At 62.9% G+C, this 113,347-nt stretch carries 100 protein-coding genes and 1 pseudogene (1 of these 101 cut by a window edge); 52 read left to right on the top strand and 49 right to left on the bottom strand.

The annotated features are described in order from the left end of the window. Together LDJ84_RS00500 and LDJ84_RS00495 are read left to right on the top strand one after the other, a co-directional pair. Nucleotides 1-775 carry the 3' portion of a LysR family transcriptional regulator gene (locus LDJ84_RS00500; protein ID WP_024763695.1) on the top strand. 143 nt of this gene lie to the left of the window's left edge, so 775 of the gene's 918 nt are visible here — the last part of the coding sequence; its start codon lies off the left edge, out of view; its stop codon occupies nt 773-775. Between the two features lie 43 nt (nt 776-818). Beyond that, a complete protein-coding gene (locus LDJ84_RS00495) occupies nt 819-1,274 on the top strand; it encodes a GNAT family N-acetyltransferase (RefSeq protein WP_024763694.1) in 456 nt (151 codons plus the stop codon). 1 nt (nt 1,275) lies between these two features. Here LDJ84_RS00495 and LDJ84_RS00490 read toward each other — a convergent pair whose 3' ends face one another. Together LDJ84_RS00490 and LDJ84_RS00485 are read right to left on the bottom strand one after the other, a co-directional pair. Further along, complete coding sequence (locus LDJ84_RS00490; protein WP_065327708.1) at nt 1,276-2,304, bottom strand: helix-turn-helix domain-containing protein; 1,029 nt, start codon at nt 2,302-2,304, stop codon at nt 1,276-1,278. Between the two features lie 73 nt (nt 2,305-2,377). Further along, the gene (locus tag LDJ84_RS00485) at nt 2,378-3,328 is read right to left on the bottom strand and encodes an alpha/beta fold hydrolase (protein WP_226045741.1); all 951 of its coding nucleotides are present in this window, start codon (nt 3,326-3,328) and stop codon (nt 2,378-2,380) included. A 212-nt stretch (nt 3,329-3,540) separates the two neighbouring features. Between LDJ84_RS00485 and LDJ84_RS00480 the strand changes: the two genes are divergently transcribed. Further along, a complete protein-coding gene (locus tag LDJ84_RS00480; protein ID WP_226045740.1) occupies nt 3,541-4,467 on the top strand; it encodes a LysR family transcriptional regulator in 927 nt (308 codons plus the stop codon). A gap of 71 nt (nt 4,468-4,538) precedes the next feature. Continuing rightward, nucleotides 4,539-4,823 carry a hypothetical protein gene (locus LDJ84_RS00475; protein WP_226045739.1) on the top strand — a complete coding sequence of 95 codons (285 nt, stop codon included), beginning with the start codon at nt 4,539-4,541 and terminating at the stop codon, nt 4,821-4,823. Between the two features lie 33 nt (nt 4,824-4,856). On the opposite strand, the gene LDJ84_RS00470 is transcribed toward LDJ84_RS00475, so the two are convergent. Then, nucleotides 4,857-5,783 (bottom strand): LysR family transcriptional regulator, encoded by a 927-nt coding sequence (locus LDJ84_RS00470; RefSeq protein ID WP_196912822.1) that lies wholly within the window; start codon nt 5,781-5,783, stop codon nt 4,857-4,859. Nucleotides 5,784-5,879: 96 nt separating this feature from the next. Between LDJ84_RS00470 and LDJ84_RS00465 the strand changes: the two genes are divergently transcribed. The 6 genes from LDJ84_RS00465 to LDJ84_RS00440 all read left to right on the top strand — a co-directional run bounded on the left by LDJ84_RS00465 (nt 5,880) and on the right by LDJ84_RS00440 (nt 14,882). Next, complete coding sequence (locus tag LDJ84_RS00465) at nt 5,880-6,728, top strand: AraC family transcriptional regulator (protein WP_226045738.1); 849 nt, start codon at nt 5,880-5,882, stop codon at nt 6,726-6,728. Nucleotides 6,729-6,812: 84 nt separating this feature from the next. Further along, nucleotides 6,813-8,642, top strand: coding sequence for a DUF1302 domain-containing protein (locus tag LDJ84_RS00460; protein WP_226045737.1), 1,830 nt, complete (start codon nt 6,813-6,815; stop codon nt 8,640-8,642). 11 nt (nt 8,643-8,653) lie between these two features. After that, complete coding sequence (locus LDJ84_RS00455) at nt 8,654-9,991, top strand: DUF1329 domain-containing protein (protein ID WP_226045736.1); 1,338 nt, start codon at nt 8,654-8,656, stop codon at nt 9,989-9,991. Nucleotides 9,992-10,447: 456 nt separating this feature from the next. Further along, nucleotides 10,448-12,541: a 3-hydroxyacyl-CoA dehydrogenase NAD-binding domain-containing protein gene (locus tag LDJ84_RS00450; RefSeq protein WP_226045735.1), complete on the top strand. Its 2,094-nt coding sequence runs from the start codon at nt 10,448-10,450 to the stop codon at nt 12,539-12,541. A 9-nt stretch (nt 12,542-12,550) separates the two neighbouring features. Continuing rightward, entirely contained in the window at nt 12,551-13,741 is a 1,191-nt protein-coding gene (locus tag LDJ84_RS00445) for an acyl-CoA dehydrogenase family protein (RefSeq protein ID WP_226045734.1), read from the top strand. A gap of 10 nt (nt 13,742-13,751) precedes the next feature. Beyond that, nucleotides 13,752-14,882 (top strand): acyl-CoA dehydrogenase family protein, encoded by a 1,131-nt coding sequence (locus LDJ84_RS00440; RefSeq protein ID WP_226045733.1) that lies wholly within the window; start codon nt 13,752-13,754, stop codon nt 14,880-14,882. Between the two features lie 211 nt (nt 14,883-15,093). Here the strand turns inward: LDJ84_RS00440 and LDJ84_RS00435 are convergent, their stop codons facing one another. Further along, nucleotides 15,094-15,879 carry an IclR family transcriptional regulator gene (locus LDJ84_RS00435; protein WP_024763684.1) on the bottom strand — a complete coding sequence of 262 codons (786 nt, stop codon included), beginning with the start codon at nt 15,877-15,879 and terminating at the stop codon, nt 15,094-15,096. A gap of 198 nt (nt 15,880-16,077) precedes the next feature. Here LDJ84_RS00435 and LDJ84_RS00430 point away from each other — a divergent pair, with 198 nt between their 5' ends. The 4 genes from LDJ84_RS00430 (at nt 16,078) to LDJ84_RS00415 (ending at nt 22,197) form a co-directional block, all read left to right on the top strand. Then, nucleotides 16,078-17,709 (top strand): long-chain-fatty-acid--CoA ligase, encoded by a 1,632-nt coding sequence (locus LDJ84_RS00430; protein ID WP_226045732.1) that lies wholly within the window; start codon nt 16,078-16,080, stop codon nt 17,707-17,709. A gap of 47 nt (nt 17,710-17,756) precedes the next feature. After that, on the top strand, nt 17,757-19,280 hold the full coding sequence (locus LDJ84_RS00425; RefSeq protein ID WP_226045731.1) for a 3-hydroxyacyl-CoA dehydrogenase: 1,524 nt from the start codon (nt 17,757-17,759) through the stop codon (nt 19,278-19,280). A 137-nt stretch (nt 19,281-19,417) separates the two neighbouring features. Further along, nucleotides 19,418-20,779, top strand: a complete 1,362-nt coding sequence (locus LDJ84_RS00420; protein ID WP_226045730.1) for a DUF1254 domain-containing protein — start codon at nt 19,418-19,420, stop codon at nt 20,777-20,779. A 2-nt stretch (nt 20,780-20,781) separates the two neighbouring features. Next, nucleotides 20,782-22,197 carry a DUF1254 domain-containing protein gene (locus LDJ84_RS00415; RefSeq protein ID WP_226045729.1) on the top strand — a complete coding sequence of 472 codons (1,416 nt, stop codon included), beginning with the start codon at nt 20,782-20,784 and terminating at the stop codon, nt 22,195-22,197. Between the two features lie 126 nt (nt 22,198-22,323). Here the strand turns inward: LDJ84_RS00415 and LDJ84_RS00410 are convergent, their stop codons facing one another. Beyond that, entirely contained in the window at nt 22,324-23,415 is a 1,092-nt protein-coding gene (locus LDJ84_RS00410) for an aminopeptidase (protein WP_065327695.1), read from the bottom strand. A 65-nt stretch (nt 23,416-23,480) separates the two neighbouring features. On the opposite strand from LDJ84_RS00410, the gene LDJ84_RS00405 reads away from it, so the two are divergent. Together LDJ84_RS00405 and LDJ84_RS00400 are read left to right on the top strand one after the other, a co-directional pair. Further along, the gene (locus LDJ84_RS00405; RefSeq protein WP_024763679.1) at nt 23,481-23,897 is read left to right on the top strand and encodes a hypothetical protein; all 417 of its coding nucleotides are present in this window, start codon (nt 23,481-23,483) and stop codon (nt 23,895-23,897) included. Nucleotides 23,898-23,940: 43 nt separating this feature from the next. Then, nucleotides 23,941-24,381: a hypothetical protein gene (locus LDJ84_RS00400; RefSeq protein WP_037017738.1), complete on the top strand. Its 441-nt coding sequence runs from the start codon at nt 23,941-23,943 to the stop codon at nt 24,379-24,381. A gap of 248 nt (nt 24,382-24,629) precedes the next feature. On the opposite strand, the gene LDJ84_RS00395 is transcribed toward LDJ84_RS00400, so the two are convergent. The 5 genes from LDJ84_RS00395 to LDJ84_RS00375 form a co-directional block, all read right to left on the bottom strand. Beyond that, nucleotides 24,630-24,866 carry a DUF1161 domain-containing protein gene (locus LDJ84_RS00395; RefSeq protein ID WP_024763677.1) on the bottom strand — a complete coding sequence of 79 codons (237 nt, stop codon included), beginning with the start codon at nt 24,864-24,866 and terminating at the stop codon, nt 24,630-24,632. 91 nt (nt 24,867-24,957) lie between these two features. After that, nucleotides 24,958-25,380, bottom strand: coding sequence for an OsmC family protein (locus LDJ84_RS00390; protein WP_054907540.1), 423 nt, complete (start codon nt 25,378-25,380; stop codon nt 24,958-24,960). Nucleotides 25,381-25,541: 161 nt separating this feature from the next. Then, nucleotides 25,542-25,763 (bottom strand): DUF1161 domain-containing protein, encoded by a 222-nt coding sequence (locus LDJ84_RS00385; protein ID WP_024763675.1) that lies wholly within the window; start codon nt 25,761-25,763, stop codon nt 25,542-25,544. A 134-nt stretch (nt 25,764-25,897) separates the two neighbouring features. After that, complete coding sequence (locus LDJ84_RS00380; RefSeq protein ID WP_017518905.1) at nt 25,898-26,113, bottom strand: dodecin; 216 nt, start codon at nt 26,111-26,113, stop codon at nt 25,898-25,900. A 101-nt stretch (nt 26,114-26,214) separates the two neighbouring features. After that, the gene (locus LDJ84_RS00375) at nt 26,215-27,111 is read right to left on the bottom strand and encodes a LysR family transcriptional regulator (RefSeq protein WP_226045728.1); all 897 of its coding nucleotides are present in this window, start codon (nt 27,109-27,111) and stop codon (nt 26,215-26,217) included. Nucleotides 27,112-27,269: 158 nt separating this feature from the next. On the opposite strand from LDJ84_RS00375, the gene trpB reads away from it, so the two are divergent. Both trpB and trpA read left to right on the top strand, forming a co-directional pair. Beyond that, nucleotides 27,270-28,478 (top strand): tryptophan synthase subunit beta, encoded by a 1,209-nt coding sequence (gene trpB / locus LDJ84_RS00370; protein ID WP_054907542.1) that lies wholly within the window; start codon nt 27,270-27,272, stop codon nt 28,476-28,478. After that, entirely contained in the window at nt 28,475-29,281 is an 807-nt protein-coding gene (gene trpA, locus LDJ84_RS00365) for a tryptophan synthase subunit alpha (protein WP_024763672.1), read from the top strand. Before trpB ends, trpA begins: the two co-directional genes overlap by 4 nt. Before the next feature lie 67 nt (nt 29,282-29,348). Here trpA and LDJ84_RS00360 read toward each other — a convergent pair whose 3' ends face one another. After that, nucleotides 29,349-30,857 carry a YdgA family protein gene (locus LDJ84_RS00360; RefSeq protein ID WP_024763671.1) on the bottom strand — a complete coding sequence of 503 codons (1,509 nt, stop codon included), beginning with the start codon at nt 30,855-30,857 and terminating at the stop codon, nt 29,349-29,351. A 191-nt stretch (nt 30,858-31,048) separates the two neighbouring features. On the opposite strand from LDJ84_RS00360, the gene LDJ84_RS00355 reads away from it, so the two are divergent. Continuing rightward, nucleotides 31,049-31,435: a VOC family protein gene (locus tag LDJ84_RS00355; protein ID WP_065327685.1), complete on the top strand. Its 387-nt coding sequence runs from the start codon at nt 31,049-31,051 to the stop codon at nt 31,433-31,435. Nucleotides 31,436-31,551: 116 nt separating this feature from the next. On the opposite strand, the gene LDJ84_RS00350 is transcribed toward LDJ84_RS00355, so the two are convergent. Beyond that, entirely contained in the window at nt 31,552-32,493 is a 942-nt protein-coding gene (locus LDJ84_RS00350) for an AraC family transcriptional regulator (protein ID WP_024763669.1), read from the bottom strand. A gap of 311 nt (nt 32,494-32,804) precedes the next feature. On the opposite strand from LDJ84_RS00350, the gene LDJ84_RS00345 reads away from it, so the two are divergent. After that, a complete protein-coding gene (locus tag LDJ84_RS00345) occupies nt 32,805-33,122 on the top strand; it encodes a putative quinol monooxygenase (RefSeq protein ID WP_024763668.1) in 318 nt (105 codons plus the stop codon). A 45-nt stretch (nt 33,123-33,167) separates the two neighbouring features. On the opposite strand, the gene LDJ84_RS00340 is transcribed toward LDJ84_RS00345, so the two are convergent. The 5 genes from LDJ84_RS00340 to LDJ84_RS00320 form a co-directional block, all read right to left on the bottom strand. Then, nucleotides 33,168-35,552: a TonB-dependent receptor gene (locus tag LDJ84_RS00340; protein WP_226045727.1), complete on the bottom strand. Its 2,385-nt coding sequence runs from the start codon at nt 35,550-35,552 to the stop codon at nt 33,168-33,170. A 231-nt stretch (nt 35,553-35,783) separates the two neighbouring features. Then, nucleotides 35,784-36,725 (bottom strand): FecR family protein, encoded by a 942-nt coding sequence (locus LDJ84_RS00335; protein WP_024763667.1) that lies wholly within the window; start codon nt 36,723-36,725, stop codon nt 35,784-35,786. Next, the gene (locus LDJ84_RS00330; RefSeq protein ID WP_196912816.1) at nt 36,722-37,243 is read right to left on the bottom strand and encodes a sigma-70 family RNA polymerase sigma factor; all 522 of its coding nucleotides are present in this window, start codon (nt 37,241-37,243) and stop codon (nt 36,722-36,724) included. Before LDJ84_RS00330 ends, LDJ84_RS00335 begins: the two co-directional genes overlap by 4 nt. Nucleotides 37,244-37,346: 103 nt before the next feature. Then, the gene (locus tag LDJ84_RS00325; protein ID WP_024763665.1) at nt 37,347-37,685 is read right to left on the bottom strand and encodes a DOPA 4,5-dioxygenase family protein; all 339 of its coding nucleotides are present in this window, start codon (nt 37,683-37,685) and stop codon (nt 37,347-37,349) included. Beyond that, on the bottom strand, nt 37,682-38,593 hold the full coding sequence (locus tag LDJ84_RS00320; protein WP_037017448.1) for a choline sulfate utilization transcriptional regulator: 912 nt from the start codon (nt 38,591-38,593) through the stop codon (nt 37,682-37,684). The genes LDJ84_RS00325 and LDJ84_RS00320 overlap by 4 nt, the downstream gene beginning before the upstream one ends. Nucleotides 38,594-38,707: 114 nt before the next feature. Between LDJ84_RS00320 and betC the strand changes: the two genes are divergently transcribed. Genes betC through LDJ84_RS00305 form a run of 3 tightly spaced genes read left to right on the top strand, consistent with a single transcriptional unit; the run spans nt 38,708 to nt 42,752 of the window. Then, complete coding sequence (gene betC / locus LDJ84_RS00315; RefSeq protein WP_065327681.1) at nt 38,708-40,219, top strand: choline-sulfatase; 1,512 nt, start codon at nt 38,708-38,710, stop codon at nt 40,217-40,219. 30 nt (nt 40,220-40,249) lie between these two features. After that, nucleotides 40,250-41,185: a choline ABC transporter substrate-binding protein gene (locus LDJ84_RS00310; RefSeq protein ID WP_226045726.1), complete on the top strand. Its 936-nt coding sequence runs from the start codon at nt 40,250-40,252 to the stop codon at nt 41,183-41,185. A 7-nt stretch (nt 41,186-41,192) separates the two neighbouring features. Beyond that, nucleotides 41,193-42,752, top strand: a complete 1,560-nt coding sequence (locus tag LDJ84_RS00305; RefSeq protein WP_226045725.1) for a SulP family inorganic anion transporter — start codon at nt 41,193-41,195, stop codon at nt 42,750-42,752. 40 nt (nt 42,753-42,792) lie between these two features. On the opposite strand, the gene aroE is transcribed toward LDJ84_RS00305, so the two are convergent. Continuing rightward, nucleotides 42,793-43,614 carry a shikimate dehydrogenase gene (aroE, locus tag LDJ84_RS00300; protein ID WP_037017455.1) on the bottom strand — a complete coding sequence of 274 codons (822 nt, stop codon included), beginning with the start codon at nt 43,612-43,614 and terminating at the stop codon, nt 42,793-42,795. 158 nt (nt 43,615-43,772) lie between these two features. Continuing rightward, nucleotides 43,773-44,687 carry an oxygen-dependent coproporphyrinogen oxidase gene (gene hemF, locus LDJ84_RS00295; protein WP_226045724.1) on the bottom strand — a complete coding sequence of 305 codons (915 nt, stop codon included), beginning with the start codon at nt 44,685-44,687 and terminating at the stop codon, nt 43,773-43,775. A gap of 182 nt (nt 44,688-44,869) precedes the next feature. On the opposite strand from hemF, the gene LDJ84_RS00290 reads away from it, so the two are divergent. Continuing rightward, complete coding sequence (locus LDJ84_RS00290; protein ID WP_226045723.1) at nt 44,870-45,847, top strand: NADPH:quinone reductase; 978 nt, start codon at nt 44,870-44,872, stop codon at nt 45,845-45,847. 117 nt (nt 45,848-45,964) lie between these two features. Here LDJ84_RS00290 and LDJ84_RS00285 read toward each other — a convergent pair whose 3' ends face one another. From LDJ84_RS00285 to LDJ84_RS00275, 3 genes are all read right to left on the bottom strand, one after another. Further along, the gene (locus LDJ84_RS00285; RefSeq protein ID WP_226045722.1) at nt 45,965-46,522 is read right to left on the bottom strand and encodes an L-threonylcarbamoyladenylate synthase; all 558 of its coding nucleotides are present in this window, start codon (nt 46,520-46,522) and stop codon (nt 45,965-45,967) included. A 41-nt stretch (nt 46,523-46,563) separates the two neighbouring features. After that, a complete protein-coding gene (dprA, locus tag LDJ84_RS00280; RefSeq protein WP_084358474.1) occupies nt 46,564-47,664 on the bottom strand; it encodes a DNA-processing protein DprA in 1,101 nt (366 codons plus the stop codon). Nucleotides 47,665-47,795: 131 nt separating this feature from the next. Continuing rightward, nucleotides 47,796-48,821, bottom strand: a complete 1,026-nt coding sequence (locus LDJ84_RS00275) for a LysM peptidoglycan-binding domain-containing protein (RefSeq protein WP_038803456.1) — start codon at nt 48,819-48,821, stop codon at nt 47,796-47,798. 28 nt (nt 48,822-48,849) lie between these two features. Between LDJ84_RS00275 and LDJ84_RS30650 the strand changes: the two genes are divergently transcribed. The 7 genes from LDJ84_RS30650 to LDJ84_RS00245 all read left to right on the top strand — a co-directional run bounded on the left by LDJ84_RS30650 (nt 48,850) and on the right by LDJ84_RS00245 (nt 55,150). After that, the gene (locus tag LDJ84_RS30650) at nt 48,850-48,972 is read left to right on the top strand and encodes a hypothetical protein (protein ID WP_255302870.1); all 123 of its coding nucleotides are present in this window, start codon (nt 48,850-48,852) and stop codon (nt 48,970-48,972) included. After that, complete coding sequence (gene def, locus LDJ84_RS00270) at nt 48,960-49,466, top strand: peptide deformylase (protein ID WP_024763655.1); 507 nt, start codon at nt 48,960-48,962, stop codon at nt 49,464-49,466. The genes LDJ84_RS30650 and def overlap by 13 nt, the downstream gene beginning before the upstream one ends. A 54-nt stretch (nt 49,467-49,520) precedes the next feature. Further along, complete coding sequence (gene fmt / locus LDJ84_RS00265; protein ID WP_024763654.1) at nt 49,521-50,480, top strand: methionyl-tRNA formyltransferase; 960 nt, start codon at nt 49,521-49,523, stop codon at nt 50,478-50,480. Then, on the top strand, nt 50,477-51,787 hold the full coding sequence (gene rsmB, locus LDJ84_RS00260; protein WP_038803455.1) for a 16S rRNA (cytosine(967)-C(5))-methyltransferase RsmB: 1,311 nt from the start codon (nt 50,477-50,479) through the stop codon (nt 51,785-51,787). Before fmt ends, rsmB begins: the two co-directional genes overlap by 4 nt. 45 nt (nt 51,788-51,832) lie before the next feature. Continuing rightward, entirely contained in the window at nt 51,833-53,206 is a 1,374-nt protein-coding gene (gene trkA, locus LDJ84_RS00255; protein WP_024763653.1) for a Trk system potassium transporter TrkA, read from the top strand. A gap of 127 nt (nt 53,207-53,333) precedes the next feature. Further along, nucleotides 53,334-54,785 (top strand): TrkH family potassium uptake protein, encoded by a 1,452-nt coding sequence (locus tag LDJ84_RS00250; RefSeq protein WP_038803454.1) that lies wholly within the window; start codon nt 53,334-53,336, stop codon nt 54,783-54,785. Nucleotides 54,786-54,832: 47 nt separating this feature from the next. Beyond that, a complete protein-coding gene (locus tag LDJ84_RS00245; RefSeq protein ID WP_024763652.1) occupies nt 54,833-55,150 on the top strand; it encodes a tetratricopeptide repeat protein in 318 nt (105 codons plus the stop codon). Between the two features lie 162 nt (nt 55,151-55,312). Here LDJ84_RS00245 and LDJ84_RS00240 read toward each other — a convergent pair whose 3' ends face one another. From LDJ84_RS00240 to LDJ84_RS00200, 9 genes are all read right to left on the bottom strand, one after another. After that, nucleotides 55,313-56,692 carry an aspartate aminotransferase family protein gene (locus tag LDJ84_RS00240; RefSeq protein WP_226045721.1) on the bottom strand — a complete coding sequence of 460 codons (1,380 nt, stop codon included), beginning with the start codon at nt 56,690-56,692 and terminating at the stop codon, nt 55,313-55,315. A gap of 16 nt (nt 56,693-56,708) precedes the next feature. Then, complete coding sequence (locus LDJ84_RS00235) at nt 56,709-58,166, bottom strand: NAD-dependent succinate-semialdehyde dehydrogenase (RefSeq protein ID WP_170858142.1); 1,458 nt, start codon at nt 58,164-58,166, stop codon at nt 56,709-56,711. Nucleotides 58,167-58,300: 134 nt separating this feature from the next. Then, the gene (locus LDJ84_RS00230) at nt 58,301-58,948 is read right to left on the bottom strand and encodes a 7-cyano-7-deazaguanine/7-aminomethyl-7-deazaguanine transporter (protein WP_170858143.1); all 648 of its coding nucleotides are present in this window, start codon (nt 58,946-58,948) and stop codon (nt 58,301-58,303) included. 203 nt (nt 58,949-59,151) lie between these two features. Continuing rightward, complete coding sequence (locus LDJ84_RS00225; RefSeq protein ID WP_024765027.1) at nt 59,152-59,640, bottom strand: Lrp/AsnC family transcriptional regulator; 489 nt, start codon at nt 59,638-59,640, stop codon at nt 59,152-59,154. 13 nt (nt 59,641-59,653) lie between these two features. Next, on the bottom strand, nt 59,654-60,670 hold the full coding sequence (doeB, locus tag LDJ84_RS00220) for a N(2)-acetyl-L-2,4-diaminobutanoate deacetylase DoeB (RefSeq protein WP_169889416.1): 1,017 nt from the start codon (nt 60,668-60,670) through the stop codon (nt 59,654-59,656). Nucleotides 60,671-60,674: 4 nt separating this feature from the next. Continuing rightward, on the bottom strand, nt 60,675-61,865 hold the full coding sequence (doeA, locus tag LDJ84_RS00215) for an ectoine hydrolase DoeA (protein WP_037012181.1): 1,191 nt from the start codon (nt 61,863-61,865) through the stop codon (nt 60,675-60,677). A gap of 212 nt (nt 61,866-62,077) precedes the next feature. Beyond that, nucleotides 62,078-63,070 carry a cyclodeaminase gene (locus LDJ84_RS00210; protein WP_065327666.1) on the bottom strand — a complete coding sequence of 331 codons (993 nt, stop codon included), beginning with the start codon at nt 63,068-63,070 and terminating at the stop codon, nt 62,078-62,080. After that, nucleotides 63,063-64,037, bottom strand: a complete 975-nt coding sequence (eutB, locus tag LDJ84_RS00205; RefSeq protein WP_024765023.1) for a hydroxyectoine utilization dehydratase EutB — start codon at nt 64,035-64,037, stop codon at nt 63,063-63,065. Before eutB ends, LDJ84_RS00210 begins: the two co-directional genes overlap by 8 nt. A 199-nt stretch (nt 64,038-64,236) precedes the next feature. Then, a complete protein-coding gene (locus tag LDJ84_RS00200) occupies nt 64,237-65,631 on the bottom strand; it encodes a PLP-dependent aminotransferase family protein (RefSeq protein ID WP_226045720.1) in 1,395 nt (464 codons plus the stop codon). 407 nt (nt 65,632-66,038) lie between these two features. On the opposite strand from LDJ84_RS00200, the gene ehuB reads away from it, so the two are divergent. The 4 genes from ehuB to ehuA all read left to right on the top strand — a co-directional run bounded on the left by ehuB (nt 66,039) and on the right by ehuA (nt 69,164). Beyond that, nucleotides 66,039-66,893 (top strand): ectoine/hydroxyectoine ABC transporter substrate-binding protein EhuB, encoded by an 855-nt coding sequence (gene ehuB / locus LDJ84_RS00195; protein ID WP_226045719.1) that lies wholly within the window; start codon nt 66,039-66,041, stop codon nt 66,891-66,893. Nucleotides 66,894-66,970: 77 nt separating this feature from the next. Further along, nucleotides 66,971-67,627: an ectoine/hydroxyectoine ABC transporter permease subunit EhuC gene (gene ehuC, locus LDJ84_RS00190; protein WP_024765020.1), complete on the top strand. Its 657-nt coding sequence runs from the start codon at nt 66,971-66,973 to the stop codon at nt 67,625-67,627. Continuing rightward, entirely contained in the window at nt 67,627-68,283 is a 657-nt protein-coding gene (gene ehuD / locus LDJ84_RS00185) for an ectoine/hydroxyectoine ABC transporter permease subunit EhuD (RefSeq protein ID WP_024765019.1), read from the top strand. The genes ehuC and ehuD overlap by 1 nt, the downstream gene beginning before the upstream one ends. 56 nt (nt 68,284-68,339) lie before the next feature. Next, on the top strand, nt 68,340-69,164 hold the full coding sequence (gene ehuA, locus LDJ84_RS00180) for an ectoine/hydroxyectoine ABC transporter ATP-binding protein EhuA (protein ID WP_318784726.1): 825 nt from the start codon (nt 68,340-68,342) through the stop codon (nt 69,162-69,164). 76 nt (nt 69,165-69,240) lie between these two features. Here the strand turns inward: ehuA and LDJ84_RS00175 are convergent, their stop codons facing one another. The 3 genes from LDJ84_RS00175 to LDJ84_RS00165 form a co-directional block, all read right to left on the bottom strand. Next, nucleotides 69,241-69,507, bottom strand: coding sequence for a PilZ domain-containing protein (locus LDJ84_RS00175; RefSeq protein ID WP_024765017.1), 267 nt, complete (start codon nt 69,505-69,507; stop codon nt 69,241-69,243). Nucleotides 69,508-69,564: 57 nt separating this feature from the next. Further along, on the bottom strand, nt 69,565-70,878 hold the full coding sequence (locus tag LDJ84_RS00170; RefSeq protein WP_226045718.1) for an Nramp family divalent metal transporter: 1,314 nt from the start codon (nt 70,876-70,878) through the stop codon (nt 69,565-69,567). A gap of 96 nt (nt 70,879-70,974) precedes the next feature. Next, complete coding sequence (locus LDJ84_RS00165; RefSeq protein ID WP_024765015.1) at nt 70,975-71,862, bottom strand: lysophospholipid acyltransferase; 888 nt, start codon at nt 71,860-71,862, stop codon at nt 70,975-70,977. A gap of 159 nt (nt 71,863-72,021) precedes the next feature. On the opposite strand from LDJ84_RS00165, the gene LDJ84_RS00160 reads away from it, so the two are divergent. Beyond that, nucleotides 72,022-72,183: a hypothetical protein gene (locus tag LDJ84_RS00160; RefSeq protein WP_176707259.1), complete on the top strand. Its 162-nt coding sequence runs from the start codon at nt 72,022-72,024 to the stop codon at nt 72,181-72,183. Between the two features lie 336 nt (nt 72,184-72,519). On the opposite strand, the gene LDJ84_RS00155 is transcribed toward LDJ84_RS00160, so the two are convergent. Then, nucleotides 72,520-73,074, bottom strand: coding sequence for a DNA-3-methyladenine glycosylase I (locus tag LDJ84_RS00155; RefSeq protein WP_024765014.1), 555 nt, complete (start codon nt 73,072-73,074; stop codon nt 72,520-72,522). Nucleotides 73,075-73,263: 189 nt separating this feature from the next. Here LDJ84_RS00155 and glyQ point away from each other — a divergent pair, with 189 nt between their 5' ends. The 4 genes from glyQ to LDJ84_RS00135 all read left to right on the top strand — a co-directional run bounded on the left by glyQ (nt 73,264) and on the right by LDJ84_RS00135 (nt 77,684). Next, the gene (gene glyQ, locus LDJ84_RS00150; RefSeq protein WP_015474809.1) at nt 73,264-74,211 is read left to right on the top strand and encodes a glycine--tRNA ligase subunit alpha; all 948 of its coding nucleotides are present in this window, start codon (nt 73,264-73,266) and stop codon (nt 74,209-74,211) included. Further along, nucleotides 74,211-76,265: a glycine--tRNA ligase subunit beta gene (gene glyS, locus LDJ84_RS00145; protein ID WP_226045717.1), complete on the top strand. Its 2,055-nt coding sequence runs from the start codon at nt 74,211-74,213 to the stop codon at nt 76,263-76,265. The genes glyQ and glyS overlap by 1 nt, the downstream gene beginning before the upstream one ends. Before the next feature lie 101 nt (nt 76,266-76,366). After that, nucleotides 76,367-76,897 (top strand): D-glycero-beta-D-manno-heptose 1,7-bisphosphate 7-phosphatase, encoded by a 531-nt coding sequence (gene gmhB / locus LDJ84_RS00140; RefSeq protein WP_038803451.1) that lies wholly within the window; start codon nt 76,367-76,369, stop codon nt 76,895-76,897. Nucleotides 76,898-76,910: 13 nt separating this feature from the next. Continuing rightward, nucleotides 76,911-77,684 carry a lysophospholipid acyltransferase family protein gene (locus LDJ84_RS00135; RefSeq protein ID WP_024765013.1) on the top strand — a complete coding sequence of 258 codons (774 nt, stop codon included), beginning with the start codon at nt 76,911-76,913 and terminating at the stop codon, nt 77,682-77,684. Between the two features lie 674 nt (nt 77,685-78,358). Here LDJ84_RS00135 and LDJ84_RS00130 read toward each other — a convergent pair. From LDJ84_RS00130 to LDJ84_RS00115, 4 genes are read right to left on the bottom strand one after another with little or no spacing between them, the layout of a single operon-like run. Then, complete coding sequence (locus LDJ84_RS00130) at nt 78,359-80,176, bottom strand: TniQ family protein (protein ID WP_226045716.1); 1,818 nt, start codon at nt 80,174-80,176, stop codon at nt 78,359-78,361. Next, nucleotides 80,169-81,053, bottom strand: a complete 885-nt coding sequence (locus LDJ84_RS00125; protein WP_170915850.1) for an AAA family ATPase — start codon at nt 81,051-81,053, stop codon at nt 80,169-80,171. Before LDJ84_RS00125 ends, LDJ84_RS00130 begins: the two co-directional genes overlap by 8 nt. Then, the gene (locus tag LDJ84_RS00120) at nt 81,046-82,953 is read right to left on the bottom strand and encodes a Mu transposase C-terminal domain-containing protein (protein WP_226045715.1); all 1,908 of its coding nucleotides are present in this window, start codon (nt 82,951-82,953) and stop codon (nt 81,046-81,048) included. Before LDJ84_RS00120 ends, LDJ84_RS00125 begins: the two co-directional genes overlap by 8 nt. A 16-nt stretch (nt 82,954-82,969) precedes the next feature. Next, on the bottom strand, nt 82,970-83,677 hold the full coding sequence (locus tag LDJ84_RS00115; RefSeq protein ID WP_226045714.1) for a hypothetical protein: 708 nt from the start codon (nt 83,675-83,677) through the stop codon (nt 82,970-82,972). Nucleotides 83,678-83,813: 136 nt separating this feature from the next. On the opposite strand from LDJ84_RS00115, the gene LDJ84_RS00110 reads away from it, so the two are divergent. From LDJ84_RS00110 to LDJ84_RS00090, 5 genes are all read left to right on the top strand, one after another. Next, nucleotides 83,814-84,875 (top strand): hypothetical protein, encoded by a 1,062-nt coding sequence (locus tag LDJ84_RS00110; protein ID WP_003246735.1) that lies wholly within the window; start codon nt 83,814-83,816, stop codon nt 84,873-84,875. 44 nt (nt 84,876-84,919) lie between these two features. Continuing rightward, the gene (locus LDJ84_RS00105; RefSeq protein WP_226045713.1) at nt 84,920-85,318 is read left to right on the top strand and encodes a DUF6957 family protein; all 399 of its coding nucleotides are present in this window, start codon (nt 84,920-84,922) and stop codon (nt 85,316-85,318) included. Nucleotides 85,319-85,407: 89 nt separating this feature from the next. Further along, nucleotides 85,408-85,698 (top strand): hypothetical protein, encoded by a 291-nt coding sequence (locus LDJ84_RS00100; RefSeq protein WP_226045712.1) that lies wholly within the window; start codon nt 85,408-85,410, stop codon nt 85,696-85,698. 104 nt (nt 85,699-85,802) lie between these two features. Then, entirely contained in the window at nt 85,803-86,405 is a 603-nt protein-coding gene (locus LDJ84_RS00095) for a hypothetical protein (RefSeq protein WP_226045711.1), read from the top strand. 1 nt (nt 86,406) lies between these two features. Next, the gene (locus LDJ84_RS00090; RefSeq protein WP_226045710.1) at nt 86,407-86,787 is read left to right on the top strand and encodes a hypothetical protein; all 381 of its coding nucleotides are present in this window, start codon (nt 86,407-86,409) and stop codon (nt 86,785-86,787) included. 131 nt (nt 86,788-86,918) lie between these two features. Here the strand turns inward: LDJ84_RS00090 and LDJ84_RS00085 are convergent, their stop codons facing one another. Next, the gene (locus LDJ84_RS00085; RefSeq protein ID WP_226045709.1) at nt 86,919-87,314 is read right to left on the bottom strand and encodes a hypothetical protein; all 396 of its coding nucleotides are present in this window, start codon (nt 87,312-87,314) and stop codon (nt 86,919-86,921) included. 110 nt (nt 87,315-87,424) lie between these two features. Here LDJ84_RS00085 and LDJ84_RS00080 point away from each other — a divergent pair, with 110 nt between their 5' ends. The 7 genes from LDJ84_RS00080 to LDJ84_RS00050 all read left to right on the top strand — a co-directional run bounded on the left by LDJ84_RS00080 (nt 87,425) and on the right by LDJ84_RS00050 (nt 95,483). Next, on the top strand, nt 87,425-88,975 hold the full coding sequence (locus LDJ84_RS00080; protein ID WP_226045708.1) for a recombinase family protein: 1,551 nt from the start codon (nt 87,425-87,427) through the stop codon (nt 88,973-88,975). After that, the gene (locus LDJ84_RS00075) at nt 88,975-89,886 is read left to right on the top strand and encodes a plasmid partitioning protein RepB C-terminal domain-containing protein (RefSeq protein ID WP_226045707.1); all 912 of its coding nucleotides are present in this window, start codon (nt 88,975-88,977) and stop codon (nt 89,884-89,886) included. The genes LDJ84_RS00080 and LDJ84_RS00075 overlap by 1 nt, the downstream gene beginning before the upstream one ends. Next, nucleotides 89,886-90,791 (top strand): plasmid partitioning protein RepB C-terminal domain-containing protein, encoded by a 906-nt coding sequence (locus tag LDJ84_RS00070; protein ID WP_226045706.1) that lies wholly within the window; start codon nt 89,886-89,888, stop codon nt 90,789-90,791. Before LDJ84_RS00075 ends, LDJ84_RS00070 begins: the two co-directional genes overlap by 1 nt. A 132-nt stretch (nt 90,792-90,923) precedes the next feature. Next, entirely contained in the window at nt 90,924-91,913 is a 990-nt protein-coding gene (locus LDJ84_RS00065; protein ID WP_226045705.1) for an AAA family ATPase, read from the top strand. A 17-nt stretch (nt 91,914-91,930) separates the two neighbouring features. Beyond that, nucleotides 91,931-94,423 (top strand): S8 family peptidase, encoded by a 2,493-nt coding sequence (locus LDJ84_RS00060; protein WP_226045704.1) that lies wholly within the window; start codon nt 91,931-91,933, stop codon nt 94,421-94,423. A 37-nt stretch (nt 94,424-94,460) separates the two neighbouring features. Then, nucleotides 94,461-94,823 carry a histone-like nucleoid-structuring protein, MvaT/MvaU family gene (locus LDJ84_RS00055; RefSeq protein WP_226045703.1) on the top strand — a complete coding sequence of 121 codons (363 nt, stop codon included), beginning with the start codon at nt 94,461-94,463 and terminating at the stop codon, nt 94,821-94,823. 357 nt (nt 94,824-95,180) lie between these two features. Beyond that, complete coding sequence (locus tag LDJ84_RS00050; RefSeq protein ID WP_226045702.1) at nt 95,181-95,483, top strand: hypothetical protein; 303 nt, start codon at nt 95,181-95,183, stop codon at nt 95,481-95,483. A gap of 66 nt (nt 95,484-95,549) precedes the next feature. Here the strand turns inward: LDJ84_RS00050 and LDJ84_RS00045 are convergent, their stop codons facing one another. The 9 genes and pseudogenes from LDJ84_RS00045 to dnaA all read right to left on the bottom strand — a co-directional run bounded on the left by LDJ84_RS00045 (nt 95,550) and on the right by dnaA (nt 113,347). Beyond that, nucleotides 95,550-98,390, bottom strand: coding sequence for an ATP-binding protein (locus LDJ84_RS00045; RefSeq protein WP_226045701.1), 2,841 nt, complete (start codon nt 98,388-98,390; stop codon nt 95,550-95,552). Further along, nucleotides 98,387-100,105 (bottom strand): DUF262 domain-containing protein, encoded by a 1,719-nt coding sequence (locus LDJ84_RS00040; RefSeq protein WP_226045700.1) that lies wholly within the window; start codon nt 100,103-100,105, stop codon nt 98,387-98,389. Before LDJ84_RS00040 ends, LDJ84_RS00045 begins: the two co-directional genes overlap by 4 nt. Nucleotides 100,106-100,120: 15 nt before the next feature. Further along, on the bottom strand, nt 100,121-103,018 hold the full coding sequence (locus LDJ84_RS00035; protein ID WP_226045699.1) for a DUF1156 domain-containing protein: 2,898 nt from the start codon (nt 103,016-103,018) through the stop codon (nt 100,121-100,123). Between the two features lie 10 nt (nt 103,019-103,028). Continuing rightward, nucleotides 103,029-103,337, bottom strand: coding sequence for a hypothetical protein (locus LDJ84_RS00030; RefSeq protein ID WP_226045698.1), 309 nt, complete (start codon nt 103,335-103,337; stop codon nt 103,029-103,031). Next, complete coding sequence (locus LDJ84_RS00025) at nt 103,334-106,870, bottom strand: helicase-related protein (protein WP_226045697.1); 3,537 nt, start codon at nt 106,868-106,870, stop codon at nt 103,334-103,336. The genes LDJ84_RS00030 and LDJ84_RS00025 overlap by 4 nt, the downstream gene beginning before the upstream one ends. Nucleotides 106,871-107,145: 275 nt before the next feature. Next, nucleotides 107,146-109,563, bottom strand: a complete 2,418-nt coding sequence (gyrB, locus tag LDJ84_RS00020) for a DNA topoisomerase (ATP-hydrolyzing) subunit B (RefSeq protein WP_024765012.1) — start codon at nt 109,561-109,563, stop codon at nt 107,146-107,148. Between the two features lie 3 nt (nt 109,564-109,566). After that, nucleotides 109,567-110,669, bottom strand: a pseudogene (gene recF / locus LDJ84_RS00015) (DNA replication/repair protein RecF). A gap of 9 nt (nt 110,670-110,678) precedes the next feature. Next, complete coding sequence (gene dnaN, locus LDJ84_RS00010; RefSeq protein WP_024765010.1) at nt 110,679-111,785, bottom strand: DNA polymerase III subunit beta; 1,107 nt, start codon at nt 111,783-111,785, stop codon at nt 110,679-110,681. Between the two features lie 29 nt (nt 111,786-111,814). Then, a complete protein-coding gene (gene dnaA, locus LDJ84_RS00005; RefSeq protein ID WP_038803450.1) occupies nt 111,815-113,347 on the bottom strand; it encodes a chromosomal replication initiator protein DnaA in 1,533 nt (510 codons plus the stop codon).

Genomic DNA, 113,347 nt, shown 5'->3' with positions numbered 1-113,347 from the left:
GCTGCACCGCACCACCCGCAAGCTGACGCTGACCGAAGCCGGCGAGGCCTTCTACCGCAGCTGCGCGCAGATGCTGGCGATTGCCGAGGAAGCCGAGCAGCGCCTGGGCGAGTGGCGTGAAGCGCCGGTGGGCGAGCTGCGGCTGGCGGCACCGGTGGGCTTTTCCGGCAAGTTGATCACCGAAGCGCTGCGACCGCTGCTGGAGAACCACCGGCAACTGCGCTTGCAGCTGTTCTTCCATGACGAGCAGATCGACCTGATCGAACAGCGCATCGACCTCGCCATCCGTGTCGGCAGCCTCTCCGATTCCAGCCTGGTGGCGCGCCATCTGGCGGAATGGAACAACGTCATCTGCGCAGCACCCACCTACCTTCGGCGCATCGCCGCCATCGACCATCCCCAGCAATTGCAGAACGTGGACTGGCTGGCGCTGAACACCGTGGCGCACCAGGCCTACCTGACCTTCAGCGGGCCGGGCGGAGAAACCTGCAAGCTGCGCCTGGAGGCGCGCGTCGCCGCCAACAGCATGATCGCCCTGCGCCAGTTCACCCTCGATGGCCTCGGCGTGTCCTGCCAACCGGAACCCGAAGTGCGCGAGGCACTGGAGGAGGGCAGGCTGGTGCGCCTGCTGCCGGAGTGGTCATTGCCGCCATTCGGCATCTACGCCGTCACTCCGCGCCGCGACGCCCAGCCGGCCAAGGTCAAGGTCGCCATCGAAGCGCTGCGCCGGCACCTGGGCGGGTCCGCGACACTGCGCTTCCACGCGCCGGTGTGAGCCGCGTTACCATGGCCTTCTCGATGACCGGAGTGAACAGAACATGGCCCTGAACTGGACCTGCAAGCACCACCGCGACCTGACCAAGGAAGAGCTCTACGCCATCCTGCAACTGCGCACCGAAGTCTTCGTGGTGGAGCAGAAATGCCCGTACCAGGAAGTCGACGGCCTTGACCTGGTCGGCGACACCTGCCACCTGATGGTGGAGCAGGATGGCCAACTGATCGGCTACCTGCGCCTGCTCGATCCGCAACGCCATGACGGCGACGTGGTGATCGGGCGCGTGGTGATTGCGCCGGCCGGGCGCGGCAGCGGTCTTGGCCACCAGCTGATGGAGCAGGCGCTGCAAGCCATTGCCCAGCGCTGGGCCGGCCTGCCGATCTACCTCTCGGCCCAGGCGCACTTGCAGGGCTACTACGGTCGCTACGGCTTCGCGCCGGTGACCGAGGTCTATCTGGAAGACGACATCCCGCACATCGGCATGCGCCGCACCGCCTGACTCAGCGGGGCAGGCCGTCGCGCCAGGCACCGGGGCTGGTGCCGTACCAACGGCTGAAGGCGCGGGAAAAGCTCTGCAAGTCACCGTAGCCGAGTTGGTCGGTGATCTGTGCCAGAGACAGCTGCGGATCCTCCAGCAAGTCCAGCGCGCGGAAGCGCCGTTGCTCGTCCAGCAGTTCGCTGTAGCGCCAGCCGTGGCTGAGCAATCGCCGCGCGGCGGTGCGCTCGGTCAGATGGCGGAGCTCGCAGAATGCCTGGAAGCTCGCGCCCTGGGGCAGTTCGCGGGCAATGTAGTCGGCGGCCTCGTCCAGCAGGGTACGCTGGGTCTGGCTGCGCGCCTGGTCGAGCAGGCCGACCAGGGTGGCCTCCAGCTCGGCGTTGGGCGGCGACAGAGGGCGGCGGTACAGCTCCGGCCACAGGTGCAGCACCACCGCCTCCGAGCGCCAGCGCAGAGGCACGCGCAGCGCCTGCTGGTAGACATGCGGACTGGCCGGTTCGACGCCGGGCAAGTCGATGGCCAGCAGGGGATCGAGTGGAATGCCGCTGGCCGACAGCTTGCGCCGCAACAGGCTGCAGATACCCACCACGGTGTATTCGCTGCTCTGCCGCCCCGACAGCAGCGCACCCTGTTCGCTGAGTACCAGGGCGATCTGCCCGCGGTCCTCGCGCAACTCGGCGCGCAACGAACCGTTGAAATACGGGAAGTACTCGCAGAAGTAGGCGCAGGCCGACTCCAGGGTCGGCGCCACGTCGAACAGGTAGGTCAGGCCGTTGGTCAGGGTCGAGGCGAAGCGCTTGCCCGCCAGCAGGCCGATGGCCGATTCGCCGCTGGCCGCTTCGGCCTGGTCCCAGAAGCGCCGCGAGAGGAACAGAGGCACCCGCACCAGCGGCGTGCGCAGCTCCAGCAGCGTGCGGCGGAAGCTCGCTTCCAGCTCATCGCCCGGCACACCGCGCGCCAACAGCTCCTCGATGGCCGGCAGCAGGGTCGGCGCGTAGAAGGCGTTGGACAGGTCGGCGGGACGGGGGCTCATGGGCTCGGCAGCTCGGGATGGCGGCGCGACCGACCTTACGCATTGCGCCCGATGCCCACAAGCGCCAACGAATTCAGGCCGGGTAATGGCGCGTGAAGAAGTCCAGCAGGTAGGCATTCACCTTTTGCGGCTGCTGGTTCTGGATCCAGTGCCCGCAGTCCCCCAGCACATGCTGCTCGAGGTTCGGCACATGCTCGGGCATGCGCTGCAGGGTGTACGCCTCGAAGCGCCCGACCGGGTCGCGGTCGCCGATCAGGAACAGCGTCGGCTGCTGTACCTGGCGCCCGACCAGCGACTCGGTGCGCTGCCAGCTGCGCTCGAAGTTGCGGTACCAGTTCAGCGCGCCGTGGAAGCCGCGGCCCTGGAAGGTTCGCACGTAGTACTGGAAGTCCTCGGCGCTGCACCAGCTCGGGTGCTGCGGCGGGGTCGGCAGGCCGTCGAACAGGCGGCCATCGGGGGACTGGTCGGGCGCCAGGCGCACGTTGTCACCGAGGAAGTGCCGCAGGCTGATGGCGACGTCCGCGTCCAGCTCGGCCTCGGCGCGCCCCGGCTGCTGGAAGTAGAGGATGTAGAAGAACTTGCCGGCGAACACCTCGTGCATGATCTCTACGGCGGGGCGCTTGGCGCGGCCGGCGAAGGGAACCGACAGCGTGGCCAGCACCTCGACGCGCTGCGGCTCCAGCAGCGCCAGGTGCCAGGCCACCGGGGCGCCCCAGTCGTGGCCGACCATCGCTACGCGCTCGTGGCCCAGGGCATCCATCGCTCCCTGGATATCCGCGCACAGGGTCAGCACGTCATAGGCATCCACCGCGTCGGGCGCGCTGGTCTGGCCGTAGCCGCGCATCTCCGGCACGAACACGCGGTAGCCGGCGGCAGCGAGCGCGCGCATCTGGTGCTGCCAGGAGTGCCAGCACTCGGGGAAGCCATGCAGCAGCCAGACCGGCTTGCCACTCGGCGGGCCGCAGCTGTAGAGGCTGAGCTGGATGCCGTTGACCGCCAGCAGCTGGTGTTCGAACTCGTTCATGGCCGGGCTCCCGCGGAAGGTGATGACACAGGGAGAACCACTATGCCAAGTCCCGCGCACATCGCCGAAGCGCATTCATCGGCCGAATGCCGGCACCGCGTTCATCGGTGCAGCACACGGATGATCGGAAATTGTCCTGTAGCGCTGGCGGCGCGGGGCAGGGCGCTCACTAGCATCCACCGCTCGCTTTCGCGCCCAACGCGGTACCCGCCATGCTCGACCTACGCCAACTGGACCTCAACCTGCTGCTGGCCTTCGACGCCATCTACCACCAGCGCAGCATCACCCGCGCCGCCGAGGTGATGAACCTCACCCAGCCGGCGATGAGCAACGCGCTGCGCCGCCTGCGCCTGCTCTGCGCGGACCCGCTGTTCGTCAAGACGCACCTGGGCGTGGCGCCGACGCTGGTGGCGCACCGGCTTTCCGGGCACGTCCGCGACGCCCTCGACAGCCTGCGTGACGCCCTGCACCACACACCCGCAGCACTGGCCACGACGCCCACGCGCAGCCTGCGCCTGAGCTGCCCGGACACTTTCCAGCCGCTGCTGCTCGATGCGCTGTGCGAGCAGCCGGAGCAGGACTGGCAGGTGCGCTACTACCAGAGCCGCCGCCGCGAAGCGTTGCACGAGTTGGCCACCGGCAAACTCGACCTGCTGATCGACGTCGACCAGCCGATTTCCCAGCAGAGCGGCCTGCGCAAGCTGCCTCTGCTCAGCGACCACTATGTGTTCGCCCATGGCGCGGCCTTGCAGCAGGCGCCGCGTACGCTGGAGGAATACCTGCGGGTACCGCAGATCCAGGTGTCGCAGCGCCGCGATGGGCTTGCGCCGGTGGACCTGGAGCTGGGCCTGCGTGGCCAGCGCCGGAGCATCGCCGTGAGCGTGCAGAGCGCACTGGCCGCACGCCTCATCGCCGACCGCCAGCCCTTCGGCCTGACCCTGCCCAGCCGCGTCGCCGAGCTGTTGGGGCTGCAGCAGAGCCCGCTGCCGCTGGAGCAGCCGCTGTGCCTGGAGTTGTGTCTCTATGTGGAAAGCCGCTACCGCTTCGAGCAAGCGATGGAGCGAGCCCTGACCTGTGTCCAGCAGGCGTTCGCCGGCCTGCGGAAACCGCCACGGCAACGCATCGCCCTGGAGCGCTAGGCGAGCGTTCCCAGGCATGCGACCGGTGGATAAGCTTGTGGCCAACGGATGCCATCGACAGCGGGAACCCCATGAAGCGAATCCCTACCGCCAGCCTGTGCCCCGAACTCGACGCGATCCTTCGCGCGGAGCTGAATGCCGGCAACCAATTGGGCGAAGGGCCGGTACGCACCGACTGGCCGCAGCCCGGTTCGATCTACGCCGCATTGCGCGACAGCCTCCGCGTTCCCCTGGGCGAGTTGACCGGCCCGGTGAAGCATTCGATCTGCCGCGATCCACATTACGGCTGGCATGACGAGTGTTTCTGCGAGCAGCATGGCGACCTGCTGGTGGCCGGCACCACGCAACATCCCTGAGGTTTCAGCAGAGGCCGGCGCCGCTGCGCCCCATCAACCCGCATGACTTCCGCGCGGCAAGCGCCGATCGGCCGCGAAGATCGCCTCGATCATCGCCTGCGCCGCCGGCGACAAGCCGTAGCCCGCGCGGCTGACGATGCCGTAGTGCAGGCGCAGCTCGGGGCGGTCCTGGGGCACGTCGACGATCTGCAGGATCGCCACCTCGCCGCGCTGCACCGGATCGTGCAGGGCCTCCACCGCGGCGAGGCCCACCGCATCGGAACGCGCGACGATATGCAGGATCGCGGCGAACTGCGCGCACTCGACGTTCATGTGGAAGTCACGCTCGCCGAGCACCTCGGCCAACACCTTGCGCAGCGGCGGCGGGATACGCGTACCGACGCGCGGGTAATCGAGCAGGGCGGCCAGGCGCAGCGTGCCCTGCTCGGTCAGCGGGTGCCCCGGCCGGCAGAAGAAGCGCCCCGGGCGCAGGTCCATCCAGCGCACCTGGTAGTCGGGGTCGCCGGCGAAATTGCGCGCATCGCCGATGAAGAATTCCACCTGCTCTTCCTTGAGCAACTGGGCCATCTGCTCCCAGTCGCCCATCAGGAAGCCGACGTCGATGGCCGGGTGTGCGCGGATGAAATCCGCCATCGCCTCCGGCACCAGCAACTGGGCGGGGTAGGGACCGCAGCCGAAGCGCAGTTCGCCGGCATTGAGGCCGTTGTACTGCTCCAGTTCGTTGCGCAGCGAACGGGTGCCACTGAGCAGGCGACGGGCGTGCTGCAGCACCAGCTGACCCTGGCCGGTGAGGCGGAAGTCGCGACTCTGGCGGTCCACCAGCTCGCAGTCGAGATCACGCTCCAGGGTCTGGATGCTGCGGCTCAGCGCCGACTGGCTGAGGCCGATGGCATCGGCGGCGCGCTGGAAGTTCTGGAAGTCGGCGAGGGCGGCCAGGTGGCGAAGCTGTCGGAGTTCCATCATGCATCCTGCGCATCAAAGTGTTGAGTCGAATGAATTTGATGGATAACAGAGCGAGCTGATCTAGTAAACCGGTCGCTGAACCGGTACCCCGCCATGTCGCCCCTGCTCTTCGCCTCCAGTACCTTCGCCAGCACCATCCTGCTGCACGCCGCCCGCCTCGGGCTCAGCGCCGTCGACCTGCGCCTGCGCGCCGGTATTGCCGAAGCTTTGCTGGAAGACCACCGCGGGCGCATTCCAGCGCTGCAGGTGGAGCAGCTGTGGCGCGAGTGCGAGCGGGCCAGCGGTAATCCGCACTTCGGCTGCGAGCTGGTCAACGGCATGGCGACCCATTGCCTGCAGGGGCTGAATATCCTGCTGGATTCCGCGCCGGACCTGGGCACCAGCCTGCGCGCGTTCTGCGAGCACGTGCCGTCGGTGACCAATTGCGTGGACGCACGGTTGGAGTTCGATGGCGAGAACACTCGCCTGGTCCTCGATCCGGTCACCCAGAACCTGCACCACTTCGGCCTCGACGCCGCCGTGCTCACCTTGATCCGCAATATCTCGCGGCGGATCGGCCGCTCGCCACAGGGCGTGTTCAACGCCGTGGGTATCGGCCCGCGGCAGCGCTGCGAGGAAATGCTGACGCTCTGGAATGTGCCGTGGCAGGTCACGCCGACGCCATTCCTGCAACTGCCCACTGCGCTGCTGGACACGCCGCTGCCGGGCGCCAACGAGTTCCTCTACCAGAGCCTGCGCCGCCAATGGTGCGGCACCGCGCAGACCGGGGAGGGCGATGGCCTGAGCCTGGCGCGCATCTGGCTGCGTTCGTCCGACCAGCCCATCGAACGCATCGCCGAACGCATCGGCTACCGCCAGAGCGGCAACTTCATCCGCGCCTTCCGCAAGCGCTTCGGCATCACGCCCAAGCAGTTCCGTCTGGGCCAGTCGATCGGCGCATGATCGAAATTTGTCGCTCCCGGCTTGTGGCGGAAAGGGCCGCCGCCGTCATGGTGCTCCCGCGGTACCTCATACCCGGAGCCCATAATGACAAGAATCCATCCGGCCGCCGTTCCCCCCGTCTGCCGGGGGCGGCGCCCACGCAGCTTTGCCCAACCTCTCCTGCTGAGCCTCGCAGTGACCAGCGCCAGCCACGCGCAGGCCACCACCTTCGAGCTGAACGACGACTGGAGCCTGTCCACCAAGACCACCTTGAGCCTGGGCGCCAGCTGGTCGGCGCAGGCCCCGGACCGGCACCTGATGACCCACGCCAACGCGGTGCAGGCGCAGCACATCAATAACGCCGACGGCACCAGCGTCAGCGCCGACGACAACCGCCTGAACTTCAAGAAGGGCGACCCGATCTCGCAGATGTTCAAGGGCCTCACCGACTTCAGCCTGGATGGCCAGGGGCAGGGCGCGTTCATCCGCTTCAAGTACTGGTACGACAACGCCTACGAAACCGGCGACGGGCGCTTCAAGGACTTCGACGACAGCGGCTGGCCGACCCTGGCGCGCTACCACGGCTTCGATACCCTCGATGCCTACGTGTGGAAGGACTTCGACGTCGACGAGCATCCGCTGAACCTCAAGCTCGGCAAGCAGGTGCTGTCCTGGGGCGAGGCGATCCTGATCCAGAACGGCATCAACGTGATCAACCCGCTGGACTACAGCGCCTTCAACAAGCCCGGCGTGGACATCAAGGAAGGCCAACTGCCGGTGGAGATGCTCTCGTTCAACCTCGGCCTGACCGACAAGGTCAACCTAGAAGGCTTCTACCAGTACAACTGGCGACCCAGCGTGCTGGACGGTTGCGGCACCTTCTTCGCCACCAGCGACGCCATCCAGCCCGGCTGCGGGCCGCTGTACCTGAGCCAGACGCAGACCGACGCGCAGATGCAGGCTGCCGGCCTGTACGCCGCCCACGGCGACGACCAGGCCCCTTCCGACCAGGGCCAGTGGGGTGTCGCGCTGCGCACGCTGATCAGCTCGCTGAACGACGCCGAGGCAGCCTTCTACTACGTCAACTACCACGCCCGCCTGCCGTACCTGGAGCTGACCGCGCGCGATGCCAGCAAGCCCGGCAACTTCCCCATCGGCCGCGTGCAGGGCCCGGTGTACGCCGCTGCGTTCCCGGAGAACATCCATCTCTATGGCCTGAGCATCAACGGCGCGCTGCCCGGCTGGGGCACCTCGCTGGGGGCGGAACTGAGCTATCGGCCGAACATGCCGGTGGCCATGAACGGCCCGGACATGAACGTGGCGATGATCACCGGGCCATCCGGCAGTTCGGCCATCGAAGGTATTCCGGCCAGCGCAACCACCAGCGGCCAGAGCCTGGACGGCTGGGTGCGCAAGCCGGTGTGGCAGATGACGGCCTCGGCCACCCAGATCATCGACAACGTGCTCGGCGCCACGCGCCTGACCCTGCTGGGCGAGGCCGGCGTGGTGCATGTCGGCGACCTGGGCGACGAACGCCTGGGGCGCAACGCCGCCTTCGGCCGCAGCGCGCGCCTGGACGGCGCCGCCTGCAACGCGCCGAGCACCGGCGTGACCAACCGCTACTGCACCGACGACGGCTTTACCACGCCCTGGTCCTGGGGCTACCGCCTGCGCGCCGGCCTGGAGTACAGCGATGTGCTGCCGGGCGTGAACATGCTGCCCAGCCTGAACTTCCGCCATGACGTGGAGGGCTACTCCTACGATCCGGGCGGCCCGTTCCAGGAAGGGCAGATGGCGGCCGGCCTCTCCCTGGCCTTCAACTACCTCAACGATTACAGCCTGGAGTTCGGCTACAACGCCTTCTTCGGCAACAACCAGTACAGCACGCTCGACGACCGCGACTTCTACAGCGTCAGCGCCAAGGTCGACTTCTGAGGAACCTGCCGATGCAACTCATGCGAATCACCGCCCTGGCGCTGGCCATGGGCCTGGCCGTTGGCGCCCACGCCGACACCGTTGCCGACCTGGGCGGCAAACTCACCCCGGTGGGCGCCGAGAAGGCCGCCAACGCCGACGGCAGCATCCCCGCCTGGGACGGCGGCCTGGCACCCAACGCCGGGCAGGTCGACGCCAAGGGCGGCTACGCCAACCCCTACGCTGCCGAGAAGCCGCTGTTCACCATCACTCCGGCCAACGCCGCGCAGTACAGCCAGTGGCTCAGCCCCGGCGAGCAGGCGATGCTCAAGCGCTACCCCAACACCTACAGGATCAACGTCTACCCGAGCCACCGCAGCGCCCGGCTGCCTGACGAGATCAACGCCGAAACCCGCCGGAACGCCGAGCAGAGCAAGCTCGCCGATGGCGGCAACGGCGTGCTGAATTACCACCGGGGCGTCCCGTTCCCGCTGCCCAGGGAGGGCGTCGAGGCGATCTGGAACCACATCACCCGCTACCGCGGCGGCAGCATCGAGCGCACCTTCAGCTCGGCCAACGTGAAGGAGAACGGCGTCTACAGCCTGGTGCGCTCGCAGACCGAGATGAACTACGCCCAGACGATTTCCGACCTGCCGGCCGACGCCAACATCCTCTACCTGTTCAAGACCCGCGTGCTGGAACCGGCGCGGTTGTCCGGCGAAGCCGTGCTGTCCCACGAGCCGATGGACCAGGTCGCCGAACCGCGCGCCGCCTGGCAGTACATTCCCGGCCAGCGCCGCGTGCGTCGCGCCCCGCTGATCGCCTACGACAACAGCGCGCGCTACAGCGACGGCATGATCACCGCCGACAGCCTCGACGGCTTCAACGGCGCACCGGATCGCTACGACTGGAAGCTGGTGGGCAAGCAGGAACTGTTCGTGCCCTACAACAGCTTCCGCCTGTACGACCGCTCGGTGAAGTACGCCGACATCCTCAAGACCAACCACCTCAACCCGGACCTGGCGCGCTTCGAGAAACACCGCGTGTGGGTCGTCGAAGCCGCCCTCAAGCCCGGCGCGCGGCACATCTACAGCAAGCGCCGCTATTACCTCGACGAGGACAGCTGGAACATCGTCCTCGGCGAGTTCTACGACAGCCGTGGCGAGCTGTGGCGCAACTACCAGTCCCACGCCATGCCGTACTACGACCAGCAGTTCACCTACGAGGCGCTGGCGGGAGCCTTCGACCTGATCAGCGGGCGCTACTTCGTCAATGGCCTGATGAACGAGGAGAACAGCGGGCTGAAGACCGGGCAGACGGCGACGATGAGCGACTACACGCCATCGGACCTGCGCCGCTGGGCGAAGTAAGACCTGCGCTCCCTTATCCCGGCTGGGCGTAGCCGGGACTGTTGCGCCCTCTCCGGATTACGGAGAGGGCGTTTTTGCTTTTCGGCAGGATGCTGCTGGGCTGCCCGGCGCAAGTGCATTCCCTCACCCTAACCCTCTGCCAGGGGAGAGGGGACTGTCCTGCGCAACCTGGAAGTCCCGCGCTCGCCGGCTGACTCAGCAACATCCCCAAAGCGCCGAACGGCCCCCTCTCCCGGGGGAGAGGGCTGGGGTGAGGGGGCTTCTGGCCTTCCTACAGCACCAACCCGAAGCGAACCTCACTGGGCACCCTTGGCACAGGCAGTTCGCGAGCAAGGGCTAGGCGCCCTCGCTCCTACAAGCGAACCGGACTCCCTTCCTATCGACAAGTAAAAATCAGCATCGTATTCTGCACAGCGAAACATGATTCCGTAAAACAAAAGCAAGACGGAGCACAGCATGTCAGAAGCGGTACAGCTCGAACGCCGGGGTGACATCGCCCTGGTGACGGTCGACAACCCACCGGTGAACGCCCTCGGACACGCCGTCCGCGCCGGGCTGCTCACCGCCTTCCAGCAGGCCGAGGCCGATCCGCAGGTGCGTGCGGTGGTGCTGGTCTGTTCCGGGCGCACCTTCATGGCCGGCGCCGATATCCGCGAGTTCGGCAAACCGCCGCAGGCGCCTTCGCTGCCGGAAGTGGTCGAGGTCATCGAAGGCTCGACCAAGCCCAGCGTCGCCGTGATCCACGGCACCGCCCTGGGCGGCGGCCTGGAAGTGGCGCTGTCCTGCCATTACCGCATCGCCCGCCGCGATGCCCAGGTCGGCCTGCCGGAAGTGAAGCTCGGCCTGCTCCCCGGCGCCGGCGGCACCCAGCGCCTGCCGCGCCTGGCCGGCGTGGAAAAGGCCCTCGACATGATCGTCAGCGGCGCGCCGATCCGCGCAGCGGAAGCCCTCGAATTCAATGTCGTCGACGAGCTCATTGACGGCGACCTGGTCGAAGCCGGCCTCGCCTTCGCCCAGCGCCTGCTGGCGGACGGCAAGGGCCCGCGCCGCACCGGCGAGCGCAACGAGCGCGTGCAGGAAAGCGGCCTCGCCGAGCTGATCGCCCACAAGCGCGGCGAGGTGCAGAAGCGCCTGCCCGGCCAGTTTTCCCCGCAGCGCTGCATCGACGCCGTCGAAGCCGCCACCCAATTACCGCTGCGCGAAGGTCTCGCCCGCGAGCGCGCGCTGTTCCAGCAATGCATGGAGTCGCCACAGCGCGCCGCGCAGATCCATGCCTTCTTCGCCGAGCGCGAAGCGGCCAAGGTCGAAGGCCTCGCGCCCGAGGCTCAACCGCGCGAGGTACGCCGCGCCGCCGTGATCGGCGGCGGCACCATGGGCGTGGGCATCGTCCTGTGCTTCGCCAACGCCGGCATCCCGGTGCAGCTGCTGGAAGTGAACGACGAAGCCCTGCAACGCGGCCTCGACCGCGCCCGCAGCCTGTACGCCGCCAGCGTGGCGCGCGGCAGCCTGGGCGCCGAGGAGATGGAGCGGCGCATGGGCCTGATCAGTGGCGTACTCGATTACGCCGCGCTGGGTGACGTGGACCTGGTGGTCGAAGCCGTATTCGAAAGCCTGGACGTGAAGCGCCAGGTCTTCGAGCAACTGGACACCGTGTGCAAACCCGGCGCGATCCTCGCCAGCAATACCTCCTCGCTGGACCTCGACGAAATCGCCGCCTTCACCAAGCGGCCGCAGGACGTGGTCGGCCTGCACTTCTTCAGCCCGGCCAACGTCATGCGCCTACTCGAAGTGGTACGCGGCAAGGCGACCTCGGACGCCGTGCTGGCCACCGCCATGCAGCTGGGCAAGCGCCTGAAGAAGGTCTCGGTGGTGGTCGGCGTGTGCGACGGCTTCGTCGGCAACCGCATGATCTTCCAGTACGGCCGCCAGGCCGAGTTCCTGCTGGAGGAGGGCGCCACACCCGCGCAGGTGGACCGTGCGCTGCGCACCTTCGGCATGGCCATGGGGCCGCTGGCGGTGCGCGATCTGTCCGGCCTGGACATCAGCCACGCGATCCGCTCGCGCCAGCGACCGAACCTGAAACCCGGCCAGACCCTGCCCACCGTACTCGACCACCTGATCGCCGCCGGCATGCTCGGGCAGAAGACCGGCACCGGCTTCTACCAGTACGGCGAGGGCGGCCGCCCCCCGCAGGACAACCCGGCGTTGCCGGCCATGCTGGAGCAGGCCGCGGCCGACCGTGGCATCAGCCGTGGGCCGGTGAGCGACGAGGAAATCGTCGAGCGCTGCCTCTACGCGCTGATCAACGAGGCGGCGAACATCCTCGACGAAGGCATCGCCCAGCGCGCCAGCGACGTCGACGTGATCTTCCTCAACGGCTACGGCTTCCCCGCCTGGCGTGGCGGCCCGCTGTTCCATGCCGACAGCGTCGGCCTTGCCCACGTGCTCGAACGAATCCGCGAGTTCCACCAGCGCCTTGGCGCCTGGTGGCAACCCGCGCCGCTACTCGAACGCCTGGTGGCCGAAGGCCGCCGCTTCGCCGATCTCTGAGGACCCGCCATGGACATCCATTTCACCCCCGACGAACTGGCCTTCCGCGACGAAGTCCGCGCCTTCCTCGAAACCAAATTGCCCAAGGACATCGCCACCAAGGTGCGCCTGGGCAAGCACCTGAACAAGGGCGACCACCAGCGCTGGCAGCGCGTGCTGACCGAGCAGGGCTGGTACGCCACGCACTGGCCCGAGGAGTACGGCGGCACCGGCTGGAACGCCGTGCAGAAGCATATCTTCGAAGAAGAATGCGCCGCCTTCGGTGCACCGCGCACCGTGCCGTTCGGCGTCAACATGGTCGCCCCGGTGATCATCAGGTTCGGCACGCCCGAGCAACAGGCGCACTACCTGCCGCGCATCCTCGACGGCACCGACTGGTGGTGCCAGGGCTACTCCGAACCGGGCGCTGGCTCCGACCTCGCCTCGCTGAAGACCCGCGCGGTGCGCGACGGCGATCACTACGTGGTGAACGGCCAGAAGACCTGGACCACCCTCGGCCAGCACGCCGACTGGATCTTCTGCCTGGTGCGCACCGACCCCGAGGCGCAGCAGCAGCGCGGCATCAGCTTCCTGCTGATCGACATGCAGACACCGGGCATCACCGTGCGGCCGATCATCACCCTGGACGGCGAGCACGAGGTCAACGAGGTCTTCTTCGACAACGTGCGCGTGCCGGTGGAAAACCTCGTCGGCCGCGAGAACGAAGGCTGGACCTGCGCCAAGTACCTGCTCACCTACGAGCGCACCGGGCTCGCCGGCATCGGCGCGTCCAAGGCGGTGCTCGCGCACCTCAAGCGCGTGGCCAGCCGCGAGCTGTGCGACGGCAAGCCGATGCTCGAAGACCCGCTGTTCCGCGCCCAGGTGGCGGAGGTGGAAATGCAGCTGATGGCCATCGAGATGAGCACCCTGCGCATCCTCGCCGCCGCCCGCGAAGGCGGCGTGCCGGGGGCGGAAAGTTCGATCCTGAAAGTGAAGGGCACCGAGATCCGCCAGGCGATCAGCCACCTGCTGCGCAAGGTGCTCGGCCCCTACGCGCTGCCCTTCATCGAAGACGAATTCGAGCTGGGCGCCGAGCCGCTGCACGCGGACTATTCGGCCGCGCCCGCCAGCCAGTACTTCAACCTGCGCAAGCTGTCGATCTTCGGCGGCTCCAACGAAATCCAGAAGAACATCGTCTCCAAGATGATTCTCGAACTGTGAGGCACCGAGCATGGACTTCAAACTGAGCGAAGAGCAGCAGATGCTGCAGGACACCGCGGCGCGCCTGGTGCGCGACGCCTATCCGTTCGACAAGCGCGAGGGTTTCAGCCAGAGCGAGCGGGGCTACAGCGTCGAGTTCTGGCGCCAGCTCGGCGAGCTGGGGCTGACCTCGGTGTCGCTGCCGGAAAGCCACGGCGGCTTCGGCGGCGGTGTGGAGAGCATGCTGGTGCTCACCGAACTGGGGCGCGGCCTGTGCCTGGAGCCGTACCTGCAATCGGTGGTGCATGCCGGCGGCCTGATCGCCCAGTTGGGCAATGACGCGCAGAAGGACCATTGGCTGCCGCGCATCGCCAGCGCAGAGGCGCAATTGGCTGTAGCGCTGGAAGAGCCGCAAAGCCATTACCAGCTGCACGACGTGCAGACCCGCGCGGAACAGGCCGACGATAGCTGGAAACTGAGCGGCCGCAAGGCGGTGGTGGTCGGCGGGCAGAGCGCCACGGCGATCCTCGTCTCGGCGCGGGTGTCCGGCAATGCGCGGGACGAGGCGGGCATCAGCCTGTTCCTGGTCGATCCGCAGCAGGCCGGCGTCAGCCGCCGCGAGTACCCAACCGTGGATGGCCAGCGCGCCTGCGAGCTGTTCCTCGACGGCGCCCTCGGCGAAGCCCTCGGCACGCCGGGTGACGCGCTAGCGGCGCTGCGTTACCAGCAGGGCCGCGCCATCGCCGGGCAATGCGCCGACGCCCTCGGCAGCCTGCAGGAAGCCTGCGCGCTGACCCTGGACTACCTGAAGACGCGCAAGCAGTTCGGCATCCCCATCGGCAAGTTCCAGGTGCTGCAGCACCGCATGGTGGACATGCGCAGCGAACTGGAACAGGCCACCAGCATGGCCATCCTCGCCGCCTGCGTGGCCGATCAACCCGACAGCGCCGAGCGCAGCCGCACCCTGGCGGCGGCCAAGTTCATCGTCACCCGCGCCGCGCGCTACGTCGCCGAGCAGGCGATCCAGCTGCACGGCGGCATCGGCATGACCTGGGAATACGTCCTCGCGCACCACGCCAAGCGGCTGGTGATGCTCAGCCACCAGTTGGGTGACGATGATCATCACCTGAAGGTGTATGCGGGGTTGATGGAGGTGGCGTGAGAATATGGGGTGATCCGATCCGGCTTCGGCACGGGGATTACCCCTCACCCTAACCCTCTCCCAAAGGGAGAGGGGACAGGCCGGAGCACGCGGAAAGTCAGGCGCTCGCCGGCAGGCTCCATTGCTTCCACCGGCACCGGACGGCTCCCTCTCCTCGGGGAGAGGGCTGGGGTGAGGGGACGGAATGGCAGAGGAACTGAACGGAAGAGAATCAGGCTCCGAGGCTCTCGATATCCCGCGCCAGAATCTCCAGCTCATGGGCCAGCGACCCGCGCAGCGTCTCCTCGCTGAGCTGGAACGACGGCGCCCCGCAGGTCAGCGCCATCAGCCCGCCGTCGGCCAGGCGCAGCGGTACGCCGGCAGCGCGCACGTTGCGGTCCCAGTCGCCCAGCGACAGGCAGAAGCCATGCTCGTAATACTCCTCGAAGGACGCATCGAGCGAAGCGCGCATCACCGACCAGTCGCCTTCGTGGCGCTCCTGCAGCGCCGACAGCAGGTGCTCGCGCTCCTGCTGCGGCGTGGCGGCGAGGTAGGCGCGGCCGGCGGCGGTGGTGGCCAGCGGCAGGCGCACGCCGGCGTCCATGCGCAGGGACGTCGCTTCCGGCGGGCGGCAGTTTTCCACGTAGATCATCGACAGCCAATCACGGCAGGTCAGGCCCACCGTGGTGTTGGTGCGGCGGGCGAAGGCGTCCATGTACGGCTTGGCCAACTGGCGCACGCGCAGGTTGGAGACGTAGGCGTAACCCAGCGCCAGCACGCCTGAATCGAGCTGGTACTTCTCGTGCTGCTGCGAGTAGCAGAGGTAGCCCAGCTGGGTCAGGGTGTAGGTCATGCGCGACACCGTGGCCTTGGGCAGGCCGGTGATCCGCGAGATTTCCTGGTTGCCGAGCACCACCGAGCCGTGGGTGAAGGCGCGCAGCACGTCCAGTCCGCGGGCGAGCGCCTCGACGTACTTGCGGTCCTTGGGGTTGCTGCTGTCTTCGACGTCGTCGCTCATGGGGCCTCGGCGGGGTATTCGGGTGGACGAGCGCCGCGCGCGGCGCGGGCGAACGATAGCAGATCGACCCCATTCCCCGCAGCGGTCCGGGCCTGCTCGTTGCGCCAGGCAAGCCTATCGCATACCATCAATTTCGACACGCTGTTTCACTGTGCAGAACAATAATTCGAAGCTCAGAGAAAAAGTACGGAGAAGTCGATGCCTGCCATTGCGACCGGATACGTGGCCAGCGAGATCGCCCGCCACGGTTACCAGAACCTGTACGACCTGCTGCAACGCGCCTCCCGCGAGTTCCCCGAACGCCACGCGTTCTCCTGCGGCGACAGCCATCTCACCTTCGCCGAACTGGACCGCCAGGCCGACGCCTTCGCCCGCTACCTGCGCCACCACGCAGGCCTGCAACCCGGCGACCGCCTGGCGCTGATGCTGCCCAACTCCCTGCAGTACCCCATCGCCACCTTCGGCGCGCTGAAGGCTGGCGTGGTGCTGGTGAACACCAACCCGCAATACACCGCCAGCGAGTTGCGCCACCAGCTGGCCGACTCCGGCGCCAACGCCGTATTGCTGCTCGACCGCCTGCTGCCATTGCTGCGCAGCGTGCAGGCGCACAGCGAGGTGCGGCACATCCTGCTGACCTCGATCGATGACATGGAGCGCCCCCGGCTCGACAGCGACGAAGCCGACTGCACGCGCTTCCAGCAGGCCCTGCGCCTGGGCGCCGAGGCGCCGCCGGTGCCCATCGAGCCGGGGCTGGATCGCCTCGCGCTGCTGCAATACACCGGCGGCACCACGGGTGTCTCCAAGGGCGCGATGCTCAGCCACCGCAGCCTGGTCGCCAACGTCGTGCAGACCCTGGAACTGTTCCTGCGCCCCGGCCTGCTGGACCCCGCCACCGACGTGCGCATCGCGCCGCTGCCGCTGTACCACATCATGGCGTTCTCGACGAACCTGCTGAGCTCGGTGGGCATGGGCCTGCACACGGTGTTCATCCGCGACGGCCGCAATCTCGACGAGATCATCGGCGCCATGCGCCGCTATCCCTTCACCCTGATGAGCGGGATCAACACCCTGTTCGTCGGCCTGATGAACCACCCGGATTTCCCCGCCGTCGACTTCAGCCACCTGAAGTGGGTGACCTCCGGCGGGGCACCGCTGAACCGCGAAGTGGGCCGGCGCTGGGAGGCCGCCACCGGCGCTCCGGTGCGCGAAGGCTTCGGGCTCACCGAGGCGTCGCCCGTGGTCTCCACCGGCACGCTGCACAGCCCGTATCGCGAGGGCTACGTTGGCCAGGCGCTGGTGGATACCGAGCTGCGCACCGTGGACGAGGAGGGCAACGACACCAGCCCCGACCAGCCCGGCGAGCTGTGGCTGCGTGGCCCGCAGGTGATGCAGGGCTACTGGCAGCGCCCGGAGGAAAGCGCCCAGGTGCTGACCGCGGACGGTTGGCTGAAGACCGGCGACATCGCCGAACTGGACGCCAACGGCATGCTGAAGATCGTCGACCGCAAGAAGGACATGATCCTGGTCTCCGGCTTCAACGTGTTCCCCAACGAGGTGGAAGACGCCGTGATGCGCCACCCCGGCGTGCGCGAGTGCGTGGCCATCGGCGTGCCGGACGAACGCAAGGGCGAGTCGGTGAAGCTGTTCGTCAGCCTCAAGGATGAGTCGCTGGCGCCGGCGCAGATCATCGCCCACTGCCGCGAGCACCTCACCGGCTACAAGGTGCCGAGCTTCGTCGAGGTGCTCGACGAGCTGCCCAAGACCAGCGTCGGCAAGTTGCTGCGCCGTCAGTTGCGCGACCTGGAGCTGGCGAAAAGGACCACCGCGTGAGCGCAGCGTCTATGGTTGAAGCAGGTTCGCACGACGAGACCCGCCGCATGACCGAGTCCTTCCACCGTATCGGCGTCATCGGCGCCGGCGCCATGGGCCGAGGCATCGCCCAGCTATTCGCCAGCGCCGGCCTGCCGGTGCGCCTGTACGACAGCAACCCGCAGACCGTGGAGCAGGCGCTGGCCTTCAATCGCGAGCTGCTGGAACGCGCGGTGGCCAAGGGCAAGCTCAGCCCGGAAGCGCTGGCGGCGACGATGCAGCGCCTGTTGCCAACCCACAGCCTTGACGAGCTGGCCGACTGCGACCTGCTGATCGAGGCGATCATCGAGGACCTCGGCGCCAAGCAGGCGTTGCTCGCCGAGCTGGAAAAACGCGTGGCGCCGGACGCCGTGCTCGCCAGCAACACCTCGTCGCTGTCGGTCACCCGCATCGCCGCGCGCTGCCGGCACCCGGAGCGGGTCGCGGGCTTCCATTTCTTCAACCCGGTGACGCTGATGCGCATCGTCGAAGTGGTGCGCGGCCAGCGCACCGACGCGTCGGTAGTGCGCCGCCTGAGTCGGCTGGCGGAGCAGGCCGGGCACTTCCCGGCGGTGTCGCCGGACAGCCCCGGCTTCATCGTCAATCACGCCGGCCGCGCCTTCAGCACCGAAGCGTTGCGCATCCTCGGCGAAGGCATCGCCAGCCCGGCGCAGATCGACCGCATCCTGCGCGACGGCGTGGGCTTCCGCATGGGGCCCTTCGAACTGCTCGACCTGACTGGCCTGGACGTCTCCCACGCGGTCATGGAATCGCTCTACCAGCAGTTCTACCACGACCCGCGCTACACCCCGTCGCCGCTGGCCGCGCAACGTGTTGCCGGCGGCCTGCTCGGGCGCAAGAGCGGCGAGGGCTTCTATCGCTACCGCGACGGCCAGCCCGTGCGTGAAGCCGAAGAACAGCACGACAGCGTACTGCTCAATCGCCCGTACTGGCTCGACAGCCAGGACCCCGAACTGCGCCACCGCGTCGCCGCGATCCTCACCCTCGGCGGCGTGGTGCTGGAGACCGGCGAGGGGCCGTCGTCCCGCGCCATCTGCCTGGTCACGCCGCTGGGCGTGGATGCCAGCACTCGCATCGACGCCCTCGGCCTGCCGCCTGATCGCAGCCTGGCGCTGGAAACCTTCACCGAACTGGACCGCCGCCGCGTGCTGATGCGCCAGCCGGCGCTCGACCCGGCGCTGGAGGCTCAGGCCCGCCAGGCCCTGGGCAGCGACGGCGTGCCGGTGGAAGTGATCAACGACTCGCCCGGCTTCATCTGCCAGCGGGTGATCGCCGGCATCGTCAACCTCGGCTGCGAGATCGCCCAGCGCGGCATCGCCACACCGGTGACGCTGGACCGCGCAGTGCAATTGGCGCTGGGTTATCCGTTCGGCCCGCTGGCCTTCGGCGAACACTATGGCGCGGCACGTATCCTCACCATCCTCCAGGGCCTGCAGGCCTGCTACGGCGAGGCGCGCTACCGGCCCAGCCCCTGGCTGCGCCGCCGCGTGCAACTAGACTTGCCGCTGCACAGCCCGGATCGGGCGGAGTAGTTCCACCGCCAGCGATGATCGTTTTCTGTCCGCTGGCGCTTACGGCCGGCGGCTCGGCGTGGCGCACTCTGCGGCGATGCCTGGCGCCGGCGCGCGCGGCGGGGCCGGGCGAGAACAATAACAACGAGGAACACGTCATGCGCCAATGGCTGCCCGCACTCGCCGCCCTTCTGCCCCTGCTCGCCGGCCACGCCTGGGCCGCCGGGCCAACGCCACAGGAGGCCCGCGAACTGGCCTCGCAGGCCTATCTGTTCGCCTTCGCCACCGCCGAGCACGGCAAGACCCTGCAGGCCATCGCCGCCAAGCTGCCGGTCAATTACCTGTACAACAAGACCGCGCTGCTCGGCCCGGAAGACCGCACCGTGGTCTCGCCGAACAACGACACGCTCTACTCCTATGCACTGCTCGACCTGCGCGAGCACCCGGTGGTCCTTGACGTGCCGGCCGTGCCGCAGCGCTACTACAGCTTCCAGCTGATCGACATGCGCACCAACAACCTCGACTACATCGGCACCCGCGCCACCGGGCGCGCGGCGGGCAGTTTCCTGATCGCCGGCCCCGACTGGGATGGCCAGGCGCCCGAGGACTTCAAGGGCCAGGTGATCCGCTCACCCAGCCGCATCGTCTTCCTGCTCGGCCGCACCGCGGTCGATGGCGAAGCCGACCTCGACGCCGCCAAGGCCGTGATGGACGGCTACAAGCTGCGCAGCACCAAGCCGACGCTGCTGCCGCACAAGATGGACGTGCCGGAATACCTGCCGACCAAGGAAGGCCCGGCGGAAAACGCCTTCATCGACTTCAACGGCCTGTCGGCCTGGCACGCCTGGACGCCGGAAGAACAGGCGCGGCTGAAACAGTTCGCGCCGATCGGCGTAGGCACCGGCAAGCCCTTCGACGCCAAGCAGCTACCGGCAGACATCGCCCAGGCGGTGGAGCAGGGCGCCGAGGACGGCCGCGAGAAGATCCGTGCCGCCACCGAGCGCTTCGCCGCGCCGGTGAACGGCTGGCAGAATTCGCCGATCAATATCGGCCACTACGGCAACGACGACCTGACACGCGCGGCGGTCGCCTGGAAGTACATCTACGCCAACGACCCGGCCGAGGCGATGTACCCACTGACCCGCGTCGACGCTGCCGGGCAGGCACTGGATGGCAGCCGCGCCTACACCCTGCACTTCGCCCCTGGCCAGCTGCCGCCGGTGGATGCCTTCTGGTCCGTCACGCTCTACGACGGCAAGACCCAGATGCTCGCGGCGAACCCGCTCAACCGCTATGCCATCAACAGCGCCAGCGACCTGAAGAAGGACGCCGATGGCGGCCTGACCCTGACCATCCAGCATGCCCGGCCGGCCAGCACCGACAACTGGCTGCCGGCACCGCCGGGGCCGTTCAACCTGATCCTGCGCATGTACCTGCCGCAGGCAAAGGCGCTCAAGGGCGAATACCAGCCGCCGGCCGTCCAGCCCATCGCCAGCAACGCGACCACCAGCAAGGAGTAGCCATGAACCCGATCCTGACCCGCCGCCGTCTCATCGGCGCCAGCGGTGCGCTCGGCTTCGGCCTGACGCTTCCCGACTGGCTGCTCGCGGCCTCTTCCCAGACGAGTGATCCGGCCATGCCCGAGACATCCACTGACCAGGAAACCGTCCGCCAGGCGTGGCTCTATGCCTACCCGATGCTGATGCACTACCAGACGATGCAGAAGCAGGCGCTCGATGCGAAATCGCCGGAGTACGTCGGCGGCTTCGGCGTGTTCCGCCACTACAGCGAACTGTTCACGCCGAACAACCGCGACATCGTCACGCCGAACAACGACACGCCCTACTCCTGGGCCTGGCTCGACCTGCGCGCCGAGCCCTGGGTGCTCAGCGTGCCGGCGGTGGCCGAGGACCGCTACTACGTGCACCAGCTGGTGGACCAGTACACCTTCAACTTCGGCTATGTGGGCGTGCTCAGCACCGGCCGCGAAGCCGGTGACTACCTGATCGCCGGGCCGGACTGGAAAGGCGAGACGCCCAGCGGCATCCGCCAGGTGCTGCGCAGCGAAACGCAGATCGCCATGGTCCTGGGCCGCACCGGCCTGCGCGATGCCAACGACTTGCCGGCCGTGCGCGCATTGCAGCAGCAGTACCGTCTGCGACCGCTGCACGAGTTTGCCGGCAGCACGGCGCCAGCGATCCCTCCGGCGGTGAACTGGCTGCCGTGGGAATTTCCCCGCGACCTGGGGCCGGGCTTCATCCCGCACCTGAACCAGATCCTCGCCTTCTGCCCGGTGGACCCGAGCGAAGTCGAACTGCGCAAGCGCTTTGCCCAGGTCGGCATCGGCGCCGGGCTGGCCTTCAATCCAGCCGCCCTCTCGCCCGCGCAGCGCACGGCGCTGGGCGCCGGCATCCAGCAGGGCGTGGCGGAACTGAAGGCGAAGGTGGCGACGCTGCGTTCCTCCGCTGGTCTGTTCGGCACCCGCTCGGCGATGCACAACGACTACCTCAGCCGCGCCGCCGCGGCGGCCAGCGGCATCTACGGCAACAGCGTGGAAGAGGCGATCTACTTCGGCACGCGCAGCGACAGCAGCCAGCAACCGCTGGTGGGCGGCCAGCGCTACCGGCTGCACTTCCCGGTCGACGCGCTGCCGCCGGCGAAGGAGTTCTGGTCGATCACCCTCTACGACCTGCCGGACCGGCAACTGGTAGCCAACCCGATCCAGCGCTACTGCCTGAGCAGCCGCGATCACCTCGTGCGCGACGCGGACGGCGGAGTGACGCTGTATCTCCAGGCGGATTCGCCCGGCCAGGCCCTGGAGGCGAACTGGTTGCCGTCGACCCGGCAGGGGCCGTTCAACGTCATCCTGCGCATCTACGGGCCGGAGCCGGCCGTTGTGGGCGGGGAGTGGAAGATGCCGGGGGTGGAGCGGGTATGACGCAAGCCGCCAGCGTCCTGCATTGGTTCGCGAGCAAGGACTGGGCGTCCTCCTCGCTCCTACAGGTTGAATCGGCGCTTTGCCTGTAGGAGCGAGCTTGCTCGCGAACCCGTCCCACGCCAGAGCTCAACGAAAGGTGACGCGCTCCCCGGCAGCGAGGCGTTCGAGCGCCGCCTTGCGTTGATCCGCCGGCAGCGCCCCGAGCTTCTCCACCCGCGCATAGAACGCCGGCCAGTTGCCGCCCACCTGCCTGAACAACGCGGCAAACGCCGGCACCCACTGGTCATACAGCCCGAAGGGCAGCAGCTTGGCATTGTTCATCGGGCCGTTGACCCAGGCATCGAACGGCGCCTTGCCGCCCCAGTCGCGATCGCGCAGCTGTGCGTAGTCGTGGCGCAGGCGCTCGAACTCGGCGGCCTTGCCGGCGCGCTTTTCCGCGTCGCTGCGCGGGCTGGCGTACAGCGCCTGCAAGCGCTCGCGGGTATCGAGCACCAGCTGCGTGAAGCGCTTGCGCTGCTCGTCCAGCAGGGGCGATTCATCCGCCAGGTTGCGCGCGGCGCGCCAGCGGCGGCCGCCTTCTTCCTCGACGAAGGAGGCGTAGGACTCGTTGAAGGCGGTGTCACCGGGCAGATAGAACTTCTGGTGCGCCAGCTCGTGGAAGATGGTTTCCGCCAGGCGCTGGTCGCCCCAGCGCAGCATGCTGCTGAGGATCGGGTCGTTGAACCAGCCCAGGGTCGAATAGGCCTCTACGCCGCCGACATAGACGTCCAGCCCCTCGCCCTTCAGGCGCTTTGCCTCGGCCTGTGCGCCCTCGGCGCCGTAGTAGCCGCGATAGGCCACACAACCGGCGATGGGGAAGCAGTGGGTCAGCGGCTGCAGCGACAGCTCGGGCGTGGCGAAGACGTTCCACACCACATTGGGCCGGTGGATGTCGGCGTAGAGGCGATAGCTCTGGTTGTCCGGCAACCCCAGCTCGGCGCTGGCGAAGGCGCGCGCCTCCTGGGACAGCTCCAGGCGCTGGCGCAGCGCGGGGTCACGGCTCGGGTCGGCGACCACCTCGGCCACCGGCTCACGGGCGGCGAGCAGGCGCAACTGGCCGTCCGCCAACTGGCCGTAGTAGCTCACCGTGGAACAACCGCTCAGCGCCCAGATCGCCAGGCAGGGAACCCAGCGGCACAGGCGGCGGTCGAGTGTCGGGATAAGAAGGCGGAAGGGCATGCGCGGAACATAGCACAGCGCCTGGTCCGCTCGCTGCCGCCCCTTTCTGACCAGGAGCCACCCCGATGCGCACCCTCCTCATTCCCGCCGGACTGCTCGCCCTGAGCGGCTGTTCGATGCTGATGCCCCAGCCGGACCCGAACCGCGCCTGGGTCGACCTGGACACCAACAGCCAGAGCGACCTGGCCGCCATGGAGGTGGACAGCAAGGAGTGGTCCAGCACGCGTTACTTCGAGGTCGACCCCGGCTCCCACGAGTTGCGCGTGCGCTTCCAGTTCCAGGTCGAGCCGGTGGATATCGGCCCGGTCGCCGAATCACTGTGGCGCGATTGCGAGATGACGGTGCAATACAAGGACTTCAGCGCCGGCCAGCGCTACCGCCTGGAGACCGGCAGCATCGGCTTCCGCCCCTGGGCCAAGCTCTACGACGCCCAGGGCGGCGAGATCGCCCGTGGTCGCGAACGGGGCTGCGCGAAGGCCTGAGCGGGGTATGCTGTGGACTGACTACAGCCCACGGTAACTCTCCATGCGCCCGCGCTTCCTGCCTGCCTTCGTCCCGCTGAGCCTCGCCCTGCTCGCCGGCTGCGCCAGCCCGCTGCCCGCCCACGACCCGCAGCTGGCCTGGATCGATCTCTACACCGCGGCCGGCAGGACCCTGATGGCCGAGCGCCTGGACGGCAAGTCGGTGAACGACGGGCGCTACTACCAGGTGACGCCGGGCCGCCACGAACTGCTGGTGCGCTTCCAGTACGAAATCCCCAGCGGTGGCGGCATGGGCGCGATGAGCGACCCTTCGGAGCTGACCTGCCGGGTCAAGGTGACCTACGACGATTTCGCCGCCGGCCAGCGCTACCGGCTGGAGCTGCGCCCGCAATTGCGCAGCGCCCTGGCATTGCTGACCGATGCCAGTGGGCAATTGGTGGCGAAAACGGATTTCCAGGGGCCGGTGAGTTGCGGGCCGTTCTAGCGGAATAGCAGGCTTCGTGGGCGCAACGGTCTTTCTCGGGAAGCCCGTACCGATGCGTCCCCCTCACCCCGCACCTGACTACGCGCCCCGCACCTGAGAGAGCAGGGGCCGCACATGCCGGTTGACGCCGAAGTTTCATCCTGCCCCGAACAGTCCCCTCTCCCCCTGGGAGAGGGTTAGGGTGAGGGCCGCCCCAAGCGCAGAGGCATCTCATGGCGGCGGACGTCGTCCCGGCGTGGAGGGGAAACTCAGCCGTCGTTCTTCTGATAGATGATCCGTCGTTTACCGTTGTCGCAGGTGCCGACCACCATGTTCGGGTCCTTCACCTCGGCCTTGTCCACGATCTCCAGGGTGTAGGAGGTCACCCCGGCGGCCTGGATCTTGGTCTCGATCTCGGCCTTGAGTTCCTCGCAGGGCTTCACTGCCGCCCAGCTCGCGCCGCTCGCCAGCAACAGCGCCGCACCGGTCGCCACGGCCCACTTCATCGTCGTCATCACATTCCCTCGTCAAAGCCCCACGGCGGGGCACCCTATCCTAACGGTGGACCGCCACCGCCGGACAGAGTGCCCGGCAGGCTCATTCGAGGCTGGCGTCGAGGGTGATGCGCGCGTTGAGCACCCGCGAGACCGGGCAACCGGCCTTGGCCTTGTCGGCGATGGCCTGGAAGGTCTGCGCATCGGTACCCGGCACTTTCGCCTTCAGGGTCAGGTGCACGGCGGTGATGGTGAAGCCATCGGTAAGTTTCTCCAGGCTGACTTCGGCCCGGGTGTCGATGCTTTCGGCGGTCAGGCCTTCCTCGCCCAGCATCATCGACAGCGCCATGGAGAAGCAGCCGGCGTGAGCCGCGCCGATCAGCTCCTCGGGGTTGGTGCCCGGCTTGTCCTCGAAGCGCGTGTTGAAGCCGTACGGCTGTTCCTTCAGCGCGCCACTCTGCGTGGAAATCGTGCCCTTGCCGTCCTTCAGGCCGCCCTGCCAGTGAGCCGATGCCGATTTTTTCATGTCGCTTCCTCCGTTCGGGTTGCAGTCAGGACGTTCGAGGCCGGCGCGAGGGCAGGGGTTCAGCTTTTCTAAAAGGCTCTTCGCAGGATCGAGGGGAACGCCGGTGCATGAAAAAGGCCGGGCCCCTCGCGGGTGCCCGGCCTGCCGGCGTTCGCCGGGAATCACTTCGAATAGACGATTTCCTTGGTGCCGCCTTCACAGGAGCCGACGACTTGCTTGCCGCCCGCGCTGCCCTTGTCGACGACCTCCAGGTTGAACGAGGCGACGCCTTTGGCCTTGATCTTCGCCTCGATCTCCGATTTCAGCTCTTCGCACGGCTTGCCGGCAGCCATCGCATGGCCCGCCAGGGCGAAGATCCCCACAGCCAACAGGAACTTCTTCATCGGTAACGCTCCCTCGTCGTTCACAGGAAAAGGCCCGAGCGGGCCGGAAAACCGGGATACCCCGGTGCGCACATCCACGCGCCGCGCCAGCATGGCCCAGGCGCGTGACAAAAAAGCCGCGTGACAAAAAAGACCTAGCTGTTGGCAATCCTGAAACCGACCTTGATCGTCACCTGGTAGTGACCGACCGCGCCGTTCTCGATATGCCCACGGGTATCCACCACCTCGAACCACTCCAGGAAGTCGATGCTCTTGGCCGCTTCCGCCAGGGCATTGTTGATCGCGTCCTCGATGCTGGTGCGCGAGGAGCCGACCAGCTCGATCTTCTTGTAGGTGTGGTGATTGGACATGGTGCCTCTCCTCATTCGCCGAGCAACGCCGGCAGATTGCCAGCGCACTTAAAGGACAGTAGTAGAGGGGTGGACCCAGGGCAAACGGCCCGGTTCAGTCTTTATGCGACGCCCTTCAACTCCCCCTGGAGCCAACGCGCCAGGCGCTCGGCACGCGGATCGGCGCGCCGCTGCGGGACCCACAGTGCCAGCCGCGCGGTGGTTTCGACGAAGCCCCAGGGGGCGGCCAGGCGGCCGGCGGCAAGGTCGTCGGCCACCAGTTGCTGTGGCGCGATGGCCACGCCCAGCCCGGCCACCGCGGCTTCCAGCAGGTAGTAGAGGTGTTCGAAGCCCTGGCCGAGCTTCAGCCGCGCCGGCTCCAGGCCATGGCGCGCGGCCCATTCCGGCCAGGCTTGCGGGCGCGAGACGGTGTGCAGCAGCGATTCGCCCAGCAACGCCTCGGCAGGCGCCGCGCTCAACTGCTCGAAGCGCGGTGAACGCGGACTGAGCACCGGGCCGATGCTTTCCACCGCCAGTTCCAGCACGCGCATGTCTGCCGGCCACGGCGGCGCGGCGAAGCACAGGGTGGCGTCGAGGCCGCCACGGCGCGGATCGAGGTCGCCATCGCTGGCCGATAGTTGCAGGCGCAGGTCCGGCAGGTCGCGGTTCAGGCGATCCAGGCGCGGGATGAACCAGCGGGCAAGCAGGCTGCCGGGACAGCCGAGAACGAACGGCGCGTCACCGCCAGCCTGCCTGCGTAGCTCGGCGCAAACGCTGCGCAGGCGCTCGAACGAATCGCTGGCCACTTCGCTCAGGCGCACGCCGGCATCGGTGAGTTTTACGCCGCGCCCTTCCTTGACGAAAAGGGCGACGCCCAATTCTTCCTCCAGCAGGCGGATCTGCCGGCTGATCGCCCCATGGGTGACACTCAGCTCATCCGCCGCCGCGCTCAGGCCGCGCAGGCGGGCAGCGGCTTCGAAGGCGCGCAGGGCATTGAGGGGCGGAAGGTCGCGGCTCATGGCATTCAACCTGTGAGTTTTTCTGACATGTCATGGCGATCTTATCGCTTTTCCCCGTCATCACACAGCCGTATCCTGAGCACCATTCGTAGGAGCGGACTCTGTCCGCGATAGCGCCCGGCGGGCACCCTACTTCACGACCCCAGAGGAGCCTTCCCATGTCCACACTGCGCACCGGTCCAGACGCCAAGGGCCTGTTCGGCAGCTTCGGCGGCCAGTACGTCGCCGAGACCCTGATGCCGCTGATCCACGACCTGGCCCGCGAGTACGAGAAGGCCAAGGACGATCCGGAATTCCTCAAGGAACTGGCCTACTTCCAGCGCGACTACGTCGGCCGTCCGAGCCCGCTGTACTTCGCTGAGCGCCTGACCGAGCACTGCGGCGGCGCGAAGATCTACTTGAAGCGCGAAGAGCTGAACCACACCGGCGCGCACAAGATCAACAACTGCATCGGCCAGATCCTGCTGGCCAAGCGCATGGGCAAGCAGCGCATCATCGCCGAGACCGGCGCCGGCATGCACGGCGTGGCCACCGCCACCGTGGCCGCGCGTTTCGGCCTGCAATGCGTGATCTACATGGGCACCACCGACATCGATCGCCAGCAGGCCAACGTGTTCCGCATGAAGCTGCTGGGCGCCGAGGTGATCCCGGTCACCGCCGGCACCGGCACCCTGAAGGATGCGATGAACGAAGCGCTGCGCGACTGGGTGACCAACGTCGACAGCACCTTCTACCTGATCGGCACCGTGGCCGGCCCGCACCCGTACCCGGCGATGGTCCGCGACTTCCAGGCGGTGATCGGCAAGGAAACCCGCGAGCAACTGGCCGAGAAGGAAGGGCGTCTGCCCGATTCGCTGGTCGCCTGCATCGGCGGCGGCTCCAACGCCATGGGACTGTTCCACCCGTTCCTCGATGACACCAGCGTCAAGATCATCGGCGTGGAAGCAGCCGGCCACGGCATCGAGACCGGCAAGCACGCGGCCAGCCTGAACGGCGGCGTACCGGGCGTGCTGCACGGCAACCGGACCTTCCTGCTGCAGGACGAAGACGGCCAGATCATCGACGCGCACTCCATTTCCGCCGGCCTGGACTACCCCGGCATCGGCCCGGAGCACGCCTGGCTGCACGACATCGGCCGTGTCGAGTACACCTCGATCACCGATCACGAAGCCCTCGACGCATTCCACCAGTGCTGCCGCCTGGAAGGCATCATCCCGGCGCTGGAGTCCTCCCACGCGCTGGCCGAAGTCTTCAAGCGCGCGCCGAACCTGCCCAAGGACCACATCATGGTGGTGAACCTGTCCGGTCGTGGCGACAAGGACATGCAGACCGTCATGCACCACATGCAACAGGAGCCGCAAGCATGAGCCGCCTGCAGACCCGCTTCGCCGAACTGAAACAGCAGAACCGCGCTGCCCTGGTGACCTTCATCACCGCCGGCGACCCGGGCTACTCGACCTCGCTGGACATCCTCAAGGGCCTGCCCGAAGCCGGTGCCGACGTGATCGAGCTGGGCATGCCGTTCACCGACCCGATGGCCGATGGCCCGGCGATCCAGCTGGCGAACATCCGCGCCCTGGGCAACGGCCAGAACCTGGCCAAGACGCTGAAGATGGTCCGCGAATTTCGCGCCGGCAACGACACCACCCCGCTGGTGCTGATGGGCTACTTCAACCCGATCCACTACTACGGCGTGGACAAGTTCATCGCCGACGCGAAGGAAGCCGGCGTCGACGGCCTGATCGTCGTGGACCTGCCGCCGGAGCACAACGAAGACCTGTGCCACCCGGCGCAAGCGGCGGGCATCGACTTCATCCGCCTGACCACTCCGACCACCGACGACAAGCGCCTGCCCACCGTGCTCGAGGGCAGCTCCGGCTTCGTCTATTACGTCTCGGTGGCCGGCGTGACCGGCGCCGGCGCGGCGACCCTGGAACATGTCGAGGAAGCCGTGGCGCGCCTGCGCCGCCACACCGACCTGCCGGTCTCCATCGGTTTCGGCATCCGCACCGCCGAACACGCCGCGAGCATCGCGCGCCTGGCCGACGGTGTGGTGGTGGGTTCGGCGCTGATCGACAAGATCGCCGAGGCGAGCAGTTCCGCTGACGCGGTGCAGGGCGTGCTCGGCCTGTGCCGGCAACTGGCCGAAGGCGTGCGCAACGCTCGCTGAGGATTGCTCTTTTGTAGGAGCATGAAAAAGCCCGGCGCGTGCCGGGCTTTTTCGTTTCAGGCGCGGGTTATTCCACGCTTTCTGCCTGCGGCTCTTCTTCCCCGCCGGCAGCGCCGCCGCCCAGACCAAGACCCTGCGCGGAGCCCATGGCGAAGGCCATGAACTCCGGCACGCTCATGTCCTTGCCGTTGAACTTTACCTGGTCGTTGGCGTAGGCCAGCGAGCTGGACAGGGCGTTGCCGTCGAGCACGGCCCACTGCGAGTTCAGGGCCATGCCACTGAACAGGTCAGTCATGGCGTCGGATTGCTGCTTGAGCGCAACCGGATCGACGCTGCCGGCAGCCTCGCCACCCAGCGAGCCCTGCAGCGCGACGATGTCGCCGATCACCGCCTTGTCCACCTTCAGGTCAGCCTTGAGCGCGGCGAGGATGCTGCGCGCCATCTCGTCCGGCGTAGCGGCGGCAGCGTTGGGCTTGCGCAGGTCGACCGACAGCGAAGCCTTGGCTACGCCGTGGCTGGTCTGCAGGGACAGTTCGTCCAGCGACAGCACCGGCGAGCCTTCCAGCAGGGCCAGGCCCAGGCGCTTGAGTTCCTCTTCCTGCGCCGGGGTCAGCTCGGTGCTTTCCAGGCTGTCCAGGGCCATCTTGTTGTAGGACTCCTTGAAGGTCTTGAGCACGCCCTCGTCGAGGTTGCGCAGGCTCAGGTCCAGCTTCACGCCGCCGATTTCCTGGCCCTGCACCACGACCTTGCCGACGCGGTAGGAAACGCTCTGGTCGAGGCCCTTGCCGCCCTGCTTGAGGGTCTCTTCGACCACGGCGTCGCGCAACTCGACTTCCGGCGCGCCCGGCGACTTGATGTTCAGGCTCTTGATGGTGGCGGAGCTGGGGCCGAGGGCAAAGCCGTTGGCGTTTTCCTTCTTGTCACCCTGCATGCCCAGGTCGCGCAGCTGTACGCGCGCCGGCTGGCCGCTGTTCTCGTCGGTGAAGTCCAGGTCGACCTCGGCGAGGTTGCCCACGGCGCTGACGTCCTTCTTGTCGCCGGAGACGTTGAAGGTGATCTTGGCCGGGGAAAGGCGCAGCTTGTCGCTGTCCTTGGCGAATTCCAGGGCGGCGGTCTCGACGGCGCCTTCCTGCTTCTGGTCGTAATGGATGGTCAGCTCGCCGAACAGCGGAGCCTTGCCGCCAGCGGCGGTGAACAGCGGAGCGGTGAGTTCGTTCTGCTCCAGGGCGAAATGGCTCTGCGCCATGACCGGCGCCAGCTTGCCCGCCGCCAGGCGCGAGGCCGGGAAGGGGCCGTGTTCGAGGCGATCGGTGAAGACGAGGATCTGCGGCGCTTCGCCCTCCTTGCCGGTGAAGGACAGGTTGTAGCGCGCGGTGCTGGAGAACAGGCCGCGCTGGATGTCCACCAGGGTCAGGTGGGCGCCCAGGCCAGGGGCTTCCTGCTCGAACAGTTGGTTGGCTTCGGTGATGCCGCGGTTCACTTCCTGCTCGACACGGCTGCCGGTGTACCAGGCGCCGGCAACGGCAGCGCCGACGATGGCAACGGGGATGGCGATGGCCAGGGCGGTCTTCTTCATGCTGATTCCTTTCAAGTGCGGCCGTACGGGGGACGTCCTGTCGACCGTGATTTTGGGGGTGGCGGCGGGATGCTAGCAGGCGCACTGCCATCACTCCAGCGCCGTTGGCGACCGACTTCACAGCGCCAGCATTGACCCGCAGGGGACGGCTGTCAGGATAGAGCGCTCAGACCGTCCGGGAAGCCCACGCCATGACCCTGCTGCACAGCCTCCACCACGTTGCCCTGATCTGCTCGGACTACCCGCGCTCAAAGCACTTCTACACCCAGGTGCTGGGCCTGAAGGTGGTCGCCGAGACCTACCGCACGGCGCGTGACTCCTGGAAGCTCGACCTGGAGCTGGGCGATGCGCGGCTGGAGCTGTTCTCCTTCCCCGGCGCACCAGCGCGGCCGTCCTACCCCGAGGCGCAGGGGCTGCGCCACCTGGCGTTCGCCGTGGATGACCTGGAGGGCGCGGTGGCCCATCTGCAGAGCCACGGCGTGGCCTGCGAGCCGATCCGCGAGGACGAGCTGACCGGCAAGCGCTTCACCTTCTTCACCGATCCGGATGACTTGCCGCTGGAGCTTTACGAGCGCTGATGCCTCCGGCCAACGCCTTTGTAGGATGGCGTGGAGCGATACCCATCAATTCGGTTCGCCTACAGCATGGGTATCGCTGCGCTCCACCCATCCTACGAAAGTGCCCCTGAATCGGCTCAGGCCGGCACGGCCTCGCTGTCCAACGCCCCGCGCAGGCTCGCCAGGTCGCGCAGCGGCGGCGCGCCGAACAGGCGGCTGTATTCGCGGCTGAACTGCGACGGGCTCTCGTAGCCGACGCGATGCCCGGCCACTGCCACTTCCAGCCCTTCCGACAACAACAGCCGCCGCGCTTCCTGCAAGCGCAGCTGCTTCTGGTACTGCAACGGGCTCAGGGCGGTCACTTCCTTGAAGCGGTGGTGCAGGGTGGACACGCTGAGGTTCACCTCGCGGGCCAGGTCCTCGATACGCAGGGACTTGTCGTAGTTGCGGTTGAGCCACTCGATGGCGCGAGTGACGCGGTGGGTCTGGCTGTCGGTCATCGCCAGGTCGTGCAGCAGGTGGCCCTGCGGGCCCCGCAGCAGGCGGTAGAGGATTTCGCGGACGAACAGCGGCGCCAGCATCTCGATGTCGCGCGGGGTATCCAGCAGGCGCATCAGGCGCAGCAGCGCGTCAAGCACGGTGCAGTCCAGGCGTTGCAGGTAGATGCCCCGGCTGGCCGGGCGCGGCGCACTGCCGGCAAGGCCGGCCTCGGCGATCAGCCGGGTCAGCTCGCCGGGGTCGATGTCCAGTCGGATCGACAGGTAGGGCTTCTCCGGCGAGGCCTCGATCACCTGGCCGGAAACTGGCAGCGTCACCGATACCACCAGCAGGTTGAGTTCGTCGTAGCGATACACCTCGCTGCCCAGGCGCACTTCCTTGCAGCCCTGGGCGATCACGCACAGGGCGGGGCGATAGAGGGTCGGCATGCGGCCCTCGTGGGGGCAGTCGCTGCGGCCGACCAGCAGGGAATCGATGGCGGTCTCGAAGACGCCTTCACCCTGGCAATGGCGCTGGATGATGTCGGCCAGCTCCTGGCGGCCGGCGGCAATGGGATCGTAGGCGGGAACGGACTGGGACATGCACAGGACCTCCAGTGGCGGCGCTCGAAGCTTACGCCCGCGCCGCGTGCGCGAGTGTGACAGTAAGGCAGCCGCTGGAGGATCAGGCAAGCAATCGGCAGGAATGGACAAGCCACAGCTGCATTCACGCACGCACCGCGGCGGTGCATGGCCTGGAAACGACCGGTTACAGAGGTTGGCAAACCTGCCGCAGGATCAGGCAAGAAGCCGACAGCATCCGGATAACGCCCGGGGCTGGCGGGGCCGTACTCTTGCTGTCAGTCGTCCGAGGAGCCACTTCGGACTTCTTCCTGTAACGCGGAGGACAGGACATGCACTGGCAAACCCCCATCGAACACGAATTGCAGATCCACCCCCGGACGGGACACGAGGCGGAACTCGGCGCCCTGATCGACAACCTGGTCGACGGCGCCCGCCGCGCACCGGGGTGCCTGCGCTGCCAGTTGGTCGCCCGTGAGAACGGCCAGCCGTGGCTGCTGCAAGGCAGCTGGCAAGACGAAGACGCCCTGCTGGACTACTTCGCCACGCCCTCATTGCAGCTGCTCGGCGAGGTGCTCTTGTGCCACTGCCGAAGTCTCAGCGGCGGCATAGTGGAAACCCTCGATCAGGCCACCGGAAAGGTGGCCTGAGTCTTTTTAGGTAGAGAGCTTGCAGGTAGAGAGCTTTCAGGCCCTTCAGTACTCCAGGCTCCAGCCCAGGGTGAACGTGCGGCCACGGCCCTGGTAGTCATAGAGATAGGCCGGCCCGTAAGTCGGCGAATAGAACAGTGCGGCGCGCTGGCCCCAGACGGTGCTGTACTGCTTGTCCAGCAGGTTCTGGATACCGGCGCTGAAGGTGCCGAAGCCGGTCTTCTGCTCGCCCATCAGGTCGAAGGTGGTGTAGCCGTCGATCTCGTGGTCCGCATCGTCCTTCAGGTTGAACGCGTGCTGGGCCTGCAGGCGGGCACTGCGCTCACCATCGCCCCAGCCGACGAACGCGGTGGACTTGGACAGCGACGCGTAGCGCGCATCACGCTTGATCCAGTCGCCATCGGCATCCTCTTCTTCCGAACGCACCAGGTGCAGCGTGGTACCACCCTGCCAGCCGTTGTCGAAGTAACGGGTGACCGCGCCCTCGAAGCCGAAGTCGCGGCTCTTCTGGTCTTCCACGTCGATGGTCAGGGTCGCCGCGTCGGTGGTGATGATCTTGTCCGACCAGATGTAGTAGACCGCCGCCTGGGCCTGCCACTGCATGTCGCTGTAGCGCCAGCCGGTCTCGACCTGGCGGCTCTTGATGCCAGCCAGTGGGTTGTCGTCCACCGACAGACCGGCCTTGCCGTAGTACTTGGCCGGGTCGGGCAGGTCGAAGCCTTCGCTGTAGTTGGTCCAGACCTGATGGCCGTTCTTGAAGTCGTAGATCGCGCCGAGGTTGAACAGGTTGACCTGGTAGTCGTTGCTGCCGCCGGGCACGCCTTTGAAGTCATCCACCTCGACGTCCATCTTCTGGTGGCGCGCGCCGCCGGAGAGGGTCAGGTTGTCGGTGGCCTTCCAGTCCAGCTGGCCGTAGAAGGACAGGCCATCGACGACGTAGCTCGGATAGCGCGGTGCGCTGCTGGCGGTTTCCAGGTCCAGGCCGCCGCTCTCGGAGGACAGACGCTGGTCGAAGACCTTCTGCTCGGCGTTGAAGCGCTCGTGGTCGAGGTCCACGCCGTAGGTGAACTTCAACGCATCCCACTGCTTGCTGAACAGGCCCTTCAGGCCGCTGACCTCGAAGTTCTGCTGCGAGCCGGCGAAGTACACACCCTTGGAGCCGGTCGGCTTGCCGGTGTTGTAGTAGGGGAACGGATAGAAGTTGTCGTCTTCCTTGCGGTAGTACGCCTGCAGGTAGAAGTCCTGCTCCAGCAGGTTGCTGTGGTGGTAGTTGGCGTTGAGCAGCACGCGGCGCGAGCGCGGCTCCAGGTCGGTGTCCAGGCCGCTGCGGATTTCCGCATCTTCCAGGTTCGACGGGCCCTGGTACTTCAGGTTGGGAAAGTAGATGCCGGTGCTGCCGTCGTTGCCCGAATCGTAGTACTGCGCCAGCAGGTCGAGGCTCTGCTCGTCGGTGAATTGCGCGGTGAGGTTGCCCATCACGTCGACGGTGCGGTTGTACTGCAGGTCGGTCTGGGTGTTGTCGATGAAGATCTGGTTGCCGCCGCCGTCGTAGAAGGCTTCGTTCTTCTCCGCTGAAATCCCCAGGCGGCCGGCCACGCGGTCATTGCCGCCGCTGACGGACTGCGCGGCGCGAGTGGACAGGTCATCGCTGTTGTTGAAGCCGCTGGTGGCGCCCAGTTGCGTCTCGAAGCGCGCATCACCGGCCGCGCCCTTCTTGGTGATGATGTTGATGATGCCGCCGGTGGCGCCGCCGCCGTAGATCGCGCTGGCGCCGGAGAGCACCTCGATGCGCTCGACGTTGAACGGCGAGATGCTGTCGAACTGGCGCGACAGGCCGCGCGAGCTGTTCTGGCTGACGCCGTCGATCATCACCAGCACGTTGCGCCCGCGCATGTTCTGGCCGTAGTTGGTGCGGCCCTCGGGCGCCAGGTCAAGGCCGGGAACCAGCTTTCCCACGGCCTCCTTCAGGCTGACGCCGGTATCGAGCTGTTCGCGCAGCTGGGTCTGGTCGACCACCCAGACGGTGCCGGGGATCGAGCTGATATCGGTGGGCGTGCGCGCCGCCACGCTGATCTGCATCGGCGCCAGGCTCAGGGCGGCGGAGTCGTCCTTCTCGCGCTTGAGCAGCACGGTGCGCTCGTCGGTGAAGCGCCAGCTCACACCGCTGCCGGAAAGCAGTTGGTTGAGCGCTTCCTCGGGGGTGTAGGTGCCGTCCAGCCCTTCGCTCTGCAGGCCCTGGATGTCCTCGGAATTGAACAGCAGGTGCAGCCCGGCCTGGTCGGCGAACTGGGTCAGCGCACTGTCCAGGCTGCGCGGGGCGATATGCAGCTCGACGGCGGCAGCGTTCGCGGCATGGACGACGGGCGCGGCGGCGCCAAGCAGGGAAGCGAGCAGGATCGCGCGGTGCAGCGGGGAAGGACGGTAATGCATGCGGGTGAAATCCGTTCTTGTGTGGGCAGGGTCGCGTATTGAGAATTTTTCGCGTTCCTGCCTACGACGAAACGGTCCTGCAAACCTTGCAGTGCTGAATGAAAAATATTTTCATTTTCTTGGCGCAGAACGAGACTTCACCTGTAGGAGCGAGCTTGCTCGCGAACCGCCCTGCCTCGGAGTCGCCGGGAAATCCGTTCGCGAGCAAGCTCGCTCCTACACGAAGAACGGTCAGGTTTTTCGGGCGGGGCGGATCAGCACCAGCCAGGGCATATGGGTGACCTTCACCGGCTGCAGGCGCTCCAGGGTCTTGAGCAAGGCATCCGGGTCCTTGAGGTCGAACACGCCGCTGACCTTGTGCTGGCGCAGCGCGCTATCGGTCAGCACGATGCGGCCCGGCACGTAGCGCTCCAGCTCGTCCAGCACCTCGCCCAGCGGGCGCTGGTTGAAGATCAGCTTGCCGCGCTGCCAGGCGCTGGCACTGGACAGGTCCAGCGGCTGCGCCGGCTCGGGCGCGGCGCGCTCGCGGTAACTCAGGCGCTCGCCGGCGGACAGCCGCACCGGCGCGCTGCCGGCGCTGTTCACCTGCACCACGCCTTCGGTCACGTCGACGCGCACCTGCGGCCCACGGCTGTCCACATCGAAGCGCGTACCCACGGCGCGCACCTCGCCGCCCCTGGCCTCGACGATGAAGGGCCGCGCGGCATCCTTCGCCACCTCGAACAAGGCTTCGCCGGTGTGCAGGCGCAGGCGCCGCTGCTGCGGGCTGAAGTCGACGGACAAGGCGCTGTCACTGTTCAGCCACACTCGGCTGCCATCGGCCAGCTGCAGCATCCGCCGTTCACCCGTGCGGGTCGCGTAGTCGGAATACAGCCCGGCCAGCGGCTCGGGCAGTGCGATGGTGACGGCGATTGCCGCGACACAGGCGGCAGCGGCCAGCGCCAGCCAGCGACGCGGGCGCCGGGCGCGGCGGCGGTAATCCTCGGCGTGGCGGGTTTCCGGCAAGGCCCCCCACAGCGCCTCGGCCTCGCGAGCGGCACGCTCGTGTTCCGGGCTCTGCCCGCGCCAGCGCAGGAACTCCATGCGCTCGCCAGCACCGGCGCTGCCCGCATGCAGCTGCACCAGGCGCTCGATGGCTTCATCGCCCAGCAGGTTCTGTTCGACGCGGCTCATGGCGCGTCTCCCTGGCGCTGCGCCCAGTCACGGCAATGGCGCATGGCCTGGACGATGTACTTGCCCACCATGCTCTCGGAAACGCCCAGGCGCTGGGCGATCTGCGCGTGGGTGAGGCCGTCGAGGCGGTTCATCAGCAACGCCTGGCGGGCATTGGCGGGCAATTGGTCGAGGGCGGCGTCGAGGTGCTCCAGCGCCTCATGGGCGAGCAGGCGGTGCTCCAGCCCGGACGCGGGATCGCTGAGGTCATCCGCGACGGCTTCATCGACATGCAGCTCGGCCAGCCGGCCCTCGCGGCGCAGGCTGTCGATGGCGATGTTGCCGGCGACGCGGAACAGGTAGGCGCGCGGGTCCTGCACCTCGGCTTCGGCAGGGTGGTCGGCCAGGCGCAACCAGGTGTCCTGGGCCACGTCTGCCGCGCGCTGGTTATCGCCCAACCGCCGCGCAAGGAAGCGCATCAGGTCCGCGTAATGCGCCTGGAAGCTCTGCAGCAGGGAGGAGGAGGCGAAGCGCCGCATGATGGCCGAAATACCCCGAAAAACCGGCCAACGTCTGTCCGACCGATGCGAAGGGACGGCAGCATACACCGAATCGAGAATTATTATCGAATGCAAAAACGTGTCAGCTCGTGAACGGCGAGAGGTCCAGCGGACGTACTTCGCCCATCCATAGACCGTGATCGCGGTGATCGCGCAGGTCATCGCCCGTGTTGGGGTGGACGAAGATCACCAGGCCATCGCGATTCAGCGCCAGCCACGGCACCAGGGTGGCGAAGGTGGCGTTGTCGAAGGCCAGCTGGCAGCTCCAGTCCGGATGCGGCCCCACCGGGCGCTCGTGCACCCGGCCCATCTTCGCGCCGAAGCGGCTGGCCGCCTCTTCGCACAGGGCGCGGGCACGCGCGAGGCTGCTCGCGTCGAAATAGACGTGGGCGTGGAAATCCTTGATCGGGGTGTCGTTCATCGGTCCTGCTCCAGTTCCGCCTGCAGCCAGTCGACGAAGCGCTGCACCAGGCGCATGCGCCGTTTGCGTTCCGGCAGCACGGCGTAATAGCCGAATCGCGATTGCAGCGACCCGGCGATGGGCCGGCACAGTAACCCCTGTTCCAGCAGTTCGTCGACCAGGTGCCGCCAGCCGATGGCCACGCCCTGCCCGGCGATGGCCGCCTGGATCAGCAGGGTGTAGTTGTCGAAGCGCAACCCGGCCGGGCCCGGCGCCGAGTCGATGGCCAGTTCGCGATAAACGCCAGTCCAGTCGAACCACCGACTGGAGGCTTCGGGTTTCAGGTGCAGCGTCGGCAAGGCCGTGAGCGCCTGGGGCGACAGCGGCAGTTCGCGGCCTGCCACCAGGCGCGGGCTGCACACCGGGAATACTTCCTCGCTGAACAGCCGCAGCGCTTCGCCATGCTTGAAGCGCCCGTCACCGAAGGCAATGGCGACATCGATGTCGCTGCGCAGGGAAATCGGGCTGCGATCACTGCTGATCAAACCGACATCCAGCTCCGGGTGTGCCTGGCGGAAGCGCGGCAGGCGCGGCATCAGCCAGTAGGCGGCGAAGGCGAAGTCGGTGGCGACCTGCAGCACTTCGTGGGGGTTTTTCGCGGTCACCGCAGCGATGCCGGCGTCGATGCTCTCCAACCCCGCCTGAACGTGCTGCTGCAGCACCTGCCCACTTTCGGTCAAGGCGATGCCGCGGTGGATGCGGTCGAACAGGCGCACTGCCAGCAGCTTCTCCAGGCGCTTGATCTGCTGGCTGACCGCCGGCTGGGTGGTGCCCAGCTCACCGGCGGCGGCGGTGAAGCTCAGCAGCCGGGCCGCGGACTCGAACACGCGCAGCAGTTCCAGCGGCACGCTCAAGACTGGCTCACGCATAAGTGGACGTTATCCGAAGCATGCCGTGCCATGCGCTTTACCCCGTATTCAGCAGGAAACAGACTCATGACCAACAGCATCCCATAACAGCGCCAACAGGATAAGCCCAACGCCATGAAGCGCCCGAACATTCTCTTCATCATGGCCGACCAGATGGCCGCGCCGCTCCTGCCCTTCTACGACGCCCAGTCGCCGATCAAGCTGCCTCACCTCTCGCGCCTCGCCGGTGAAGGCGTGGTGTTCGACTCGGCCTACTGCAACAGCCCGCTCTGCGCGCCCTCGCGCTTCACCCTGGTCAGCGGCCAGTTGCCGACCAAAATCGGCGCCTGGGACAACGCCGCCGATTTTGCCGCCGACATCCCCACCTACGCGCACTACCTGCGCCGCCTGGGCTACCGCACCGCGCTGTCGGGCAAGATGCATTTCTGCGGCCCGGACCAGTTGCACGGCTACGAAGAACGCCTGACCAGCGACATCTACCCCGCCGACTATGGCTGGGCGGTGAACTGGGACGAGCCGGACGTGCGCCCGAGCTGGTACCACAACATGTCCTCGGTGCTACAGGCCGGCCCGTGCGTGCGCACCAACCAGCTCGACTTCGACGAGGAAGTGGTGTTCAAGGCGCGCCAGTACCTCTACGACCATGTGCGCGAACACCCCGAGCAGCCGTTCTGCCTCACCGTGTCCATGACCCACCCGCACGACCCCTACACCATCCCGCGCGAGTACTGGGACCTGTACCGCGACGAGGACATCCCGCTGCCCTCGGTAGAGATCGCCCAGGGCGAGCAGGACCCGCACTCGCAGCGGCTGCTCAAGGTGATCGACCTGTGGGGCCAGAAGATGCCCGAGGAGAAGGTACGCGCCGCCCGCCGCGCCTACTTCGGCGCGTGCAGCTATGTCGATGCGCAGATCGGCGCGCTGCTGCGCACCCTGGAGGATTGCAACCTGAGCGATGACACGCTGATCGTGTTCTCCGGCGACCACGGCGACATGCTGGGCGAGCGCGGCCTCTGGTACAAAATGCACTGGTTCGAGATGGCCGCCCGTGTGCCGCTGCTGGTGCACGCGCCCAGGCGTTTCGCGCCACGCCGGGTCGGCGAATCAGTGTCCACCGTCGACCTGCTGCCAACCCTCGTCGAGCTGGCCGGCGGGCAGGTCGAGCCCGGCGTCGACCTCGACGGCCGCTCGCTGCTGCCACACCTGCAAGGCGTTGGCGGCCACGACGAGGTGATCGGCGAATACACCGCCGAAGGCACCGTCAGCCCGCTGATGATGATCCGCCGCGGCGACTTCAAGTTCATCTACTCCGAGCAGGACCCGTGCCTGCTGTTCGACGTGAAGAACGACCCACGCGAACTGGAAAACCTCATGGATTCGCCGGCCCACGCCAATCGGGTACGCGACCTGCTGGGTGAAGCCCGCGCGCGCTGGGACGTGCCGGCCATCACCCGGCAAGTGCTGGCCAGCCAACGCCGTCGCCGGCTGGTGGCCGACGCGCTGACCCATGGCACGCTGAAAAGCTGGGACCACCAACCCATGGTCGACGCCAGCCAGCAGTACATGCGCAACCACATCGACCTCGACGATCTGGAGCGCCGCGCGCGCTATCCGCAACCGAAATAACAACCACAACACGCCGAAGGGGAAGGGAGCATGAAGAACACCGTACGAAGAGCATCGACGCTGTTGCTGGCCGGCGCACTCGCGCTGGGCGGCCCGCTGGCCCGGGCCGAAGATGAAGCCTGCAGTACGGTGAAACTGGCCGATCCGGGCTGGACCGACATCGCCGTCACCAACGGCATCGCCGCCTTCCTCCTCGAAGGCCTGGGCTACCAGGTGAAAATCGACACCCTCTCGGTGCCCATCACCTACGGCGGCCTGCGCGACGGCCAGGTAGACGCCTTCCTCGGCAACTGGATGCCGGCGCAGCAGGGGTTCCACGACCAGTTCATCGCCAGCAAGCAGGTCACCCAGCTGGCGAAGAACCTGCAGGGCACCGAGTTCACCCTGGCCGTGCCGACCTACGTGTGGGACGCCGGGGTGAAGACCTTCGCCGATCTGGACCAGCATGCCGACCAGTTCAACAGGAAGGTCTACGGCATCGGCTCCGGCGCGCCGGCCAACCAGTCGATCCGGAAGATGATCAGCGGCGACGAATTCGGCCTGGCCGACTGGAAGCTGGTGGAGTCCAGCGAGCAGGCGATGCTCGCCGAGGTGGGCCGCGCGGTGAAGCGCGAGCGCTGGATCGTCTTCCTCGGTTGGACGCCGCACCCGATGAACGTGAAGGTCGACATGAAGTACCTCAGCGGCGGCGAGAAGTACTTCGGCAGCACCGGCAGCGTGTTCACCGTGACGCGCAACGGCTACGCCGAGCAGTGCCCGAACAGCGGCAAGCTGCTGGCGAACCTGTCCTTCGACCTGAAGATGGAGAACGCCATCATGGCCGAGGTGCTGGAGAAGAATATGAAGAACCCCGACGCGGTGAAGGCCTGGATCAAGGCCAATCCGCAGAGCCTCGACACCTGGCTTGAAGGCGTGAAGACCCGCGACGGCGGTGACGCGCTGGCCGCCGTGAAGGCCAAGCTGTAGGCCTTCGATGGAACGTCTGATCCGCCTGCTGCCCTTCATTGCCTGGCTGCCGCAGGTCACGGGGCGCGATGTGCGCCGTGACCTGGGCGTCGGCCTTTCCGGTGCAGTGCTCGCCCTGCCGCAGTCCATGGCCTATGCGCTGATCGCCGGGCTGCCGGCGGAGTACGGCTTGTACGCAGCGATGCTGCCGGTGCTGATCGCCTGCCTGTGGGGCTCGTCGAAGCACATGGTCGGCGGGCCGACGGCGGCGATTTCGGTGGTGCTGTTCACCGCCATCGCCCCGCTGGCGCCGCCGGGCAGCGCGCAGTTCATCCAGTACGCGCTACTGCTGACCTTCCTCGCCGGGCTGTTCCAATGGCTGCTGGGCATGCTGCGATTCGGCGTGCTGGTGAACTTCGTCTCGCACTCGGTGCTGCTGGGCTTTACCTGCGGCGCCGCGCTGGTGATCGTCATTGGCCAGTTGCCCTATCTGCTCGGGATCACCACGAGCGGGCAGGGCACGGCGTTGACCAGTGCCGCCGCGCTGTGGTGGAAGCTGGCGGATTTCCACGGGCCTTCGTTGCTGGTCGGCCTGTTTAGCCTGGCGCTGAGTCTGATGGTGAAACGCCTGTGGCGGCGCGGGCCAGCGCTGCTGGTCGGCCTGATCGGCGCCAGCACACTGGTCTGGACGATGCCGGCGACCTTTGCCGGTGTCGCCAGGGTCGCCGCCTTCCGCAGCGCACTGCCGCCATTCAGCCCGTTGCCGTTCGACCTGTCGGCGATTGCCCAGTTGCTCCCCGCCGCCGTGGCCTGCGGCATGCTCGGGCTGGTGACCAGCCTATCGATTGCCCGCGCACTGGCGACCCGCTCGCATCAGCCGCTGGATGCCAATCAGGAGGTGCGTGCACAGGGGTTGTCCAACCTGATCGGGCCGTGGCTGTCCGGCACGCTGTCCGCTGGCTCCTTCACCCGCTCCGGGCTGAACCAGGATGCCGGCGCGCGCACGCCGCTGGCCGGGGTCTTCTCGGCACTGTGGGTGGCGCTGCTGGCGGTGGCGGGCGCTGGATTGATCACGCACATTCCGTTGCCGGCCATGGCCGCCGGCATCCTGCTGATCTGCTGGAATCTGGTTGATCGCCCGGCTTTGCGCGCCTTGTGGAAAGGCAGCCGCGCGGAATCCCTGGTGATGCTGCTGACCCTCGGCGCCACGCTGCTGCTGCCGCTGCAGAATGCCATCTACGCGGGCGTGCTGGCCTCGCTGTTCTTCTACCTCAAGCGCACCTCGCAGCCGCGCGTGCAGCACTGGGAGCGCGAGGACGAGGAGGTGCTGCGCATCGAAGGCTCGATCTTCTTCGGCGCCTGCGACTACCTGCAGAAACGGATGCAGCACAGCCGCAGCGAACGCCTCGTGCTGGACGCCCACCACGTCAACTTCATCGATTTCGCCGGCGCGCAGATGCTTCAGCAGGAGGCTCGGCGCCTCGCGAGCGAAGGCCGCTGTCTGGTACTGCGCAACGCCCGGCCACGGGTGCGCGCGGAGCTGGAAAGGCAGATGGGGAAGGGCGCAGTGTTGCAGGTCGAGGAATAGAGCCGGCAGCCACTGTCGGAGCCCACTCCCAAATCGGTGTTCAGCCCTTGAGCTGCGCCCTCAGCTCATCCAGCACCGGCGCCGAATCCGGCCGTACGCCGCGCCACAGCAGGAAGGCTTCCGCCGCCTGTTCCACCAGCATGCCCAGCCCGTCGATGCAGCGCGCCGCACCGTGTTCGGCAGCCCAGCGGTTGAAGGCGGTCACGTCCTTGCCGTACATCATGTCGTAGCAGACGGTGTGGCCCGGCTCGATCAAAGCGGGAGCAATGGGCGGCAGCTCGCCGGCAAGGGAAGCCGAGGTGCCGTTGACGATCAGGTCGAAGGGCTCGGCGCGCAGATCGAATCCGCCGCCGCGCACATTACCCAGGTCCTTGAACTCCTCGGCCAGTTGCTCAGCCTTGAACGCGGTGCGGTTGGCAATGACGATGCAGGCCGGCTGCTCGGCGAGGAAGGGTTCGAGAATGCCGCGTACCGCGCCGCCGGCGCCCAGCACCAGGATGCGCGCGCCGCGCAGTACGACCCCGTGATTCACTGTCAGGTCGCGGGTCAGCCCGGCGCCATCGGTGTTGTCACCCAGCAGGCCGCCGCCTTCCAGCTTCTTCAGGGTATTCACCGCACCGGCCCGGCGCGCGCGTTCGCTCAGCTCGGTGGCCAGGCGGTAGGCGTCTTCCTTGAACGGCACGGTGACGTTGCCGCCCAGGCCCTCAACGAAGAACTCGCGGGCGTTCCCGGCGAAGTCATTCAGCGGCGCCAAGCGCGCGTCATAGCTCAGCACCTGGCCGGTCTGCTCGGCGAACAGGCGGTGAATCTGCGGCGACTTGCTGTGGCCGATGGGGTTGCCGAAGACGCAGTAGCGGTCCATGGGAAGTCCTGGAGCGAGAAGATTGGAAAGGTCAGGAGCTTGCCGGGTTTTCTATCGGGGTGCCAGACCAGGTTCGCGAGCAAGCTCGTTCCTACTGGCAGCTCCGAAGCCGCTCTTGTAGGAGCGAGCCTGCTCGCGAACGCCCCGAAAGATGACGGTCAGGCCTGCGCCAACCAGTCCCGATCCGTGAGGAAGTACTCGGTCAGGCGCGCTTCCTCGCTGCCCGGTTCCGGCTTCCAGTCGTAGCCCCAACGTACCTGCGGCGGCAGGGACATGAGGATCGACTCGGTACGCCCACCCGACTGCAGGCCGAACAGGGTGCCGCGGTCATAGACCAGGTTGAACTCGACGTAGCGGCCGCGGCGGAAGGCCTGGAACTCGCGCTGCTGCTCGGTGTACGGGGTGTCCTTGCGCTTGCGCACGATAGGCAGATAAGCATCGATGTAGGCATCGCCGATGGCCCGCAGGAAGGCGAAGCTGGTGTCGAAATCCCACTGGTTCAGATCGTCGAAGAACAGACCGCCGACACCGCGCGGCTCGTTGCGGTGCTTGATGTGGAAGTAGCGGTCGCACCACTCCTTGTAGCGCGGGTAGACGTCCTCGCCGAAGGGTGCGCAGGCGTCGCGGGCGACCTGGTGCCAGAGCACGCAGTCTTCTTCGTGGGCGTAGTAGGGCGTCAGGTCGAAACCGCCGCCGAACCACCACACAGCCTCTTCGCCTTCCTTCTCGGCAATGAAGAAGCGCACATTGGCGTGGGAGGTCGGCACGTGGGGGTTGGTCGGGTGAATCACCAGCGACACGCCCAGCGCCTGGAAGCCACGGCCGGCCAGTTCCGGACGGTGTGCGCTGGCGGAGGGCGGCAAACCGCTGCCGAATACATGGGAGAAATTCACCCCGCCTTTCTCGATCAGGGCACCGTCGCCGATCACCCGCGTACGACCGCCGCCGCCGGCCGGACGCTGCCAGGCGTCTTCGACGAAGCGTGCGCTGCCGTCCTCGGCTTCGAGTGCGGCGCAGATGCGGTCTTGCAGGTCGAGCAGGTAGGCCTTCACGGCCTCGATGCGGTCGGTCACGAGAATCACCTTGGAGCGGGAAAGCCACGCGTGGCGCGGGCCGGAGCGGGATTTAAGAGCGAAAACGGGCGCAAGCATACCATCGCCGCCGGCAAAGCTGGTCTTGACGGCCGTCAAGCTGGCGGCTTGGATGAAAGTCTTTTCCCCGGCGAGGCAGAGCCTCGCGCCATCAGGAGAGCGACATGGCCATGCGTGTTCAATTCGCCAAGACCGGCGGTCCGGAAGTCCTCGAAATCGTCGACTACACCCCCGCCGAGCCCGGTCCCAACGAGGTGCGGGTGCGCAACCGCGCCATCGGCCTGAATTTCATCGATACCTACTACCGTAGCGGCCTGTATCCCGCACCGGCGATGCCGTCCGGGGTTGGCACCGAAGGCGCCGGCGAGGTGGAGGCGGTGGGCAGCGCGGTGACCAACGTGAAGGTCGGCGACCGCGTCGGCTACGCCACCGGCCCGCTGGGCGCCTACAGCGAGCAGCACACGCTGCCGGCCGCCAGCGTGGTGAAGCTGCCCGATGCGATCACCTTCGAGCAGGCCGCCGCCGTCATGCTCAAGGGCCTGACCGTGCAGTACCTGCTGCGCCAGACCTACAACGTGCAGCCGGGCCAGACCATCCTCTGGCACGCGGCCGCCGGCGGCGTCGGGCTGATCGCCTGCCAGTGGGCCAAGGCCATCGGCGCACACCTGATCGGCACCGTCAGCTCGGCGGCCAAGGCGGCGCTGGCGAAATCCCACGGTGCCTGGCAGACCATCGACTACAGCCACGAGAACGTGGTCGAGCGCGTGCTGGCGCTGACCGATGGCAAGAAGTGCCCGGTGGTCTACGACTCGGTGGGCAAGGATACCTGGCTGACTTCGCTGGACTGCACCGCGCCGCGCGGCCTGGTAGTGAGCTTTGGCAACGCCTCCGGCCCGGTGGACGGGGTGAACCTGGGCATCCTCTCGCAGAAGGGCTCGCTCTACGTCACCCGCCCGACGCTGTTCGGCTACGCCAGCACGCCGGAACGCCTGCAAGCCATGGCGGACGACCTGTTCGACATGATCACCAGCGGCAAGGTGAAGGTGGAGATCAACCAGCGCTTCAGTCTGGCCGAGGCGGCCAAGGCGCAGACGGAGCTGGCGGCGCGGCGTACCACCGGCTCGACCATTCTGCTGCCCTGACCGGAACAGCGCTCGCGAGCAAGGGCTAGGCGCCCCCTCGGTCCTACAGGGTGCGGCGGTATCGCTTTTTGTAGGAGCGAGCTTGCTCGCGAACCGGGTCGCGTCGTGGTGACCGGCTTACGACGGGCGAACGGTCTCGCCGGTGCGCAGGTCGCGGATCAGGCTGGGATTGCGGCGCCCGCCCAGGGCGCCGCCGAGCACGCCGTCCAATTCGCCCCGGAAGTACTGCTCGACGCGCAGGCGGCTGCGCGCGGCGGGGCGGCCGGCGGGGTTGGCCGATGTGGAGATCAGCGGGCCGGTGTAGCGGCACAGTTCGCGCACCAGCGGATGATCGGTGACGCGCAGGGCAACGGTCTCGTGCTCGCCGGTCACCCACTCGGGCAGGCGCCCCTGGTGCGGCACCAGCCAGGTGTTGGGGCCGGGCCAACTGGCGGCGAGCTTGTCCTGCCAGGGTCCGGGCAAGTCGTCGAGGAGGAAGTCGAACTGGCGGATATCGCCGGCCACCACGATCATGCCTTTTTCCACCGGCCGCGCCTTGATCGCCAGCAGGCGGTACACGGCGTCGGCGTTCCACGGGTCGCAGCCCAGGCCCCAGACGGCTTCGGTCGGATAAGCGATCACACCGCCATCGCGCACGACCTGAGCCATGCGCTGGGTACGCCAGTTGCTGTACATCGGGAACTCCTCGGATCTGCGATGCGCGGCAGTTTACGTGCTCAGGGAGCGCGATGCACCCAGACCCCGGCTTCGCAGGTAACCCGTCCGTCCAGCTCCAGTTCGGTCAACGCCACCAGTACGTCAGGCAACGCCAGGCCGCTGCGCAATGCCAACTGCTCGCTGCTGTGTGGCGCGGCGCGGAGCAGGTCGACCAGCGGGTGGGGCGGCAGAGCCGGCGCGCGCTCCAGCGCCGACGCGCTGCGTGTCCAACCCTGCAGGCCGTCGAGGATGTCCTCGACTGTCTCCACCAGCGTCGCGCCCTGGCGGATCAGTTCGTGGCAGCCACGGGCGCCGGGATGATGGATCGAGCCGGGAATCGCATACACCTCGCGGCCCTGCTCAGCGGCCAGGCGCGCCGTGATCAGGGAACCGCTGGACGGGCTGGCCTCCACCACCAGGGTGCCCAACGACAGGCCACTGATGATCCGGTTGCGCCGGGGGAAGTTCGAAGCCTGGGGCGCGCTGTTCAACGGCAGCTCGGAAATCACGGCGCCGCCTTGCTCGACGATGCGTTTCGCCAGCCCGAGATGACGACGCGGATAGAGGCGCTCAAGGCCTGTACCCAGTACGGCAACGGTCTTTCCGCCGGCCTCCAGCGCACCTTCATGGGCTGCACCATCGATCCCCAGGGCCAGCCCACTGGTGATCACGAAACCGCCGCCGGCCAGGCTGCGAGCGAAGGCTCGCGCCGTATCCAGCCCCGGTTTGCTGGCCCGGCGGCTCCCGACCATCGCCAGTTGCGGCCGCTCCAGCAGGTTCGGCTCGCCGGCCAGGAACAGCAGCGGCGGCGCATCGCCCAGCTCGGCGAGCAGGGCGGGGTAGCCGGGTGCATCCCACATGACCAGATGATGCTCGGCGGCCTCCAGCCAGTGCAGCACCTCTGCTGCCTGCTCGCGGATGGACGCATCGCGGCGCGGTTCGGCGCAGGCGGCCGGCAACCCGAGCGAACGCCAGGCGGCCGCCGGCGCACTGAGGGCAGCGGACGCCGAACCGAAGGCCTCCAGCAGACGATGAAAACGACGCGGTCCCAGCTCGGGCAGGGCGTGCAGGCGCAGCCGCGCTTCGAGCTCGGCGGGTGAAAGGGTCGGGGCAACGGGCATGGCGCAATCCTTGGCGTGCGGAAGACCCCCGGACTATGCCGCGCCGGCCTGGGCCTTCGCTGTCGGACCCTTCCGGATCACGCCCAACAAAAAACCCCGCCGGAGCGGGGTTTCTTCAAGTCACTTGCGCATCAGGGGTTCAGGACGCGGTCGTTGACTTCCAGCGAGCGGGTAGCGGTCAGCACCAGCCCGTAGCTCAGGCGGTTGTAGGTGCGGAAGACCATCACCAGGCCCGAGCGCTCGTCCGGGATCTTCACCATTTCGTCGGTGACACGATCGCGGACGGTCTCGCCCAGCTTGTAGATGGCCAGCACGTTGCCTTCGGCCAGGCCGTCGCGGGTGCCCTTGTCGATGGTCACCACATCGTACTTGCCGATCTGGGTCACGCCGCGCGGCACATCGATGATGGTGCCCTTGATCGGGGTGCTCGGCTCGCTGGGCATGAAGGTGGAGGTGATCGCGCGCTCCTCGGTGGGGAACAGTCGATCGCCCGAACGGACTTCCTGGGTGGTGCGGGTCAGCATCAGGGTGGCGACGTCGCCTTCCTTGGCCGTGACGTTGGCACCGCCTACGTCCATGGCGTCGATGCCCAGGACTTCGTTGGTCTCCGGGTCGGTGTAGACCTTGGCCTGGCGGAAGATGCCATAGCTGTTCTCTTCCGACAGCGAGTTACCGCGAGCGTAGGCACGGTCGCCGGCGCCGCTGATCACGCTCTCCTGGTCGCCAGCGACCACGTAGGGGGCGTTGGAGAAGTCGGCGTCGCTATCGACGATGCGGTTGGAAAGCAGGAAGGCGTTGATCTTGTCCAGCGGGATGGTCGGGATCGCCTCGGCGATCGGGGTGCTGCGCACCCGCGGCGACAGCTTGATGGTCCCGCGCGACTCGCCGCGATTGAGCATCAGGCGCGGCTGGCCATCGATGTACACCAGGCTCAGCACGTCACCCGGGTAGATCAGGTGCGGGTTCTGAATCTGCGGATTCACCTGCCAGATTTCCGGCCACTTCCACGGCTTGCTGAGGAACTTGCCGGAGATGTCCCAGAGGGTGTCGCCCTTCACTACGGTATAACGATCCGGATGGCCGTCCTTGAGCTGCACGGCAGCCTGCGCCACCCCGCCTGCGGCGAGCAGCAGCAGGGCGAGTAGTGTTTTCCTCATGCGGTGAATCCCTTTATTATGTGTACACATGAAACGCCTGGAAGCCGCCCCTACCGCGCTTTCCAGCCGTTTTTCGATGCTGCTCAGCATATTAGCAGCCGATTTTGACTTTATTCCACAAGTGCATCACAAACGCATATGGCCATTCTGAACATTCTCGAATTCCCCGATCCGCGCCTGCGGACCATCGCCAAGCCGGTCACGGTCTTCGATGACGCCCTGCGCACGCTGATCGACGATATGTTCGAGACCATGTACGAAGCGCCCGGCATCGGTCTGGCGGCGACGCAGGTCAACGTGCACAAGCGTGTCGTGGTGATGGACCTGTCCGAAGACAAGTCCGAGCCCCGGGTCTACATCAACCCCGAGTTCGACTACCTCACCGAGGAAATGGACCAGTACCAGGAAGGTTGCCTGTCGGTGCCCGGCTTCTACGAAAATGTAGACCGCCCGCAGAAGGTGCGGATCAAGGCCCAGGACCGCGACGGCAATTCGTTCGAGGAAGAGGCCGAGGGCCTGCTCGCCGTGTGCATCCAGCACGAATGCGATCACCTGAACGGCAAGCTGTTCGTCGACTACCTGTCCAACCTCAAGCGCGACCGCATCCGCAAGAAGCTGGAAAAGCAGCACCGGCAACAGGCGTGACCCCATCTCCCAAAGGCTTGCCCCGGCAAGCCTTTTCTTTTTGAAGAGCCCGATATGAGCCAAGCACTGCGCATCGTCTTCGCCGGCACCCCGGAATTCGCCGCCGAGCACCTCAAGGCCCTGCTGGATACGCCGCACGAGATCGTCGCCGTCTACACCCAGCCGGACCGCCCGGCCGGCCGCGGCCAGAAGCTGATGCCCAGCCCGGTCAAGCAGCTTGCCGTGGACCATTGCCTGCCGGTTCTGCAGCCGCCGACCCTGCGCGACCCAGCCGCCCAGGCGGAGCTAGCCGCGCTCAAGCCGGACCTGATGGTGGTGGTTGCCTACGGGCTGATCCTGCCGCAGGCGGTGCTGGATATCCCGCGCCTGGGCTGCATCAACAGCCACGCCTCGCTGCTGCCGCGCTGGCGCGGCGCCGCGCCGATCCAGCGCGCGGTGGAAGCCGGCGACGCCGAGAGCGGCGTCACCGTGATGCAGATGGAAGCCGGCCTGGACACCGGGCCGATGCTGCTCAAGGTCGGCACGCCGATTTCAGCCGAGGATACTGGCGGCAGCCTGCACGACCGCCTCGCCGAGCTGGGCCCGAAGGCGGTGGTCGAGGCCATCGCCGGCCTCGCCGCCGGTACGCTCAGGGGCGAGGTGCAGGACGATACCCTGGCCACCTACGCACACAAGTTGAACAAGGAAGAGGCACGCATCGACTGGTCGCGCCCGGCCGACGAGCTGGAGCGCCGCATCCGTGCCTTCACGCCGTGGCCGGTTTGCCACACCACGCTCGGTGACGCCGCGCTGAAAGTACTTGGCGCCAAGCCCGCGCCAGGCAAGGGCGAACCGGGCAAGATCCTCGACGCCAGCCGCGACGGCCTGCTGGTCGCCTGCGGGGAAGGCGCGCTGCTGCTGACCCGCCTGCAATTGCCTGGCGGCAAGCCGCTGGCCTTCGCCGACCTGTTCAACAGCCGCCGCGAACAGTTTGCCGCTGGCCAGACGCTTGGCCAGCAAGGGCCGGACGCATGAGTACCAATCCTCGCCTGGCGGCGGCCCGCGCGCTGGCCGCCGTGCTTGCCGGCCGCGCCTCGCTGGGCAGTTCGCTGCCGACCCAACTGGAGAACGTCGAGCCGCGCGACCGCGGCCTGGTGCAGGAGCTGGCCTTCGGCAGCGCCCGCTGGCAGCCGCGCCTGTCCACCCTCGCCGCACGCCTGCTGCAGAAGCCGTTCAAGGCCGGCGACCGTGACGTCGAGGCGCTGCTGCTGGTCGGCCTGTACCAGCTGCTCTACACCCGCATTCCACCGCACGCGGCCATTGGCGAGACCGTCGGCTGCGCGGACAAGCTGAAGAAGCCCTGGGCCAAGGGCCTGCTCAACGCCGTGCTGCGCCGCGCCCAGCGCGAGAGCGAAGCCCTGCTGGCCGAGGTCGACAAGGACCCGGCTGCACGCCTGGCGCATCCGCGCTGGCTGCAGAAAGCGCTGAAGAAATCCTGGCCGGAGCAGTACGAGGCCATCTGCGCCGCGAACAACGCCCACCCGCCGATGACCCTGCGGGTGAACCGCCGCCACGGCAGCCGCGATGCCTACCTGGAAGAGTTGAACCGCGTCGGCTTCGAAGCGACCGCCTGCGAGTTCAGCCGTGACGGCATCAACCTCGTGCAGCCCTGCGACGTCCGCGAACTGCCCGGCTTCGCCGAAGGCCGCGTCAGCGTGCAGGACGAAGCCGCACAGCTGGCCGCCGACCTGCTCGAGCTGGCGCCGAACCAGCGCGTGCTGGACGCCTGCTGCGCTCCCGGCGGCAAGACCTGCCACCTGATGGAGGCCGAGCCCGCACTGGCTGGCGTGGTCGCCGTGGACCTGGAAGAAAGCCGCCTGGTGCGCGTGCGCGAGAACCTTGCACGCCTGCAACTCGATGCCCAGCTGTTCGCCGCCGACGCCCGCGACACGGCCAAATGGTGGGACGGCAAGCCGTTCCAGCGCATCCTGCTGGATGCACCCTGCTCCGCCACCGGGGTGATTCGCCGCCATCCGGACATCAAGCTGACCCGCACCGCCGAGGACATCGAGGCGCTGGCGCAATTGCAGGGCGAACTGCTCGACGCGCTGTGGGCGACCCTCGAAGTCGGCGGCGTGATGGTTTACGCGACCTGCTCGGTGATGCCACAGGAAAACAGCGAGCAGATCGCCGCGTTCCTTGGTCGCACCCCCGGTGCCCGCGAGCTGGACCTGTCCGGGCCGTGGGGCCTGAAGCAGCCCCATGGCCGCCAGTTGCTGCCGCAGCAAGGCGGGCATGACGGGTTCTACTATGCCAAGCTGATCAAGATTTCGGCCAAGTAACAGGCGCCGACTCCCAACGGATCGAAACGGAAAGCACCCCGCTCCATGAAGATCATCATCCTCGGTGCCGGCCAGGTCGGCGGCACTCTGGCCGAGCATCTGGCCAGCGAAGCCAACGACATCACCGTGGTCGACACCGACGGCGAACGCCTGCGTGACCTCAACGATCGCCTGGACATCCGCACCGTCCAGGGCAAGGCCTCGTTCCCCACCGTGCTGCGCCAGGCCGGCGCCGACGACGCCGACATGCTGGTGGCGGTGACCAACAGCGACGAGGTGAACATGGTCGCCTGCCAGGTCGCCTACACCCTGTTCAACACCCCGACGCGGATTGCCCGCGTGCGCGAGGCGGCCTACCTGACCCGCGCGGGGCTGTTCGACAACGAAGCAATCCCGGTCGATGTGCTGATCAGCCCCGAACAGGTGGTGACCAACTACATCAAGCGCCTGGTGGAATACCCCGGCGCCCTGCAGGTGATCGACTTCGCCGAGGGCAAGGCACAGCTGGTGGGTATCCGTGCCTATTACGGCGGCCCGCTGGTGGGCCAGGAGCTGCGCCAGCTGCGCGAGCACATGCCCAATGCCGATACCCGCGTGGCGGCGATATACCGGCGCAACCGGCCGATCATCCCCCAGGGCGACACCGTGATCGAGGCCGACGACGAGGTGTTCTTCATCGCCGCCAAAGCCCATATCCGCGCGGTGATGGGCGAGATGCGCCGCCTGGAGGACAGCTACAAGCGGATCATCATCGCCGGTGGCGGCAACATCGGCGAGCGCCTGGCCGAGGCCATCGAGAGCCGTTACCAGGTGAAGATCATCGAGATGAACCCGGCACGCTGCCGACACCTCTCGGACAACCTCGACAGCGCCATCGTGCTCCAGGGCAGCGCCTCCGACCGCGACCTGCTGCTGGAAGAGAACATCGGCGATACCGACCTGTTCCTCGCCCTGACCAACGACGACGAGGCCAACATCATGTCCTCGCTGCTGGCCAAGCGCCTGGGCGCGCGCAAGGTGATGACGCTGATCAACAACCCCGCCTACGTGGACCTGGTGCAGGGCGGCGAGATCGACATCGCCATCAGCCCGCAACTGGCCACCATCGGCACCCTGCTGACCCACGTGCGCCGCGGCGACATCGAGAGCGTGCACTCCCTGCGCCGTGGCGCCGCCGAGGCCATCGAGGTGGTCGCCCATGGCGACGCCAAGTCGAGCAAGGTGATCGGCCGCAGGATCAACGAAGTGCAGCTGCCGCCGGGCACCACCATCGGCGCGGTGATCCGCGACGACGACGTGCTGATCGCCCACGGCGAGACGAAGATCGAGTCCGGCGACCACGTGATCCTCTTCGTGGTGGACAAGAAGCGCATCCGCGACGTCGAGCGGCTGTTCCAGGCCGGCCTGACCTTCTTCTGATCGACCCGGGGCCGCCACAAGGCGGCCCTGCCAGCTAATTCCGAGGCTCTTTCAGACAGGTCCTACTGCGCCAGCCAGCCTCCCTTGTCACCCTGCGCGGCCTGTTCCTGCTTGTCTGCCTCGGGTCATGCGCTACTCCTCCATCGGTCGAATCCTCGGCGTACTGCTGATGCTGTTCAGCGTTACGCACCTGCCGCCACTGCTCGTGGACCTGCACTACGCCGAGCGCTCCTGGCAGCCCTTCGCGCTGTCCTTCCTGGTCACCCTGCTGACCGGCTTCACCCTCTGGTGGCCATGCCGCCAGCATAAGCAGGACCTGCGCATCCGCGATGGCTACCTGGTTACGGCGCTGTTCTGGATCGTCCTGGGGTCGTTCGGCGCCTTGCCCTTCGCGTTGTCCGACGCACCGCACATGGGCCTGATCGACTCGCTGTTCGAGTCCTTCTCAGGCCTCTCCACCACCGGCGCAACCGTGCTCACCGGCCTCGATGCATTGCCCCACGCCATCCTCTACTACCGTCAGCAGCTGCAGTGGCTGGGCGGCATGGGCATCGTGGTGCTGGCGGTGGCGGTGATGCCGATGCTCGGAATCGGCGGCATGCAGTTGTACCGCGCGGAGATGCCCGGGCCGCTCAAGGACCACAAGCTCTCGCCGCGTATCGCCGATACCGCCAAGACCCTCTGGCTGATCTACTGCGGCCTGACCCTCGCCTGCGCTCTGGCCTACTGGGCTGCGGGAATGAACCTGTTCGACGCCGTCGGCCACAGCTTCTCCACCATCGCCATCGGTGGCTTCTCCACCCACGATGCGAGCATCGGCTACTTCGACAGTCCGCTGATCGAGCTGATCTGCATGACCTTCCTGGTGGTTTCCGGGATCAACTTCAGCCTGCACTTCCTCGCCTGGCGCCAGCGCAAGGTCAGCCACTACCTGAAGGACCCGGAATGCCGGGCCTACCTGGGCATCCTGCTGGTGCTGTTCCTGATCACCGCGGCAACGCTGATCCTCAAACACCACTACGACTCGCCCTTGCAGGCGATCCGCTACGCGGCGTTCATGGTGATTTCGGTGGCGACCACCACCGGCTTCGGTCTCGCCGACTTCAGCAGCTGGCCGACCCTGCTGCCGTATCTGCTGCTCTACAGCACCTTCATCGGCGCCTGCGCCGGCTCCACCGGCGGCGGCATGAAAGTGATGCGCATGCTGCTGGTGTACCGCCAGGGCATGCGCGAATTCCTGCGCCTGCTGCATCCCAACGGGGTGTTCCTGGTCAAGCTGGGGCGGCGCACGGTCTCCGACCGGGTGGTGGAGTCGGTGTGGGCGTTCTTCTCCATCTACCTGCTGACCTTCGTGACCCTGATGCTGGTGCTGCTGGCCCTGGGCGTGGACCAGCTCACGGCGTTCTCCACGCTCGCCTCCTGCCTGAACAATCTGGGCCCGGCGCTGGGCGAAGCGGCCGTGCATTACGGCCATCTGCCGGGCAGCGCCAAGCTGGTGCTGAGCCTGGCGATGGTACTGGGGCGGCTGGAGGTATTCTCGCTGCTGATCCTGCTGACGCCCGCCTTCTGGCGCACATGAGGCACTGATCTTGGGGCAGAATGGCGACCTGCTGACGGAGGCCCGCCATGATCGATTCACTGGAAAAGATGCTCGCCAAGGGCGTGGACAACTCGCTGCTGCGCTTCGGCCTGGGCAAGGGCTACCTGGATGCCGGCGACGCGGCGAAGGCCGCCGAGCACCTGCGCCGCTGCGTGGAGCAGGACCCGAAGTACTCCGCCGCCTGGAAGCTGCTGGGCAAGGCGCTGCAGGCCGAGGGAGACCTGGACGGCGCCCGCACCGCCTGGACCGACGGGCTGGCTGCCGCCCAGGCCCATGGCGATAAGCAGGCAGAGAAGGAAATGACTGTGTTCCTGCGCAAGCTGGACAAGGCAAAGGGCGCCTAAGCGCCCTGTTCGGTGCCGCCACGCAATCTGGTGCGGGATACCTGCAGGACCGAGGGGAGCGCCTAGCCCCTGCTCGCGAACGGACCTCCCGGCGGCTAGGGTACCAAGCCCGTTCGCGAGCAAGCTCGCTCCTACAAAGAGCAATGCTCCTACGCAAAGTCTCTACAGCACCTCGGCAGCCACCGCATCCACTGCCGACCTGGCGATGCCGACGATCTCGTCCGCCTCGGCGCGAGTGAGCACCAGCGGCGGAGCGAAGCCGAGGATATCGCCATGGGGCATGGCGCGGGCGATCATGCCGCGTTCCAGGCACGCGGCGGACACCTTCGGGCCGACCTTCAGCGCCGGGTCGAAGGGCGTGCGCGCCTCGCGGTCAGCCATGAATTCCAGCGCCGCCAGCATACCGTCGCCACGCACTTCGCCCACCAGCGGATGGCCTTCGAAGGTCTGGCGCAGCTGCTGATTCAGGTAGCCGCCGATCTCCGCGGCGTTGGCGGTGATGTTCTCCCGTTCGAGGATGTTCAGGTTGGCCAGCGCCGCCGCGGCGCAGATCGGGTGGCCGGAGTAGGTCCAGCCGTGGCCCATGGCGCCTTCGCGGCTGGACGCGCTATCGATCACGTCCCAGACCTTCTCGCCGGCGATCACCGCCGACAGCGGCGCATAGGCGCTGGTCAGGCCCTTGGCCGTGGTGATCAGGTCCGGGCGCATGCCGTAGCGCTGGCTGCCCATCTTGTCGCCGACGCGACCGAAGGCGCAGACCACTTCGTCGGCGATCAACAGCACGTCGTACTTCGCCAGCACCGCCTGGATCGCCTCCCAGTAGCCCTTGGGCGGGACGATGATGCCGCCGGTACCCATCACCGGCTCGCCGATGAAGGCGGCCACCGTATCCGGGCCTTCGGCGAGGATCAGGTTTTCCAGCTCCTGGGCGCAGTGGCGGACGAAGCTCGCTTCGTCCATGCCCGCCGGCGCCTTGTAGAAGTGCGGGCACAGCGTGTGCTTCACGCCGTCCACCGGCAGGTCGAAGTGCTGGTGGAAGCTCGCCAGCCCCGTGAGGCTGCCGGTGACGATGCCCGAGCCGTGGTAGCCGCGCTGGCGCGAGATGATCTTTTTCTTCTGCGGCCGGCCCAGCACGTTGTTGTAGTAGCGCACCAGCTTGACCTGGGTTTCGTTGGCGTCGGAGCCGGAGAGGCCGTAGTAGACCTTCTTCATGCCGGACGGCGCCCAGTCGCGGATGATCCGCGCGGACAGCTCGATGATCGCCTCGGAAGAGTGCCCCACGTAGGTGTGGTAGTAGGCCAGCTGCGTGGCCTGTGCATGGATGGCGTCGGCGACTTCGGTGCGGCCGTAGCCGATGTTCACGCAGTACAGGCCGGCAAAGGCATCGAGCAGCTCGCGCCCCTGGTGATCGCGGATGCGCACGCCGGAGGCACCCGTGATGATTCGCCCCGGCAGCGCGCCGCTGGCGTGATCGTGGGCGTGGGTCGAGGGGTGCATGAAGTGCGCGCGGTCCTCGATGAACAGCTTGGCGTAGTCGGTCATGGCGGTGTTCTCCCGGTCAGATGGCGCCGTGGTGCAAGGCGAAGTACTTGGTTTCGACGAAGGGCTCGAAGCCCTCGCTGCCGCCTTCGCGGCCCAGGCCAGAGGCCTTCATGCCGCCGAAGGGAATGGGGTGGCCGGTGAACTTGGCGCCGTTGACCGCCACCATGGCGAACTCCAGGCGCCGCATCAGCGGCCAGAGGTGATCCAGGCGTTGCCCACACAGGTAGGCGGCCAGGCCGTACTCGGTGTCATTGGCCTGCCGGACGGCTTCGTCCAGGTCGTCGTAGGCGCTCACACCGGCAATCGGCGCGAAGTTTTCCTCGCGCCAGATACGCATCTGCGGGGTGACGTCGGCCAGCACGGTTGGCTGGTGGAACCAGCCACCGAGTACATGGGGTTCGCCGCCGGCGAGCAGGCGCGCGCCCTGGTCGACGGCGTCCCGCACGCGCTCGCAGGTGACGTCGAAGGCGCCCTGGTGCATCAGCGGGCCGATCTGGCTGCGCGCATCACTGGCCGGGCCGACGCGAAGCTCACGTACGGCGCGGGCGAAACGCTGCAGGAAGGGCTCATAGAGTTCGCGAGCAACCAGGATGCGGTTGGCCGCACAGCAGTCCTGCCCGGAGGTCTGGAATTTGGCGTCGAGGGCGAACTTCACCGCCTGCTCCAGATCGGCGTCCGGCAGGACGATGAAGGGCGCGTTGCCGCCCAGCTCCAGGGCAACTTTCTTCACGTCGCGGGCGGCGGCTTGCAGCACCAGCTTCCCCACGCGGGTCGAGCCGGTGAAGCTCACGGCGCGCACGCGGCTGTCGCCGACCAGGGTTTCCATGGCCATCTGCGGCTCGCCCAGCACCACGTTGAACACGCCGGCGGGGAAGCCGGCTTCTTCGGCCAGCTGTGCCAAAGCGAACGCGGAATAAGGCGTCTCGTGGGCCGGCTTGACCACCACGCTGCAGCCGGCGGCGAGGGCGGCGGCGGCCTTGCGGGTGATCATCGCCGAGGGAAAGTTCCACGGCGTCAGCAGCGCGGCGACGCCCACCGGCTCGACCACCGTGCCCAGGTGCGCATTGGGGATGTGGCTGGGGATGTTGCGGCCGTTCAGCCGGCGCGCCTCTTCGGCGAACCAGGGGATGAAGCTGGCGGCGTAGTCGATCTCGCCAAGGGCCTCGGCCAGCGGCTTGCCCTGTTCCAGGCTGAGTATCTGCGCAAGGTCGTCGCGGTGCAGGAGGATCAGTTCGGCCCAGCGGCGCAGCAGGGCGCCACGCTCATCCAGGCTGCGCGCTCGCCAGGCCGGGAAGGCCGCGGCGGCAGCGTCAATGGCGCCGACGATCTGTTCGCGGTCGAGCAGCGGCACGTGGCCGATGGCTTCGCGGGTTGCGGGGTTGTCGACGGCGATGCTGGCGCCGCTGGCGCTGTGCAGCCAATGGCCGTTCACGTAGCAGAGCGACTTGAACAGCAGGGGATGGGCGTAGGACATGGCGGCGGCTCCTGGGCGGATGGCATGGGAACCATCCTAGGGGCCGCGGGCGCGCGGTTTTTTCCTAAGCGGGGGACGGCGGCGGCAAATCTTTTTGCAGTTCTGCCGCCGCTGTTGGGCTTTTTCGGGTGGCGTCAGGCCGTGGCGGCGCGACGCAGGTTGCGGGTGATGGCGCTGAGCAGCATGCCGTAGAGCGGCACGAAGAGCATCAGCATGACCGCGAGCTTCACGCCGTAGTCGACCCAGGCGATCTCCACCCAGTGCTCGGCCAAGAAGGCGTTGTCGCTGTGCCAGAAGGCGATGGAGAAGAAGGTGAAGGTGTCCAGCAGGTTGCCGAACAGGGTCGAGACCACCGGGGCGATCCACCACTGGCGCAGGCGGCGCAGGCGATCGAAGACCTGGATGTCGAGGATCTGCCCGAACACGTAGGCCAGGAAGCTGGCCAGGGAGATCCGCGCCACGAACGTGTTGAATTCGCCCAGCGAGGCGAAACCTCTGAAGGCGCCTTCCTGGAAGATCACCGAAATGACGTAGGAAGCCAGCAGCGCCGGGATCATCACCCGCGCGATGACCAGCCGTGCCGGGCGCTTGCCGAGCAGGCGGACGGTGAGGTCGGTGGCCAGGAAGATGAACGGGAAGCTGAACGCGCCCCAGGTGGTGTGCCAGCCAAAGAGGGTCATTGGCAGCTGCACCAGGTAGTTGCTGGCGATGATGATCAGGATGTGGAACGCGACCAGGCCGGCGAGTGCGCCGCGCCGTGCCGCCGGAAGGGATGCCGACATGCTTGGGCCTTTTTCGTCGATGGGGTGAGGGAACCCATGCCCGGCACCATGCCGAGCGGCGCGCATTGTAGTCGATCCGGACCGCAAAGTCAGGTTTTGTTGTGCAATTTTTGTTCAGATGAATTCAGCTGCACGGGGCTTTCTTCGCCCCAGCCCTCTCCCGCGGGTCAGCGGTCTTTGGTTTTGCTGGAGCGAGCTCGCTCCTACAGGGAACCTGCCTCCAGCGCCTCGGCGGGAATCGCCGCCTCCTGGGTCTTGATCACCTTGGTGACGATATAGGTGAAGTAGCGCTCGATCCCCACGTCTTCCAGCAACAGCTGGTCGATGAAGCGCTGATAGTGGTCGATGTCGCGCGCCTGGATCATCGCGATGTAATCCACCCCGCCACCGGTGGCGTAGCAGAAGCCGACCTCCGGCGACTGCTGCAGGCGCTGCTCGAAACGCCTCATGTCCTGCGCGGTATGCCGCGCCAGGGTGATCTCCACCAGCACCTGCTGCTGCTTGAACAGCACCGGCCAGTCGATCTGCGCGCGGTAGCCCTTGATCAACCCGGCCTCCTCCAGCTTGCGCACACGCTCCCAGGCCGGGCTGACCGAGAGGTTGATCGCCTCGGCCAGGCTCGACTTGGTGATGCGCCCGTCGCCAGCGAGGATGCGCAGGATCTTCAGGTCGTAGCGGTCGAGCTTGATCATGACGGGCTCCCGTTCAGTCCAGTACCTCGGCGACCACCGCCAGGGTGTCGCCACTCTGCACCAGGCCGGGGAAATGCCGCGCGGCGAGGATGCCGCTGCGCTTGGCGCGGTACTCCACCGGCGCGGCGCCGGTGCGCAGCACGTCGTGCACCCGCGCCAGCACTTCGCCACGCTCGACACGCTCGCCCAGGTCGCGGCACATCTCCAGCAGGCCGCCGTGCTCGCTGGCGACGAAACAGTCACCGTCGGGCATGTCGAGCATCACCGATTTCGCCGGCTCGATCTCGCCGCGCAAAATGCCAGCCTCAACCAGCAGGTTGCGTACACCACGCCGGGCGATGGCCACAGTGCGCGCGCTGCTGGTGCCACCGCCACCCAACTCGGTGGTGACGAACAGCTTGCCCTGTTCCTCGGCGGCGCTGTCGTACATGCCCACCGCATCCAGCTCCAGCATGCGCATGGCGTAGGGCGCGGCGAAGGCGCGCATCAGCGCCTCGCTGGCTTCCTGCTGGGCCTTGTCCGGCAGCACGTGGCAGGCGGCGAAGGGCAGGAAATCCAGGGTCCGGCCGCCGGAGTGGATGTCCAGCACCACGTCCGCCAGCGGCAACAGGGTGCGCTGGAAGTAGTCGGCGATCTTCTGCGTCACCGTGCCGTCCGGGCGGCCGGGAAAGCTGCGGTTGAGATTGCCGGCATCGATGGGCGACGTGCGCTTGCCGGCGTGGAACGCCGGGGTGTTCATGAACGGCACGATGATCACCCGGCCGCGCACGTCCTCGGCACGCAGCTCCTGGGCCAGGCGGCTGAGCGCCACCGGGCCTTCGTATTCGTCGCCATGGTTGCCGCCGGTGAGCAGCGCGGTAGGGCCGTCGCCGTTCTTCACCACGCAGACCGGGATCATCACTGCGCCCCAGGCCGAATCGTCCCGCGAGTAGGGCAGCTTGAGGTGGCCGTGCTGCACGCCGTCGCGCTGGAAATCGACGCTGGCGGCGATGGGGTTTTCGCGCAGCTCTTTATCGAGGGACTGTGTCATCGCCTCACTCCTTCACGAACAGCTGGCGCGGGTAGTCGCAGAAGGTCTCCACGCCGCGCTCGGTGATGAGGATGCTCTCGGTGATCTCCAGACCCCAATCATCCATCCACAGGCCCGGCATGAAGTGGAAGGTCATGCCCGGTTCCAGCACGCTGTTGTCGCTCGGGCGCAGGCTCATGGTGCGTTCGCCCCAGTCCGGCGGATAGCTGATCCCGATGGGATAGCCGCAGCGGCTGTCCTTGTGGATGCCGAACTTCTCCAGCACGCCGAAGAAGGCGCGGGCGATGTCGCCGGTGGTGTTGCCCGGCTTCGCTGCGTCGAGGCCCGCGGCGATGCCGTCGACCACGGCTTTTTCCGCATCGAGGAAATGCTGCGGCGGCTTGCCGAGGAACACCGTGCGCGACAGCGGGCAGTGGTAGCGCTTGTAGCAGCCGGCGATCTCAAAGAAGGTGCCAGCGCCGCGCTCGAAGGGCGTGTCGTCCCAGGTCAGGTGCGGCGCGCTGGCGTCGGCGCCGGTGGGCAGCAGCGGGACGATGGCGGGGTAGTCGCCGCCGTGGCCGTCGGCGCCGAGGATGCCGGTACTGTAGATCTCGGCGACCAGCTCATTCTTGCGCATGCCCGGTTCGATGCGCTCGACGATGTGCGCGTGCATCTTCTCGACGATGCGCGCGGCGACGCGCATGTACTCGATCTCGCGCGGCGACTTCACCGCGCGCTGCCAGTTCACCAGGGCCGTGGCATCGACGAACCTGGCGTTCGGCAGGTTCGCCTGCAGCGAGCGGAAGGCCGCGGCGCTGAAGTAGTAGTTGTCCATCTCCACGCCGATGGTCTTGTTCGCCCAGCCGCGCGCCGCGATGACCTCACGGGACAGGTAATCCATCGGATGGCGTTCGGTGGACTGCACGTAGTGGTCGGGGTAGCCGACGATGTTGTCCGCCTGCATGAACACGGTGCGCCGCGCGCCGTTGGCGTCCTGGCCGCGGCCGAACCAGACCGGCTCGCCGTCCAGCGCCAGCAGCACGCACTGGTGCACGTAGAAGGACCAGCCGTCGTAGCCGGTCAGCCAGGCCATGTTCGATGGATCGGTAACCAGCAGCAGTTCAATGCCGCGCTGTTGCATGCTGGCGCGGACCTTGGCGATCCGCTGGGCATACTCCTCCCGGCTGAAGGGGAGGTTGACGACGATTTCGGACATGCGGAAATCCTCTTGGGGGAATCGTTGTCGGGCTTGGTCGGGATAGCCCGAGACTTTTGGTTCCCCTCACCCCAACCCTCTCCCAGAGGGAGAGGGGGCAGTCCGAGCCGGCTGACGCCGCGGCTTCATCCTGCACCTGACGGTCCCCTCTCCGGCTTGCGGGAGAGGGTTAGGGCGAGGGCGCTCTTCCCGCGAAGCGGGACGAAAAATTCTCAGCTGCTGAAACGGAATCCCTTGCCCATCCGCTGTGCCCGCTGGAAGGCAAGGCCGGCGATGGCCGTGTCCTGGGCGCCGGTGCCGGTGAGGTCGCAGAGGGTGATGTCCTCGGCGCGCTCACGGCCCTGGCGCAGCCCGGCGATCACCTGGCCGAGCTCGGCGAAATCGGCGTCGAGGCTGACCTCGCCGGCCGCTACCGCGTGGTGCATCTCGCCCAGCACGAGGGTCTGGCTGAGGCGGTCGGCGACGTAGTGGTCGACGGCGGCCAGCGCTTGGGCGGCGATCTCGTTCTTGTGCTCGGCGTCGGAACCCATGGCGGTGATGTGCAGGCCGGGGCGCAAGTGTTTTTTCTGGATCAGCGGTTCGCGGCTGGGCGTGGTGGTGATGGCGATGTCGGCGCCTTCCAGCGCTTCGTCGACGCTGGCGCAAGGCGTGACCGCAATGCCCAGGCTGCCGCTCAGCTCTTCCGCACATTGCCGCGCCTTGGCGATGTCCCGCGCCCAGACGCTGGCGCCTTCGATGGGCCGCACCAGGCACAGCGCCTTGAGCTGCAGCCGCGCCTGTTCCCCGGCGCCGATCAGCGCGACCTGGCGCGAATCCTCGCGGGCCAGCCATTTGGCCGCCACTGCGCCGGCGCAGGCGGTACGCACGGCGGTGAGGTAGCCGTTATCCAGCAGCAGCGCGTCGAGCAGGCCGGTTTTCGAGGACAGCAGCATCATCATGCCGTTGAGGCTGGGCAGGCCCAGCTTGGGATTGTCGAAGAAGCCGGGGCTGACCTTGATGGCGAAGCGCGGCAGGCCCGGCAGGTAGGCAGTCTTCACGTCGACTTCGCCGTTGTGCTCGGGCACGTCCAGGCGAAGGATCGGCGGCATCGCCACCGGTGCCGTGGCCAGCAGGCGGAAGGCCTGTTCGACGGCGTCGAGGCTCTCCCGGTCTATCGCCACGCAGGCGCGCAGGTCGGCTTCGCTGAGCAGGGTGACGTCAGCCATGGGCAGTTTCCTCGAGGATCTGTTGGTGTTGTTCGATGGCGATGTTGCGGCCGCTGACCACCACCACCACCGGGCCGACCGGCGCGATCAGGCCGTCCAGCAGCGCGGCGATGCCGACGGCGGCGGCGCCTTCGACCACCTGCCGCTCCTCGCGGTAGGCGTGACGGATACCGGCGGCAATGGAGGGCTCGTCGAGCAGGTGCAACTGGTCGCAGTAGTCGCGGGCGAGTGCGAAGGTGTAGCGGTTGTCCAGGCCGATACCGCCGCCGAGGGAGTCGGCCAGGGTCGGCAACTCTTCCACGTCCACCGGGTGACCGGCGGCAAGGCTGGCGGCCATGGCGGCGCCTCGGCGCATGCTGATGCCGTGCACGCGGATGCTCGGGTCCGCCTGCTTGAGCGCCAGCGCCACGCCACCGAACAGGCCGCCGCCGGAGAGCGGTACCAGCACCTGGCGCACGTCCGGCAGTTGTTCGAGGATTTCCAGGCCCAGGGTGCCCTGGCCGGCGATGATCTGTGGGTGATCGAAGGGCGGCAGCAGCGCCGCGCCCTGCTCACGGGCAATGCGTTCGGCTTCGGCCTGGGCGTCGTCCTGGCTGTTGCCGATAATGCAGACTTCAGCGCCCAGTTCGCGGATGGCCTGCACCTTGTTCGCCGGCACCAACTGCGACAGGCAGATGCTGGCGTGCACGCCGAGCACGCGCGCGGCGTGGGCCAGCGCCCGGCCGTGGTTGCCGGTGGAGGCCGCGACCACGCCCTTGGCCTTCTGCTCATCGCGAAGCTGAGCGATCGCGTTGCTGGCGCCGCGCAGCTTGAAGCTGCCGGTGATCTGCTGGGATTCGAGCTTGAGGTACACCGGCGCCCCGAGCAGACGCGACAGGCTGGGCGAATGCTCCAGCGGCGTCTGCCGCACCAGGCCCTGGATGCGCTGGCGTGCTCGGTACAGCTCGACGAGGGGAATCGGCTCCATCTCGACCTCCGGGGAATGCAGTGGGGTCGAGTGTAGGGGCGGGAAATTGTCGCGATGAATGTACTAGGACGATGTCGCTCGCAGAGGGATTTTCGTAAGAGCGAGGGGGGCGCCTAGCCCTTGCTCGCGAACCGGGCTCCCCGGCGGCTCTGGCGCTGGGCGGGTTCGCGAGCAAGCTCGCCTCTACAAAACAGCCACGTCAGAAATCGTGAATCTTCGGGTACTGCCCGAACAGCTCGCGCATGTCCTCCAGCGCGGACACCATGCGCTCGTCGCTGCACTCCGCCCCCATGCACAAACGCACCGCGCGAGGCCTGGGCGTGCCGCGCACCATGAAGGGATCGGGTGGCGTGACGGCGATGTGCCGATGGCGCAGCTCGCGCACCAGGCTGTCCAGCTCCCAATGCTCGGGAATGCCGATCCAGGCGCTGAGGGAATGCGGATCGCAACCGCGCAGATACTCGCCAAGATGGTCGCGCACCAAGCCCTGGCGCTTCTCCAGCACCTGGCGCTGCAGGCCGATCAGCGCCTGGGCGTTGCCATTGCGAATCCACCGCGAGGCGACTTCCGCCAGCAACGGCGTGGCCATCCAGCTGTTCACCCGCAGGATGCTCTCGGTGCGCAGTGCCAGCCGCCGCGGCATGGCCAGGTAACCGATGCGCAGGCCGGTCAGCACGCTCTTGGTGAAGCTGGTGCAGTAGAACGACAGGTCCGGCAGGTAGTGGCTGAGTGGCAGCGGGCGGCGCTCACCAAGCAGCGGGCCGTAGACGTCGTCTTCGATCACGTGAACGCCGTAGCGCTGGGCGATGGCGGCGATCTCGCGGCGGCGCGCGTCGGGCATCAGGCAGGAGGTCGGGTTGTTCAGGTTGGGCGTGCAGACCAGTGCGGTGATGCGCTCGTTCGCGCAGAGGTCTTCGAAGTGCTCGGGGTCGATGCCCTGCTTGTCGATCTCCACGCCCTTCAGGGTAAAACCCAGTACCTGGGAATTGCCGATCACGCCGTGGTCGGTGAGCTGTTCGCAGAGCACCACGTCATCCGGCCCGGCCAGTGAGGCGAGCGCGAGGAAGATGCCGTGGGCGGCGCCGTTGGTGATCAGCACGTCATCGCGCTCGCGTTGCAGGCCCAGCTGCGCCAGCCATTGCACACCGGCATCGCGGTGCGCATCGAAGCCGGCGACCGGGCGGCAGGCGCGCATCCAGGGCTGGTCGGTTTCCTGCGCCAGCGCGCGGCAGGTGTCCTGCCAGAGGCGGTCGTGCTCGCGCGTGTGGACGATGCTGGCGATGGAGAAATCCACCAGTGCGCGCTCGGGGTGGTCGACCATGTAATGGGCCATGCCCTCGGTCATCCGCCGCGAGACGAAGCTGCCACGCCCCACCTCGCAGCGCACCAGACCCTGGCGCTCCAGCTCCTTGTAGGCATTGGTCACCGTCTGCACGCTGATCCCCAGGCCATCGGCGACGTGGCGCTGCGGCGGCAAGCGCTGGCCGTCGCTCAGGCGGCCCTGCTCGATGTCGCCGGCAATGGCCTGCACCAAAGTCTTGTACTTGGGTTCGCCGACCCGCAGGTCGGCCAGGGCGCGACGCCAGGCTTCCATCTTCAGCGCTCCGTCTGGTCAGGGGTGCAGAGTGACCGACCGGCACACCGGCGGCAATTGTCCTAGTGCAATGTCGATAAAGAAGTGGCTTGCGTATGCTCGGGCGCAGGACACCGCATGGCACACCGGGTCGCATTGTCAGGCCCGCGCAGAAAAAACCTTCGGATGCGTTCGTCGCGACGGTGGCTTTTTCCCGCCGCGCAGCTGTCGATCGGGAAGAGCCGCAAGGCGCCCGGCCTTAGTCTGGCGTCGAGCTTCTCGGCAACGTCTGCGACAGCGCCGAGAGAACTTCGGAAGGCCCCACCCGGGGCCCGACCTACAAGAACAACAGTCGTACGACATTGCTACCTGCCATCCATCGCCGCGCGCCATGAGCGTTCGGCAAGAGAAGTCCAGGAGATCCGAAGATGAGTACCGCCCCTGTTTTCCTGCGCCGCCTGAGCCTCGCCTGTACCCTCGCCGCCGGCGCCCTGGCCAGCGCCGGCAGCTACGCCGAAACCACCCTGGAGCGCATCCAGAGCACCGGCACCGTGCGCATCGGCTACGCCAACGAAGCGCCCTTCGCCTACACCGAGACGTCCGGCAAGGTCACCGGGGAATCCCCGGAAATCGCCACGCAGATCTTCACCAAGATGGGCGTGAAGAAGATCGAACCGGTGCTCACCGAATGGGGCGCGCTGATCCCCGGCCTGCGCGCCGGCCGCTTCGATGTGATCGCCGCCGGCATGTACATCACCCCGCCGCGTTGCCAGCAGGTGATCTTCACCGATCCCCACTACCAGATTCCCGACACCCTGCTGGTGAAGAAAGGCAACCCGAAGAACCTGCACAGCTACACCGACGTGAAGAACAATCCGGACGTGAAGCTGGCGATCATGTCCGGCACCGCCGAGATGGGCTACGCCCGCGCCGAAGGCGTGGCGGAAGAGCAGATCGTCCAGGTGCCGGATACCACCGCACAATTGCAGGCCGTGCGTGCCGGCCGCGCCGATGCCAGCGTCGGCACCGCGCTGACCATGAAGGGCCTGGCAGCCAAGGGCGGTGACGCGGTGGAAGCCATCAGCGACTTCAAGGACGACCCTTCGCACATCGGCTACGGCGCCCTGGCCTTCCGCCCGGAGGACAAGGACCTGCGCGACGCGGTGAACCAGCAGCTCAAGGGCTGGCTGGGTGGCGCCGAGCACCTGGCGACGGTGAAACCGTTCGGCTTCGACAAGTCCAACGTCACCGACAAGACCGCTGCCGAGCTCTGCAAACAGTGACCGTCGCGGGCGCGCGCCTGCCATAGGACGCGCCCGACCGGCCATTGAGTCGAACCTGTCGTTACAGGATGCGCATCATGGGTGAATTACTTCCTCTGCTGCTGCAGGGCGCCTGGGTCACCGTCCAGGTGACTGTCTTCGGTTCCCTGCTGGCGGTGGCCGCCGCCATTCTTGCCGCGCTCGGCCGGCTCGCGCCGTGGCCGGCGGTACGCTGGCTGGCGATCGGCTACATCGAGCTGTTCCGCGGCACATCGCTGCTGGTGCAGCTGTTCTGGCTGTACTTTGTGCTGCCGCTGCCGCCGTTCAACCTGGAGATGAGCGCCTACAGCGTGGCGATCATCGGCCTGGGCCTGCACATCGGCGCCTACGGCGCGGAAGTCATGCGCGGCGCCATCGGCTCGGTACCCAAGGGACAGTACGAGGCGGCGCTGGCGCTGAACATGACACCGTTCACGCGCTTTCGTCGGATCATTCTGCCGCAGGCGCTGCTCTGCGCGATTCCGCCGGGCACCAACCTGCTGATCGAGCTGCTGAAGAACACCTCGCTGGTGTCGCTGATCACCCTCTCGGACCTGACCTTCCGCGCGCGCCAGCTGGACCAGGCGACCTTCGAGACCATGAAGATCTTCGCCCTCACCCTGGTGCTGTACTTCGTCATGGCCCAGCTCATCGTCTTCCTCATGCGGCGCCTGGAGCGCTGGCTGGGGCACGGCCGCATCCACGGAGGCCTGTGATGAAACTCTTCGACTGGGACTTCGCCTGGCAGATCCTGCCGCAACTGCTGCACGCCTCGCTGCGCACCATCGCCATCACCCTGGTGGGCTTCGCCCTGGCGGTGGTGTTCGGCCTGCTCTTCGCCATCGCCCGGCGCAGCCGCCACGCCTGGCTGTCGTGGCCGGCGGCCTGGCTGATCGAATTCATCCGCAGCACGCCGCTGCTGATCCAGGTGTACTTCCTGTTCTACGTGCTGCCGCTCTACGGGCTGAGCATGACCGCACTGGTGGCCGGCACCCTGGGCATCGCCCTGCATTACGCCTGCTACACCGCCGAGGTCTACCGCGCCGGTCTGGAAGCGGTGCCGCGCGGGCAATGGGAGGCGGTTACCGCGCTGAATTTCTCGCCCTTCAAGGCCTACCGCGAAGTGATCCTGCCCCAGGCCATCCGCCCGGTATTGCCGGCGCTGGGCAACTACCTGATCGCCATGTTCAAGGACACCCCGGTGCTCTCCGCGATCACGGTGGTGGAAATCATGCAGCAGGCGAAGAACATAGGCTCCGACAGCTTCCGCTATCTGGAGCCGATCACCCTGGTCGGGGTGTTCTTCCTGCTCATCTCCATCAGCCTGGCCAGCGTCGTGCGCCAGGTGGAAAAACGCACGGCGCTGCCATGACTGACTCTTCCGGAGGAAAACCGATGACTGTTCACTCCCTGCAAACTGCCGGAGCCATGTCCTCCCGCATCGCCACCGAGGATTCGCCGACCGCGCGCGCCGAGGCAGCCCAGCCCATGGTCAGCTTCCGCAACGTGTGCAAGAGCTACGGCAGCTTCAGCGTGCTCAAGGACCTCAACCTGGATGTGGGCGCCAACGAGAAGGTCGCCATCATCGGCCCCAGCGGCTCGGGCAAGTCGACCCTGCTGCGCGCGCTGATGACCCTGGAGAGCATCGACAGCGGTGTAATCGAGGTGGACGGCGAACCGCTGACCCACCTCAAGCGCAACGACGCCCTGGTGCGCGCGCCGGAAAGCCACGTGCGCAAGGTGCGCAGCAAGATCGGCATGGTGTTCCAGAGCTTCAATCTGTTCCCGCACATGAGCGCGCTGCGCAATGTGATGGAAGCGCCGGTGCAGGTGCTCGGCATGCGCCGCGACGAAGCGCGCGAGCGGGCGATGGAGCTGCTCGAGATGGTCGGCCTGGGCAACAAGCTCGAGCACTATCCTTCGCAGCTTTCCGGCGGCCAGCAGCAGCGCGTGGCCATCGCCCGTGCCCTGGCGATGCGGCCCAAGGTGATGCTGTTCGACGAGGTGACCTCGGCGCTGGACCCGGAGCTGTGCGGTGAAGTGCTCAACGTGGTGCGCAAGCTGGGCGCCGAGCACAACCTGACGATGCTCATGGTCACCCACCAGATGGGCTTCGCCCGCGAGTTCGCCGACCGCGTGTGCTTCTTCCACCAGGGCAGCATCCTCGAGCAGGGCAGCCCGCAGCAGTTCTTCGGCAACCCGAAGCACGAGCGGACGCGGGCGTTCCTGAGTGCGGTGAACGAGGCGAACTGATGGATTCGGAGGCTTTGCCTTACCTGTAGGACCGAGGGGGCGCCTGGCCCTTGCTCGTTCCTACAAAAAGCTGCCTTCAGGCGTCAGCGACGAAGCGGAAGCCGGCGCCCTCGGCGTCGGTGCGCATCACTTCCATCTCAAGAATCGGTGCATCGAAGGGCATGTCCTGCACCTGGCCGGTGACGCGCGTCCCCGCGGGCAGTGCGGCGAGTACTTCATGGCGAACGTAGACGCCGCCGTCCGACAAGTCACGGGTGTGGCCGAACACGTCGCCGAAGTCGGGGTGGCTGATCTTGATCCGGCACTTCATCGGGGTCCGAGGGTACTGCCTTTGGTTGGCCATGGATGGCATCCGTCCTGAATGTCAGCGCATTAATGGGCCTCAAACCCATGGGTCAGGTCAAGCCAGCAGTTGCAGCAGCAGCCAGAGATTGGCGGCGCTGATGACGCAGAACAAGGTCCACGCCAGCACGCGGGTCAGCAGGCTGTTGACGAACTCGCCCATCAGCGCGCGATCGCTGGTGAAGCGGATCAGCGGCCAGAGTGCGAAGGGCAGTTGCAGGCTGAGCACCACCTGGCTGAGCACCAGCAGCTTGCCGATTGCCTTGTCGCCCAGCATCAGAACGCCGATCAGCGCCGGGATCAGCGCCAGCGCGCGGGTGATCAGGCGGCGCTGCCAGCAGGGAATCTTCATCTGCAGGAAGCCTTCCATGATCACCTGCCCGGCGATGGTGCCGGTGAAGGTGGAACTCTGCCCCGAAGCGAGCAGCGCAACGCCGAAGAGAATCGCCGCCAGGCCGATGCCCACCAGCGGCTCAAGCAGGCGGTAGGCGTCCTGGATCTCGGTGACGCCGGTGTGGCCGGTCTCGTGGAAGGCCGCGGCGGCGAGGATCAGGATGGCGGCGTTGATCAGTAGCGCGAGGCTCAGCGAGACCACGGTGTCGATGCGCGTCAGGCGGATCGCCGCAGCCTTGCCGTTGCTGCCGCTGACCTGGCGCGTCTGCACGATCGAAGAGTGCAGGTAGAGGTTGTGCGGCATCACCGTGGCGCCGAGGATACCGATGGCCAGGTACAGCGGCTCGCGTTGGCTGATGGCGTCCCAGCTGGGCAGGAAGCCGGCGGCAACGTCCGGCCAGTGTGGCTTGATGAGAATCAGCTCGACCAGGTAGCAGCCGCTGATGGTGATGATCAGGCCGAGCATGATCGCTTCCAGGTGGCGGAAGCGCTGGCCCTTGAGGCCGAGCACGATGAGCGTGTCGAAGGCGGTTAGGATGACGCCGGTGACCAGGTCGACACCCAGCAACAGGTGGAAGGCGAGGGCGCAGCCGAGCACTTCGGCAAGGTCCGTGGCGACGATCGACAGTTCCGCCAGCAGCCATTGCAGGCGAGCGCCGCCCAGGCTGTAGCGACTGCGCGACAGCTGCGCCAGGTCCTGGCCAGTGACGATTCCCAGACGCATGGCCAGGCACTGCAGGACCATCCCCGCGAGGCTCGACAGCAGCACCACGAACAGCAACTGGTAGCCGAAGCCGGAGCCGGCCTCGATGGCGGTGGCCCAGTTGCCCGGGTCCATGTAGCCGATGGAGACCAGCAGGCCGGGGCCGGCGAACTGCAGGATGCGCTTCCACAATGGCGCGCTGGCCGCAACCTGGATGCTGCCTTTGACTTCCGAGGGACAGAACGGCGCAGTGGCGGTGGTCGGCAGGCCGAGCATGGGGGGGTTCCTGGAGCGTGGGACGTTCAGCCTGACGCCCCACGCTTCAATAATCCAGGGGCGCCGTGCCTATCGGGTCGATTGAGCGACGCGCGCTCAGTACCACTTCGCCTCGCCTTCGGGCCGCTTCTTGAAGCGTTTCATGGTCCACATGTACTGGCTCGGGTAGGCGCGCACGTACTTGGCCAGCTCACGGCTGAGGGCTGCCACCGACACTGCCATGTCCTTGTCGTACATGTCCGCCGGCGCCGCTTCGAGGATCACCTTGTAGCCGCTGCCATCGGGCAGGCGCACGGCGTGGAAGAACACCCCGCGCGCCTTGCCGCGCGAGAGCAGCGACGGCACGAACTTGCTGGTCAGCGCGGTGGTACCCAGGTAGGGCACGAACAGGCCCGAGCCGAGGTCCGGTTCCGGGTCACAGGGAATGCCGACGCAGCCGCCATTCTTCACTTCCTTGATCACGCTCTTGATGCCTTCGGGCGTGGACGGCGCGACGCGGTTGCCCAGCTGCACGCGCTGCTTCTTCAGCAGGTCGTCCACCGCCTTCAGCTTGGGCGGGCGGTAGAAGATGATCGGCTTGGCGTAGGAGCAGTAGAAGTGGTTGAGCACTTCCCAGTTGCCCAGGTGGCTGGTGATGCCGACCAGGCCGTCACCGGAGGCCAGCGCTTCTTCCAGCACTTCCATGCCTTCCACTTCGCGGATGTACTGCAGCGATTTCTGCGGCGACCACATCCAGGCGCAGGCGCTCTCGGTGAGCGTGCGGCCGATGTCCATCAGGCTCCGGCCGACGAGCTTTTCCAGCTCGGCTGCGGACAGCTCGGGGAAGCAGTGCGACAGGTTGATCCGAACGATCTCGCGGGAGCGGTTGGGCAGCTTCCACATCAGCCAGCCAATACCCGCGCCCAATGCGCCCACCGCGCGCCACGGCAGCATGGCGAACAACCGCAGGAAGCCCACCACCAGTGCGCCCTTGAATTTCTCCACGGAAAACTCCTTCAAGCAGATGGCGGCCATTGTAGCCGCTCGCGCCGGCATTTCGGGCATCGCCGGCCGCCTCCACTCGATCAGCACAGAGCGAACACGCGGCGCCCACACCGCGCGCGCAACCTGCGACCATCCGATCCACAGGCCCGGAGGTCCGCGATGCGTCCCCGAACCTTACTTGCACGGCTGTGCTGCCTGCTGGCGATGGGCGCCAGCCTGACGGCGCTGGCTGCCGACGACAGCTCCTCGAATGAAAACAAGGCCAGGATCCGCAGGCGAGCCAGCCCGTCGATCAACCCCTGCCATTGCCCCAAGGCGTGAACAACAGCGCCATCGGCAGCGCGGTGCCGGGCACACCCGATCCCGGCGCCTGGGGCTCACTGGGCTCAGTGCGTGGTGGTGGCGGAGAAGGGCGGCATGACGCGCCGCCTGTGCGGCTGGAGGTGGTTGCTGCTCGCCGCGCTGGCGGCCTGGCCCAGTGGGCTGCGGCCGACGCGCAAGCTGCACCCGGCAGAAGACTGCTTCCGCGCAACCGGCTACCGCATCGAGCAGATCCAACTGCGCAAGCGCGTGGGAGCAGAAGGTTTGCAGCGCTGCTTCGTCGTCACGCGCGACGGCGTGACATTGCAGGTCTACAACTACATCCAGGACGCTGCCTTAGGCGCGGGTCAGCTGGTTGTAGCGGTCGCAGTCGGTGGTGTGGTCCATCACCATGCCGGTGGCCTGCATGAAGGCGTAGCAGATGGTCGGGCCAACGAAATTGAAACCGGCCTTGCGCAGCGCCTTGCTCATCGCCTCGGCCTCGGGCGTCACCGCCGGCACCTGGCCGCGTTCGCTGAAGTGATTGACCTTGGGCTTACCGCCGACGAAGGACCAGAGGAACGTCACCGGGTCATCCAGCTCCAGCCAGGCCCGGGCGTTCTGCCGCGCCGCCTTGAGCTTGGCGAAGTTGCGGATGATGCCCGGGTCCTGCATGCGCTCCTCAATCTCCTCGTCGCTCATGCGCGCCAGGCGCTCGGGATCGAAGCCGAACAGCACCTCACGGTAGCGCTCGCGCTTCTTCAGCACGGTGATCCACGAAAGCCCCGCCTGCGCGCCTTCAAGGATGAGCATCTCGAACAACGCCCGCGGATCGCGCTGGGGCACTCCCCATTCGGCATCGTGGTAGGCGATGTACAGCGGGTCGTCGTTACACCAGAAGCAGCGGGGCATGGCGATCGTCCTGACAGGGAAAGCCCGACTATAGACAATTCACTGTATGAAAATACAGTCATCCGGCAAATTTTCCGGTCGATTCGTGAACTTCCGCCGGGCGGCCGGAAATCGCTGAGAAGCCCAAGCTGCAGGCGTCTTGGGGTATACTGCCGGGTTTTAGTCGCATATCCAGCACAGGTGAAATTCGTGAGCCAGACTACGCCCGCCGTGCCCACCTTCCAGGACCTGATCCTCGCCCTGCAAAAATACTGGGCCGATCAGGGCTGTGTGGTGCTGCAGCCCTACGACATGGAAGTAGGCGCCGGCACCTTCCACACCGCCACCTTCCTCCGCGCCGTGGGCCCGGAAACCTGGAACGCGGCGTACGTGCAACCCAGCCGCCGCCCCACCGACGGCCGCTACGGCGAAAACCCCAACCGCCTGCAGCACTACTACCAGTTCCAGGTAGTCCTGAAGCCCAACCCGGAAAACTTCCAGGAGCTGTACCTGGGCTCGCTGCAGGCCATCGGCATCGACCCGCTGGTGCACGACATCCGTTTCGTCGAGGACAACTGGGAGTCGCCGACCCTCGGCGCCTGGGGACTGGGCTGGGAAATCTGGCTGAACGGCATGGAAGTCACCCAGTTCACCTACTTCCAGCAAGTGGGCGGCATCGAGTGCTACCCGGTCACCGGTGAGATCACCTACGGCCTGGAACGCCTGGCCATGTACATCCAGGGCGTCGACTCGGTATACGACCTGGTGTGGGCCGATGGCCCGTTCGGCAAGGTCACCTACGGCGACGTGTTCCACCAGAACGAAGTGGAGCAGTCGACCTACAACTTCGAACACGCCAACGTCGAGAAGCTGTTCGAGCTGTTCGACTTCTACGAAAGCGAAGCCAACCGCCTGATCGAGCTGCAACTGCCGCTGCCGACCTACGAGATGGTCCTCAAGGCCTCGCACACCTTCAACCTGCTGGACGCCCGCCGCGCCATCTCGGTGACCGAGCGTCAGCGCTACATCCTGCGCGTGCGCACCCTGGCCCGCGCCGTGGCGCAGAGCTACCTGCAGGCCCGCGCCCGCCTCGGCTTCCCGATGGCCACACCCGAACTGCGTGACGAAGTACTGGCCAAGCTGAAGGAGGCCGAATAATGAGCGCGAAGGATTTCCTCGTCGAACTGGGCACCGAAGAGCTGCCACCCAAGGCGCTGAAGAGCCTCGGTGAAGCCTTCCTGGCCGGCATCGAGAAGGGCCTGAAGGCCGCCGGCCTGACTTACGCCGCCGCACGCTGCTACGCCGCGCCGCGCCGCCTGGCCGTGCAGATCGACCAGCTTGCCGTGCAGCAGCCCGACCGTACCGTGAACCTCGACGGCCCGCCGCTGCAGGCTGCCTTCGACGCCAGCGGCAACCCGACCCAGGCCGCCCTGGGCTTCGCCAAGAAATGCGGCGTGGACCTGGAGCAGATCGACAAGAGCGGCCCGAAACTGAAGTTCAGCCAGACCATCGCCGGCCAGCCGGCCGTTGGCCTGCTGCCGGGCATCGTCGAAACCTCGCTGAACGAGCTGCCGATTCCCAAGCGCATGCGCTGGGCTGCCCGTCGCGAAGAGTTCGTGCGTCCGACCCAGTGGCTGGTGATGCTGTTCGGCGATGACGTCGTCGACTGCGAGATCCTCACCAAGAAAGCCGGTCGCGAATCCCGCGGCCATCGCTTCCACAATCCGGCCAACGTGCGCATCAGCGCCCCGGCCAACTACCTGGAAGACCTGCGCAGCGCCCACGTGCTGGCCGACTTCGCCGAGCGCCGCGAGATCATCTCCAAGCGCGTCGCCGAGCTGGCCGCCGAGCAGAAGGGCAGCGCCATCGTCCCGGCCGACCTGCTGGACGAAGTGACCGCGCTGGTCGAGTGGCCGGTCCCGCTGGTGTGCTCCTTCGAGGAACGCTTCCTCGCCGTGCCGCAGGAAGCACTGATCACCACCATGCAGGACAACCAGAAGTACTTCTGCCTGCTGGACGCCAACGGCAAGCTGCTGCCGCGCTTCATCACCGTGGCCAACGTCGAGAGCAAGGCACCGGAGCACATCGTCTCCGGCAACGAGAAGGTGGTGCGCCCGCGCCTGACCGACGCCGAGTTCTTCTTCAAGCAGGACCAGAAGCAGCCGCTGGAAGCCTTCAACGCCCGCCTGAAGAACGTGGTGTTCCAGGCCCAACTCGGCACCGTGTACGAGAAGGCCGAGCGCGTCTCCAAGCTGGCCGCCTACATCGCCGAGCGCATCGGCGGTGACGCGACCAACGCCGCCCGCGCCGGCATCCTCTGCAAGTGCGACCTGGCCACCGAGATGGTCGGCGAGTTCCCGGAGATGCAAGGCATCGCCGGTTACTACTACGCCACTGCCGGTGGCGAAGCCAAGGATGTCGCCCTGGCGCTGAACGAGCAGTACATGCCGCGCGGCGCTGGCGCGGAATTGCCGGGCACCCTCACCGGCGCCGCAGTCGCCGTGGCCGACAAGCTCGACACCCTGGTCGGCATCTTCGGCATCGGCATGCTGCCCACCGGCAGCAAGGACCCCTACGCCCTGCGCCGCGCCGCCCTGGGCGTGCTGCGAATCCTCATCGAGAAGCAGCTGGACCTGGACCTGGTCGACGCCATCGGCGTGGCTGTGGCCCAGTACGGCGACAAGGTGAAAGCCGAGGGTCTGTCCGAGCAGGTACAGGACTTCGTCTTTGATCGCCTGCGTGCCCGTTACGAGGACGAGGGCGTGGACGTCGCCGTGTATCAGGCCGTCCGCGCGCTCAAGCCGACCGCTCCGCTGGACTTCGACCAGCGCGTGCAGGCCGTCCAGGCGTTCCGCCAGTTGCCAGAAGCCGCAGCCCTGGCCGCTGCCAACAAGCGCGTGTCGAACATCCTGGCCAAGGCAGAAGGCGAGGTGCCTGCCACCGTCAACGCCAGCCTGTTCGCCGAGACCGCCGAGAAGGCCCTTGGCAGCGCCGTGGCAAGCGCCGAAGCGGAAGTAGCTCCGCTGGCCGCGGCTCGCGATTATCGCGCAGCCCTGGCCCAACTGGCGGCCCTGCGCGCGCCGGTCGATGCCTTCTTCGAGGAAGTACTGGTCAACGCGGACGACAGCGCCGTGAAGGCCAACCGCTACGCACTGCTGGCCAAGCTTCGCGGGCTGTTCCTCGGCGTCGCCGACATCTCGCTGCTGGGCTGATGCCTGCCTGAGGAAGCCGGGAGTTCGAAACGGTTCACCGTAACGGACTCCCGGCTTTTTCGTTTCCGACTTCTCCACGCGCCCGACTTACCGAAGCCCCCATGAAGCTACTGATCCTCGACCGTGACGGCGTCATCAACCAGGACTCCGACGACTACATCAAATCCCTTGCCGAGTGGATTCCGATCCCCAGCGCCATCACTGCCATCGCGCGCCTCAGCAAAGCCGGCTGGACCGTAGCCGTGGCCACTAACCAGTCCGGCATCGCCCGGGGCTATTACGACCTGGCCACGCTGGAAAGCATGCACGCGCGCCTGCGGGAATTGGTGGCGGAGCAGGGGGGTGAACTCGGGATGGTGGTCTACTGTCCCCATGGTCCCGACGACGGCTGCGACTGCCGCAAGCCGAAACCCGGTATGCTGCGGCAGATAGCCCAGCACTACGGCGTAGATCTGACGGGCGTCTGGTTCGTCGGTGACAGCCGGGGTGACCTGGACGCCGCGCTGGCCGTCGATTGTCTGCCTGTGTTGGTAAAGACCGGCAAGGGCGAGCGTACGTTGGCCAAGACGTTGCCAGAAGGCACGCTGGTATTCGACGATCTGGCAGCGGTTGCCGACCACCTACTTTCCTGAGGATCCATCTCCCATGTCGATAGTGCAGGCCATCAGAACCGTTCTCTTCTACCTGCTGCTGTCGTCCAGCGCCTTCGTCTGGGGCACCCTCAGCCTGCTCATCGCGCCCTTCCTGCCATTCCGCGCGCGCTACCGCTTCATCGCGCAGGCCTGGTGCAAGTTCGCCGTCTGGCTCGCCGGCGTGATGGTCGGCGTGCGCTACGAACTCAAGGGTGCGGAGAACATCCCGGATCAGCCCTGTGTGATCCTCGCCAAGCACCAGAGCACCTGGGAGACCTTCTTCCTCACCGGCTACTTCGAGCCGCTCAGCCAGGTACTCAAGCGCGAGTTGCTGTTCGTTCCCTTCTTCGGCTGGGCCATGGCGCTGCTCAAGCCCATTGCGATCAACCGCGAGCAACCGAAGCTGGCCCTCAAGCAGATCGCCAAACAGGGTGACGAGCGCCTCAAGCAGGGCGCCTGGGTACTGATCTTCCCGGAAGGCACCCGCGTCCCCACGGGCCAGATCGGCAAATTCTCCCGTGGCGGCGCGGCACTGGCGGTCAACGCCAACCTGCCGGTTCTGCCGATCGCACACAACGCCGGGCACTGCTGGCCGAAGAATGGCTGGGCGAAGTTCCCCGGCACCATCCAGGTGGTGATAGGCCCGGCCATGTATGCAGAAGGCGAGGGCGCACGCGCCATTACCGAGCTCAACCAGCGCGCCGAGAACTGGGTTGCGCAGACCCTGCGCGAGATGGGCGAGCTGCCGGCCGATGCCACGCCGCAGGCAGTTGCCGAAGCCTCCTGACGCTCACGCCGACAAAAGAAAAGGGCCCCGAAGGGCCCTTTCTTTTTGCCTGTCGCTTTCCCGAATGGAGGTCGTCAAAGATAACCGACATTCCCCAACCCGCAAGCCTTGATTCTATCGTTGTCACTTCAAAGTTAAGCGGCATGCTTAATCAAAGTAAAATGGCAAAAACCTATGTTTCGTCAAAGTAAATCGACACATTACCTACAGAGGCGCCTGCCTGATAACTGGCATAAAGTGGTTTGATGAAGTTAATGGCTTATTGACAAAATGTCAATGCAATTCAGATTGCAACACCACAACTGCTGGAGCAATATGGTGCTCAGTGGCACTTATTGGAGGACGGTAAAAGCCTTACCGATTCAATGAGAGAGAGATAAAAATCTAGTGATACACGGCCTTTGGGTTTAAAGCTAACAACAGCGTAGTAATCACTATCAGTTTCAATGCACCATAGACCTCGTTGATATTTGTGAATACCAACGATCTGAGCCGGGAAAATTTGGCAACCATCGCCAGTATGGCGCGAGTCATATACCTTCCCAACAACATGGCAAACACAGATTTCAACATCAAGAAGATAGCCCGTTACAATGCAATCCAAATCATAGCTACGTAACCGCTCGTAACGAGACTGGACTGATAGACTGGTACTAACTAGCTTGCGCTTCACTTTAGTGCGCCAAAGCGTAGAGTAGAAGCTTTTGCACGTCGATGAGAAAACCTCGTCTTCCATCCCCTTCTGGAAGCTCAATCTCAGTCAGCAACCCGCGAGCCCTAAGTGAATTAGCCAAATGTGCAGGCAGTTTTCCCATATCGCGTGCAGCTTTTGACAGAACGATATGGCGACTCTTGAATTCGTTAAACTCAGGAAGAGATATGTAGTACCTAGCGTGCTCACCATGTGACTCAGAACGCGCCTTCAACAGACCACCATTGATCCACCCTTTGACTTCTGCATGCTTGTAGCCAAATAAATCGAGCATATCCGCCACAGACATTTCAACTTTTCTGCCTGAGCGATCAACAATTAAATCAATGTCCGCGTCATCAAAAATATAACGATCCATCCCTTGCTTGGACTGATCAATGTGAACGCACTGAATTTCTCCGGAAAATATCGCAGTATAGATATCTTCCGAGATACTTTTATTTAACCTTCTACGACTAATCGAGCACATGGTTGAGCCCGATAAAAATTTCTTAGGCTGGTAATAACTTTCGAGATTTTCAATCAGCTGCAACACTGATTCTCTTTTAAATTTTCCACGAGAAAACTTACTCCGAGATTCATTGCTAACTGGAACCAGAATCTCACACTCAACAAGTCGATCCTTCAGACGTTTAGGAATACCCAAAAGATCCATTACTTTGTTACCGTCAAGAAATTTCTCTGACTCTTGTCGCAACCGGTCAACCTCAACCCTTGAAACCATACAGAATTCATTAGCAGAGGTTTCAACAATACGCCCTTTAAGATCGCCTGATTTAACCATCGCTACGATCTTGTCGAGAGAAGAGTTAAGCATTCTGGCCGCTTCAGATCCTGTAAGTGACTTCTTCTCTTCCAGTAACGCCGAGCCAATTTGTTTCAATTTTCGGTTTAACGGCGCCTCTGCATGAGCAACTAATTTACGAGAGACCCTATCCCGGAGCTGGTCATAGGGAGCTGAAGTAAAATCTCTATGAAGCCTTTTATACCATCCGCCCAAAGCAGGAATAAAACCACCGGACACCCTTGCATTAGCCGAATTAATACGATCTATAACATTTTTATCAAAAGAATTCTCGAAATCTAATAGGAGCTCAGTTATATCGGATGCAACCTGTATCGCTTGGTCAAACCCAATATTTTTATTCTTATTATAAGTACGCCCTGACTTGAGCTCAGATAGCAGCATCAAGAAATTAGAGAAATCCTCAGGAAGCTTTCCATCAACGGTGATTAATGAAAATACTTCAGCTGCTTTATTGGCATCAGCTAGCATTTTGGCCAATTCAATTTGACCAACTGAAGCAGCCATGCCGCTTACTGGAGACTCACCTAGGCTTGACTCAAAAAACATAAATAAACTTAAATTTGTGCCAAGACCTAGGTTAGCACCGTAATTATTTAACGGCACCAACTGCACACCGTGGGAACTGCAAGCGGTGCAAAGGACGTGACACCATGACTGCCTCAAGTACACAGCATCTTTCATACACTGTGGGCAGACATAATGCTCTTTGAACCGAAAGAAATTACCTCGCCATCTTGCTCCCGTAACAGATCCATAATGGTACATACGCAACAACTGCGTTTGATCTAGGCCATAATACTGAGCAAAACCAGAAATATCCTCATCCGAACAATTACGAGAATCCTTGATACCAACCTCAGTAAGCAGCCAGCTAGGAGATGAATAACCTAGATCCGCCGCTGCACGACACAGATACCCATCAAACGATTCATCATTGTATGGCTTAATAAAGTGAGGATACAGACTAGACATGGGCACGCGCCTGATCCATTGCTGAGGTGTACGACATTGCCATGTCTTGATCAGATATCTTAGCGTCAGGTGCAAATGGATTAGAACCAAGAAGCAAAGAGTATGATGCTCTTTTGTAAGCCGTTTCAAATTCCTCAAGAAAAGCCGACTTAACTTTCATTCGAACGACCTCTTTAATAAGCTTTTCGCTAAAAGCTATGCGACCAGAGCTTGCGACATACATACGCTTAGCAAAATCAAGGTCATTAATCTTGAAAGTCTCTATATTCAATGAATGCAAATACTGGATTGATGCACCTAATGCATTTCGAAAGCACTTGAACTCAGCCCCAACCCATTCATATGGATAAAAATAAAAGGGAGCCATCGACCTTCGCGCAAGTTGATCGTCCCCTTTGAATAGTCGCTCCGCATCGGGAAGACCATATACAGCGATACTCACACCACATTTATTACTTATATGCTTTATTGTATCCCCCATGGCCTTAGGATCTATTCCTACTTTGCGTTCAAGAAGATTTTGAGCCTCATCAAATATGATGAGCTTGACGCCTCTAGATTCAACTTGCTTTCTCAGTCCCTCCAGGGCAAGCGCTTCATTTTTATATGCCCGTGGAGACAGCTTAAAAACCATCAGACACTCATCAATAACGGCTCGGTAGCTACGAATTGGGGGGAATTCGACCACCAGTACTTCATGCTCTCCACCAGCTCTGATTTTCTCTGTCAGAAGCTTGATCGAAAATGTTTTCCCGACACCACTCAGCCCAAACACAGGTTGAATAACAGGCTCTTCTTCCACACAACGAATATATGCGTCATAAACAACATCAACAGCCTCATTAAATCGCTGATGATGTATTACCCTATTAACCATGACCACTACTCCACTCAGAAGGAGTAATATCATCATCATGCGAGGCTTCACTAAAAGTGACCTGCTTCGGTTTTACCGCATCCTTAGATAGCGCTTTTCCGACCTCTTGGTTAAATTCCTTCTTCGTATTACTTCTTACAGACTTATTGACGTCCTTGACTTTGGGTTTACGCCGACTGTCTTCAGTGAATTTTATTAGCTTTCTTGCGTATATTCTCTGAAATTCCTTGCCAGTCATAATGTGGTCTCCAGAATACTCAGCTAGTAACGATGATGCCTCCTCAAATGAGATTTCTGGAATTCCCAGCATTTTATTTTGCGCCTCAATAAGCGTACCCTTTCTATCACTTTTCTTTGCCACATAAATCTTCGTGCAATCAGCCGGATTAAAATACACCAGCACATCTTTTTCTCCGGACTTATCCATGTACCTAGCAAGCTCAGCCGAGTTGAACTGAAAGTTTCTAAAATCCACACCGTAGTGCTGGTACTTTCGCTCCTCGCAATGCATTGTGATAATCAGTTTCTTAAATTTATCAAGAGACGGCGGGGGTAGCGGCTTAAATAGTGACAGTTCTTTTTCCATGGCCTGAGCAATACTCATAGGCTGGCTGTAGATAAACCCCAGATCGGGCCTTAGCTCATGGATATATGTACCATAGAAAAATTCAACAACTTCTTTAAAAATTTTCTCGACTGAATAGCAAGCTTCTTCGTCAGCTTTCGCCATTCTATTTTTAACACGCTTATCGTTACTATTCTTTGCTCCGGGCATGAATCCGAAGAGCCTCTTGTTCAAAATGGAAAACCCGGACTCAACATATCCTTTATCATCACCACGGTACTGACGTGTATTTTTAACAACCACACCAAGCCTGCGAATAACTTCCCAGACCAACTTCCCAAAGTGCTCGGATGCGTTATCAATAACCAGCACGCCGATATGCGCTGCCGAAACTATATTTACCCCGCTCACCCCAAGAAGTTTGTAGTACGCTTCGTCTCGTGGCTTATAGAACTGCTCCAGAACCTTATATAGGCCCATTTCGCTTGGCTTGCCGGCCATAACATAAACAGCAAGCGGGTACGATGTCCTAACATCGCGCATCAGATAGAGCGTAACCTCTGTATGCTTTCTTCCCTGCTCATCCACACTCATGACATCTATGGTGCAGGCATCTAGCTCTACAACAGCGAACACTCTACAGTCGCGGTACTTCTTGATAGCCCTACGCTCTTCAAGATTCAGCTCCCTTTTGCTAAGCCTACCGTTTAAAGCAGACCTAACGGGCAAACCCTCTATAATCCGGCTACATGTGCTTTCACTGATGATTATTTCTGGAGCTTGATCTCCAAGCTTTTGCCTTAAAAGCTCATCAACCTGTTTATAAAAATTTCGCTTATTGACTTTGTCATCGCTGAAGTAAACATCTATTGCTTGCTCTTTAACAAAATCTACATAATCCTTCTTTGTAGACCAGCCGCTACCACCCCTTGCTCGATAATTAGGCACTAGCGCCGCATAATTTCCACCAGCGTACTTTTTATAATATTCTCGAACTGTCCGCAGGCGTACAGGCTTATGACCCTGTTTAAAGCAAAATCTTGCAATAGCACTCTCAATCACGGATTTTTTTGAGCACCTATCTAGATGATCACTGTATAGATCAACTAGCCTAACCCTGAACAGAGCTTCTTCCTTCTCGGCGTCACTTTCTCTATTAGACTCATAAACTTCAATTTCATCATTAAGAACATACTCGCCGGATGAAAACTTCTCATAAAACTCATCACAGTCGACTTCTAGCCTGACACCACCACTGCCTACCAAACGGATGGTGTTAATAGACAGCAGCACTTCATCGATGACGAATATATCGCCATTAATTTTCGTAACCATTCCGACCTTCAAGCCCTCAGACAAAGCTAATTACCTCCAAATGCTTGAGGCTGCCATAGGCCTGAACAACCGGAAAATTCATCCCCATCAAATCCCAATTCAGCAGATCGAAACTTATTACGCCACGCAAAATACCGGCACAAACATACCAATTGACTGGCTCCAACAATCCAGCCAAGTCATTAACTTGATTAATGCCCTGATGAGTTTCGAGTAACCTCTTTAGATCATTCGACCATGTCGTGACAGAGTCAGCATCATGAACACAATATTCATAAAGAATGCGGATATTGTTCTCTGCCTCTCCCAAATCAAGTTCTGTAAGCTTGCAAAAACCAATTGCATTCTTTTCGAATATCTCTTGGATCTGGTCAAAATCTTTGTTGGTCATCCCTAGCAATGCAGCAGACTTAACCTCGACGATAAATTCCTTGCCATTGACTACGATCAAAAAGTCCGGAATGTAATATTTACATCGCGGGTCTAGCTTTATTTTCTTTCTGTACACCTTGCTTCTTGTCAGATTGACGATCAGCGGCTGAAAGTAGATCTCACTGATGCCAGGGTGAAGCACAAAGAGCATCGCGAATAGCCACTCAAGACGTGATTGGCACTTCAGCACCACGTCACCTTTGCCAGCTGAGGACATCCGGAACGCTGGCCGCCCTCGGCGCGTCCGCTTCGCAGGATCAATCTGCCTTTCCGTCGTTGGGGCTACTCTCATTTTGGTACTGTCTCCCAGATTTGAGCACCATAGCCAACCTTTTCTTTGTCGTCAATACTGGAACTGTTCCCCAAATTTGCTAAGCTGGAACCAATCGGGGCCACACCCCAGACCCATCAGGCTGAAGGAACATAGGATGAGCAAGCGGAAGAAAGGGCCCTGGTATGCGATCTACAGGCAGGTGCAGCCCGCATTGGATGCCTACGAAGGCAAGGACAGCATCAACCTTCTCATTCAGCAGCTTGCGGCTGAACACAACTATGAGCCAAAAGTGTTATCGAGAATGATCCGAGCCGGGCGATTCTTAGATCGTCTCGTCGGCCCACTTTCACCAGAAGACGTCCGTGGTGGGTACGCTCACGTTGAGTACATTCAACGCCTGCATGAGCTTGCACCTGAAGAGGCTCAGTCTCTGGTAGGCATGGCGATTTCTAAGAAGGTCACGCTGGAGGCCCTTCAGTCCATCATCGAGAAATACGCTGATCGGATCGCCAAAAGCGATGCAGGGAAACGCTCAAAAGCCCGGTCACTCGTCTTTGAGCATGAACGCAATGCAGTGATGGCATTGACGAACTGTGGCACCGCATTCTTCGGTATCGAGGAAGGCGAAATCATCCACGTCGAGCGCTCCGATGTACTCGGTCAGTTCTTCATCATAAAAGACCGGCATGGCCAAGATAACACCGCCATTTTCTGCCGACTTGGGGACACGTCACGCAAAGCCATCAAAGCTGCCGCTGAATTACTCAAGCTCGCGAAGACCGCACGTAGCTATTTCGACAAGGTTTGGTTTGTTTTTCCAGAGTCATCAGAACTCGTGCACGAACTCGCGTTTCTTACGAACGAAGAAAAGCTTTTTCGCAGTTGGCTCCACCTATCAACGCTGATTAGTGACGGCGAAACATTCAGTTTAAGAGAGGTGACGTCACTTCGACATGCATTGTCACGCGTGCTGGAAGACGGGGCCGACCCTTTCGCATGGAGCGGCCATTACCTCAACGAACTAAAGACTCCAGTTCACGACTCACTGGTCAAGAGAACCTATACATTCACCGTACTGCACAACGAATTTACTACCGAACTAATAACCGATATGCCGACAGACTCGTTTAAAGAATTTATGGATGAAGTCACAACTGTCAATTCCGTACATGACAATGGATACGTGTCGTTTATAAAACAACCCCGCACTTTATAGCGAAACCACCTACTCCTTAATCTAGTACTTATCAGGAGAGAGCCATGGATATCCTCGAAGCGATTAACGAACTGCTTCATGGCGTAGGCGTACCAATGCTCGGACGAGACATGACTGATGATGAAGCTATCAGACATGTAAATAGCCTATCTCTCCTGAAGCCATTCTGTGCTGTGAGGAAATGGATTTGGATTGATCTTGAAATGCCCGATGCTGTCCGCACCAAAATCATGAGTGATGGGCTTCAACCAGTAATGATTTATGCCCATAGCGTTGTTTTTGATAGCGCCGGACGGTTCAACCCAGGCGACTGGGTTCGCAGCACACCTCTTGCCAAACTTTCAGATGGATACCTATTTGAAACACAAAATACAATTTATGTTTTGATCGGCCAAGGAACCCGCAAGTCAGCTCAACTGTCTACCATTATTCATGTTTTCTAGTTTGCCAAATACAGTTTGGTGAACACGAATAAGTTTTTAAGAAAATCAATCCAGTGCGCTAACTACATTCCGCATGGAGCATGACGTTGATGAGTTCACCAAGCCAAACCGATGCCGACATTCACTGCGAGGTGTGCGGAGAGCCAACCCGTGTCCTTGGGTACGGCCAAGAATACGGCACCTTAGAGGCACGCTGGGGTTATGGTTCGAACCATGATGGTGACCACTACCGCGTTCGACTGTGCGAACAGTGCTTTTTTGCCACGCTGGCCTACATCCGGCAGGAGCGTCGGATCAGCAGACTCTTTGACGAAGATGCCCCCGTGGATGATCCATCATTTGGCCGAGTCGCGCGCGATGGCGGGTTTCGCGAGTCGTGACCTGACCTCACCCACTTCCAGGCTTGAATTGAGTTTAAATATCAAGTGAGGTTCTGATGCTTCACCGCCCGATCCACGACGAAGTCATGAACAGAGCTCTACGCATGGCCAACGCCTGCCATCCAGTTGTGGCTGAGCAACATTCTAATGAGCTGGCACGTTACGCACGATTATCAGCTGCGTGCGACGCTCTGGAGTCTTTCATGGGTTGTCGCCCAAGCGCTGATGAAGATGTCTTCAGCTCTCTCGCGCAACGACGTAGCCAGATTGCCGATCTGCTTGCTCTGGCCAATCTGCAAGAATTTGAGAAAGAGTCTTCGCCAGGAATTTACCTAGCTATTCCATACTTCAACCGCTGCTCTGACAAGCAACCTGTTTTCCTATTAAATCGAACCTCGCAGCCAATCACCTACCTCAGTCGATCTTTGTATGCCTACGCAAGTACAGACGATGGTGTCGATGAATACCGGGCAATTGGAAATGCATTCTCGGACGGTATCGCTGCGGATGCAGTGATAGAGTCTGGTGAAAAGCTTCGGATAGACGACTACTCCATGAGCTTTGATGGAGATTTTGTCAGCAACAGACGGGTCATATTGCTGGTTGATGGTCAACGCGGAGAGTGGCTCACCAGCATTTCAAAGCTCGCCGGTTTTCTCTGGGATGAGGATTTGCATGGTCTGCATTTGCTGAAGATAGTGAATTAAAATGTCCAAGCTTGATACTCACGAGGTGATCGCCTTATCTGCATATGCTGAACGTCGCTTGTCCCAGGCGTTTGACTATCGATTTGGTGAGTCGGTAACCGCCTATCTGACTAACACTAGGATTGTTTCTTGCTGCGGTGTTGGCGTGATGCACCGGCATATCAAAGCGGATTCGTCAGGACGATTTCAAGACGGCCACAGGGTGAGAACATCGGACATTCGCCAAGCGGAACAGCGTGGCGCGTTTTGGGTGTTACGCACGCTCAGTGGAAGCTTCTATGTAATTGCCAGCTTCGACCCACACGGCGGTCGGCAGTCACTTCAAAAATTTCTTAAACTGCGTGAGCAGGGTGTTCACCTGACACCTCAACGCATGCAGTAGCGTTTGTTCAAACGCCTAGCACAGCGTCAATGATGGCGCAAAGTGGGTACATACCCATTTGACCTCAAGACTTTCTCAGCAAATTTGTTAATACCATTTTGGGCGATACTGGGGCTGAGGGGACGCTGTATTCATCGCTCACCTGGGGTGTCGCCTTGCTGCGATGGTGATTCAGATCTTGGTGGCACACCTTGTCCGAGGTATGCATCAATCCCTTCAAGCGCCGACTGTAGTCTTTGCCTGAGCACCGGCAGCTCGATAGTTGTCACTACGTGCTGACGATCCGCCATCATAAGAAACGCTGCCAAAGCAGCGTCGGAATGCCTGACCAGAGCCACAAGGTGCTCTCCCCGAGGGCCACTGGATCCTGCTAACCAGTTTTTCACTGTCCGCTCGTTTGCATTCGTCCAGCGCATCAGCGTCTTCGTTGCCTGGTGCGTGTCGCCCAGTTCATTACGTAACGCCTTTGCGAGGCCAGCAGCGTATTGCTTCGGCTCCAGAAAAAATCTGCCCGTTTTAGTGAACATTTTTCCGCCCCCTGTCTTCTACCTTTCTTTATCTATTCAAACGGTATGGCCGCTGATGACCATTTCTGAAGTGCCTCGGTAAAGGTTGGCTGAGGCGGGGGCGATTGCTGATGAAATATCAGACTGAATCCGGGGCTAGCCCCACAGCAGCGGCGGCATACGTCCGCATGTCGACAGAGCATCAGCAGTACTCCACTGAAAACCAACTCGACACCATTCGCCTGTACGCCGCAGCCCATTCGCTCGAAATCATCAAGACCTATACCGATGCAGGCAAAAGCGGCCTACGCCTTGAAGGCCGAGATGCGCTAAAGCAGTTGTTTGATGATGTAGAAAGCGGGCGGGCGACTTTCTCAACCATCCTGGTCTACGACGTCAGCCGGTGGGGGCGATTTCAAGACCCTGATGTCAGTGCCAGCTATGAAGTCCGCTGCCGGCAAGCTGGCGTAACTGTCCAGTACTGCGCTGAGCAGTTCACCAATGACGGCTCACCTGTATCCAACATCATCAAAAGCGTGAAACGGATGATGGCTGGCGAGTACAGCCGCGAGCTGTCCGTCAAAGTATTCGCCGGTCAGTCACGCCTGATTGAGCTGGGGTTCCGGCAGGGCGGCCCAGCGGGGTTTGGCCTTCGTCGGCAACTGATTGATGCCGCAGGCTCGGTGAAAAACCAGCTGGGGCAAGGCGAACACAAAAGCATCCAGACCGACCGCGTAATCTTGGTGCCGGGGCCAGAAGATGAAGTTGAAGCTGTTCAGTGGATTTACCGGCTTTTCGTGGAAGAGGGCAGATCTGAGCGCGAAATCGCTGACTGGCTTAATGGCCGGGGCATCCTCACTGATCGTGCCAGGCCCTGGTCTCGCGGCACTGTCCACCAAGTACTGATCAACGAAAAATACATCGGCAACAACGTCTGGAACCGCACCTCATTCAAGCTAAAGCAGGAGCATACCCGCAACCAACCCAACCAGTGGGTGCGGGCCGATGGCGCCTTCCAAGCAATTGTCAGTCCCCTTCTGTTTAAAGCAGCCCAAGAAATTATTCAGACGCGGTCGTATCGCCTGCCCGACGAAGAAATGCTTCAGCGGCTCAAAGATATCTACCAGCGTCATGGCTACTTATCAGGGTTGATCATTGATGAAGCCGAGGGTTGTCCTTCCAGCAGCGCCTACCAACATCGCTTTGGTAGCCTTCTGCGCTGCTATTCACTGATCGGCTATACCCCTGACCGTGACTACCAGTACATCGAAGCGAACCGACGTCTTCGAGAAATGCACCCACTGCTGCTGGAGCAGACCATTACCAAAATCGCCGACGTTGGGGGCAGGGTGGACGTCGACCCGACAACAGACTTGATACAGGTAAACCAGGAGCTGCTGGTCTCACTTGTGCTGTGCCGGTGCCAACTATCAACCACTGGCGCAAAACGCTGGAAGATCCGGTTTGACCTGGGGCTGTGCCCAGATATCACGGTTGCAGTTCGGATGGCCCCTGGTGAAGAGGCAGCCCTGGACTACTACGTTCTACCGACTGTCGACATGTCCTCACCACATGTTCGACTGGCCGAGAGCAACCAGGCCAGCCTGGAGATTTATCGGTTCAATACCCTGGACATTCTTGCCGAGTTATCCCGTCGCTCCGCTTACCGGAGGGCCGCCTGATGCCACGCCATGGGCATGCGCGTACTGAGCTTCATGTCGCTGAAGCATCCACCGTCCAAAGAATTCCACTGGAACAGATTCGCGTGCTGAATCCACGCGTCCGCAACAGGCAGGTTTTTGCCCGCCTTGTGGAGAATATTGCAGCTCTCGGTCTGAAGCGCCCGATAACTGTGACGCCAACAGCGCGTGGGTCTGAAGCAGCATTTGAAATTATCTGTGGTCAGGGCCGATTCGAAGCATTCCAGGCGCTGGGAGAAAAAAGTATCCCCTGCATAGTCGTCAGCGCGAACGAAGCGGATCGCTTTCTCATCAGCCTGGTCGAGAATCTGGCTCGACGAAAGCATTCGAACAAAGACCTCTTGTCATCCATTCAGGTGCTATCAGAGCGCGGCTATTCACCAAGAGAAATCGCAGAAAAGACCAGCCTCGATGTGGCGTACATAAATGGCATCCTCATGCTCTTACGTCAGGGTGAGGAGCGCCTGATTGCTGCGGTCGAGAAGGGCTGGCTACCAATTAAAGTCGCTACCGAAATTGCTCGTGCCAATGACTCTGAAGTCCAACAGGCCATGGTCGAGGCATACGAAACCGGCGTACTCAAAGGTGATCAGCTGATTCGAATTCGTCGGCTGATTGACCGGCGCAAAGCCATGGGGAAGCGTTATGGGCAGCAACATCATTCTGAACGGATGACTACGCCGCAAAAGCTGCTCAATGCCTATCAAGCGGAGGTTCGACGCCAGCGAGTCATGATCAAGAAGGCCGACATCAATGAACAACGCCTGCTCATCATGGTGACCGCTCTGCGCCAACTACTCGCTGATGACTATTTCTGCACGCTACTACGTACTGAAGACATCCAAGATATGCCCAAGCCGCTGGCAGATCGCATCCATGGAGAGGTGAGCTGATGGGCCAGGTGAAGCAGGCGTTCAAGTCAGAAATCCTTTCAATCCCACTGGATCGAATTCTGCCGACTCGTAAGCTCGATAAGGAAATCCACGGCAGCAAAAAATTCTGCACTATCAAGAGCTCAATCCGCGAGCTGGGTGTGATCGAGCCCCTTGCCGTGCACCCAGAGCCCGTCATGGCTTCTGGGGTTCCATCCTACATTCTGCTCGATGGCCATTTACGTTTGGAGGCACTCAAGGCTCTGGGTGGGACTGAAGCCCTGTGTCTGATTTCAACCGACGACGAAGGCTTTACGTACAACCGACAGATCAACCGGCTAACCCCGGTACAGGAACACAAGATGATCCTGGCGGCCATCAAGAAAGGAATCGAGCCCTCTCGGATAGCGCAGGTACTGGGGGTCAACGTTGACCGTATTCATGAGCGCCAGAATCTTCTGAATGGCATTGCCCCCGAAGTGGTGGAAATGCTCAAGGTTCGGATGGTCGCTCATGATGTCTTCCGCGTTCTGCGCAAAATGAAGCCCATGAGGCAAATTGAAACCGTCGAGATGATGATCTCGGCCAACTGCTTCACCCAGAGCTATGCGCGCATGGTACTGGCCGCCACCAGGCCGGAAATGCTCGTCGAAAAGAAAAAGAAAGCCGCCAACGAAGCCAGCAGCATCGACATTGCCCGTATGGAACGGGAAATGGAGAACCTTCAGCATGACTACAAGCAGGTCGAGGATACGCTGGGGGAGACCATGCTTGTCCTGGTCGTCGCCAAAGGCTATCTGGCTCGGGTACTTCGCAACGAGGCAATCGCCGGCTACCTACAGCGTCATCATGCCGACCTATTGGAGGAGCTTGTCTCTATCATGGAGTCCGTCAGCTCTGATGCGCGGCACCTTGAGCGGGAATAGTCATTCGGCCAAGACTGCATCGATATGCTCGCACCAGATTAAAAGACAGGATCATTGGATGATCGGCATGGCATCAAAAGGAACCGAATCGCCTAAGCGGGTTACACTATCAACACAAACAGGTAGGTAACCATGGCCAGCGGCGAACATCTCAAAGCACTACTGCGCTCGCATATCAAAGGCGACGACAGCCATTTCTTGGCCGTCGCTATGCAGCTGGCCGCGCATGAGGCCAAACAAGGCCATGGGAAGCTCGCGGATGACCTGCGTGCGCTCATTGACTCTGCGAAATCTCGCTCCAAGCAACTACCCAATAGGCAGCCGGTTCCGATTGGCCAGCCAAAGGGAGAGCTCAGCAGCCTTCTATCCGTTGCCCTTCCCCATACACGCTTCTCTGAAATGATCCTTGATGACGGGACACATCAGAGGCTTGCCCGGATCATCAGCGAACAGCGCAATTTCGAGAAAATCAGAGCTCACGGTCTTTCCCCCAGACGAAAGCTCCTTCTGGTTGGCCCACCAGGCACAGGTAAGACCATGACGGCATCGGCTCTCGCCGGTGAGTTAGGGATCCCTCTCTACATAGTCAGGCTCGACAGCTTGATCACTAAGTTCATGGGTGAGACTGCTGCCAAACTGCGCCAGATTTTCGATGCAATCCGAGACACTCGCGGCATCTATTTTTTTGACGAGTTTGATGCCATTGGCTCCCAACGTGGTTTGGCCAACGATGTCGGTGAAATCCGCCGTGTACTCAATAGCTTCCTTCAGATGATTGAGCAGGATCAGTCTAATAGCCTGATCATCGCCGCAACCAATCACCCGGAAATTCTTGACTATGCGCTATTCCGACGGTTCGACGATGTCATTGAGTATGGGCTTCCCAATCACGAGCAAATTAAAGCGGTATTGAAGAATCGGCTCGTTAATTTCGCGAAGCCCATCAAGCGCTGGGACAGTCTGTGTAAAGTTGCTGAAGGTCTCAGCTATGCAGAACTGTCGCGAGCAGCTGACGACACCATCAAAGATGCGATCATCCATGATCGCGCCAGTATTTCGGCAGATGACGTGGTGAAGAACCTTGAGGAGCGCAAGGCTTTCCACGGGAGACAGCGCTCATAAGGCAGTGAAGCCACACAATGGCAGACCAGAACGCAGGACAGCGTCCACACTTTCTTTTTCAGGGAACTGGCAAGGCTGAGCGATTCCAATCTACCGCAGCTGGTGGTGGGGAAAAGCGCATACCACCGCAAGACAGAGCATCCCATGGTGCCGCGCTACTCGGACAGTTAGGCCACATTCGCCAGGACATCGGGAAAGCTGTTCAACTTCAGCGCCAGGCAGGCATCGAAGCCGGTCTAGGGCTTCAAATTGAATTCAAAAGCCAGCCGAGTATTGAGCTCGCTTTTGAAAGTTTGGCTCGCAGCAGACAGCACATCGAACTGCTCAATGTCCGCCATGACGAGGCAGCACAGACTACATTTGCCACCGTTTTTGTCCCCGATGGCCAACTGAAAACCTTTGAGAATCTGGTTACTCAGTACCTCGAAAATGACACAGGCAAGGGGCAACCCCGCAATGCCCCGCTGTTGAATACTATTCAACAGATCCGAGTTGCGACGTTTGAAGCGCTGTGGACAGACGATAAGTCCGCACTACCAGCAGATGCTGAGCAATCTCTCTGGTGGGAGTTCTGGCTTCCAGTTAGAGACGACCGAGAGTCTGTGCTCCAGCGCTTCCGGTCTACCGCCGAGGCATGCGGTTTCAAAATATCCCAGCATGTTCTGTACTTCCCTGAACGCACAGTAATTAACGTTCATGGCACGCTTGCCCAGATCACTCAATCGATGGCGCTGCTGAACGAAGTTGCGGAAATTCGCCGGGCCAAGGAAACGGCTGAGTTCTTCGATGCGCTGGAGCCCAATGAGCAGCGCCAGTGGGTCGATGAGCTGCTCGCGCGCACGACCATAGCCGACAACGTCTCGGTGCATATCTGCTTACTTGATACAGGAGTGAACGCTGGTCATCCCCTGCTCGCACCAGGCATCGATGTACAAGACCTCCACACCATTAACACGGAGTGGGGGGCTCACGACAATCACGGGCATGGAACAGGGCTAGCGGGTGTAGCTCTGTATGGTGACCTCGTAGGCCCACTTACTGACAGTGGGCCAGTGGCGATTAATCATCGATTAGAGTCGGTCAAGGTTCTACCTGCTGCGGCAGGGAATCAGGATGAGCCCTTTGGTGCACTGACCATCCAGGCAATAGCTGAGCCCGAATTTGCCCAGCCAGAACGCAAGCGCATTTTCAGCATGGCCATCACCAGCACTGACGGTCGTGATCGGGGTCGGCCCTCAGCTTGGTCTGCGACAGTGGATGCATTAGCGTTCGACGTATTGGGCGAGCGGCTCACCCCTCGTTTAATCATCATCTCCGCAGGTAACGCAGATGAAAGTGAGTACCTGAATTATCCTGCCAGTAACCTCACCGACGCCGTTCATGATCCCGGCCAAGCTTGGAATGCCCTTTGTGTTGGTGCATACACTCAGAAGGCCAGAATCGATCCTCCCAGTCCTGGTTATCAACCACTGGCACCTGCCGGCAGTCTGAGTCCGTTCAGTACCACATCACTTAATTGGACAGGCTCACCCTGGCCACTCAAACCTGATGTGGTGTTCGAGGGAGGAAACCTGGCCAAGGATTCTCAATGGGCATGTACACATTCATCCCTGTGCTTGTTGACCGCCAACCACCAGCCTCATAAAAGTCTCTTCTCGACCACTTGGGCCACCAGCGCAGCCTCAGCCTTAGCTGCACGCATGGCGGCCCAGATACTCGCGGCCTATCCGCAATTATGGCCCGAAACAATTCGCGCTCTGATGGTTCACTCTGCGGAGTGGACGGAGCGTATGCAGCAAGATTTTTTGACCGGGGCCAAGAAGGCAGACTATGCCGGGCTGGTTAGAACCTGCGGCTTTGGTGTACCCGACCTGGGGCGAGCGCTCTGGAGTGCAGCGGACTCACTGACATTGATTGTTGAGGATGAGCTCCAACCCTTCATGAAGCAGGGCCCGAAGAGCCCTACAGCACGAGATATGCACCTGCATCTTTTGCCATGGCCTAAACAGGAACTCCTTGACCTAGGCGAAACTGACGTGGAGATGCGCGTCACCTTGTCCTACTTTGTTGAGCCGAACCCAGGTGTGGCCGAGCGCGGTGTCAAAGGGCGGTATCGCTACGAATCGCACGGGCTTCGCTTCGAAGTCAGTCGTCCAGGCGAAGATGAAACGGATTTCCGCCAACGTATCAATCAGCGCGCTCGGGATGAAGAAGAGGGTATTTACCAGGGGGGCGGCTCTGATACACGCTGGCTACTCGGCACTCGCTCCCGCCATCGCGGATCACTGCATTCGGATATCTGGAAAGGTACAGCAGCCGACTTGTCCGGCCTGGGTATGCTCGCGGTTTATCCCGCCTTGGGCTGGTGGAAAACCTTACTGAAGGAAAACCGGGTCAACAATCGCACCAGATACAGCTTGGTGGTATCGATCAAGACGCAGCAAACCGACGTCGATCTGTACAATGCAATTGAAACTCAGATTGCTGTTCCGGCACTTATTGAAACCTAAGCCCATCGAATGACGACTCAAGGGCCCTGAGGAATTTATGTCCAAACTCGCTGAATACCGTGCTCTCGAAAAATCCCTGCAAGAGCAACTGGCTCAACTTGATGCCTTGAAGAACGACGAAGCCCTGAAGCATGAAATGGCTTTCGAAGACAAACTGCGCAGCTTGATGGCCGAATACGGAAAATCCCTGAAGGACATCATCGCGATCCTGGATCCGCAAGCTCGCACCTCCCAGGCTAAATCGGTAACCACCAGCGGTCGCCGTGCTCGCCAGACAAAGGTCTATCGCAACCCCAATAACGGCGAGGTTGTCGAAACCAAGGGCGGCAACCATAAGATCCTGAAACAGTGGAAAGAGCGGTACGGGGCTGAAGCTGTTGAAGGCTGGCTTCAACGCTGATCTGCGAATCTAGGGCCTACCTCAACCGAGATAGGCCCCACACAGTGCCGCTAGGCCTGCATCCGAAATCACCTAAAAGCTCGGCTCTCTGCCTCGGGAAACCATTAAATGATCACCCTTGATCTCAGCAGGAACGACGCAGAAGCACTCCTGCACCACTGCAAAGAATTCAAACCCCAGAGCGGCGACCAACGCCATGACTCTCGGCTAGAGGATGCGCTAGCAGAGCTGGCTGAGGCTATTGAGGCCCACTTCGCTGAGGACAGTCGCACCTAGCCATCAAACTAGGAGCTGCTGATCTTTGTTTACCGCAAGCAGAATAAGCCCTGCCCCAGACTCGCCATTACAGCTATTCGAATGAAACTGCTCAACACCTACGACGACCGCGATGAAGCGGAAGCAGCCGCTGAACGGATCTCCGGAGAAAAACGCCTGGCAAGTGAGCGCGACTCAACCGTCGTGATCTACAACCTGTTCGGCATGCCCACTTGGGGGAATTTCCACAGGCTAGGAATGTACAACCTCGGTGAACTGAAGCTGCTGCTGGATCGACGCGCTGCCTGGCAACCCGCCGATCAGGCCCGACATGCTGAGATCATGAGTACGCTGACCATCGTGGCCAAGAACTTTCAGATCGAAACTCCTCCACACTGGCTCTGATCCCTGATGCAAAAAGCCCCGCTGCTCATCGCAAACGGGGCTTTTTCAGTCTCAAGTAGGTATGCCCTATTCAAACTCCGCCGAACTAAATTTCAAGACGTTGCAGTTTTCCTTAACGGCGCGCTGCAATCCATCCTCGAAGCCAGCCTTGCTGGTCGCCTGAATCTCAACAGAGATCTTCACATCCACACCCAACTTGGCAGTGAACTGCTGCACGACCTCGTCAACAAGCAACGCAAAGTCCATCTTTGCCTTCACAGGATCTAAGCTGGTGGACGCATAGAACTGGGTGGCCAGGGCTTTGCTGATCTCTTCAACCGGATCATTTGTGCCACTGCTCCCGCCCTGTGGCTCAGGCTCAGCGCCACCATCTCCCGTCGAGTCCGGCTTATGCGCGTCGCTCTCTTCCTGAGTTTTGCGTCTGGCCAGCTCAGCCTCTTCCTTCTCCTTCCGAAGTTTTTCGGCATAGGAAGCAGCTGTTGATGGCTCAATGATCTCGCAAGCATCCAGGGTAACCAGGGCGGACTTGGCGAAGACAAAGCCCAGGTAGCGATCACCATCCTTACCTTGGGCAACGCCGAAGAAATCACCGCTCTCCAAGCCAACACTCAAGGTGTTAAGAAATACAGTGCTGTCACGCAGGCGGGGGAGGTACAAGTAGCAGCAACTCTTCTGCCACACCTCCTGAGCAACCACTTCCTTGACATCATCCTTCCAGAACCAAGTCTTCAACATGTTGGCGAGGTGGTAGGGCGCCCACTCGGTGATCAACAGCTCATTCTCTTTGAGCACCCGCTCAATTTCCTGAGTCAGGTTGGCTGCACCTGGATTGACGGGGAAATGCTCCCACTGAATTTCTGACAAACCACGACCTGCCACAGCTGTCTGGACGGGTGCCAGCAACCACTTATAGGTTTCGCGGATCATGCGCTTAAGCGCTTCCTTGGCCTGATCGAGGCTGGCTGTGGCGTTTCTCGCCATCAGGTTATCCAGGGTGATGCGGTTGTCCTTGTAGTCGTTGACGATGGACTCCCATGCCAACATGGTGCGCACCTGATCCTTCAGTCGGCTGACGTTGTCCTGCTCAGCGGCCAAGAAAATCAGTCGATTCTGCTTACCACGAGGCTGGTCGCCACGGTTCTTCAGGATCTCGCCGGCCTTCACAATGGCTTGGCTTGTACCACTTTTGCTGTACCCCGCATCCGGCGACAGCACCACCAAACGCAGCTGCCAGTCATCCGGTACATCCACGCTGTCGGTAAACACATGGATGCCACCAAACAGTCCGCCGGCAAAGCTCTCCTGGGCCCGCTTGCGAATAGCAGGGAAGACATCTTCCTTGTCCTTGTAGCGCTTCTTGCGCTCCTCCATTTCACGACGCAGGTTCGGGCGCGTATCGAACCAGTAGTGGTTATTGGAGTTGTTCAGGTAATGCAGCTTGTCCAGCAGGCTGCGCAGCGCATCTTTGAACAAACCAACCTGCTGGCCTGGTTGCACAGTGCCCAGCATGATTCGCATCAGCTCGATACCACGTAGTACCTGACCTGAAGTAGTCGGAGCGCTACCAAGGAAAATGGTACGTGCAGTACGACGACAGGCTTGCACACTACCGAGGCGGGCATTGTGATTTTCGATAGCAACGGTCTCGGCGCGCGGGCCGTCGATATCACGCTCCATCACCGGATCCCAACCAGGCGGCAGGTAGTAGGTGACCTCGTTACGCGAATCAGGATCGGCCAATGGCAGACTGCCCGGCATGATCAGCGGATCGTTGTTACCGTCCTTCCACAAGCTGAAGATCATCTTGGCCATCATCTTCAGCACGCCACGGGTACGCTGGAAGTTCTCCAGCGTTGACCAGTCCTCGTACAGGCGGTCAAAGACTTCAGGGTGGATCGGGTAGGCGTGTAGCAGGCGCTCGTAGTAACGGCTTTCCTGAGTTTCCGCAGGAAACTCAGCGCTGTTCGCAATGTAGTAATCGGCGAACGTACGGCACACCTTCTCAGCGGCCAGGCGATCCGAGATGTTGCTAAACAGCCTGCGCCGGACAATTTCGAAAGCCTCTTCTGTACCAACCGGCTTCCACAGGGCCTGTACACGACCGAAGTAATGGGACAGCGACTCCAGAGCACGAACACCACGCTGGCTGCCCGCCTCTTTTTCTGACTCCGGCAGCGAAGCCAGCATCACCGCAGTGGGCACCGCTTTTAGGGCTTCAGTTAGTGCTTGGATGAAGCTCAAGTTGGAATCGAAGGTGCCACCGCTGAGAGCCTTGCCTTCTTCGAACTGACGAATGTAGGCCACCAGCTCGTCGACCAGTATGACGCAGGGGGAATGGAGCTTCAGCACCTGCTCTAGAACATCTTTACCTGGAGAGGTGCCGGACTGATCTGCACTGGCCACCAGTGCATAACCCTCCTCGCCGCCCAGCTGCCAAGCCAGATCACCCCACAGGGTATGAACCTGAACGGAGCCATGCTGAACCGGCTGGTTTGGCGAAGCCTTGATCCCGTCGAGCACGGCAATACGTGCACGCGGCAATTCGCTGACCCCAGCCTTGTCGATAATGTTGGGGATGCCAGGCATTTCACTGGCAGGCACCTTGCCGCTGGCCAAGTGATAAACCGCCAGCATGGTGTGGGTCTTACCGCCACCGAATGCGGTTTGCAGCTGAATGACGGGATCGCCACCTTTGCCCGCCAAGCGCTTAACCACAGAGTCCAGCAGCAACGCCATACCCTCGGTGATGAAGGTGCGCTCGAAGAACAGCGTCGGGTTCTGGTACTCGGGCGAAGCCGTACCGGTGTGCACTCGGGTGATGTCAGCAGCGAATTCAGCCTGAACGAACGTGCCTTTGCGCACATCTTCATGGGGCTCGGCGATCTCACGCCAAGGTTTAAGGGTCATACATGGTCTCCCTGAGCGGTGCGCAGCATGTAGCTGAACTTGTCCTGGATTAACTGCTTACGCGCCTCAATAAACGCTTCGAAATTCTCAAGCTTCCACAGCTCGGGATCCTGAGGGATGAGGTGCATAGCCAGGTACTCCTCATGCTCCTCATCGCTTTTGAATCTGCCGCGATCAAACCACTCGTGCGGCGGAATCGCACACTTGCCGTCAAAACCGTTTTCATCCGCTGTCAGCAGCATGCAGTTGGCAATCTGATCCCGATGCTCGGAGCGATAGCGCAGGATATTGCGCTTGCCACTGTCCGGGTTGATGTCCTTGACCGACTTCAGCAGGCTCTGCGGGAAGATATGGTCAACCTGCGGGCCATTGGCGCCCAGAGCCGGCGAGTAATTGAAGTCGCGATACCACAGGTTGAAGAACAGGTGGATCGAACGGGAACCATAGTACTGGTTGAAGATGACTTCCGGTGTGATCTCCAGGCTGCGGCCATCGGCACGAATCACCCCAAAGATCTCACTGACCACAAAATCTTCGTGCTCTTGGATGTTGCGAACGAGCTTGTCGATCAACTGGTCAGGGTTGCCACCAAAGGCGCCACTCACCAGTGAGCGCAACAAGTACTCAGCCAAACCTGTCTTGGCCTTGAACTGCGCAGGATACTGATAACGGAAATAGATCAGCGGAATGAGTGCCAGGTAGGAGGGCAGGGCCTTGTCGCTGCGGATATACGTCTTGCTGACCACCAAGTCCCGCACGTCCTTAATGGCATCGGCGATCAGCTGCCATTGGGCAATGATCTCTTCCTTGGTCTTACCATCGCGGAATTTTTCTACCTCGTACCGTGCGCCTTTGTTCAGGACGGTCAGGCAGCACTTGAGGACGAAGTCACGATCAAAGTCAAAGCCGCCCTGGTTCAGGTCTTCCAGCAATGCTTCGATTTCACCATCGGCTTCATCCCAGCTGGAGGTCAGCAGGGAGAACAGCAGATCCGACTTACCAAGCTTGGTGCCGCCTGAGTTGGCTCGGATGAAAATTTCGACAATGTCATCCACCCGATAAGCTTCAGGGTTATCAATCCCGTCTAGCTCCTGGAAGGTGATGTTGTCGTCGTTGACGAACTCCTTGCGCACACGTCCCACGTTCAGCTGCAAGGTCATTTGCTCGTCTGCTGACAGCTCTTCAGGCGACAGTGAGGCAAGCTCCTGGGCAATCTGGAGATCAAGCTTGTTGTTGATGAACACCATGTCCTTGAAGCGCACCCAGGGCCAAGTGGCGGAACACTTTTCCTTGAAGGCGAAACGGTAACGAATGTCCTCGGGAGCAGCCATGTCACCCCCGCTGAGCACATCGAAGTACAACTCACGCCCGCTGTAGCTGCCTTTCAAGCCGATAAACAGGCTTTGCAGGCGCTGCTGACCATCGAGCACCATCATCTTCGAGCGCGTGTTGTCCGGCACCCGGTAATCGGTCAGCTTGATGTCGCGGTGGTAGTTGTCGATGAACTTGCGGTGCTTGACCTCTTCACGGGTCTTCCAAACCAGCAGGGTGCTGATCGGGTACTCACGCATGATGGAGTCAAACAGGCGACTGATCTGTTCCTCGCTCCATACGAAAGGACGCTGAATATTGGGCAGCCAGAAGCCACCACCCTCAGATTCGGCATCATTCAGATAGGAAACGATTTTGCGGATCGACAGCTTCCGGTTCTGCATTCGTTACTTCCTTGATCAGATATCCATTTGCACTTGCGTATTCGAATGACCAATTTCTTGGGAGGCCAGCTCGATGCCTGCCCAAGCACCTTGGAGTTCATTGTAAGCGCGGGCCTCTTCGGCCCAGCCCTGACGCTCGCACAAGGTATAGAGACGGTACATAAGCGCGTTCAGACTGGCAGTCTTATCGGGCATACGGGCCAGCAGAGCACCCGCAGCGGATTCGCCATCCTGGTTTAGAGCGCGGATCAGCTGATGGAGGCCTTCCCACACAGCCAGGCGGCTATCGTTCTCCGGAGACCAATCCCGAGGCATTTCGGCCCACTTCAGTAGCCGTAAATCGCCCCCCGCACTCTCCACCACACCGGCTTCGATCAAACCACCAACGCTGGTGCCCTTGGCACGAGCCAAAACGTCGGCATCGCCATACTTGCCCTCGGCCCAGCCATACTGCTCGAACCAGGCCAGGCAGAACTGGGTGTCATGATCGAAGTCATCCTCGCCGATAAAGCGGTTGATCAGTTGCAGCGCCGTCCGCACGCTCATCGGCTTACCGTTGGCTTCAATCACTGCACTGTACTTGCTGAACACCTCCATGCCAGGGCCAATGATGGCCTGGGACAGATCCACAGGAGCAACCGGCGAGTTAATACCGCCACGGGTCATGTCAGCCAGCGCATCTGGCAGGGTGGCATTTAGCTCTCGGATAAAGTCGCGACGCGAAATGGTAGGTGCATCTGCTGTGCGCGGGCGACAGACCAGTACGATGCTGGAAGCCAGCGCATTAGTGCCTTTACCGATCAAGCGCCCCGCACCCTCAGTACGCATTGGCCAGGTACCGGTCAATGCAAATCCAGCCTTAAGTACTGCGGCAAGGAAAGTTTCCCAGCCGGTGCTGGAAGTGCCACCGTCATCCTTGGTTTCTGATTGCTTGAAGGCGTAGTAAATGGTCACCGGAAAGGCCAGATGGGCCTGCTCGGCGAGATTGTGCATGGCAGAGGTCATACCATCGAGGAAGAAAGCCTCGGCTTTGTCCTTGCTGCCATGACGGTAGGGGGTGGCGACCAGCTCCTCGGCCTTGGGTACTGCCAAGGTCGCGTATAGATTGGGAAAGATCGGTCGCAGCGAGCGGCGCAACCAGACATAGAAGAAATCCGATAGGTCGGCGTAGCCGATATTGTCGTAGTAAGGCGGGTCGGTCGAAATCAGTTTGTTTTGGCTGATCACTTGCGTCTGGGCATCCTGCTGAAAGACCTGCCCCTTGCCATCTTCAGGCAAATCACGGACAGCCATAACTCCCTTATCAATAGCAGTGGCAAAACTACCACCCGCGTCTGCGAACGGGTTTGCTTCAGCAAAATCCCAAACCATAGGGATAGCCTGTCGAGCGAAAGTTTCTCGGAATGCGCCACGATCATTCATCCATGAGGCAACGGTCGAACCAATATTGCTGACCTTGCTGATAGCAAACGCCAAATACACCCCCAGCGCCTGCGCATAAGCCGTAGCGCCCGTGCCCCCCTGATCCAGCCCCACCCCATCGTCAGACATCCCAGCGGCCAGAGCATCCTCGCGCACGCGAGTGATGGCTTCTTGCACCAGATCGGTGAAAGTACTCAACGCAACCAGTTGGCGGGGAGTAAATAGGTCACCGAATTTGCCCAGCCCATAGTTAAGCGTCCAAAAGTTACGTGGATCGTCTGGCAGACTAGTTTCTGGCCGCCATTCAGGTTGTGCTTGTCCTGCAATTTCCTCGTGCTCAGCAGTTGGCTCTAAATAAACCCGACCACGAGCCCCCTCGGCCACAATTGCCATCAAACGCTGGCCGATACGATCCGCCATCCCTTCTGCTTTGATGTAGCTAGGCTCAATCGGTGTATCGGACAGCAAACACTGAAAATTCGCTCCTCTGGACAGCTTAGTGCCGCTCTTAGCCGAAGCAGGTGGCGAACCAACCTTGACGGTAAACCGATAGCTGTTCCCCTCAATCACAGGCTCTACGTAGCTTTCCTTGCCTACTTTGCTGGACAGAATAAAGGTCGACGCCAGTGGCACCTCCACATGACTGAAGGCTGGGTTGGGGCTTTTCACGGTACGTGCCCACAGCCAGGCGATCACCGTGAGCTTTTGGCCCTGGTACTGCGCCAGATCCGGGCGTTTGGCAACCATCTCAGCGGTAACTTCAATTTGCGGATACAGATGACCAATGCGCTTCTGCGCTTCTTCACGCATCCAGGCACCATAGCGACGCACATCCTCAGCAAGGCCCCTGGCACCTGACCAGTCCTCGAAAGCATCACGGGTTGAGCGCTTCTTACTGCCCTTGTCGGCATCGATTTCCGGCCCGACCGGCACACGACCAGCAAACTTCGGCGGTATTTCGATCATCGCCTTATTGATGGTTACCGCCACAGGGTTAAGGTCGGACGCGTAGCTTTCAAGGCCCAGCCGCTGCGCCTCAAGCGGCAATGCACCGCCACCAGCAAAGGGATCATGAAAGCCAGGCAGTTTTTCCGGATTAAACAACTCCGCAGCCTGCGGATGTGCCTTATTGAGCTCACAAGTCTCGCGCCAACTCTTCCAGATTTCAGCCCGTGCTCGTTCCAAAACCTCCTCGTTATTGGTGTTCTCCCACTGCACCAACTCTTCGATGATCTTGAATAGACGCTCGCGTTCAGCTGCGGCTTTTTCCTTGTTTACCCCTCGGCCAAGATGACGCTCGAAGCCAGGATCATTGACCATCTGCGCAAAAATCACCGCTCGTGCTGCGGCCAAGGGACGTCGCGCCCACCACAGGTGCAAAGTGCTGGGGTGGCCGTGCCGGATGGATTTTTCACGTGCCGCAGCCGCATTGATGGCATCCAGTGGTAGGGCCACCTCAATCAGTTTCTTGGGGGTTTTAATGGGATACATCGAAAATTCCTTATTTCCAGTGGGTTGGGCGATGCAGGGCAAAGCCACTGGAATTCATCACAGTATTTGGCAATTGGTTTTGACGTAGCTTGTCTTCACCAATGGAGAGGTAACCATTGGCTGCCTTCTTGAGCTGCGCAGATTGGCTATTGGCCGGAAACACCACAATCAACCGCTTGTTCGGGAAGCGCTTGCGTACCTGCTGGATCGGTTTAGTCAGATCGCTATCGCCAGCGATAACATCGCTGGCCCGACGCCCCGGTAGCGAAAGCTCTGGAGCGTCTATCTTTGTTCGCTGGGAAAAATTGCTACTGCTCAAAGGCTGGCCTCTGGTTGAATAGCGCGACCAAGCAGCTCTTGCAGATCGTAGTTGACGCTGGCTACGCCGAACTCAGGCTCAGTCTTGAACGGGTGCTTGATGTAGTAGGGGCCATCGACCTGATCACCGTCCACCAACACGATGGCGAGGATGAATTTCTCGCCCTGGTTGAAGCTGGAGAAGATCTCGTTCTTGGTCACTGTGACGGTAGTGGCGCCCTTGACGCGCCCCTTGACTTCGATATGACGATCATCGCGCAGGGCATTGTCCGGCCCGACAGGTGGGCGGGCGGTGATATCCCAGCCGCACTTCTGTGCCGACACATCAAAAATCTCATGGCCCAAGGCCTTCTCGGCAGTAATGACTGCGTTCATTGCGGCCCATTCAATGCGCGAACGGGCTTCGGCGTCGGCACAGAAGGTAGTTTCTCCTTTACGCTGTGCCAGCAACCCAGCCGGAATCACCAAGGCACCACCCAGGACAACAGGGGTGCTCGATACCACATTCTTCATCGCCTCCAACTCACTCTTGCGCTGGCTGAGGCGAGCGGTAAGTTCATCTACACGGCGACGGGCATTTTCTGGCTGCATACGCGGCTGTTTACCCGCGCTGACATCCTCGCTGAGCTTGATAAAGCGATCCGACCAGTAGTTGATCTCCTTCACCAGGCGCTCATTCACTGCACCCAGAATCTTATCCGCCTGGCGCTCAAGTCGAACCTTCACCTCTTGGTAATGCTCCGGAACCAAATGTTCGGAAGCGTGGTGCAGGGCCAAAGCTTCAAGGTTTTGGGTAATCCATGGAGCTGACAACACATCACCAATCAACTGGCGATCCTCGCTCTCGATGGGAAGCAGGTCTAGGTGAGGTGCCCAGCCAGCGTTGATGGTGTTGCCTTGCTGGTCTATCTCGACAAACTGCAAACGGCGGGAGACAGTTTTGGCCTGAGCACTGCTCTGAGACAGGTTCTCACGAACACTGTGGTCAACCATGAATAGCACCTTGGGTTGGATGCCGTCGTCATTGGGGTCAACGAGAATCGCGCCTTGCTTGAGCTTGCTGCGATGTGCCGAGAGGATCAGGTCGGTGCTGGCCATCATCAACGGATGGCCAGGGTGAATCAGATCGGCCATCGGTTTTCCATGCAGCCTTACATTCTGCTTTTCAAAGCAGATTCGCTCGTACTGCTTCAATACGGGCGTACGGCTCTCGCCGATCACACGATCTCGTTCACGTAGGCCTGCCGGTACATGGCGAATCTCATAGCGACCGGACTCACGAGGGCGCATTTCACCACCCAGCGAGGTGAAAGCCTCAGTGAAGAAGGCGCGGATGAAGTAGGGTTGAAGTTTGCGGGCCTCGGCCTTTTCCATTTCCTCCTTCACTGCGTAGAGGTCAGCCAGGCTCATGTGCTGCTCGACCAAAGCGTTGCGGCGCAAGATTTCCTTCAAGTGGTCGGTATCCAAAGCCCCGTCAATGACCTGAGTGAGCTTGGCACGGGTCTCCGGCGCATCACCGTAGCGAATGGCTTCGATCAACAAATCCTTGAGCGAGATATTGTCGAACGCCTCACCCAGTACATCGAAGACTTTGCCACCTAGGGCTTGCTTCTCGATCTCCAGCTTTTCGAAAAGCTTCTGGAACACTTCCCCCTCTCGGGTCTCGTTGGCAACGATGTTCCACAAGTGGCAGACCTCTGTCTGGCCAATGCGGTGGATACGACCAAAGCGCTGTTCAAGACGATTCGGGTTCCAAGGGAGGTCGTAATTGACCATCAGGTTGGCGTTCTGCAAGTTCACGCCTTCACCTGCTGCGTCGGTAGCAATCAGCACCAGGACATTGGGGTTGTTGCGGAACTCCTCCTGAATCTTGCGCCGTTCATCGCGGTTAGTACCGCCATGGATGGTCACGACAGCCTCGGGCTTGCCCAGCATGTTCCCAATTCGAGCAACCAGGTAATTCAGGGTATCGCGGTGCTCGGTGAAGATGATCAGCTTGCGGCGGCTGCCACTGCTGGTGAACATCTCAGGCGTGTCCTGCAACAAGCAGGAGAGCTGCTCCCACTTCTTGTCCTTGCCCGACTGAACCACCGAAAGCGCCTTCGCTTCCAGAACCTTCAGTGACCAGATCTCAGCCTCAAGCTCGGGAATGGTTTCCGCAGCAGTGGCCTGGTCTACGACCTGCTCCGAATACAGCTCGTACTCATCAGCACTGAGCTCCTCATCTAACTCGTCGAAGCTATCGGGAAGCTCAATCTGCTTCTTCACATGGTATTCGCCCAGCGTGCTGGCCACTCCCTGGCCACGAGCCAGCAGCTTGGTCTCTTCCAGGCGATTTTCCATGCGTTTACGACGCCGCTGGAGCGACTGGTAGATCGCTTCAGGGCTGGAGGCAAGACGGCGCTGAAGCTGCGTCAGGGCGAAGCCTACTGTGCCCTTGCGCTTCCCATCGAGCTGGTCAGCCCGATTCATCTCGTTGCGCACGTACTCGGTGACTTCGTGGTACAGCGCGGCCTCAAGGTCAGACAACTCGTAGTTGGCCGTATAGGCACGGCGCTCCGGGAAGAGGGGGGTGCCATCGAACTTCAGCAACTCCTCTTTCACCATACGGCGCATCATGTCGGAGACATCGACCTTATGCGCCCCCTCACGGAATTTGCCGTAGAAGCGGTCTCCATCCAGCAGCGAAAGCCAGATCTGAAAATCCTCTTCCTTACCGTTGTGCGGTGTGGCGGTCATCAACAGGAAGTGACGGGTGATGGAACCGAGCAGCTCACCTAGTTCGAAGCGCTTGGTCTTATTCACCTTGCTGCCGAAGTAGTTGGCGGAGAGCTTGTGGGCTTCGTCGACGATGATCAGATCCCACTCAGTGTTCTTGAGCTTCTGCTGGAACTCTTCACTGCGGGACAACTGATCGAGGCGTGCGATCAGCAGATTGGTCTCCTCGAAGTAGTTACCTGAGGCGCATTGCTCCTGCTTCTCACGGCTGAAGACCTCGAACTTCACGCCGAACTTTTCCAACAGTTCATCCTGCCACTGCTCCGTCAGAGAACCAGGTGACACAACCAGGATTCGCTTGGCATCCGAGCGCATCAGAAGTTCACGAATCAGCAGCCCGGCCATAATGGTTTTGCCTGCACCCGGATCATCAGCCAGGACAAAACGGAGCGGCTGCCGAGGCAGCATGGACTCATAAACAGCGGAAATCTGATGGGGGAGAGGATCTACGTTGGACGTGTGCACAGCCATCATCGGATCGAACAGGTGCGCCAGATTGATCCGATAAGCTTCCAATCCAAGCTTAAAGTCAGCACCCGGAGCATCAAACGACCAAGGCCTGCCAGCCTGAGCAAGCTCTAGGCGCACCTCGTCCGAGCGGAACAGCATCTGCTCGCCTAAGCGACCTTGGCTGTCCTTGAAGTAGACGGTAATGGCATTGTCGCCAACAGGCTCGACCGTGACGACACGCACTATCTCATCCGCCTGAATCCCCCTGACCTGTGCGTCTTTCTTGATGTCTTCGAGCTTGAGCATTCTTTGATCCTGTTCGTCCTTGGCCGATGCACGCACATCCCAATTGCTGGAGATATTAACAGGGCTAACAGGGCAAATGGCGCCGAAACGCGCGCACCAAAAATCCGCTTTTTTCTCTGTTTGACCTGCACCGATGTACTCGCATCGACACAAATAAAAACCCCGCAAGCCCAGAGACTGCGGGGTTTCAGATCAGCTAGCCGTTGTCGGTTAACTTTGCAGATGTCGGCTAACTTTGGAGAAAGTGCCGATTAACTTCAACGACCTCCACCGAATCAGACGTCCAGGTTGGACACCGCCAGGGCGTTGCTCTCGATGAAGTCGCGGCGCGGCTCCACGGCATCGCCCATCAGGGTGTTGAACAGCTGGTCGGCGGCGATGGCATCCTCGATGGTCACCTTCAGCATGCGGCGCACGTTCGGGTCCATGGTGGTTTCCCACAGCTGGTCCGGGTTCATCTCGCCCAGTCCTTTGTATCGCTGGATGCTGTGACGCTTGGTGCCTTCGGTCATCAGCCACTCCAGGGCTTCCTTGAAGCTGCTGACGGCCTTCTTGCGCTCGCCCTTCTGCACATAGGCGCCTTCTTCCAACAGACTGTTCAGCTTGGCGCCCAGCTCGGTCACCGAGCGGTAGTCATTGCTGGCGAAGAAGTCGCGGTTGAAGGTGACGTAGCTCGACAAGCCATGGGCAACCATCTCGACTTCCGGCAGCCACAGGTGACGCTCGCGGTCTTCCCGCAGGCTGACCTTGTACACCAGACCGGATTTCTCCGCGGCCTTCAGGCGAGCCTGGTACTGGTCCAGCCAGCCCTGCATGGCAGCCTGGTCGCCCAGTTGGTCGACATCGATGCGCGGCAGGTAGACGAAGTGCTCGGTCAGGTCCTGCGGATAGAGACGGGACAGGCGGGACAGCGTACGCATGACCGTGCGGTACTCGTTGACCAGCTTCTCCAGCGCTTCGCCGGACAGGCCCGGGGCGCTTTCGTTGACGTGCACGCTGGCCTCTTCGAGGGCCGACTGGGTCATGTACTCTTCCATGGCCACGTCGTCCTTGATGTACTGCTCCTGCTTGCCGCGCTTGACCTTGTACAGCGGTGGCTGGGCGATATAGATGTAGCCGCGCTCGACCAGCTCCGGCAGCTGACGGAAGAAGAAGGTCAGCAGCAGGGTACGGATGTGCGAACCGTCGACGTCAGCATCGGTCATGATGATGATGTTGTGGTAACGCAGCTTGTCGATGTTGTACTCCTCGCGACCGATACCGCAGCCCAGTGCAGTGATCAGCGTGCCGACCTCCTGGGACGACAGCATCTTGTCGAAGCGAGCCTTCTCGACGTTGAGGATCTTGCCCTTGAGCGGTAGGATCGCCTGGGTCTTGCGGTTACGGCCCTGCTTGGCAGAACCGCCCGCGGAGTCACCCTCCACGATGTACAGTTCGGAGAGGGCGGGGTCCTTCTCCTGGCAGTCGGCGAGTTTTCCCGGCAGGCCGGCGATGTCCAGCGCGCCCTTGCGGCGAGTCATCTCACGAGCCTTGCGCGCGGCCTCACGGGCGCGGGCGGCGTCGATCATCTTGCCGACCACGGCCTTGGCTTCGTTCGGGTTCTCCAGCAGGAAGTCGGCGAAGTACTTGCCCATCTCCTGCTCGACGGCGGTCTTCACCTCCGAGGAAACCAGCTTGTCCTTGGTCTGCGAGCTGAACTTAGGATCCGGTACCTTCACCGAAATGATCGCGGTCAGACCTTCACGGGCGTCGTCGCCGGTGGTGGCGATCTTGAACTTCTTCGCCAGGCCTTCCTGCTCGATGTAGTTGTTCAGGTGGCGGGTGAGGGCGGAGCGGAAGCCTGCCAGGTGGGTACCGCCGTCACGCTGCGGAATGTTGTTGGTGAAGCAGAGGATGTTCTCGTTGAAGCTGTCGTTCCACTGCAGGGCGACTTCCACGCCAACGCCGTCTTCTTCGCGCTGGCAGTTGAAGTGGAAGACCTGGTTCACCGCGGTCTTGTTGGTGTTCAGGTACTCGACGAAGGCACGCAGGCCACCCTCGTACTTGAACAGCTCTTCCTTGCCGGCACGCTCATCGCGCAGGACGATGCCCACGCCGGAGTTCAGGAAGGACAGTTCGCGGATCCGCTTGGCCAGGATGTCCCAGCTGAAGTGGATGTTGTGGAAGGTTTCTGGAGAGGGCTTGAAGTGAACCTCAGTGCCCGAACCTTCGGTGTCGCCCACCGGGCGCAGCGGGAATTGCGGAACGCCGTGGTGATAAACCTGTTCCCAGACCTTGCCCTCACGGCGGATGGTCAGGCGCAGCTCGTGGGAGAGGGCGTTCACCACCGACACACCTACGCCGTGCAGGCCGCCGGAGACCTTGTAGCTGTTGTCGTCGAACTTACCGCCGGCGTGAAGGACGGTCATGATGACCTCTGCCGCGGAGACCCCTTCTTCCTTGTGGATATCCACCGGAATGCCGCGGCCGTTGTCGCGCACGGTGATGGATTCATCGGTGTGAATGGTGATGCTGATCTCGCTGCAGTAGCCCGCCAGCGCTTCGTCGATCGAGTTGTCCACGACCTCGAAGACCATGTGGTGCAGGCCAGTGCCGTCGTCGGTATCACCGATGTACATGCCCGGACGCTTACGTACGGCGTCCAGTCCCTTCAGTACCTTGATACTGGAAGAGTCGTAGGTGTTCTCGCTCATTCTTCACTCCCGATGGTAGTGTCCTGAGAGACGCGCCCATGTTCCACGTGGAACATCGACACCGGCGTTTCCATTCGCCAGCCGTCTTTCAATAAGTGCGGGTCGACGCAGGTGATGAATACCTGGCAACCCAGATCTTCGAGAAGCCGGCACAAAGACAACCGATGCTTCTCATCCAATTCGGAGGGGAGGTCATCCACCAGGTAGACGCATTGCCCGCGTTTCGCCTGGTTGATCAAATGCCCCTGGGCGATCCGCAACGCGCAGACCACCAATTTCTGTTGACCGCGGGACAGGATCTCCGCGGCATTGTGTCCTCCCAGGCGAATTCGCAGATCCGCCCGTTGAGGCCCCGCCTGGGTGTGGCCCATCTGCTGATCACGCAGCAGGCTGGACGACAGCACCTCACTCAATTCGCGTTCCTTGTCCCAGCCCCGGTAATAGCTGAGCGTCAGGTCGTCGAGCTGGATGAGCTCGGCCAGAGTGCGCTCGAACTGGGGTTTCAAGGCCTGGATATAGGACCGGCGATACGCATCGATTTCGTCGCTCGCCGAGCATAATTCCCGGTCCCACGCAGCTTGCGAAGCACCGTCCAGTCTACCATGCCGGAGCCACGAGTTCCGCTGCCGCAGGGCCTTCTGCAGTCTTTGCCAGGCGACCATGAAGCGTTGTTCCACGTGGAACACACCCCAGTCGAGAAACTGCCGGCGAATCTTCGGCGCACCTTCCAGCAAACGGAAACTGTCCGGATTGATCAGCTGCAGCGGCAAGGTCTCGGCGAGCTGTGCGGCACTGCGTGCATTCTGCCCATCGATACGAATCTGGAACTCGCCCTGGCGATCCCGTGAAACACCCAGGCTGCTATCGAAGCCATTCCCCAGACGTACCTGTCCGAACACCGTGCAGGCCGGTTCTTCGTACTGGATGACAGGTTGCAGACGCATGCTGCGGAACGAGCGCGCGAGGCCGAGCAGATGGATGGCTTCCAGCACGCTGGTCTTGCCGCTGCCATTTTCGCCGTAGAGGATATTGATGCGGGGGGAGGGGGAGAAGGTCACCGGGTGCAGGTTGCGCACCGCGGTGACCGAAAGGCGGGTAAGGGACATCGATACGCGTCAGAGGCGCATCGGCATGACGACGTAGGCAGAATCGTCGTTGTCCGCTTCCTGCAGCAGCGCACTGCTGTTGGAGTCAGAGAGAATCATGCGTACCTGCTCGGTACCCATCACACCCAGGACGTCCAGCAGGTAGCTGACGTTGAAGCCGATTTCCAGGCTGCCACCGTTGTAATCGACCTGCACTTCTTCTTCCGCCTCTTCCTGCTCCGGGTTGTTCGCCTGGATCTTCAGGAGGCCATTGGAAAGCTGCAGACGGATACCGCGGTACTTCTCGTTGGAAAGAATCGCAGTACGGCTGAAGGCTTCGCGCAGCACCTGGCGATCACCGATCACCAGCTTGTCACCGCCTTTGGGCAGCACACGCTCGTAGTCGGGGAACTTGCCGTCCACCAGCTTGGAGGTGAAGGTGAACTCGCCGGTGGTCGCACGGATGTGGTGTTGGCCAAGAACGATGGAGACTTCGCCGTCCTGTTCAGTGAGCAGACGAGCCAGCTCCAGGATGCCTTTACGCGGCACGATCACCTGATGGCGATCCTGTGCTTCCGGCACGCCATTGCTCAGCGAGCACATGGCCAGGCGGTGACCGTCGGTAGCCACGGCGCGCAAGGTACCGCCACCGACCTCCAGCAGCATGCCATTGAGGTAGTAGCGAACATCCTGCTGCGCCATGGCGAAGCTGGTGCGATCGATCAGGCGACGCAGCTTGCTCTGCACCAGGCTAAAGGTCAACGAGCCGGGGCCTTCTTCCACAGTGGGGAAGTCATTGGCGGGCAGGGTGGAGAGGGTGAAGCGGCTGCGGCCGGCTTTCACCAGGAGCTTCTGCTCGTCGACACGGATATCGATCACGGCATCGCTGGGAAGGCTCTTGCAGATGTCCATCAGCTTGCGCGCCGGCACGGTGATTTCGCCCGGCTCAGCGGCATCTTCCAGCGTGACACGGCCAACCAGTTCGACTTCGAGGTCGGTACCGGTGAGCGACAGTTGCTGACCTTCGACGACCAGCAGGACGTTGGAAAGAACCGGCAGCGTCTGGCGGCGCTCGACGACGCCAGCGACCAGCTGCAGGGGTTTCAACAGAGCTTCGCGTTGAATAGTGAAATGCATGGTCTAGTCCCTTGCCTCGTGAGGCTGCGTCAGGTGGTCAGAGTACGCAGCAGGTTCTTGTAGTCCTCGCGGATATCCGCGTCGGATTCCTTGAGTTGAGCGATCTTACGACAGGCGTGCAGCACCGTGGTGTGATCCCGACCGCCGAAGGCCACGCCGATTTCCGGCAGGCTGTGGTTGGTCAGTTCCTTGGAAAGTGCCATGGCTACCTGGCGTGGACGCGCCACCGAGCGCGAACGGCGCTTGGACAGCAGGTCGGCGATCTTGATCTTGTAGTACTCGGCGACGGTGCGCTGGATGTTGTCGATGCTGACCAGCTTGTCCTGCAAGGCCAGCAGATCCTTCAGCGACTCACGGATCAGCTCGATGGTGATCGGCCGGCCCATGAAGTGGGAGTGCGCGATCACACGTTTGAGCGCGCCTTCCAGCTCCCGCACGTTGGAGCGAATGCGCTGGGCGATGAAGAATGCAGCGTCATGCGGCAACTCGACCTTGGCCTGCTCGGCCTTCTTCATCAGGATCGCCACACGGGTTTCCAGTTCCGGCGGCTCCACGGCCACCGTCAGGCCCCAGCCGAAGCGGGACTTCAGGCGCTCTTCCAGGCCTTCGATTTCCTTCGGGTAACGGTCACTGGTCAGGATGACCTGCTGGCCGCCTTCGAGGAGGGCGTTGAAGGTGTGGAAAAACTCTTCCTGGGAACGCTCTTTGCGGGCGAAGAACTGGATATCGTCGATCAGCAGAGCATCTACCGACCGGTAGAAACGCTTGAACTCGTTGATGGCATTCAGCTGCAGCGCTTTCACCATGTCCGCGACGAAGCGCTCCGAATGCAGGTAGACGACCTTGGCATTGGGGTTCTTCTTCAGCAGGTGGTTACCCACAGCGTGCATCAAGTGGGTTTTACCCAGGCCGACGCCCCCATAAAGGAAGAGCGGGTTGTAGCCGTGCTTGAGGTTGTCCGCCACCTGCCAGGCTGCCGCGCGGGCCAACTGGTTGGATTTACCCTCGACGAAGTTCTCGAAGGTGAAGGTGCGGTTGAGGTAGCTGGTGTGCTTGAGCGCACCTTCTACCTGCACGTTGCGCTCGCTACGCACGGTAGCAGCGGGCATCGCCGCCGCCAGCGGATCGATCCCCGGGCTCGACTCGTCCAGATCGGCAATGGTCTGCACCGGCGCAGCCTGGATTGACTGGGGCTCGGAAACGGACACCGCAACGGGCGCCGGAGCAGCAGAGGACGCCGGGGCAACCGCCGGCTGCGCTACAGGCTGCACGTTGACCTGGGGCGTCGGCACCAGGGCAGGCCTTGGCGTGCGGCTACGGCGACTGCCGATCAGCAGCGAAATCGCCGGGATCTGGCCATTGCCACGCTCGCCCAGCAGCTCCAGCAGGCGGCCCATGTACTTCTCATTGACCCAGTCGAGTACGAAGCGGTTGGGTGCGTAGACGCGCAACTCTTCCCCCTCGGCCTCGACCTGCAAAGGTCGAATCCAGGTGTTGAATTGCTGGGACGGCAGCTCGTCGCGCAGAAGCTCCACGCACTGCTGCCAAAGTTCCACGGACAC

The organism is Pseudomonas sp. HS-18 (assembly GCF_020401845.1).
Taxonomy (GTDB): Bacteria; Pseudomonadota; Gammaproteobacteria; order Pseudomonadales; family Pseudomonadaceae; genus Pseudomonas; species Pseudomonas nitroreducens.
This window is presented reverse-complemented; position numbering and strand designations above follow the sequence as displayed.

Excerpts from the sequence above, each read along its gene's own strand:
- LDJ84_RS00495 (WP_024763694.1), top strand. The coding sequence starts at position 819 with ATGGCCCTGAACTGGACCTGCAAGCACCACCGCGACCTGACCAAGGAA.
- LDJ84_RS00490 (WP_065327708.1), bottom strand. The coding sequence starts at position 2,304 with ATGAGCCCCCGTCCCGCCGACCTGTCCAACGCCTTCTACGCGCCGACC.
- LDJ84_RS00485 (WP_226045741.1), bottom strand. The coding sequence starts at position 3,328 with ATGAACGAGTTCGAACACCAGCTGCTGGCGGTCAACGGCATCCAGCTC.
- LDJ84_RS00480 (WP_226045740.1), top strand. The coding sequence starts at position 3,541 with ATGCTCGACCTACGCCAACTGGACCTCAACCTGCTGCTGGCCTTCGAC.
- LDJ84_RS00475 (WP_226045739.1), top strand. The coding sequence starts at position 4,539 with ATGAAGCGAATCCCTACCGCCAGCCTGTGCCCCGAACTCGACGCGATC.
- LDJ84_RS00470 (WP_196912822.1), bottom strand. The coding sequence starts at position 5,783 with ATGGAACTCCGACAGCTTCGCCACCTGGCCGCCCTCGCCGACTTCCAG.
- LDJ84_RS00465 (WP_226045738.1), top strand. The coding sequence starts at position 5,880 with ATGTCGCCCCTGCTCTTCGCCTCCAGTACCTTCGCCAGCACCATCCTG.
- LDJ84_RS00460 (WP_226045737.1), top strand. The coding sequence starts at position 6,813 with ATGACAAGAATCCATCCGGCCGCCGTTCCCCCCGTCTGCCGGGGGCGG.
- LDJ84_RS00455 (WP_226045736.1), top strand. The coding sequence starts at position 8,654 with ATGCAACTCATGCGAATCACCGCCCTGGCGCTGGCCATGGGCCTGGCC.
- LDJ84_RS00450 (WP_226045735.1), top strand. The coding sequence starts at position 10,448 with ATGTCAGAAGCGGTACAGCTCGAACGCCGGGGTGACATCGCCCTGGTG.
- LDJ84_RS00445 (WP_226045734.1), top strand. The coding sequence starts at position 12,551 with ATGGACATCCATTTCACCCCCGACGAACTGGCCTTCCGCGACGAAGTC.
- LDJ84_RS00440 (WP_226045733.1), top strand. The coding sequence starts at position 13,752 with ATGGACTTCAAACTGAGCGAAGAGCAGCAGATGCTGCAGGACACCGCG.
- LDJ84_RS00435 (WP_024763684.1), bottom strand. The coding sequence starts at position 15,879 with ATGAGCGACGACGTCGAAGACAGCAGCAACCCCAAGGACCGCAAGTAC.
- LDJ84_RS00430 (WP_226045732.1), top strand. The coding sequence starts at position 16,078 with ATGCCTGCCATTGCGACCGGATACGTGGCCAGCGAGATCGCCCGCCAC.
- LDJ84_RS00425 (WP_226045731.1), top strand. The coding sequence starts at position 17,757 with ATGACCGAGTCCTTCCACCGTATCGGCGTCATCGGCGCCGGCGCCATG.
- LDJ84_RS00420 (WP_226045730.1), top strand. The coding sequence starts at position 19,418 with ATGCGCCAATGGCTGCCCGCACTCGCCGCCCTTCTGCCCCTGCTCGCC.
- LDJ84_RS00415 (WP_226045729.1), top strand. The coding sequence starts at position 20,782 with ATGAACCCGATCCTGACCCGCCGCCGTCTCATCGGCGCCAGCGGTGCG.
- LDJ84_RS00410 (WP_065327695.1), bottom strand. The coding sequence starts at position 23,415 with ATGCCCTTCCGCCTTCTTATCCCGACACTCGACCGCCGCCTGTGCCGC.
- LDJ84_RS00405 (WP_024763679.1), top strand. The coding sequence starts at position 23,481 with ATGCGCACCCTCCTCATTCCCGCCGGACTGCTCGCCCTGAGCGGCTGT.
- LDJ84_RS00400 (WP_037017738.1), top strand. The coding sequence starts at position 23,941 with ATGCGCCCGCGCTTCCTGCCTGCCTTCGTCCCGCTGAGCCTCGCCCTG.
- LDJ84_RS00395 (WP_024763677.1), bottom strand. The coding sequence starts at position 24,866 with ATGAAGTGGGCCGTGGCGACCGGTGCGGCGCTGTTGCTGGCGAGCGGC.
- LDJ84_RS00390 (WP_054907540.1), bottom strand. The coding sequence starts at position 25,380 with ATGAAAAAATCGGCATCGGCTCACTGGCAGGGCGGCCTGAAGGACGGC.
- LDJ84_RS00385 (WP_024763675.1), bottom strand. The coding sequence starts at position 25,763 with ATGAAGAAGTTCCTGTTGGCTGTGGGGATCTTCGCCCTGGCGGGCCAT.
- LDJ84_RS00380 (WP_017518905.1), bottom strand. The coding sequence starts at position 26,113 with ATGTCCAATCACCACACCTACAAGAAGATCGAGCTGGTCGGCTCCTCG.
- LDJ84_RS00375 (WP_226045728.1), bottom strand. The coding sequence starts at position 27,111 with ATGAGCCGCGACCTTCCGCCCCTCAATGCCCTGCGCGCCTTCGAAGCC.
- trpB (WP_054907542.1), top strand. The coding sequence starts at position 27,270 with ATGTCCACACTGCGCACCGGTCCAGACGCCAAGGGCCTGTTCGGCAGC.
- trpA (WP_024763672.1), top strand. The coding sequence starts at position 28,475 with ATGAGCCGCCTGCAGACCCGCTTCGCCGAACTGAAACAGCAGAACCGC.
- LDJ84_RS00360 (WP_024763671.1), bottom strand. The coding sequence starts at position 30,857 with ATGAAGAAGACCGCCCTGGCCATCGCCATCCCCGTTGCCATCGTCGGC.
- LDJ84_RS00355 (WP_065327685.1), top strand. The coding sequence starts at position 31,049 with ATGACCCTGCTGCACAGCCTCCACCACGTTGCCCTGATCTGCTCGGAC.
- LDJ84_RS00350 (WP_024763669.1), bottom strand. The coding sequence starts at position 32,493 with ATGTCCCAGTCCGTTCCCGCCTACGATCCCATTGCCGCCGGCCGCCAG.
- LDJ84_RS00345 (WP_024763668.1), top strand. The coding sequence starts at position 32,805 with ATGCACTGGCAAACCCCCATCGAACACGAATTGCAGATCCACCCCCGG.
- LDJ84_RS00340 (WP_226045727.1), bottom strand. The coding sequence starts at position 35,552 with ATGCATTACCGTCCTTCCCCGCTGCACCGCGCGATCCTGCTCGCTTCC.
- LDJ84_RS00335 (WP_024763667.1), bottom strand. The coding sequence starts at position 36,725 with ATGAGCCGCGTCGAACAGAACCTGCTGGGCGATGAAGCCATCGAGCGC.
- LDJ84_RS00330 (WP_196912816.1), bottom strand. The coding sequence starts at position 37,243 with ATGCGGCGCTTCGCCTCCTCCTCCCTGCTGCAGAGCTTCCAGGCGCAT.
- LDJ84_RS00325 (WP_024763665.1), bottom strand. The coding sequence starts at position 37,685 with ATGAACGACACCCCGATCAAGGATTTCCACGCCCACGTCTATTTCGAC.
- LDJ84_RS00320 (WP_037017448.1), bottom strand. The coding sequence starts at position 38,593 with ATGCGTGAGCCAGTCTTGAGCGTGCCGCTGGAACTGCTGCGCGTGTTC.
- betC (WP_065327681.1), top strand. The coding sequence starts at position 38,708 with ATGAAGCGCCCGAACATTCTCTTCATCATGGCCGACCAGATGGCCGCG.
- LDJ84_RS00310 (WP_226045726.1), top strand. The coding sequence starts at position 40,250 with ATGAAGAACACCGTACGAAGAGCATCGACGCTGTTGCTGGCCGGCGCA.
- LDJ84_RS00305 (WP_226045725.1), top strand. The coding sequence starts at position 41,193 with ATGGAACGTCTGATCCGCCTGCTGCCCTTCATTGCCTGGCTGCCGCAG.
- aroE (WP_037017455.1), bottom strand. The coding sequence starts at position 43,614 with ATGGACCGCTACTGCGTCTTCGGCAACCCCATCGGCCACAGCAAGTCG.
- LDJ84_RS00290 (WP_226045723.1), top strand. The coding sequence starts at position 44,870 with ATGGCCATGCGTGTTCAATTCGCCAAGACCGGCGGTCCGGAAGTCCTC.
- LDJ84_RS00285 (WP_226045722.1), bottom strand. The coding sequence starts at position 46,522 with ATGTACAGCAACTGGCGTACCCAGCGCATGGCTCAGGTCGTGCGCGAT.
- dprA (WP_084358474.1), bottom strand. The coding sequence starts at position 47,664 with ATGCCCGTTGCCCCGACCCTTTCACCCGCCGAGCTCGAAGCGCGGCTG.
- LDJ84_RS00275 (WP_038803456.1), bottom strand. The coding sequence starts at position 48,821 with ATGAGGAAAACACTACTCGCCCTGCTGCTGCTCGCCGCAGGCGGGGTG.
- LDJ84_RS30650 (WP_255302870.1), top strand. The coding sequence starts at position 48,850 with ATGAAACGCCTGGAAGCCGCCCCTACCGCGCTTTCCAGCCGTTTTTCG.
- def (WP_024763655.1), top strand. The coding sequence starts at position 48,960 with ATGGCCATTCTGAACATTCTCGAATTCCCCGATCCGCGCCTGCGGACC.
- fmt (WP_024763654.1), top strand. The coding sequence starts at position 49,521 with ATGAGCCAAGCACTGCGCATCGTCTTCGCCGGCACCCCGGAATTCGCC.
- rsmB (WP_038803455.1), top strand. The coding sequence starts at position 50,477 with ATGAGTACCAATCCTCGCCTGGCGGCGGCCCGCGCGCTGGCCGCCGTG.
- trkA (WP_024763653.1), top strand. The coding sequence starts at position 51,833 with ATGAAGATCATCATCCTCGGTGCCGGCCAGGTCGGCGGCACTCTGGCC.
- LDJ84_RS00250 (WP_038803454.1), top strand. The coding sequence starts at position 53,334 with ATGCGCTACTCCTCCATCGGTCGAATCCTCGGCGTACTGCTGATGCTG.
- LDJ84_RS00245 (WP_024763652.1), top strand. The coding sequence starts at position 54,833 with ATGATCGATTCACTGGAAAAGATGCTCGCCAAGGGCGTGGACAACTCG.
- LDJ84_RS00240 (WP_226045721.1), bottom strand. The coding sequence starts at position 56,692 with ATGACCGACTACGCCAAGCTGTTCATCGAGGACCGCGCGCACTTCATG.
- LDJ84_RS00235 (WP_170858142.1), bottom strand. The coding sequence starts at position 58,166 with ATGTCCTACGCCCATCCCCTGCTGTTCAAGTCGCTCTGCTACGTGAAC.
- LDJ84_RS00230 (WP_170858143.1), bottom strand. The coding sequence starts at position 58,948 with ATGTCGGCATCCCTTCCGGCGGCACGGCGCGGCGCACTCGCCGGCCTG.
- LDJ84_RS00225 (WP_024765027.1), bottom strand. The coding sequence starts at position 59,640 with ATGATCAAGCTCGACCGCTACGACCTGAAGATCCTGCGCATCCTCGCT.
- doeB (WP_169889416.1), bottom strand. The coding sequence starts at position 60,670 with ATGACACAGTCCCTCGATAAAGAGCTGCGCGAAAACCCCATCGCCGCC.
- doeA (WP_037012181.1), bottom strand. The coding sequence starts at position 61,865 with ATGTCCGAAATCGTCGTCAACCTCCCCTTCAGCCGGGAGGAGTATGCC.
- LDJ84_RS00210 (WP_065327666.1), bottom strand. The coding sequence starts at position 63,070 with ATGGCTGACGTCACCCTGCTCAGCGAAGCCGACCTGCGCGCCTGCGTG.
- eutB (WP_024765023.1), bottom strand. The coding sequence starts at position 64,037 with ATGGAGCCGATTCCCCTCGTCGAGCTGTACCGAGCACGCCAGCGCATC.
- LDJ84_RS00200 (WP_226045720.1), bottom strand. The coding sequence starts at position 65,631 with ATGGAAGCCTGGCGTCGCGCCCTGGCCGACCTGCGGGTCGGCGAACCC.
- ehuB (WP_226045719.1), top strand. The coding sequence starts at position 66,039 with ATGAGTACCGCCCCTGTTTTCCTGCGCCGCCTGAGCCTCGCCTGTACC.
- ehuC (WP_024765020.1), top strand. The coding sequence starts at position 66,971 with ATGGGTGAATTACTTCCTCTGCTGCTGCAGGGCGCCTGGGTCACCGTC.
- ehuD (WP_024765019.1), top strand. The coding sequence starts at position 67,627 with ATGAAACTCTTCGACTGGGACTTCGCCTGGCAGATCCTGCCGCAACTG.
- ehuA (WP_318784726.1), top strand. The coding sequence starts at position 68,340 with ATGTCCTCCCGCATCGCCACCGAGGATTCGCCGACCGCGCGCGCCGAG.
- LDJ84_RS00175 (WP_024765017.1), bottom strand. The coding sequence starts at position 69,507 with ATGGCCAACCAAAGGCAGTACCCTCGGACCCCGATGAAGTGCCGGATC.
- LDJ84_RS00170 (WP_226045718.1), bottom strand. The coding sequence starts at position 70,878 with ATGCTCGGCCTGCCGACCACCGCCACTGCGCCGTTCTGTCCCTCGGAA.
- LDJ84_RS00160 (WP_176707259.1), top strand. The coding sequence starts at position 72,022 with ATGCGTCCCCGAACCTTACTTGCACGGCTGTGCTGCCTGCTGGCGATG.
- LDJ84_RS00155 (WP_024765014.1), bottom strand. The coding sequence starts at position 73,074 with ATGCCCCGCTGCTTCTGGTGTAACGACGACCCGCTGTACATCGCCTAC.
- glyS (WP_226045717.1), top strand. The coding sequence starts at position 74,211 with ATGAGCGCGAAGGATTTCCTCGTCGAACTGGGCACCGAAGAGCTGCCA.
- gmhB (WP_038803451.1), top strand. The coding sequence starts at position 76,367 with ATGAAGCTACTGATCCTCGACCGTGACGGCGTCATCAACCAGGACTCC.
- LDJ84_RS00135 (WP_024765013.1), top strand. The coding sequence starts at position 76,911 with ATGTCGATAGTGCAGGCCATCAGAACCGTTCTCTTCTACCTGCTGCTG.
- LDJ84_RS00130 (WP_226045716.1), bottom strand. The coding sequence starts at position 80,176 with ATGTCTAGTCTGTATCCTCACTTTATTAAGCCATACAATGATGAATCG.
- LDJ84_RS00125 (WP_170915850.1), bottom strand. The coding sequence starts at position 81,053 with ATGGTTAATAGGGTAATACATCATCAGCGATTTAATGAGGCTGTTGAT.
- LDJ84_RS00120 (WP_226045715.1), bottom strand. The coding sequence starts at position 82,953 with ATGGTTACGAAAATTAATGGCGATATATTCGTCATCGATGAAGTGCTG.
- LDJ84_RS00115 (WP_226045714.1), bottom strand. The coding sequence starts at position 83,677 with ATGAGAGTAGCCCCAACGACGGAAAGGCAGATTGATCCTGCGAAGCGG.
- LDJ84_RS00110 (WP_003246735.1), top strand. The coding sequence starts at position 83,814 with ATGAGCAAGCGGAAGAAAGGGCCCTGGTATGCGATCTACAGGCAGGTG.
- LDJ84_RS00105 (WP_226045713.1), top strand. The coding sequence starts at position 84,920 with ATGGATATCCTCGAAGCGATTAACGAACTGCTTCATGGCGTAGGCGTA.
- LDJ84_RS00100 (WP_226045712.1), top strand. The coding sequence starts at position 85,408 with ATGAGTTCACCAAGCCAAACCGATGCCGACATTCACTGCGAGGTGTGC.
- LDJ84_RS00095 (WP_226045711.1), top strand. The coding sequence starts at position 85,803 with ATGGCCAACGCCTGCCATCCAGTTGTGGCTGAGCAACATTCTAATGAG.
- LDJ84_RS00090 (WP_226045710.1), top strand. The coding sequence starts at position 86,407 with ATGTCCAAGCTTGATACTCACGAGGTGATCGCCTTATCTGCATATGCT.
- LDJ84_RS00085 (WP_226045709.1), bottom strand. The coding sequence starts at position 87,314 with ATGTTCACTAAAACGGGCAGATTTTTTCTGGAGCCGAAGCAATACGCT.
- LDJ84_RS00080 (WP_226045708.1), top strand. The coding sequence starts at position 87,425 with ATGAAATATCAGACTGAATCCGGGGCTAGCCCCACAGCAGCGGCGGCA.
- LDJ84_RS00075 (WP_226045707.1), top strand. The coding sequence starts at position 88,975 with ATGCCACGCCATGGGCATGCGCGTACTGAGCTTCATGTCGCTGAAGCA.
- LDJ84_RS00070 (WP_226045706.1), top strand. The coding sequence starts at position 89,886 with ATGGGCCAGGTGAAGCAGGCGTTCAAGTCAGAAATCCTTTCAATCCCA.
- LDJ84_RS00065 (WP_226045705.1), top strand. The coding sequence starts at position 90,924 with ATGGCCAGCGGCGAACATCTCAAAGCACTACTGCGCTCGCATATCAAA.
- LDJ84_RS00060 (WP_226045704.1), top strand. The coding sequence starts at position 91,931 with ATGGCAGACCAGAACGCAGGACAGCGTCCACACTTTCTTTTTCAGGGA.
- LDJ84_RS00055 (WP_226045703.1), top strand. The coding sequence starts at position 94,461 with ATGTCCAAACTCGCTGAATACCGTGCTCTCGAAAAATCCCTGCAAGAG.
- LDJ84_RS00050 (WP_226045702.1), top strand. The coding sequence starts at position 95,181 with ATGAAACTGCTCAACACCTACGACGACCGCGATGAAGCGGAAGCAGCC.
- LDJ84_RS00045 (WP_226045701.1), bottom strand. The coding sequence starts at position 98,390 with ATGACCCTTAAACCTTGGCGTGAGATCGCCGAGCCCCATGAAGATGTG.
- LDJ84_RS00040 (WP_226045700.1), bottom strand. The coding sequence starts at position 100,105 with ATGCAGAACCGGAAGCTGTCGATCCGCAAAATCGTTTCCTATCTGAAT.
- LDJ84_RS00035 (WP_226045699.1), bottom strand. The coding sequence starts at position 103,018 with ATGTATCCCATTAAAACCCCCAAGAAACTGATTGAGGTGGCCCTACCA.
- LDJ84_RS00025 (WP_226045697.1), bottom strand. The coding sequence starts at position 106,870 with ATGCTCAAGCTCGAAGACATCAAGAAAGACGCACAGGTCAGGGGGATT.
- gyrB (WP_024765012.1), bottom strand. The coding sequence starts at position 109,563 with ATGAGCGAGAACACCTACGACTCTTCCAGTATCAAGGTACTGAAGGGA.
- dnaN (WP_024765010.1), bottom strand. The coding sequence starts at position 111,785 with ATGCATTTCACTATTCAACGCGAAGCTCTGTTGAAACCCCTGCAGCTG.